At 63.7% G+C, this 112,413-nt stretch carries 106 protein-coding genes, 1 other RNA gene, 2 pseudogenes and 1 riboswitch; of the genes and pseudogenes, 67 read left to right on the top strand and 42 right to left on the bottom strand.

The features are described 5' to 3' along the window. Positions 1–222: 222 nt before the first annotated feature. A complete protein-coding gene (locus tag OOJ09_RS24075) occupies positions 223–534 on the top strand; it encodes a hypothetical protein (protein WP_269907588.1) in 312 nt (103 codons plus the stop codon). A 9-nt stretch (positions 535–543) separates the two neighbouring features. Here OOJ09_RS24075 and OOJ09_RS24070 read toward each other — a convergent pair whose 3' ends face one another. Then, positions 544–1,194: a GntR family transcriptional regulator gene (locus OOJ09_RS24070; protein WP_167365090.1), complete on the bottom strand. Its 651-nt coding sequence runs from the start codon at positions 1,192–1,194 to the stop codon at positions 544–546. Between the two features lie 111 nt (positions 1,195–1,305). Here OOJ09_RS24070 and OOJ09_RS24065 point away from each other — a divergent pair, with 111 nt between their 5' ends. The 3 genes from OOJ09_RS24065 (at position 1,306) to OOJ09_RS24055 (ending at position 4,542) form a co-directional block, all read left to right on the top strand. Continuing rightward, a complete protein-coding gene (locus OOJ09_RS24065) occupies positions 1,306–2,199 on the top strand; it encodes a dihydrodipicolinate synthase family protein (RefSeq protein ID WP_269907587.1) in 894 nt (297 codons plus the stop codon). A gap of 68 nt (positions 2,200–2,267) precedes the next feature. After that, positions 2,268–3,524: an NAD(P)/FAD-dependent oxidoreductase gene (locus OOJ09_RS24060; RefSeq protein ID WP_269907586.1), complete on the top strand. Its 1,257-nt coding sequence runs from the start codon at positions 2,268–2,270 to the stop codon at positions 3,522–3,524. A gap of 16 nt (positions 3,525–3,540) precedes the next feature. Then, entirely contained in the window at positions 3,541–4,542 is a 1,002-nt protein-coding gene (locus OOJ09_RS24055; RefSeq protein WP_269907585.1) for a 4-hydroxyproline epimerase, read from the top strand. A gap of 10 nt (positions 4,543–4,552) precedes the next feature. Here OOJ09_RS24055 and OOJ09_RS24050 read toward each other — a convergent pair whose 3' ends face one another. Further along, a complete protein-coding gene (locus tag OOJ09_RS24050) occupies positions 4,553–5,452 on the bottom strand; it encodes a LysR substrate-binding domain-containing protein (protein WP_269907584.1) in 900 nt (299 codons plus the stop codon). A gap of 126 nt (positions 5,453–5,578) precedes the next feature. On the opposite strand from OOJ09_RS24050, the gene OOJ09_RS24045 reads away from it, so the two are divergent. The 12 genes and pseudogenes from OOJ09_RS24045 (at position 5,579) to OOJ09_RS23990 (ending at position 17,734) form a co-directional block, all read left to right on the top strand. Next, positions 5,579–5,965: an ectoine synthase gene (locus OOJ09_RS24045; protein WP_256754396.1), complete on the top strand. Its 387-nt coding sequence runs from the start codon at positions 5,579–5,581 to the stop codon at positions 5,963–5,965. Between the two features lie 12 nt (positions 5,966–5,977). Further along, a pseudogene (locus OOJ09_RS24040) lies at positions 5,978–6,076 on the top strand (proline racemase family protein); the annotation flags it as partial. 334 nt (positions 6,077–6,410) lie between these two features. Next, on the top strand, positions 6,411–7,313 hold the full coding sequence (locus OOJ09_RS24035) for a branched-chain amino acid ABC transporter permease (protein ID WP_269907583.1): 903 nt from the start codon (positions 6,411–6,413) through the stop codon (positions 7,311–7,313). A gap of 3 nt (positions 7,314–7,316) precedes the next feature. Beyond that, complete coding sequence (gene livM / locus OOJ09_RS24030) at positions 7,317–8,711, top strand: high-affinity branched-chain amino acid ABC transporter permease LivM (RefSeq protein ID WP_269907582.1); 1,395 nt, start codon at positions 7,317–7,319, stop codon at positions 8,709–8,711. Further along, the gene (locus tag OOJ09_RS24025; protein ID WP_269907581.1) at positions 8,711–10,261 is read left to right on the top strand and encodes an ATP-binding cassette domain-containing protein; all 1,551 of its coding nucleotides are present in this window, start codon (positions 8,711–8,713) and stop codon (positions 10,259–10,261) included. The genes livM and OOJ09_RS24025 overlap by 1 nt, the downstream gene beginning before the upstream one ends. Then, complete coding sequence (locus tag OOJ09_RS24020) at positions 10,261–10,989, top strand: ABC transporter ATP-binding protein (RefSeq protein ID WP_269907580.1); 729 nt, start codon at positions 10,261–10,263, stop codon at positions 10,987–10,989. Before OOJ09_RS24025 ends, OOJ09_RS24020 begins: the two co-directional genes overlap by 1 nt. A gap of 18 nt (positions 10,990–11,007) precedes the next feature. After that, on the top strand, positions 11,008–11,355 hold the full coding sequence (locus tag OOJ09_RS24015) for a DUF6867 family protein (RefSeq protein WP_269907579.1): 348 nt from the start codon (positions 11,008–11,010) through the stop codon (positions 11,353–11,355). A gap of 137 nt (positions 11,356–11,492) precedes the next feature. Continuing rightward, the gene (locus OOJ09_RS24010; protein ID WP_269907578.1) at positions 11,493–12,611 is read left to right on the top strand and encodes a branched-chain amino acid ABC transporter substrate-binding protein; all 1,119 of its coding nucleotides are present in this window, start codon (positions 11,493–11,495) and stop codon (positions 12,609–12,611) included. Positions 12,612–12,910: 299 nt separating this feature from the next. Beyond that, the gene (gene pyc / locus OOJ09_RS24005; protein WP_269907577.1) at positions 12,911–16,369 is read left to right on the top strand and encodes a pyruvate carboxylase; all 3,459 of its coding nucleotides are present in this window, start codon (positions 12,911–12,913) and stop codon (positions 16,367–16,369) included. A 160-nt stretch (positions 16,370–16,529) separates the two neighbouring features. After that, positions 16,530–16,790, top strand: a complete 261-nt coding sequence (locus OOJ09_RS24000; RefSeq protein WP_027027312.1) for a DUF2312 domain-containing protein — start codon at positions 16,530–16,532, stop codon at positions 16,788–16,790. A gap of 196 nt (positions 16,791–16,986) precedes the next feature. Continuing rightward, a complete protein-coding gene (locus OOJ09_RS23995; protein ID WP_269907576.1) occupies positions 16,987–17,427 on the top strand; it encodes a hypothetical protein in 441 nt (146 codons plus the stop codon). A 7-nt stretch (positions 17,428–17,434) separates the two neighbouring features. After that, a complete protein-coding gene (locus OOJ09_RS23990; RefSeq protein ID WP_269907575.1) occupies positions 17,435–17,734 on the top strand; it encodes a hypothetical protein in 300 nt (99 codons plus the stop codon). A gap of 80 nt (positions 17,735–17,814) precedes the next feature. Here the strand turns inward: OOJ09_RS23990 and msrB are convergent, their stop codons facing one another. The 4 genes from msrB to OOJ09_RS23970 form a co-directional block, all read right to left on the bottom strand. Continuing rightward, a complete protein-coding gene (msrB, locus tag OOJ09_RS23985) occupies positions 17,815–18,219 on the bottom strand; it encodes a peptide-methionine (R)-S-oxide reductase MsrB (protein WP_013529102.1) in 405 nt (134 codons plus the stop codon). 98 nt (positions 18,220–18,317) lie between these two features. Beyond that, positions 18,318–19,508, bottom strand: coding sequence for a vWA domain-containing protein (locus tag OOJ09_RS23980; RefSeq protein WP_269907574.1), 1,191 nt, complete (start codon positions 19,506–19,508; stop codon positions 18,318–18,320). A 7-nt stretch (positions 19,509–19,515) separates the two neighbouring features. Beyond that, on the bottom strand, positions 19,516–19,962 hold the full coding sequence (locus OOJ09_RS23975; RefSeq protein ID WP_269907573.1) for a GNAT family N-acetyltransferase: 447 nt from the start codon (positions 19,960–19,962) through the stop codon (positions 19,516–19,518). A gap of 77 nt (positions 19,963–20,039) precedes the next feature. Continuing rightward, a complete protein-coding gene (locus OOJ09_RS23970; RefSeq protein WP_269907572.1) occupies positions 20,040–20,879 on the bottom strand; it encodes an AAA family ATPase in 840 nt (279 codons plus the stop codon). A gap of 146 nt (positions 20,880–21,025) precedes the next feature. On the opposite strand from OOJ09_RS23970, the gene ssrS reads away from it, so the two are divergent. The 7 genes and pseudogenes from ssrS to OOJ09_RS23935 form a co-directional block, all read left to right on the top strand. Further along, positions 21,026–21,181, top strand: a non-coding RNA gene (ssrS, locus tag OOJ09_RS23965) — 6S RNA. A gap of 96 nt (positions 21,182–21,277) precedes the next feature. Further along, positions 21,278–21,865, top strand: coding sequence for a 5-formyltetrahydrofolate cyclo-ligase (locus tag OOJ09_RS23960; RefSeq protein WP_269907617.1), 588 nt, complete (start codon positions 21,278–21,280; stop codon positions 21,863–21,865). Positions 21,866–21,936: 71 nt separating this feature from the next. Then, entirely contained in the window at positions 21,937–22,761 is an 825-nt protein-coding gene (locus OOJ09_RS23955; RefSeq protein ID WP_091578833.1) for a TIGR00282 family metallophosphoesterase, read from the top strand. A gap of 77 nt (positions 22,762–22,838) precedes the next feature. After that, positions 22,839–23,606, top strand: a complete 768-nt coding sequence (locus OOJ09_RS23950) for a TerC family protein (protein ID WP_269907571.1) — start codon at positions 22,839–22,841, stop codon at positions 23,604–23,606. Positions 23,607–23,845: 239 nt separating this feature from the next. Beyond that, positions 23,846–24,595, top strand: a complete 750-nt coding sequence (locus OOJ09_RS23945) for a YebC/PmpR family DNA-binding transcriptional regulator (protein WP_256752761.1) — start codon at positions 23,846–23,848, stop codon at positions 24,593–24,595. A gap of 17 nt (positions 24,596–24,612) precedes the next feature. Beyond that, positions 24,613–24,945 carry a SelT/SelW/SelH family protein gene (locus tag OOJ09_RS23940; protein WP_269907570.1) on the top strand — a complete coding sequence of 111 codons (333 nt, stop codon included), beginning with the start codon at positions 24,613–24,615 and terminating at the stop codon, positions 24,943–24,945. 76 nt (positions 24,946–25,021) lie between these two features. After that, positions 25,022–25,129: pseudogene (locus tag OOJ09_RS23935) on the top strand (TetR/AcrR family transcriptional regulator); the annotation flags it as partial. 198 nt (positions 25,130–25,327) lie between these two features. On the opposite strand, the gene rpmE reads toward OOJ09_RS23935, so the two are convergent. Further along, entirely contained in the window at positions 25,328–25,549 is a 222-nt protein-coding gene (gene rpmE, locus OOJ09_RS23930) for a 50S ribosomal protein L31 (RefSeq protein WP_006327661.1), read from the bottom strand. 204 nt (positions 25,550–25,753) lie between these two features. On the opposite strand from rpmE, the gene OOJ09_RS23925 reads away from it, so the two are divergent. Continuing rightward, a complete protein-coding gene (locus OOJ09_RS23925) occupies positions 25,754–27,556 on the top strand; it encodes an ABC transporter transmembrane domain-containing protein (RefSeq protein WP_269907569.1) in 1,803 nt (600 codons plus the stop codon). Positions 27,557–27,592: 36 nt separating this feature from the next. Here the strand turns inward: OOJ09_RS23925 and OOJ09_RS23920 are convergent, their stop codons facing one another. Beyond that, positions 27,593–29,080: a carboxypeptidase M32 gene (locus tag OOJ09_RS23920; RefSeq protein ID WP_269907568.1), complete on the bottom strand. Its 1,488-nt coding sequence runs from the start codon at positions 29,078–29,080 to the stop codon at positions 27,593–27,595. Between the two features lie 142 nt (positions 29,081–29,222). Here OOJ09_RS23920 and OOJ09_RS23915 point away from each other — a divergent pair, with 142 nt between their 5' ends. Continuing rightward, positions 29,223–29,576 carry a DUF1304 domain-containing protein gene (locus OOJ09_RS23915; protein ID WP_269907567.1) on the top strand — a complete coding sequence of 118 codons (354 nt, stop codon included), beginning with the start codon at positions 29,223–29,225 and terminating at the stop codon, positions 29,574–29,576. Between the two features lie 133 nt (positions 29,577–29,709). Here the strand turns inward: OOJ09_RS23915 and OOJ09_RS23910 are convergent, their stop codons facing one another. From OOJ09_RS23910 to OOJ09_RS23880, 7 genes are all read right to left on the bottom strand, one after another. Next, entirely contained in the window at positions 29,710–30,135 is a 426-nt protein-coding gene (locus OOJ09_RS23910) for a hypothetical protein (RefSeq protein ID WP_269907566.1), read from the bottom strand. Positions 30,136–30,383: 248 nt separating this feature from the next. Further along, positions 30,384–31,415, bottom strand: a complete 1,032-nt coding sequence (locus OOJ09_RS23905; RefSeq protein WP_269907565.1) for a peptidoglycan -binding protein — start codon at positions 31,413–31,415, stop codon at positions 30,384–30,386. 1 nt (position 31,416) lies between these two features. Then, a complete protein-coding gene (locus OOJ09_RS23900; RefSeq protein WP_269907564.1) occupies positions 31,417–32,442 on the bottom strand; it encodes a MotA/TolQ/ExbB proton channel family protein in 1,026 nt (341 codons plus the stop codon). A gap of 151 nt (positions 32,443–32,593) precedes the next feature. After that, positions 32,594–33,280, bottom strand: a complete 687-nt coding sequence (trhA, locus tag OOJ09_RS23895; RefSeq protein ID WP_269907563.1) for a PAQR family membrane homeostasis protein TrhA — start codon at positions 33,278–33,280, stop codon at positions 32,594–32,596. Positions 33,281–33,384: 104 nt separating this feature from the next. Then, complete coding sequence (locus OOJ09_RS23890; protein WP_269907562.1) at positions 33,385–34,185, bottom strand: inositol monophosphatase family protein; 801 nt, start codon at positions 34,183–34,185, stop codon at positions 33,385–33,387. A gap of 83 nt (positions 34,186–34,268) precedes the next feature. Continuing rightward, positions 34,269–34,835, bottom strand: coding sequence for an elongation factor P (gene efp, locus OOJ09_RS23885; RefSeq protein ID WP_091578946.1), 567 nt, complete (start codon positions 34,833–34,835; stop codon positions 34,269–34,271). A 115-nt stretch (positions 34,836–34,950) separates the two neighbouring features. Beyond that, the gene (locus tag OOJ09_RS23880; RefSeq protein ID WP_269907561.1) at positions 34,951–35,817 is read right to left on the bottom strand and encodes a LysR family transcriptional regulator; all 867 of its coding nucleotides are present in this window, start codon (positions 35,815–35,817) and stop codon (positions 34,951–34,953) included. Between the two features lie 107 nt (positions 35,818–35,924). Here OOJ09_RS23880 and OOJ09_RS23875 point away from each other — a divergent pair, with 107 nt between their 5' ends. Beyond that, positions 35,925–36,947 carry a zinc-dependent alcohol dehydrogenase family protein gene (locus tag OOJ09_RS23875; protein ID WP_269907560.1) on the top strand — a complete coding sequence of 341 codons (1,023 nt, stop codon included), beginning with the start codon at positions 35,925–35,927 and terminating at the stop codon, positions 36,945–36,947. Positions 36,948–36,956: 9 nt separating this feature from the next. On the opposite strand, the gene OOJ09_RS23870 is transcribed toward OOJ09_RS23875, so the two are convergent. The 3 genes from OOJ09_RS23870 to OOJ09_RS23860 form a co-directional block, all read right to left on the bottom strand. After that, entirely contained in the window at positions 36,957–37,997 is a 1,041-nt protein-coding gene (locus OOJ09_RS23870) for a tetratricopeptide repeat protein (protein ID WP_269907559.1), read from the bottom strand. A gap of 1 nt (position 37,998) precedes the next feature. Further along, complete coding sequence (locus OOJ09_RS23865) at positions 37,999–38,646, bottom strand: thiamine phosphate synthase (RefSeq protein ID WP_269907558.1); 648 nt, start codon at positions 38,644–38,646, stop codon at positions 37,999–38,001. Between the two features lie 84 nt (positions 38,647–38,730). Beyond that, the gene (locus tag OOJ09_RS23860) at positions 38,731–39,396 is read right to left on the bottom strand and encodes a PH domain-containing protein (protein WP_269907557.1); all 666 of its coding nucleotides are present in this window, start codon (positions 39,394–39,396) and stop codon (positions 38,731–38,733) included. Between the two features lie 273 nt (positions 39,397–39,669). On the opposite strand from OOJ09_RS23860, the gene OOJ09_RS23855 reads away from it, so the two are divergent. Beyond that, a complete protein-coding gene (locus OOJ09_RS23855; protein WP_269907556.1) occupies positions 39,670–40,440 on the top strand; it encodes a sulfite exporter TauE/SafE family protein in 771 nt (256 codons plus the stop codon). A 43-nt stretch (positions 40,441–40,483) separates the two neighbouring features. Here OOJ09_RS23855 and OOJ09_RS23850 read toward each other — a convergent pair whose 3' ends face one another. Continuing rightward, a complete protein-coding gene (locus OOJ09_RS23850) occupies positions 40,484–41,035 on the bottom strand; it encodes a DUF2269 family protein (RefSeq protein ID WP_269907555.1) in 552 nt (183 codons plus the stop codon). 334 nt (positions 41,036–41,369) lie between these two features. Between OOJ09_RS23850 and OOJ09_RS23845 the strand changes: the two genes are divergently transcribed. The 5 genes from OOJ09_RS23845 (at position 41,370) to ruvB (ending at position 45,107) form a co-directional block, all read left to right on the top strand. Further along, the gene (locus OOJ09_RS23845) at positions 41,370–41,750 is read left to right on the top strand and encodes a hypothetical protein (RefSeq protein WP_269907554.1); all 381 of its coding nucleotides are present in this window, start codon (positions 41,370–41,372) and stop codon (positions 41,748–41,750) included. A 517-nt stretch (positions 41,751–42,267) separates the two neighbouring features. Further along, a complete protein-coding gene (locus OOJ09_RS23840; protein ID WP_269907553.1) occupies positions 42,268–42,801 on the top strand; it encodes a DUF1465 family protein in 534 nt (177 codons plus the stop codon). A 78-nt stretch (positions 42,802–42,879) separates the two neighbouring features. Beyond that, positions 42,880–43,392, top strand: coding sequence for a crossover junction endodeoxyribonuclease RuvC (gene ruvC / locus OOJ09_RS23835; protein WP_269907552.1), 513 nt, complete (start codon positions 42,880–42,882; stop codon positions 43,390–43,392). A 13-nt stretch (positions 43,393–43,405) separates the two neighbouring features. Beyond that, a complete protein-coding gene (gene ruvA / locus OOJ09_RS23830; protein ID WP_269907551.1) occupies positions 43,406–44,026 on the top strand; it encodes a Holliday junction branch migration protein RuvA in 621 nt (206 codons plus the stop codon). A gap of 43 nt (positions 44,027–44,069) precedes the next feature. Further along, on the top strand, positions 44,070–45,107 hold the full coding sequence (ruvB, locus tag OOJ09_RS23825) for a Holliday junction branch migration DNA helicase RuvB (protein WP_256752738.1): 1,038 nt from the start codon (positions 44,070–44,072) through the stop codon (positions 45,105–45,107). A gap of 158 nt (positions 45,108–45,265) precedes the next feature. On the opposite strand, the gene OOJ09_RS23820 is transcribed toward ruvB, so the two are convergent. Next, positions 45,266–46,516 carry a glycoside hydrolase family 5 protein gene (locus OOJ09_RS23820; RefSeq protein WP_269907550.1) on the bottom strand — a complete coding sequence of 417 codons (1,251 nt, stop codon included), beginning with the start codon at positions 46,514–46,516 and terminating at the stop codon, positions 45,266–45,268. Between the two features lie 57 nt (positions 46,517–46,573). Here OOJ09_RS23820 and ybgC point away from each other — a divergent pair, with 57 nt between their 5' ends. From ybgC to ftsH, 9 genes are all read left to right on the top strand, one after another. Then, on the top strand, positions 46,574–47,044 hold the full coding sequence (gene ybgC / locus OOJ09_RS23815) for a tol-pal system-associated acyl-CoA thioesterase (protein WP_269907549.1): 471 nt from the start codon (positions 46,574–46,576) through the stop codon (positions 47,042–47,044). 409 nt (positions 47,045–47,453) lie between these two features. Then, positions 47,454–48,164: a protein TolQ gene (gene tolQ / locus OOJ09_RS23810; protein WP_091578781.1), complete on the top strand. Its 711-nt coding sequence runs from the start codon at positions 47,454–47,456 to the stop codon at positions 48,162–48,164. 12 nt (positions 48,165–48,176) lie between these two features. Then, a complete protein-coding gene (gene tolR, locus OOJ09_RS23805; RefSeq protein WP_269907548.1) occupies positions 48,177–48,629 on the top strand; it encodes a protein TolR in 453 nt (150 codons plus the stop codon). Positions 48,630–48,636: 7 nt separating this feature from the next. Then, positions 48,637–49,794 (top strand): energy transducer TonB family protein, encoded by a 1,158-nt coding sequence (locus OOJ09_RS23800; protein ID WP_269907547.1) that lies wholly within the window; start codon positions 48,637–48,639, stop codon positions 49,792–49,794. A 40-nt stretch (positions 49,795–49,834) separates the two neighbouring features. Further along, positions 49,835–51,139, top strand: coding sequence for a Tol-Pal system beta propeller repeat protein TolB (gene tolB, locus OOJ09_RS23795; RefSeq protein ID WP_269907546.1), 1,305 nt, complete (start codon positions 49,835–49,837; stop codon positions 51,137–51,139). Between the two features lie 245 nt (positions 51,140–51,384). Then, on the top strand, positions 51,385–51,891 hold the full coding sequence (gene pal, locus OOJ09_RS23790) for a peptidoglycan-associated lipoprotein Pal (RefSeq protein ID WP_269907545.1): 507 nt from the start codon (positions 51,385–51,387) through the stop codon (positions 51,889–51,891). 225 nt (positions 51,892–52,116) lie between these two features. Continuing rightward, entirely contained in the window at positions 52,117–53,223 is a 1,107-nt protein-coding gene (ybgF, locus tag OOJ09_RS23785) for a tol-pal system protein YbgF (protein ID WP_269907544.1), read from the top strand. Continuing rightward, on the top strand, positions 53,223–54,617 hold the full coding sequence (tilS, locus tag OOJ09_RS23780) for a tRNA lysidine(34) synthetase TilS (RefSeq protein WP_269907543.1): 1,395 nt from the start codon (positions 53,223–53,225) through the stop codon (positions 54,615–54,617). Before ybgF ends, tilS begins: the two co-directional genes overlap by 1 nt. 124 nt (positions 54,618–54,741) lie before the next feature. After that, a complete protein-coding gene (ftsH, locus tag OOJ09_RS23775; RefSeq protein ID WP_269907542.1) occupies positions 54,742–56,670 on the top strand; it encodes an ATP-dependent zinc metalloprotease FtsH in 1,929 nt (642 codons plus the stop codon). Positions 56,671–57,066: 396 nt separating this feature from the next. Here ftsH and OOJ09_RS23770 read toward each other — a convergent pair whose 3' ends face one another. Next, positions 57,067–57,924, bottom strand: a complete 858-nt coding sequence (locus tag OOJ09_RS23770; RefSeq protein ID WP_269907541.1) for a hypothetical protein — start codon at positions 57,922–57,924, stop codon at positions 57,067–57,069. A 368-nt stretch (positions 57,925–58,292) separates the two neighbouring features. Here OOJ09_RS23770 and glmM point away from each other — a divergent pair, with 368 nt between their 5' ends. The 5 genes from glmM to serA all read left to right on the top strand — a co-directional run bounded on the left by glmM (position 58,293) and on the right by serA (position 64,767). Beyond that, on the top strand, positions 58,293–59,645 hold the full coding sequence (gene glmM, locus OOJ09_RS23765; RefSeq protein ID WP_269907540.1) for a phosphoglucosamine mutase: 1,353 nt from the start codon (positions 58,293–58,295) through the stop codon (positions 59,643–59,645). A gap of 238 nt (positions 59,646–59,883) precedes the next feature. Continuing rightward, positions 59,884–60,729 carry an outer membrane protein gene (locus tag OOJ09_RS23760; protein ID WP_269907539.1) on the top strand — a complete coding sequence of 282 codons (846 nt, stop codon included), beginning with the start codon at positions 59,884–59,886 and terminating at the stop codon, positions 60,727–60,729. Between the two features lie 210 nt (positions 60,730–60,939). Beyond that, positions 60,940–61,719: an outer membrane protein gene (locus OOJ09_RS23755; protein WP_269907538.1), complete on the top strand. Its 780-nt coding sequence runs from the start codon at positions 60,940–60,942 to the stop codon at positions 61,717–61,719. Positions 61,720–61,920: 201 nt separating this feature from the next. Then, entirely contained in the window at positions 61,921–63,096 is a 1,176-nt protein-coding gene (locus OOJ09_RS23750; protein WP_269907537.1) for a phosphoserine transaminase, read from the top strand. Positions 63,097–63,165: 69 nt separating this feature from the next. Continuing rightward, entirely contained in the window at positions 63,166–64,767 is a 1,602-nt protein-coding gene (serA, locus tag OOJ09_RS23745; protein WP_269907536.1) for a phosphoglycerate dehydrogenase, read from the top strand. A gap of 53 nt (positions 64,768–64,820) precedes the next feature. Here the strand turns inward: serA and OOJ09_RS23740 are convergent, their stop codons facing one another. Continuing rightward, entirely contained in the window at positions 64,821–65,732 is a 912-nt protein-coding gene (locus tag OOJ09_RS23740; RefSeq protein WP_269907535.1) for a DMT family transporter, read from the bottom strand. A 213-nt stretch (positions 65,733–65,945) separates the two neighbouring features. Between OOJ09_RS23740 and OOJ09_RS23735 the strand changes: the two genes are divergently transcribed. Further along, on the top strand, positions 65,946–67,244 hold the full coding sequence (locus tag OOJ09_RS23735) for an adenylosuccinate synthase (protein ID WP_269907534.1): 1,299 nt from the start codon (positions 65,946–65,948) through the stop codon (positions 67,242–67,244). Between the two features lie 75 nt (positions 67,245–67,319). Next, entirely contained in the window at positions 67,320–68,975 is a 1,656-nt protein-coding gene (locus OOJ09_RS23730) for a hypothetical protein (protein ID WP_269907533.1), read from the top strand. 221 nt (positions 68,976–69,196) lie between these two features. On the opposite strand, the gene OOJ09_RS23725 is transcribed toward OOJ09_RS23730, so the two are convergent. Next, positions 69,197–71,017: an ABC-F family ATP-binding cassette domain-containing protein gene (locus tag OOJ09_RS23725; protein WP_269907532.1), complete on the bottom strand. Its 1,821-nt coding sequence runs from the start codon at positions 71,015–71,017 to the stop codon at positions 69,197–69,199. 1 nt (position 71,018) lies between these two features. Beyond that, on the bottom strand, positions 71,019–71,678 hold the full coding sequence (locus tag OOJ09_RS23720) for a thiamine diphosphokinase (protein WP_269907531.1): 660 nt from the start codon (positions 71,676–71,678) through the stop codon (positions 71,019–71,021). A gap of 88 nt (positions 71,679–71,766) precedes the next feature. Next, a riboswitch (TPP riboswitch) is annotated at positions 71,767–71,881 on the top strand. Between the two features lie 43 nt (positions 71,882–71,924). Between OOJ09_RS23720 and thiB the strand changes: the two genes are divergently transcribed. The 4 genes from thiB (at position 71,925) to OOJ09_RS23700 (ending at position 77,202) form a co-directional block, all read left to right on the top strand. Next, a complete protein-coding gene (gene thiB, locus OOJ09_RS23715; protein WP_269907530.1) occupies positions 71,925–72,923 on the top strand; it encodes a thiamine ABC transporter substrate binding subunit in 999 nt (332 codons plus the stop codon). Positions 72,924–73,101: 178 nt separating this feature from the next. Beyond that, positions 73,102–74,697, top strand: a complete 1,596-nt coding sequence (thiP, locus tag OOJ09_RS23710; protein ID WP_269907616.1) for a thiamine/thiamine pyrophosphate ABC transporter permease — start codon at positions 73,102–73,104, stop codon at positions 74,695–74,697. Continuing rightward, on the top strand, positions 74,690–75,472 hold the full coding sequence (gene thiQ, locus OOJ09_RS23705) for a thiamine ABC transporter ATP-binding protein (RefSeq protein WP_269907529.1): 783 nt from the start codon (positions 74,690–74,692) through the stop codon (positions 75,470–75,472). The genes thiP and thiQ overlap by 8 nt, the downstream gene beginning before the upstream one ends. Positions 75,473–75,732: 260 nt before the next feature. After that, a complete protein-coding gene (locus tag OOJ09_RS23700; RefSeq protein WP_269907528.1) occupies positions 75,733–77,202 on the top strand; it encodes a M48 family metalloprotease in 1,470 nt (489 codons plus the stop codon). Between the two features lie 42 nt (positions 77,203–77,244). On the opposite strand, the gene OOJ09_RS23695 is transcribed toward OOJ09_RS23700, so the two are convergent. Further along, positions 77,245–78,108: an RNA polymerase factor sigma-32 gene (locus OOJ09_RS23695; RefSeq protein ID WP_269907527.1), complete on the bottom strand. Its 864-nt coding sequence runs from the start codon at positions 78,106–78,108 to the stop codon at positions 77,245–77,247. Between the two features lie 74 nt (positions 78,109–78,182). Between OOJ09_RS23695 and OOJ09_RS23690 the strand changes: the two genes are divergently transcribed. From OOJ09_RS23690 to OOJ09_RS23675, 4 genes are all read left to right on the top strand, one after another. Then, complete coding sequence (locus tag OOJ09_RS23690; protein ID WP_269907526.1) at positions 78,183–78,440, top strand: hypothetical protein; 258 nt, start codon at positions 78,183–78,185, stop codon at positions 78,438–78,440. After that, positions 78,437–79,210, top strand: a complete 774-nt coding sequence (locus tag OOJ09_RS23685) for an amino acid ABC transporter substrate-binding protein (RefSeq protein WP_269907525.1) — start codon at positions 78,437–78,439, stop codon at positions 79,208–79,210. The genes OOJ09_RS23690 and OOJ09_RS23685 overlap by 4 nt, the downstream gene beginning before the upstream one ends. A 154-nt stretch (positions 79,211–79,364) precedes the next feature. Continuing rightward, on the top strand, positions 79,365–80,045 hold the full coding sequence (locus OOJ09_RS23680; protein WP_091578741.1) for an amino acid ABC transporter permease: 681 nt from the start codon (positions 79,365–79,367) through the stop codon (positions 80,043–80,045). Next, complete coding sequence (locus OOJ09_RS23675; protein ID WP_269907524.1) at positions 80,042–80,815, top strand: amino acid ABC transporter ATP-binding protein; 774 nt, start codon at positions 80,042–80,044, stop codon at positions 80,813–80,815. Before OOJ09_RS23680 ends, OOJ09_RS23675 begins: the two co-directional genes overlap by 4 nt. 85 nt (positions 80,816–80,900) lie before the next feature. Here the strand turns inward: OOJ09_RS23675 and OOJ09_RS23670 are convergent, their stop codons facing one another. The 6 genes from OOJ09_RS23670 to OOJ09_RS23645 form a co-directional block, all read right to left on the bottom strand. Then, positions 80,901–81,482 carry a CarD family transcriptional regulator gene (locus tag OOJ09_RS23670; RefSeq protein ID WP_006327799.1) on the bottom strand — a complete coding sequence of 194 codons (582 nt, stop codon included), beginning with the start codon at positions 81,480–81,482 and terminating at the stop codon, positions 80,901–80,903. Between the two features lie 370 nt (positions 81,483–81,852). Next, a complete protein-coding gene (gene fdxA, locus OOJ09_RS23665; RefSeq protein ID WP_091578737.1) occupies positions 81,853–82,191 on the bottom strand; it encodes a ferredoxin FdxA in 339 nt (112 codons plus the stop codon). Positions 82,192–82,426: 235 nt separating this feature from the next. Beyond that, positions 82,427–82,825 carry an RNA-binding S4 domain-containing protein gene (locus OOJ09_RS23660; RefSeq protein ID WP_269907523.1) on the bottom strand — a complete coding sequence of 133 codons (399 nt, stop codon included), beginning with the start codon at positions 82,823–82,825 and terminating at the stop codon, positions 82,427–82,429. 15 nt (positions 82,826–82,840) lie between these two features. Beyond that, positions 82,841–86,212 carry a helicase-related protein gene (locus OOJ09_RS23655; RefSeq protein WP_269907522.1) on the bottom strand — a complete coding sequence of 1,124 codons (3,372 nt, stop codon included), beginning with the start codon at positions 86,210–86,212 and terminating at the stop codon, positions 82,841–82,843. Between the two features lie 724 nt (positions 86,213–86,936). Beyond that, complete coding sequence (gene phbB, locus OOJ09_RS23650) at positions 86,937–87,662, bottom strand: acetoacetyl-CoA reductase (RefSeq protein ID WP_269907521.1); 726 nt, start codon at positions 87,660–87,662, stop codon at positions 86,937–86,939. 187 nt (positions 87,663–87,849) lie between these two features. Then, a complete protein-coding gene (locus OOJ09_RS23645) occupies positions 87,850–89,034 on the bottom strand; it encodes an acetyl-CoA C-acetyltransferase (protein WP_269907520.1) in 1,185 nt (394 codons plus the stop codon). A gap of 305 nt (positions 89,035–89,339) precedes the next feature. Between OOJ09_RS23645 and phaR the strand changes: the two genes are divergently transcribed. After that, positions 89,340–89,951, top strand: a complete 612-nt coding sequence (gene phaR, locus OOJ09_RS23640; RefSeq protein ID WP_269907519.1) for a polyhydroxyalkanoate synthesis repressor PhaR — start codon at positions 89,340–89,342, stop codon at positions 89,949–89,951. Positions 89,952–90,108: 157 nt separating this feature from the next. On the opposite strand, the gene OOJ09_RS23635 is transcribed toward phaR, so the two are convergent. Further along, entirely contained in the window at positions 90,109–91,248 is a 1,140-nt protein-coding gene (locus OOJ09_RS23635) for a citrate synthase (RefSeq protein WP_269907615.1), read from the bottom strand. Between the two features lie 98 nt (positions 91,249–91,346). Here OOJ09_RS23635 and OOJ09_RS23630 point away from each other — a divergent pair, with 98 nt between their 5' ends. The 6 genes from OOJ09_RS23630 (at position 91,347) to OOJ09_RS23605 (ending at position 100,177) form a co-directional block, all read left to right on the top strand. Beyond that, positions 91,347–92,435 carry a citrate synthase/methylcitrate synthase gene (locus OOJ09_RS23630; protein ID WP_269907518.1) on the top strand — a complete coding sequence of 363 codons (1,089 nt, stop codon included), beginning with the start codon at positions 91,347–91,349 and terminating at the stop codon, positions 92,433–92,435. Positions 92,436–92,664: 229 nt separating this feature from the next. Continuing rightward, positions 92,665–93,447 carry a 3-hydroxybutyrate dehydrogenase gene (locus OOJ09_RS23625; RefSeq protein WP_420107539.1) on the top strand — a complete coding sequence of 261 codons (783 nt, stop codon included), beginning with the start codon at positions 92,665–92,667 and terminating at the stop codon, positions 93,445–93,447. Between the two features lie 90 nt (positions 93,448–93,537). Next, a complete protein-coding gene (locus tag OOJ09_RS23620) occupies positions 93,538–94,668 on the top strand; it encodes a patatin-like phospholipase family protein (RefSeq protein WP_269907517.1) in 1,131 nt (376 codons plus the stop codon). Between the two features lie 799 nt (positions 94,669–95,467). Next, positions 95,468–96,643 carry an efflux RND transporter periplasmic adaptor subunit gene (locus OOJ09_RS23615; RefSeq protein ID WP_269907516.1) on the top strand — a complete coding sequence of 392 codons (1,176 nt, stop codon included), beginning with the start codon at positions 95,468–95,470 and terminating at the stop codon, positions 96,641–96,643. 80 nt (positions 96,644–96,723) lie between these two features. Continuing rightward, on the top strand, positions 96,724–99,897 hold the full coding sequence (locus OOJ09_RS23610; RefSeq protein ID WP_269907515.1) for an efflux RND transporter permease subunit: 3,174 nt from the start codon (positions 96,724–96,726) through the stop codon (positions 99,895–99,897). Positions 99,898–100,018: 121 nt separating this feature from the next. Then, positions 100,019–100,177 carry a DUF3309 family protein gene (locus tag OOJ09_RS23605; RefSeq protein ID WP_269907514.1) on the top strand — a complete coding sequence of 53 codons (159 nt, stop codon included), beginning with the start codon at positions 100,019–100,021 and terminating at the stop codon, positions 100,175–100,177. Positions 100,178–100,235: 58 nt separating this feature from the next. Here OOJ09_RS23605 and OOJ09_RS23600 read toward each other — a convergent pair whose 3' ends face one another. Beyond that, on the bottom strand, positions 100,236–101,195 hold the full coding sequence (locus OOJ09_RS23600) for an SDR family oxidoreductase (RefSeq protein WP_269907513.1): 960 nt from the start codon (positions 101,193–101,195) through the stop codon (positions 100,236–100,238). Positions 101,196–101,290: 95 nt separating this feature from the next. Between OOJ09_RS23600 and OOJ09_RS23595 the strand changes: the two genes are divergently transcribed. After that, positions 101,291–102,199 (top strand): LysR family transcriptional regulator, encoded by a 909-nt coding sequence (locus tag OOJ09_RS23595; protein WP_269907512.1) that lies wholly within the window; start codon positions 101,291–101,293, stop codon positions 102,197–102,199. Here OOJ09_RS23595 and OOJ09_RS23590 read toward each other — a convergent pair. From OOJ09_RS23590 to OOJ09_RS23580, 3 genes are all read right to left on the bottom strand, one after another. Then, complete coding sequence (locus tag OOJ09_RS23590; protein WP_269907511.1) at positions 102,163–103,338, bottom strand: MFS transporter; 1,176 nt, start codon at positions 103,336–103,338, stop codon at positions 102,163–102,165. The two genes, OOJ09_RS23595 and OOJ09_RS23590, sit on opposite strands and share 37 nt — an antisense overlap. A gap of 132 nt (positions 103,339–103,470) precedes the next feature. Next, positions 103,471–103,779, bottom strand: coding sequence for a DUF1244 domain-containing protein (locus tag OOJ09_RS23585; protein WP_269907510.1), 309 nt, complete (start codon positions 103,777–103,779; stop codon positions 103,471–103,473). An 11-nt stretch (positions 103,780–103,790) separates the two neighbouring features. Continuing rightward, entirely contained in the window at positions 103,791–104,588 is a 798-nt protein-coding gene (locus OOJ09_RS23580; protein WP_269907509.1) for an N-formylglutamate amidohydrolase, read from the bottom strand. Between the two features lie 216 nt (positions 104,589–104,804). Between OOJ09_RS23580 and OOJ09_RS23575 the strand changes: the two genes are divergently transcribed. Then, positions 104,805–105,323, top strand: coding sequence for a DUF1036 domain-containing protein (locus tag OOJ09_RS23575; protein WP_269907508.1), 519 nt, complete (start codon positions 104,805–104,807; stop codon positions 105,321–105,323). Then, on the top strand, positions 105,320–106,756 hold the full coding sequence (gene pyk, locus OOJ09_RS23570; RefSeq protein WP_269907507.1) for a pyruvate kinase: 1,437 nt from the start codon (positions 105,320–105,322) through the stop codon (positions 106,754–106,756). The genes OOJ09_RS23575 and pyk overlap by 4 nt, the downstream gene beginning before the upstream one ends. A 30-nt stretch (positions 106,757–106,786) precedes the next feature. Here pyk and OOJ09_RS23565 read toward each other — a convergent pair whose 3' ends face one another. From OOJ09_RS23565 to ykgO, 3 genes are all read right to left on the bottom strand, one after another. Next, positions 106,787–107,854 carry an alpha/beta fold hydrolase gene (locus OOJ09_RS23565; protein ID WP_269907506.1) on the bottom strand — a complete coding sequence of 356 codons (1,068 nt, stop codon included), beginning with the start codon at positions 107,852–107,854 and terminating at the stop codon, positions 106,787–106,789. A 148-nt stretch (positions 107,855–108,002) separates the two neighbouring features. Then, positions 108,003–108,608, bottom strand: coding sequence for a tetratricopeptide repeat protein (locus OOJ09_RS23560; protein ID WP_269907505.1), 606 nt, complete (start codon positions 108,606–108,608; stop codon positions 108,003–108,005). 115 nt (positions 108,609–108,723) lie between these two features. Then, positions 108,724–108,849 carry a type B 50S ribosomal protein L36 gene (ykgO, locus tag OOJ09_RS23555; RefSeq protein ID WP_006327841.1) on the bottom strand — a complete coding sequence of 42 codons (126 nt, stop codon included), beginning with the start codon at positions 108,847–108,849 and terminating at the stop codon, positions 108,724–108,726. A 241-nt stretch (positions 108,850–109,090) separates the two neighbouring features. On the opposite strand from ykgO, the gene OOJ09_RS23550 reads away from it, so the two are divergent. Further along, a complete protein-coding gene (locus tag OOJ09_RS23550; protein ID WP_269907504.1) occupies positions 109,091–109,510 on the top strand; it encodes a lysozyme inhibitor LprI family protein in 420 nt (139 codons plus the stop codon). Between the two features lie 65 nt (positions 109,511–109,575). Here the strand turns inward: OOJ09_RS23550 and OOJ09_RS23545 are convergent, their stop codons facing one another. The 3 genes from OOJ09_RS23545 to OOJ09_RS23535 form a co-directional block, all read right to left on the bottom strand. Beyond that, positions 109,576–110,652, bottom strand: a complete 1,077-nt coding sequence (locus tag OOJ09_RS23545; protein ID WP_269907503.1) for a 5-(carboxyamino)imidazole ribonucleotide synthase — start codon at positions 110,650–110,652, stop codon at positions 109,576–109,578. Continuing rightward, positions 110,649–111,146: a 5-(carboxyamino)imidazole ribonucleotide mutase gene (gene purE, locus OOJ09_RS23540; RefSeq protein WP_269907502.1), complete on the bottom strand. Its 498-nt coding sequence runs from the start codon at positions 111,144–111,146 to the stop codon at positions 110,649–110,651. The genes OOJ09_RS23545 and purE overlap by 4 nt, the downstream gene beginning before the upstream one ends. Positions 111,147–111,247: 101 nt before the next feature. Continuing rightward, on the bottom strand, positions 111,248–112,294 hold the full coding sequence (locus OOJ09_RS23535; RefSeq protein WP_269907501.1) for a hypothetical protein: 1,047 nt from the start codon (positions 112,292–112,294) through the stop codon (positions 111,248–111,250). Positions 112,295–112,413: the final 119 nt, after the last annotated feature.

Here is a 112,413-nt window from a genome sequence, read left to right as displayed (position 1 = left end):
CGTCGCCTCGCAGCACGCCGCAAGGGCCGAAATGGTGCTTGTTTTCGAATCGGGACCTCACCATATCGAATCCAGGGAATGCGATGGAAATTCCCTGACGACAGACCGGAAACCAGAAGGAGTGACGTGATGAAGACGTCGAACCCGGCCTGGAACGCTCCGGCATATTGAGGCGGCCCATGTGCCTCCCTTGCCGGACCGTGAAGGCGAAGGAGGTGCCAGATGGCACGCAAGTTTTCGTTTCGATGGATCAGGATAGCCGCGATCGGCGCTGCACTGGCTCTGTCGACGCTATCAGCACAGGCGCAATTCGTCTGCGGCGGCCACAGTGATCTTGTCGCGGGACTGGCGCAGGCCTTTCAACAAAAGCAGATCGGCTACGGTGTGGTCGGGCCAACTGCCATTGTCGAGATTTATGCTTCGGCCAGTGGGACATGGTCCATGCTGGTAACCGATGTGCGGGGCCGGAGCTGCGTCTTCGCGACCGGTGACGGATGGGAAAACACCGACACCGCAACGACGCAAGGGATCTGAACCGCCCGATCAGCGCGTTGCAGCCACCTCGGCATGGCCGCGCAGCAGCGCCATCAGGCGCTTGGCGTCCTTGGCGGCTGCCTCCTCGTCGCCGTCGAGGATCGAGCGGATCAACGCGACATGGTGTTCGGCGGATTCGGCAAGGCCAGTGTCGGCCTTGTAGCGAAACCAGAAGCGGCGGCTATGGGTTTGCAATGGTGCCGCCAACCGGGCGGCGAACGGGTTGTCGGCAGCCAGCGCCAGCGCCTCGTCGAGTGCCTTGTCGGCCTGGATGAAGGCAAGGACGTTGCCCGAGATCACCGCCTTCTGCATGGCAAGGGCGGCTTCATGAAACAGGTCGGCGGCTTCGCGGGTGACGAAGCGGGCTGCCGAACGGGCCAGGACCACCTCGACGCCGCGGCGCGCATCGAGCACGCGCAGCCAGTCGCCGGGATGGAGCGGCGCTATCGCGATGCCGGCGCGCGGCCGCACGTCAAGCAGCCCTTCCCAAGCCAGCCGCTGGATCGCCTCGCGCACGGGCGTGCGGCCAAGCGCCAGCCTCTCGATCAGGGTGCCCTCGGTGACAAAGCTTGCCGGCGCCAGCTCCAGCGTGACGATCATGTGCTCCAGCACACGGTAGGCTTTGGCCGCCGCCGGCTCGGATGCGATGCTTGCTTCCATGGATATCAAACGCGCCCTCTTGATATATTTTAGATATATCACAGGAGAATCCGCATTGACAGACGGTTTCTTAACAGATATATGGCTGATATATCAGATGGAGCAATGACCATGTGGACCGGAGTTTTTCCCGCCGTTACGACCAAATTCACCGCGGACGACCGCCTCGACCATGCCGAGATGGAGCGCTGCTTCGGCCTGCAGATGGAGGCCGGCTGTGACGGCATCATCGTCTGCGGATCGCTCGGCGAAGGGCCGATGCTTTCCCATGACGAGAAGATCGAGGTTCTGAAGACAGCACAGAAGGTCGCCGGCAAGAAGCCGGTGCTGCTGACGGTCAACGAGGCCGGCACGCGTGAGGCCGCCAGCATCGCCCGGCGCGCCGCCAAAGAGGGCGCCAATGGCCTGATGGTGGTGCCGAGCCCGATCTACCACACCAATGCGGAAGAGACGGTCGCGGCGCTGCGCGCCGTCGCCGAGGCCGGCGACCTGCCTGTCATGATCTATTCCAACCGGCTCGCCTACCGCGTCGACGTCACCGTCGATCAGATGGAGGAGCTGGCATCGGACAAGCGCTTCGTCGCCATCAAGGAATCCTCCGACGATATCAGGCGCTCGACCGAGATCATCAATCGCCTCGGCAGCCGCTATGATCTGTTCACCGGCGTCGACAATCTCGCCTTCGAGGCTTTGTCGGTCGGCGCCATCGGCTGGGTGGCCGGGCTGGTCACCGCCTTCCCGCGCGAGACCGTTGCCATCTACCAGCTGATGAAGCAGGGCCGCCGAGAGGAGGCGCTCGCCATCTACCGCTGGTTCCGGCCGCTGCTCGATCTCGACGTCTCGACCTATCTGGTGCAGAACATCAAGCTTGCCGAAGTGTTCGCCATTCAAACCAACGATCGCGTGCGCATGCCGCGCCAGCCGCTGTCGGGCTCGCGCCGCAAGACAGTCGAAAAGATCATCAAGGACGCGCTGGCGGTTCGGCCGACGCTGCCGAAGTTCTGAGGTTGTAGTCCTGGCGTTCGCATAGGGTTCATTCATATGCTCCCTCACCACAAGATGGGTGGCCGCACGTGAGCGGCGAAAGCGGCACCCAGATCGACGTCGCCATCATCGGTGGCGGCATCATCGGCATCTGCGCCGCCGCCTTCCTCACCGAGGCGGGGCGCAAGGTCACCATCTTCGATCGGACGGGCATCTGCGAGGAGACGAGCTCCGGCAACGCCGCTGCCTTTGCCTTCTCCGACGTGCTGCCGCTGGCGCACAAGGGCATGGTCCGGCAACTGCCGAAATGGCTGGCCGATCCGCTAGGACCACTCAGCATCCCGCCGGCCTATCTGCCCAGGCTTCTGCCCTGGCTGATCCGCTTCTGGCGCGCCGGTGCACCGGCAAAATACGAGGCGGGCCTCGCTGCCCAGGCGGGCATGATGAAGCTCGCCGAGGCGGAATGGATGGACCTGCTCGATCGCTCCGGCACGCGATCGATGCTGCGCGAGGACGGCTCGCTCGAACTCTACGAAAGCCAAGCCGAGTTCCGCGCCTCGCTGCCGGGCTGGGCGGCGCGCGCGCGTTTCGGCATTGGCTTTCGCCATGTCGAGGGCGACGACCTTGCGACCTGGCAGCCGGGGCTTTCGCCGCGCTTCGTCAAGGGCACGTTCGTGCCGGGATGGAAGACGGTCGCCGATCCGAAACTGCTCGGCAAGGCGGTGTGGGCCTATGCACAGGCCAAGGGCGCCCGCTTTGAAATGGCCCGCATCGACCGCGTCACGGCGAACCAGGATGGCGCTGCGCTGACGCTGGCGGATGGTACGATCCGGCAAGCCAGGCACCTCGTCGTCGCCGCCGGCGCATGGTCGCATCTGCTGGCGAGGCAGCTCGGTGATCGCATTCCGCTCGAAACCGAACGCGGCTACAACACGACGCTGCCGAAGGGTGCCTTCGACGTGAAGCGGCAGCTGATCTTCTCAGGACATGGCTTCGTCATCACACCGCTTGAAACAGGCCTGCGTGTCGGCGGCGCCGTCGAACTGGGCGGCATCGAGCGGCCGCCCAACTACGCCCGCTCGAAGGCGCTGCTGCAAAAGGCGCAGAAGTTCCTGCCGGGGCTGGATCCGGCCGGCGGACGCGAATGGATGGGGTTCCGTCCCTCCCTGCCGGATTCGGTGCCCGTCATAGGTCGTGCGCCTGGAGTCCAGTCGGTGGTCTATGCCTTCGGCCATGGCCATCTCGGCCTGACCCAGGCGGCGGCCACCGGGCGGTTGATCCGCGACCTCGTCCTGGGGCAGACTCCGCCGATCGACCTGGCCCCCTTCAGTCCACAACGGTTTTGATTTTTCGAGGAGCGTCATGGCCAAGAAATCCTTCTTCTGCATAGACGGCCACACCTGCGGCAATCCGGTGCGGCTGGTCGCCGGCGGCGGCCCGCTGCTGCAGGGGTCGACGATGATGGAGCGGCGGGCGCACTTCCTCGCCGAATATGACTGGATCCGCACCGGGCTGATGTTCGAGCCGCGCGGCCATGACGTGATGTCCGGCTCGATCCTCTATCCGCCGACGCGTGAGGATTGCGACATCGCCATCCTGTTCATCGAAACCTCGGGCTGCCTGCCGATGTGCGGCCACGGCACCATCGGCACGGTGACGATGGCGATCGAGCACGGACTGATCAAGCCGAAGACGCCGGGCGTGCTCAGGCTCGACACGCCGGCCGGTCTGGTGATCGCCGAATACAAGCAGGTCGGCGACTATGTCGAGGAGGTGCGCATCACCAACGTGCCCTCCTTCCTCTACGCCGAAGGGCTGACGGTCGAATGCCCGCAGCTCGGTGAGATCACCGTCGATGTCGCCTATGGCGGCAATTTCTACGCCATTGTCGAGCCGCAGAAGAACTACCGCGACATGGCTGACTATTCGGCGGGCGACTTCATCGCCTGGAGCCCGGTGGTGAGGCAACGGCTCAACGAAAAGTACTCCTTCGTGCATCCGGAAAACCCCGATATCAACCGGCTGTCGCACATGCTGTGGACCGGGAAGCCCACGGTGGAGGGAGCCGACGCGCGCAATGCCGTCTTCTACGGCGACAAGGCGATCGACCGCTCGCCTTGCGGCACCGGCACCTCGGCGCGCATGGCGCAGCTTCGTGCCAAGGGCAAACTCAAGGCGGGCGACAGCTTCGTCCATGAATCGATCATCGGTTCGCTGTTCAAGGGCAAGGTCGAAAAAGACGTCACCGTCGCCGGCAAACCGGCCATCATTCCCTCGATCGGCGGCTGGGCGCGGATGACAGGATTGAACACCATCTTCATCGACGACCGCGATCCGTTCGCGCATGGTTTTGTGGTCAAGTGATACCGCACGTTCAGACCTGCTGATCGTCTGTCCCGGCATCGACCGAGACCGCCTGGCGGAACCAGTCGGCGAAGGTAAGCGCGGCGGGCGAGGCATCCACCGACATCGTCAGGAAGTAGCCCTTGTCGCGGTTGGTTGCGACCTGCGACAAGACGATCAGGTCGCCGCGCTTCAACTCGTCACGAAAAACGTCGACTGGACAAAGCGCCACACCGTGACCGGCGATGACCGCCGTTGCAAGAATGTTGAAGTCGGCGAAGACGGGTCCGTTGCCTACATCGAAATTGGGTAATCCGGCCTCGGAGAACCACTCCCGCCAGCCTTCGCGGTTCTCGTCATGCAGCAGGTCGGCGCCAGCGATCCCGGCAGGTGTTCGCAGATAGTCGTTGCCGGCGAAGTACTGGGGGCTGCACACCGGCCGGTTCAGGCGCGAAAAGAGCTTGAGACTGGTAACGCCGGGCGTCGGATCGGCTCCAAGCGTGATCAGCACATCGCTCTCACCATCGCCGAGCCTCTCCTCTGCCCGGGCGTAAGCGACCCGCATGCCGATATCGGGATGGCTGGCGCTGAAGTCCGGCATGCGGGGCACGAGCCAGCGGCTGGCAATGGAAGGTATGCACCCCACGGACACGGTCGCCACAGCTGCATTGCGCCGAATGCGCCGGCACGTGGCGCCGAGTTCGGCAAGTGCCCCGCTCGCCGATGCCTGAAGGATCATCCCGGCATCCGTCAGTCGTACCTTGCGCGCATCCCGGTGGAAGAGGGACACGCCCAGCCATTCCTCCAGCCGCCTTATCTGGTGGCTGATGGCCGGGTGCGTGACATGAAGTTCCTCGCCGGCAGCGGAGAAACTCAAATGGCGCGCAGCGGCCTCGAAAGCACGGACGGCGTTGAGCGGGACATATTCCATGTGTAAAATTTACTAACATATCAGATGAGAAGCAATCATTTGAAAGCCTGCATACGTTGCGGCACTCCTGCAGCCCGATCCTGGAGGCGTTCAGCACTCCAGGTCCTTGGCGCACTGGGAGAGATCATGTTTACAAGACAATTGGTTGATGTAGAAAAATCCGACTTCTTCGTTGATTGGGGCAATGGCACCAGCCATCGCCTGCTGACACAAAAGGACGGCATGGGGTTCACTGTCTGTCATACCGTCGTGCGGGCAGGCAGCGAATCACGTCTCCACTATCGGCGGCATTTGGAGGCCTGCTACTGCGTCGCCGGCTCTGGTGAAGTCGAAGACATGTCCGGTGAAGTGCATCGTATCGAACCGGGCACGATCTATGTGCTCAATGAACATGACGATCACTATCTGCGTGCCGACGCTGCCGGCGATATGATCCTAGTCAGCGTATTCAACCCTCCCCTTGATGGCACCGAGCGGCATGTCCTGAGCGAGAATGGCGGGTCTGCCTACTGAGCCGGAGGAGTCATCATTCCCTCGATCGGCGGCTGGGCGCGGATGACAGGATTGAACACCATCTTCATCGACGACCGCGATCCGTTCGCGCATGGTTTTGTGGTCAAGTAAAGGGAATCCTGACCCTGCGGAAAGCGATGCCGCGAAAAAACGGATCGTGTCAGGAACGCAACGATTCTTCTCATCACCTACTTTTGACGGCGATTTCTTCGAAACGGGGCGCATGATGCGGTCGAATCGTCAAAGACATTGCGTTATGCCAATGCTAGGGTCCGCGATAGTCCAGGGACCGGACGGGAAAAAAGGGCAATCGGATGGCGTGCCGCCAAAACGCGCATGACGGTTGAAAAATCACGTTGCAATCCGGGCTCGAAACTTTACGACTAGGGGAAATACGAAAAGGAATGCGTCTGCATGGGCGACATTCCAGGGGAGCCACGTACACATGCAGTACTTTGTCCAGCAGCTTATCAATGGGCTGACGCTGGGATCGATCTATGGGCTGATCGCAATCGGCTACACGATGGTCTACGGCATCATCGGCATGATCAATTTCGCCCATGGCGATATCTTCATGGTCGGCGCCTTCACCGCCCTCATCGTTTTCCTCATCCTCGGCGCGTTGTTCTATTCGGTGCCGATCGTCATCGCGCTGCTGATCATGATGGTCGTCGCGATGCTGCTCACCAGCCTCTACAACTGGACGATCGAGAAGGTGGCCTACCGGCCGCTGCGCGGGTCGTTCCGGCTGGCGCCGCTGATCACCGCCATCGGCATGTCGATCGCGCTGTCCAACTTCGTCCAGGTGACGCAGGGCCCGCGCAACAAGCCGGTCCCGCCGATGGTGTCCAAGGTCTACGACATCGCTGGCGTCAGCGTGTCGCTGAAGCAGATCATCATCGTCGTGGTGACCGCGATCCTGCTGGCGGTCTTCTGGTACCTGGTCAACAAGACCGCGCTCGGCCGGGCGCAGCGCGCTTGCGAGCAGGACCGCAAGATGGCGGCGCTGCTCGGCATCGACGTCGACCGCACCATCTCGATCACCTTCATCATGGGCGCAGCACTTGCCGCCGTCGCCGGTACGCTGTTCCTGATGTACTACGGCGTGGTGGTGTTTTCCGACGGCTTCACGCCGGGTGTCAAAGCGTTCACCGCGGCCGTTCTCGGCGGCATCGGTTCGCTGCCGGGCGCCGTGCTCGGCGGACTCCTGATCGGCTTCATCGAGAGCATGTGGTCGGCCTATTTCTCGATCGACTACAAGGACGTCGCCGCCTTCTCCATCCTGGCGATCGTGCTGATCTTCCTGCCTTCCGGCATTCTGGGCCGGCCAGAAGTCGAAAAGGTCTAGATCATGGCGGTTACCGTTACTCCGGAGCGCGACGTCGTCGCCACGCCCATTCAACGCGCTCTTCGCGAGGCGTTCTATGCCGGCGCCATTTCGCTTGGCCTGTTCGTGCTGTTCATCGGCCTGAAGACCGATCAGAACATTTCGAACGAGCTGATCCTGGTGCAGCGCTGGGGCCTGCTTGCCGCGGTGGTTGTCCTCACCGCCGTCGGCCGCTTCCTCTATGTCGGCTTCGCGCAGCCGGCGATGGAGAGGGCGAAGGCGGAAAAGGCTCAGGCTCCCGCCGCCGCCGTGACGGCGCCCGGCTTCCTGCGCCGGAACTTCAACAAGATCGGCGTCGCCGTGCTTTTGGTGTATCCGATCGTGATCGTTCTGCTTGTCGGCTTTCAAGGCTCGTTGAAATGGGTCGACAATTTCGGCATCCAGATCCTGATCTATGTGATGCTGGCCTGGGGCCTGAACATCGTCATCGGCCTCGCCGGCCTGCTTGACCTCGGCTACGTCGCGTTCTACGCGGTCGGCGCCTACGCCTATGCGCTGCTGGGCACGCATTTCGGACTGTCGTTCTGGATCCTGCTGCCGGCAGCCGGCCTGATGGCCGCGTTCTGGGGCGTGATGCTCGGCTTTCCGGTGCTGCGCCTGCGCGGCGACTATCTGGCGATCGTCACGCTGGCCTTCGGCGAGATCATACGCCTGGTGCTGATCAACTGGCGCGAAGTGACCAACGGCTCGGCCGGTATTTCCGGCATCCCCAAGGTCACCTTCTTCGGCCTGATGTCGTTCAATGTCTCGGACCCGAACTACATCGCCAAGGTGCTCGGCATCGCCCAGTCGGGCGCCTACTACAAGATCTTCCTCTATTACCTGATCCTGGGGCTCTGCTTCCTCACCGCGTTCGTCACCATCAGGCTTCGCCGCCTGCCGGTCGGGCGGGCCTGGGAGGCCCTGCGCGAGGACGAGATCGCCTGCCGCTCGCTCGGCATCAACACCACCACCACCAAGCTCACCGCCTTTGCCACCGGCGCCATGTTCGGCGGCTTTGCCGGTTCGTTCTTTGCCGCACGGCAAGGTTTCGTCAGCCCGGAATCCTTCGTCTTCCTGGAATCGGCGATCATCCTTGCCATCGTCGTGCTGGGCGGCATGGGCTCGCTGGGCGGCATCGCGGTTGCGGCGCTGGTGATGATCGGCGGCACCGAAATCCTGCGCGAGCTGGACTTCCTCAAGGCGATATTCGGCCCTGATTTCACCCCGGAGCTTTATCGCATGCTGTTGTTCGGCATAGCCATGGTCGTGGTCATGCTGTGGAAGCCGCGTGGCTTCGTCGGCAGCCGCGAGCCGACAGCCTTCCTCAAGGAGCGAAGGGCCGTCTCGGGCTCCTTCACCAAGGAGGGACACGGCTGATGGATACGAACCCGATTCAGAAGGCCAACCCGGGCATGAACGAAGCCATCCTGCAGGTCGAGCATCTGTCGATGAAGTTCGGCGGCCTGGTCGCGATCGGCGACCTGTCCTTCCAGGCCCGGCGCGGCGAGATCACCGCCTTGATCGGACCGAACGGCGCCGGCAAGACCACGGTGTTCAACTGCATCACCGGCTTCTACAAGCCGTCGGAAGGCATGATCACGCTCAACCGGGCCGATGGTTCGAGCTTCATGCTCGAGCGTTTGCCGAACCATGAGATTCCGGCGCGCGCCAAGGTGGCGCGCACCTTCCAGAATATCCGCCTGTTCTCGGGCATGACGCTGCTCGAGAACCTGCTGGTCGCCCAGCACAACAAGCTGATGAAGGCGTCGGGCTATACGCTGCTCGGCCTGTTCGGCTTCCCGAGCTACCGCAAGGCATCTGCCGAATCGATCGATCTGGCCAGGCATTGGCTGGAGAAGGCCAATCTCGTCGATCGTGCCGACGATCCGGCCGGCGACCTGCCCTATGGCGCGCAGCGGCGCCTGGAGATTGCGCGTGCCATGTGCACGGGACCGGAACTTCTCTGCCTCGACGAGCCGGCCGCCGGTCTCAACCCGAAGGAATCGGCAGCACTCAACGAACTGCTGATGGACATCAAGAACAATACCGGCACCTCGATCTTGCTGATCGAGCACGACATGTCGGTGGTCATGCAAATCTCCGACCATGTCGTGGTGCTCGAATATGGCCGCAAGATCTCCGACGGCAGTCCGCAATCGGTGCGCACCGACCCGCGCGTCATCGCCGCCTATCTCGGTGTCGACGACGAGGAGGTCGAGACGGTGCTGACCGAGGTCGGCGACGAAGACGTCATCGAACAGCTGGATACCGGCCCCGACTCCGCGCATGGCCCCGGCACCTCGTCTTCGTATCTCGCCGGACCGGTGAGCGACACGATCGGCCACAGCGAGGGCGAGCGCGTCACGGTGTCGAAGGGCGCTTCGAAGGCGGCGCAGATCGATGCGCGCGCGGCGAGCGTTGCCAGCAGACCCGCTGCCGCAAAGTCCGCTTCGCCGGCAAAGGCGGCGGCGAAGAAAGCGGCCGCCAAGGCTCCCGCGGCGAAGGCCGAAGGCATTTCGAACCGCCTCGCTGCCCCCCGGGCCGGCAAGGCCGACAATCTGACCCGTATCAAGGGCATCGGCACGGTCAACGAGAAGAAGCTCAACGAACACGGCATTTTCCACTTCGACCAGATCGGAGCCTGGAAGAAGGCCGATGTCGAGGCGGCTGAAGCCTATCTCGCCTTTGACGGACGCATTGCGCGTGAGGAATGGGTCAAGCAGGCCAAGCTTCTCGGCCAGGGCAAGGGCACGGAATTCTCGCGCCGCCTCGATGCGGGCAAGGTGGCGACCAGCCATGCTTCCGGAAAGACTGCCAGTGCAGCTTCCGGAAAGACTGCCAGTGCAGCTTCTGGAAAGACCGCCAGCGCGGCTTCCGGAAAGGCCGCGGCCAAGCCTGTCGCGGGCAAGCGCGGAGGACGCAAATAATGGCCGGCGCAACACTGCTCGATATCAAGGGCGTCCAGACCTATTACGGCAACATACGGGCGCTGAACGGCGTCGACGTCACCGTCAACGAGGGTGAGATCGTCGCGCTGATCGGTGCCAACGGCGCCGGCAAGTCGACACTGATGATGACCATTTTTGGTGCCCCACGCGCTCGCGCGGGCACCATCACCTTCGCCGGCACCGACATAACCCAGATGCCGACGCACGAGATCGCGCGCATGCGCATCGCCCAGTCGCCCGAGGGCCGGCGCATCTTCCCGCGCATGACGGTGATGGAAAACCTGCAGATGGGCGCGAGCCTCGACAACCTCAAGCACTATGACGAGGACGTCGAGAAGGTGTTCACGCTGTTTCCGCGGCTCAAGGAGCGCATCGCCCAGCGCGGCGGCACGCTGTCCGGTGGCGAGCAGCAGATGCTGTCGATCGGACGCGCGCTGATGGCGCGGCCGAAGCTGCTTCTGCTCGACGAGCCGTCGCTGGGTCTGGCGCCACTGATCGTCAAGCAGATCTTCGATGCCATCCGCGAACTGAACCGCACGCAAGGGCTGACTGTGTTCCTGGTCGAGCAGAACGCCTTCGGCGCGCTCAAGCTCGCCACGCGCGCCTATGTCATGGTCAACGGCAACGTGACGATGAGCGGCACCGGCAAGGAACTGCTCGCCAATCCGGAAGTGCGCGCCGCCTATCTCGAAGGCGGACATCACTGAGCCTAGGAGACATCAATCATGCAGGGCATTCTCTACGAGGAACCCTCGATCTGGCAGTTCTTCTTCGTCACCTGTCTGCTTGGCGGCTGGGCGGCGTGGATGACGGGCAAGGCCAGCGCCCAGACATGGCGCAGTTTCGCGCAACTGTTCGCCTATATGCTGGGCCTCGGCATCGGCATACGTTTCATCCATCACGCGCTGTTCGGCGGCACGATGTTCTCGCTGCATTACTACATCGTCGACACCATCGTGCTGATGATACTTGGGTTCATCGGCTATCAATACACGCGCACCAACCAGATGGTTACGCAGTATAATTGGCTCTATGAAAGAGCATCGCTTTTGAGCTGGAAGCCGAAAGGTTGACGTTCATGATTAACGCCGTTTCGGGGATGAATCGGCGTGACAAGTGCCTGAAAATCGGCAAACTGTGCTTTCTGCGATAAGGGTGGGCATCGCATGAAAGTATCATCCACGCCCACTCCGTAAATGGGAGCGTTTATATGAAAAAGTCACTCTTGTCCGCCGTCGCACTGACCGCGCTTGTCGCGTTCAGCGGCAGCGCGTGGGCTGACATTCTGATCGGCGTTGCCGGTCCGATCACCGGCCCGAACGCAGCCTTCGGCGCGCAGCTGCAGAAGGGCGCCGAGCAGGCTGCCGCCGACATCAACGCGGCGGGCGGCATCAACGGCCAGCAGATCAAGCTCGAAGTCGGTGACGACGTTTCGGATCCGAAGCAGGGCATCTCGGTCGCCAACAAGTTCGTCGCCGACGGCGTCAAGTATGTCATCGGCCACTTCAACTCGGGCGTCACCATTCCGGCGTCGGAAGTCTATGCCGAGAACGGCATTCTCGTCATCACGCCTTCGGCGACCAACCCGCAACTGACCGAGCGCGGCCTGTGGAACACGTTCCGCACCTGCGGACGCGACGACCAGCAGGGCAAGGTTGCCGGCGACTATCTCGCGAAGAACTTCAAGGACGGCAAGATCGCCGTCGTCCACGACAAGACGCCTTACGGCCAGGGCCTCGCCGACGAAACCAAGAAGGCGCTCAACGCCGACGGTTTGAAGGAAGCCATGTATGAAGGCATCAATGTCGGCGACAAGGACTTCTCGGCCCTCATCGCCAAGATGAAGGAAGCCGGCGTCACCGTCGTCTACTACGGTGGCCTGCATACGGAAGCCGGCCTGATCATGCGCCAGCTCGCTGACCAGGGCCTCAAGGCCCAGTTCATGTCGGGCGACGGCATCGTGTCGAACGAGCTGGCCTCGATCGCCGGTGACGCTGTCAACGGCACGCTGATGACGTTCGCTCCCGATCCGCGCAAGAACCCGAACGCCAAGGAACTCGTCGAGAAGTTCCGTGCAGCCGGTTTCGAGCCTGAAGCCTATACGCTCTACTCTTACGCCGCCATGCAGATCGTCGCCGCCGCCGCCGCCAAGGTCGGCTCGGCCGACGACGCGCAGAAGGTTGCAGCAGAGATCAAGGCGAGTGGCCCCTGGAAGACCGCCATCGGCGACATCGGCTATGACGCGAAGGGCGACATCACCCGCCCCGACTACGTCCTCTACACCTGGAAGAAGGGTGACGACGGCAAGTACACCTACTTCGAACAATAAGCCGACAAACGCCTGAAATCGGAAAATGCCCGGCGCTACGCGTCGGGCATTTTTCTTTTGGGCGTCTTTCTCCGGGACGCCGGCGGCAAGCCGCCGAGGGCTGCCGTTAGCCGGAAAATGATCTTGGCCTGATCGGCAATGCAGGCGCTTTCTTGCGCGTTTGCGCGAATGCGGCCGGCGTTGCTGCAAAGAATCGATTTAAATCGGTTTAAATCCGCATGGATTTTGTTTGCACTGCAGCATTTTCGCGCTAATCATGGCGCCGATTTCTCTTCCCTTCCGCTGCTGGAGCCCAGTCCTTGGCCATCACGAAGATCCTTGTCGCCAACCGGTCCGAAATCGCCATTCGCGTCTTTCGCGCGGCCAACGAGCTTGGCCTCAAAACCGTGGCGATCTGGGCCGAGGAGGACAAATACTCGCTGCACCGCTTCAAGGCCGACGAAAGCTACCAGGTCGGGCGTGGGCCACATCTGGCCAGGGACATGGGGCCGATCGAAAGCTATCTGTCGATCGAGGAAGTGATCCGCGTCGCCAGGCTTTCGGGCGCCGATGCCATCCATCCGGGCTACGGGCTTCTGTCGGAAAGCCCTGAATTCGCCGAGGCCTGTGCCGAAGCCGGCATCACCTTCATCGGACCGAAGCCGGACACGATGCGCCGGCTCGGCAACAAGGTCGCGGCGCGCAATCTCGCCATCGAGGTCGGCGTGCCGGTGATCCCCGCCACCGACCCGTTGCCGGACGACATGGACACGGTCAAGAAACTGGCCAAGGAGATCGGCTATCCGGTGATGCTGAAGGCATCGTGGGGCGGCGGCGGGCGCGGCATGCGCGCCATCCGCTCCGAAGCCGATCTTGCCCGCGAGGTCATGGAAGGCAAGCGCGAGGCGAAAGCCGCCTTCGGCAAGGATGAGGTCTATCTCGAAAAGCTCATCGAGCGCGCCCGCCATGTCGAGGTCCAGGTGCTTGGCGACACGCATGGCAATGTCGTGCACCTGTTCGAGCGCGACTGCTCGATCCAGCGCCGCAACCAGAAGGTCGTCGAGCGCGCGCCGGCGCCCTATCTCGAAATGTCGCAACGCGAAGAGCTTTGCGGCCATGCGCTGAAGATCGCCCGCGAGACCAGCTATATCGGCGCCGGCACGGTCGAGTTCCTGCAGGATGCCGACAGCGGCAAATTCTATTTCATCGAGGTCAATCCCCGCATCCAGGTCGAACACACCGTCACCGAGCAGGTGACCGGCATCGACATCGTCAAGGCGCAGATCCACATCCTCGACGGCTTTGCCATCGGCACTCCGGACTCTGGCGTCCCGGCGCAGAAGGACATCCGGCTGAACGGCCATGCCCTGCAGTGCCGCATCACCACGGAAGACCCCGAGCACAATTTCATCCCGGACTATGGCCGTATCACCGCCTATCGCGGCGCGACGGGCTTCGGCATCCGCCTCGATGGCGGCACCGCCTATTCCGGCGCGGTCATCACCCGCTTCTACGATCCGCTGCTGGAGAAGGTGACGGCCTGGGCGCCGACGCCGGCCGAAACCATCGCCCGCATGAACCGGGCGCTGCGCGAGTTCCGCATCCGCGGCGTCGCCACCAACCTGACCTTCCTCGAAGCGATCATCAATCACCCGAGCTTCGCCGACAATTCCTACACGACAAAGTTCATCGACACGACGCCGGAGCTGTTCCAGCAGGTCAAGCGCCAGGACCGCGCCACCAAGCTCATCAACTATCTGGCCGACGTGTCGGTCAACGGTCATCCCGAGACGCGTGGCCGGCCGCAACCGAAGGCCGATGCTGCGGCTCCGATCGTGCCCTACCTCAACGGCAACGTGCCAACCGGCAGCAAGCAGAAGCTGGATGTGCTGGGACCGGAGAAATTCGCTGCCTGGATGCGCGATCGCAAGGAGGTGCTGGTCACCGACACGACAATGCGCGACGGTCATCAGTCGCTGCTGGCGACGCGCGTGCGCACGCATGACATCGCCGGCATCGCCGGCACCTATGCACGCGCCCTGCCGCAGCTGCTGTCGCTCGAATGCTGGGGCGGCGCCACGTTCGACGTCGCCATGCGCTTCCTCACCGAAGACCCGTGGGAGCGGCTGTCGCTGGTGCGCGAGGCAGCCCCCAACCTGTTGCTGCAGATGCTGCTGCGCGGCGCCAATGGCGTCGGCTATACCAACTATCCCGACAATGTCGTGCAGCATTTCGTCCGCCAGGCGGCTGCCGGCGGCATCGACCTGTTCCGTGTCTTCGACTGCCTGAACTGGGTCGAGAACATGCGCGTCGCCATGGACGCGGTCGGCGCCGAGGGCAAGCTGATCGAAGCGGCGATCTGCTACACCGGCGACATTCTCGATCCGGCGCGGGCCAAGTACGACCTGAAATATTATGTCGGGCTGGCCAAGGAGTTGCAGGCCGCCGGCGCGCACATCATCGCGGTCAAGGACATGGCCGGCCTGTTGAAGCCGGCCGCGGCGCGGGTGCTGTTCAAGGCGCTGCGCGAGGCGACCGACCTGCCGATCCATTTCCACACCCACGACACGTCGGGCCTGTCGGCGGCGACGGTGCTGGCGGCGGTGGAGAGCGGCGTCGACGCCATCGACGCGGCGATGGATGCCTTCTCCGGCAACACATCGCAGCCTTGCCTCGGCTCCATCGTCGAGGCGCTCAAGGGCACCGAGCGCGATCCAGGCCTCGACCCGCAGTGGATCAGGAAAATCTCGTTCTACTGGGAAGCGGTGCGCAACCAGTATGCTGCCTTCGAAAGCGACCTCAAGGGGCCTGCCTCGGAAGTCTATCTGCACGAAATGCCGGGCGGGCAGTTCACCAACCTCAAGGAGCAGGCGCGCTCGCTTGGGCTGGAGACGCGCTGGCACGAGGTGGCGCAGACCTATCACGACGTCAATCTGATGTTCGGCGACATCGTCAAGGTGACGCCGTCGTCCAAGGTTGTCGGCGACATGGCGCTGATGATGGTCAGCCAGGACCTGACCGTTGCCGATGTCGAGAATCCGGCCAGGGACATTGCCTTCCCGGACTCGGTCGTCTCGATGCTGCGCGGCGATCTCGGCCAGTCGCCCGGCGGCTGGCCGCAAGCGCTGCAGAAGAAGGCGCTGAAGGGCGACAAGCCGATCACGGCGCGGCCGGGTTCGCTGCTCAAGGCAGCCGATCTCAAGGCCAGCCGCAAGGAGATCGAGGACAAGCTCGAACGCAAGCTCAGCGAGTTCGAATTCGCCTCGTGGCTGATGTATCCGAAGGTGTTTTCCGACTTCGCCGGAGCGCAGGAAACCTATGGCCCGGTCAGCGTGCTGCCGACGCCGACCTATTTCTACGGCATGAAGCCGGAAGACGAGATTTTCGTCGACATCGAGAAGGGCAAGACGCTGGTGGTGCGCTGTCTGGCGATCGGCGACGTCGACGACAAGGGCATGGTCACCGTGTTCTTCGAGCTCAACGGCCAGCCGCGTCGCGTCAAGGTGCCGGACAGGGCGCATGGCGCGTCCGCCGCCAAGGCCCGCCGCAAGGCCGAGCCCGGCAACGAGGCGCATGTCGGCGCGCCGATGCCGGGCGTCGTCTCGGCGCTTTCGGTTGCCGCCGGCCAGACGGTGAAGGCCGGCGACGTGCTGCTTTCCATCGAAGCGATGAAGATGGAAACGGCGCTGCATGCCGAGCGCGACGGCACGGTCGCCGAGGTGCTGGTCAAGGCCGGCGACCAGATCGATGCCAAGGATCTGCTGATCGCTTTCGGGTGAAAGAAACGGCTGTCGAGCCTGGGTTGTCCGCACCTGGCGGCAACCTTTCATGCCGCGTCGATAACGGCTTGACCCGCCGCCCACGGTCGGGCATCGAACCGCTGAAATCAGCCGCCGCATGCTTTCCGAGTCGCGGCGTGGAAACGATGTGGAGAAAGACATGGCCGACGATATCACCGAGACCAGCCAGACTGTTGCCGCCGGCCAGCTGCGTGCCTTCATCGAACGCATAGAGCGGCTCGAGGAAGAGAAGAAGACCATCTCCGACGACATCAAGGAAGTGTTCGCCGAGGCCAAGGGCACCGGCTTCGACACCAAGGCGATGCGCACGATCATCCGGCTGCGCAAGAAGGATCAGGCCGAGCGCCAGGAGGAGGAAACCATCCTCGATCTCTACAAGGCCGCGCTCGGCATGGTGTAAGAGACTGTCTGGAAATTCTACTCCGGCGGCCATCTGATGGCGTTTTCTGCGCTTCCGGTGCTCACAGACCCGAAAGTCCGCTGCGCTCCGGTTCTCGAAACCACCACCATATGACTCGCCAGAGCGAATTTCGAAACAGTCTCCGAGAGGCCGGCAACAGCCAGCCTGGGAGTGATGCTGGAACGGGCATCGAACCATGAGCGAATTCGACTTCGGCGCCCGCCGCGCTTCTGAATTCCGCCATCGCGGCTTCTGGACGCTGTTCGACGAACGTCATCCCAAGGAAAGGGCTCTGATGGCGAGGCGCGGACCCTGGTTCTGGCAGCGCGGGATGCCCGACTTCGCATTGGTCCTTTCCATGTATGTCGCGCCGGCGCAGAACCATGTCGGCGTCTTCTTCGGCCGCAACGAGAAGTTCGGTGCCACGCAAGCCTGGTCGCGGTTGAAGCCGTTCCAGCCGGCGATCGAAGACAGGCTGAAGCTCAGGCCGGAACAAAGCTGCGAGGGCCTCGGCATCAATTCGATGTGGCGGGTGAACTGCTTTGCCGAGGACAACTGGCCGGCCATGACCGACTGGCTGGTGACCGAATGTTCGCGCATCCAGCGCGCCGTCACCGAAGTCCTGGGACAGGGGTAGATATCTGGTGCTGGCGGATTTCTTCCGCTCGCGCTGGCTTGGCCAGGTGCCGCTCGACCGGCTGTTCTGGCGCGACATGGTGCTCGTCGGCACGGCGATCAGCATTGCATCGTCGGTGGCGGCGCTCATCCTGCTTGCATTGAAGCAGCCGCTCGAGGCTGTCCTGGCGGTGCATTTCGCGCCGGTGCCCTACAACATCTTCCTGATGTCGGCCGTCTGGCGGACCGCCGAGAAAATTGGCGGCACCAAGGCTTCAATGATGATGCCCGGTGCCGCGCTGTGGCTGATCCTGACGATCGTGTTCTGACCGGGGCACTCAATTGTCCGGCCAATGAAAAAGGCGGCCAAAGCCGCCTTTCCAAAAAACCTGCCAATCGGGCCTGCAGCTCAGGCGGCCGGCTCGAATTTCAAAGCCACGCCGTTGATGCAATAGCGCAGGCCGGTCGGCGGCGGGCCGTCCTCGAAGACGTGGCCGAGATGGCTGCCGCAGCGGGCGCAATGGCATTCGGTACGCACCATGCCGTAGCTGCGGTCGACGGTGTTTTCGACCGAGCCGGGGACCGGGTCGTTGAAACTCGGCCAGCCGGTGCCGCTCTCGAACTTCAGCTTGGATTCGAACAGCGGCTGGTCGCAGCCGACGCAGGAAAAGGTGCCGGCGCGCTTCTCGTAGAGCAAAGCGCAGCTTCCCGGCCGCTCGGTGCCGTGGCCGCGCATGACCGCATATTGCTCCGGCGTCAGCCGGGCGCGCCATTCGGCGTCGGTGCGGGTCACGGGGTAGGTGTGGGTATCCATTTGATCTCCTCAGCCTTGCCGGCTCGTTGTTGATTGCAACCTCATATTCGCACCAAGATAGGCATTTGTTACAGATCTGGCCAGTATCGACACCCTGGCTAGTGCTTCCTTGAAAGCTGCTTCGTCGCGCCCTCGAGCCCTGCCAGCGTCAGCGGGAACATGCGCCCGCCGAAGATGTCACGGATGATAGTGATGGAATGGGTAAAGCCCCAGTTCTTCTCGTTTTCCGGGTTGAGCCACACCGCGTTCGGCCATTGCTGCAGCAGGCGGCCGAGCCAGACGGCTCCGGCCTCCGGATTCCAGTGCTCGACCGAGCCGCCGGGGTGGGCAATCTCGTAAGGGCTCATCGAGGCATCGCCGACGACGATCACCTTGTAGTCCGGGCCGTATTTGTGGAGGAGGTCGAAGGTCGGAATCACCTCGGCATGGCGGCGGCGATTGTCCTTCCACACGCCTTCGTAGAGGCAGTTGTGGAAGTAGAAATATTCGAGCTGGCGGAATTCGGCGCGGGCGGCCGAAAACAGCTCCTCGACGCTTTTGATGTGATCGTCCATCGAGCCGCCGACATCGAAGAACATCAGGAGCTTCACGGCATTGCGCCGTTCGGGCCGCGTGCGCACGTCGAGGTAGCCGTGCTCGGCGGTGGCGTGGATGGTGCCGGGCAGGTCGAATTCCTCCTCGGCGCCCTCGCGCACCCAGCGGCGCAGGCGCTTCAGCGCGATCTTGATGTTGCGCGTGCCAAGCTCGACGGCGTCGTCGAAATTCCTGAACTCGCGCTTGTCCCAGACCTTCACCGCGCGGCGGTTGCGGCTTTCATGCTGGCCGATGCGCACGCCTTCGGGGTTGTAGCCATAGGCGCCGAAGGGCGAGGTGCCGCCGGTGCCGACCCATTTCGAGCCGCCCTGGTGGCGGCCCTTCTGCTCCTCGAGCCGCTGCTTCAAGGTCTCCATCAGCTTCTCGAAGCCGCCCAGTGCCTCGACCAGTTTTTTCTCCTCCTCGGTCAGGTGCTTTTCGGCGAGCCGGCGCAGCCATTCCTCGGGAATATTGGCGACGTCGACCGCATTCGGTCCGCTCAGCGCCTCAATGCCCTTGAAGACATGCGCGAACACCTGGTCGAAGCGATCGATATGGCGCTCGTCCTTCACCAGCGCGGTGCGGGCGAGGTAATAAAAACCCTCGACGTCATAGTCGACCAGCCCGGCTTCCAGCCCCTCAAGCAGCGACAGATATTCCCGCAGCGAAACGGGAACGCGCGCGGCCTTCAACTCGAGGAAGAACGGGATGAACATGGCCTATCTACAACAGGTCATACTCGATGAAGCCGGTTCGCCGCGCGACATAATCGTAGAGCTTGCGCGCCGTCGCGTTGGTCTCGTGCGTCATCCAGTAGACGTTCTTGACGCCAATGCTGGCGGCTTCCTGCTTCACGGCCTCGATCAGCGCCGCACCGATGCCCTTGCCGCGCACGGTGGGGTCGGCGAACAGGTCCTGCAGGTAGCAGTTGTTCTGCTCCGCCCAGCAGGAGCGGTGGTAGAGATAGTGGGTGAGGCCGACAGCCTTGCCGTCGAGGGTGGCGATGAAACCCTTCGGCTCGAACTCACCCGCCGTGAACAGCCGCTTCCAGGTGACGGCGTAGACCTCTTCCGGCAGCTTGGTTTCGTAGAAGGTGAGGTAGTCGGTCCACAGGCGGCGCCAGTCGGCATGGTCGGACTGCGCAAGCGGGCGGACGATGATATCGGTCATTTCATTTCCTCCGGGGGTTCTGGCCGAAGCTGCCTCCCTGTTCGACTGCCGGCAACGGTCCACAGCAGGGAAAAGCGCTACCCCTGCCTTCGCGCCATGAAGGCCAGCCGTTCGAACAGATGCACGTCCTGCTCGTTCTTCAGCAGCGCGCCATGCAGCTTGGGCAAGGCGTTCTTCGGGTCGGCGCGCAGGTCCTCCGGCGCGATGTCGTCGGCGACCAGCAGCCTTATCCAGTCGAGCGCTTCGGAGGTCGACGGCTTCTTCTTCAGGCCGGGCACGTCGCGGATTTCGTAGAACTGGGTGAGGGCCGCACGCACCAGGCTCTGCTTGATGCCGGGATAGTGCACGTCGACGATCCTGTGCAGCGTGTCGACGTCGGGAAAGCGGATGTAGTGGAAGAAGCAGCGGCGCAGGAAGGCGTCCGGCAGCTCCTTCTCGTTGTTGGAGGTGATGATGACGATCGGCCTGACGGCCGCGCGGATGGTCTCGCCGGTCTCGTAGACGAAGAACTCCATCCGATCGAGTTCCTGCAACAGGTCGTTGGGGAACTCGATGTCGGCCTTGTCGATCTCGTCGATCAGAAGCACGACCTTCTTGCCGGCGGCGAACGCCTCCCACAATTTTCCGCGCTTGATGTAATTCCTGATGTCGTTGAACCTGACATCGCCAAGCTGGCTGTCGCGCAGCCGCGAGACGGCGTCATATTCGTAAAGCCCCTGCTGCGCCCTTGTGGTCGACTTGACGTGCCATTCGATCAGATCGAGGCCAAGGGCCGCCGCGACTTGCCTGGCAAGTTCCGTCTTGCCGGTGCCGGGCTCGCCCTTGACCAGCAAGGGCCGCTCCAGCGCGATCGCCGCGTTGACCGCCACCATCAGATCCTTGTCGGCGACATAGGCCGCCGTGCCTTCGAAACGCATTTTCGCTCCCTGGTTCACTCCTGGCGACCGTAAGGAGGCGGCCCGGTCCGCGCAAGGGTGGGGTTGGCTGCGGCGACGGCGTGAACCAGCACGGAAAGAATGCCATCTCTCTGGCGCTTGGGCTGCCATCGGCCTATATTGGGGATGACGGTCTGTGCTTCCCGGCAGGAGAACATTTTCCCCGGGGCCTTAACGATCCTTAGGGAGCTGTCCCTGGGAAGACCCGTGGGTTTTCTCACACGGCGCCCACCTACTTTGTAGGCACCCGGGATCGCTCTCTCCACCGGTTGTGTGGATCGTCACTTATTTCAAGGCATCCACGCATTTCGGTGGATGGCGCGGTGGAAAACGCCGCTGCCAAGACTCCCTCCAGATCCGACCTTTTCTATACTGGCCGCATGACCTCTCCCAAGGAATTGAAAAAGCAGCTTCGCCGTGAGGCACTCGGGCGCCGTAACGCGCTTGATGCGTTGTGGCGGGTGGAGATCGCGCTTGAAATGGCCGAGACGGCGCGCGATCACCTCGATGTCGAGCCGGGCCAGATCGTCTCCGGCTTCTGGCCGATGCGATCGGAAGTGGACGTCCGGCCGCTGATGTTCGCCTTGCGCGAGAAGGGGGCGAGGCTTTGCCTGCCAGCCATCCTCGACAAGACCACCATCGTCTTTCGCGAACTGGTGCGCGGCGCGCCGATGGTCGAGATGGGCTTCGGCACGGTCGGCCCGCACGAAGAAGCCGAGGTGCTCGACCCCTCGGTGATGCTGGTGCCGCTCGCCGCCTTCGATCCGCGCGGCCACCGCATTGGCTACGGCGCCGGCTATTATGACCGCGCAATCGCCAAGCTGGTCGACAAGGGAAAGCCACCACGATTGATCGGCATCGCCTTCGACTGCCAGGAGGTGGCGCTGGTGCCGGATGAGGACCACGACGTCATCATTCCGGAAATACTCACCGAGAGCGGGTTGCGCCGCTTCGCGCCAAAATTGTAGATAAATGGACGCATGATCTTTTCGCAGACGTCATGCAGCTTTTGCTTCGTTGACCTTCGGTGCGGGATCATATGAGACTTCTCTTCCTCGGTGACATGGTGGGAAAAACGGGCCGCACGGCGGTGTGGGAGCAATTGCCTGGATTGATCTCGGACTTCAGGCTCGATTTCGTCATCGTCAACGGCGAGAATGCCGCCGGCGGCTTCGGCATCACCGAAGAGATCTTTCGCGAGACGATCGCGGCCGGCGCCGATGTCGTCACCACCGGCAACCACGTCTGGGACCAGCGCGACGCCCTGGCCTTTGCGCCGCGCGAAGAGCGGTTCCTGCGGCCGTCCAATTTTCCCAAGGGCACGCCCGGGCGCGGCTCCGGCGTCTACATCGCCAGGAGCGGCGCGCGCGTGCTGGTCGCCAACATCATGGGCAGGGTGTTCATGCATCCCGAGCTCGACGATCCGTTCCAGGCCGGGGAGCGCGAGCTTGCCGCCTGTCCGCTCGGCGAGCAGGCGGATGCCGTGGTCATCGACTTCCACGCCGAGGCAACGTCTGAAAAGATGTGCTTCGCGCATTTCGTCGATGGCCGCGCCAGCCTTGTCGTCGGCACCCACACGCACCAGCCGACCGGCGATCACCAGATCCTCAATGGCGGTACCGGCTACATCTCCGACGCCGGCATGTGCGGCGATTACGATTCATCGCTTGGCATGGACAAGGAGGAACCGCTCAACCGGTTCCTGTCGAAGGTGCCGAAAGGGCGTTTCGAGGCAGCGACCGGACCGGCGACATTGTGCGGCGTCGGCGTTGATATTTCCGACCGCACCGGGCTGGCCGAGAAGATCGCGCCGTTTCGTCGCGGCCCGCGGCTGGAGGAAACCGCGCCGTCCTTCTGGTCATGACATTGATATAGGCGTGTGCAGTACCTAATTGCCGGCGACACTGCTCTAGATCGTTACAAGAGGGGACAACGACCTCCATGCAGCTTATCGAATTTTTCGCGCCGCATTTTCAATTCGTTTCCGACCCGACGGCCTGGGTCGCGCTGCTGACGCTGGTGGTGCTTGAGATCGTGCTCGGCATCGACAATCTGATCTTCATCTCGATCCTGACCAACAAACTGCCGGAGGCGCAACGCGCCCGAGCCCGCCGGCTCGGCATCTCGGCGGCGCTGGTCATGCGGCTGGTGCTGCTGGCCACCATCTCGGTCATCGTCCAGCTGACGATGCCGGTATTCACTGCGTTCGGCCACGGTTTTTCCTGGCGCGACCTGATCCTGATCGCCGGCGGCCTGTTCCTGGTCTGGAAGGCGACCAAGGAAATCCATCATTCGGTCGATCCCGACGACCACAGGGATACGATGCTGGGCGAGACGCTGCAGATCGGCCTTGCCGGCGCGATCCTCCAGATCCTGCTGCTCGACCTCGTCTTCTCGATCGATTCGATCATCACCGCCGTCGGCATGACCGATGAGATCGCCATCATGTATATAGCTGTGATCGTCGCGGTCAGCGTGATGATGCTGGCGGCGGGGCCACTGGCGGACTTCATTGCCAAGAATCCGAGCATTGTCATGCTGGCGCTGGGCTTCCTTTTGATGATCGGCATGACGCTGATCGCCGACGGCATGGGCTATCACGTGCCCAAGGGCTACATATACGCGGCCATGGGTTTCTCGGCGCTGGTCGAGGGGCTCAACATGCTGGCGCGACAGCGCAGGAAGGCGAAGTCCGGCGACGGGCATTGATTCCCGCTATTTCCTCGGACCGTCGCAACTGCGTGGCCTGGGATGCCTCGTTCAAGGTGCAATCGCTGCGGCTGGACGAATTGAGCCGATTTATCTATAAGCCGGCCATTCCGACAGAGAGCGCCATACGTCCTCGGACGCATCAAGGACGTTCTGAAATTTTGAATTAGAGCATTTTGCAAAAGGCGAGGTGATCTGCCTTGCTGCGGGATGCTCTAGCCGAACACGACAGGGGTGCCATGGCTGGCCATTCACAGTTCAAGAACATCATGCACCGCAAGGGCCGTCAGGACGCGGTGCGGTCGAAAATGTTTTCCAAGCTGGCGCGCGAAATCACCGTTGCCGCCAAGAGCGGCACGCCCGATCCATCGATGAACCCGCGCCTGCGCCTTGCCGTGCAGAACGCCAAGGCGGTGTCGATGCCGAAGGACAACATCCAGCGCGCCATCAACAAGGCCTCGATGGGCGATGCCGAGAACTACGAAGCCGTGCGCTACGAGGGCTATGGTCCGGGCGGTGTCGCCGTCATTGTCGAGGCCCTGACCGACAACCGCAACCGCTCGGCGTCGAATGTCCGCGCCGCCTTCACCAAGGCCGGCGGGGCGATGGGCGAAACCGGCTCGGTGTCGTTCATGTGGGACCGTGCCGGTGAGATCTATTACCCGGCATCGGTCGGTGACGCCGAGAAGGTGATGGACGCGGCGATCGAAGCCGGCGCCGACGACGTGCAGTCCGACGAGGAAGGCCACACGATCTATTGCGCCTTCGAAAATCTCGGTGAGGTGTCGAAGGCGTTGGAAGGCGCGCTCGGCGAGGCTGAATCGGTGAAGCCGATCTGGAAGCCGCAGAACAATGTTCCGGTCGACGAGGAGCGGGCACAATCGCTGATGAAGCTGGTCGCCACGCTCGAGGATGACGACGACGTCCAGAGCGTCTACGCCAATTTCGAGGTCGACGACGAGACGATGGCCAAGCTCAGCGCGGCATGAGCGAAGCTCAGCCAGGCATGAGCGACATTCAGTCCGGCGCAATCGAAGAGCGGTTGCCCATCATTCGCATCACCTATTGCACGCAGTGCCAGTGGCTGTTGCGCGCCGGCTGGATGGCGCAGGAACTGCTCTCCACCTTCGGCACGGATCTCGGCGAAGTAACGCTGGTGCCCGGCACCAGCGGCATCTTCACCATTTCCTGCAATGACGTGCTGGTCTGGGACCGCAAGCGCGACGGCGGTTTCCCGGATGCGGCCAAGCTCAAGCAGCTGGTCCGCGATGTCATCGACCCGGATCGCGATCTCGGCCATTCCGACCGCAAGGGTCACAAGTCCAAAGACCCCGCATAGGGGTCTTTTTGCATGTGATGGCGATGCTCACCGCCACGCCATGAAGAAGCAGCCGGGAGCCCGTGACGGCTCGGACGTGGGCGAGGCCGCCATGCGGCTGGCGATCTCGGTCGAGCGGCAGGAGGGCGACAGGCTGGTCGGAGCCTATAAGCGCATGGCGCTGCGCGAACTGCTGGCCGAGTAAGATGCTCTCACCCTACCCTCGTGGGGAGGGTCGCTGCGAAGCAGCGAGTTGGGGGCGGCGCCGCCCCCCGGGACCTTCGGTCCGACCTCCCGCAAGGGGGAGGTAGTGGCAAGCGCCAGCTTGAGGCGATCTACCTTGGTCACAACAAAAAACCCGCCACGAGGGCGGGTTCTTGATCTCGACAAGGCTTCAGTGGGCTTAGAGGCCGAAACCTTCGAAGCGCTTCTTGAACTTCGACAGACGGCCGCCGCGGTCGAGCAGGGTCTGCTGGCCGCCGGTCCAGGCCGGGTGGGTGGTCGGGTCGATATCGAGGTTCATCGTATCGCCTTCCTTGCCCCAGGTCGAACGGGTCATGTATTCGGTGCCGTCGGTCATGACGACCTTGATGGTGTGGTAGTCGGGATGGATGTCGGTCTTCATGGTTCGGTTCCTGGCTTGCTGGCGTGGCTCACGGGCACAGAGCCTGCGTCGATGCGCCCCTTTTTAAAACTCGAAGCCGCAGCTATTGAGGAGCCACGGCTTCTAAAACGGTCGGCGAGCCTATACATCAGCCGGAATTGAATCACAAGGCCGCGACAAGCGCATATTGATGGCGCGCACGCAAAGGGGCCAGAGGAAACGGTCATGGCGGATATCAGTGGCGATGCAGACGAGCGCCGACGCTCGCTCAAGCCGCTCAGGCGCCTGTTCCCCTATCTCACCCGCTACCGGAAACTGGTCATCGGCGCGGTCATCTCGCTGGCCGTTGCGGCGGCGACGACGCTGGCCTTGCCGCTGGCGGTGCGGCGGATGATCGACCACGGCTTTTCGGCGTCGGATTCCAGCTTCATCGCCGAATATTTCGGCATGCTGGTGGTGATGGCCGCTGTGCTGGCGGCTGCGTCGGCCTGCCGTTACTATTTCGTCATCACGCTCGGCGAGCGCGTTGTCGCCGATATCCGCAGCGATGTGTTCAGCCATGTGACAACCCTGTCGCCATCCTTCTTCGACACCGCGCAGTCGGGGGAGATCGTGTCGCGGCTCGCCGCCGACACGACGCAGATCAAGTCGGCCGTGGGGGCGACCGCTTCGGTGGCGCTGCGCAATGTCATCCTCGGCCTTGGCGCCGTGGCGATGATGGTCTTCACCAGCCCGAAGCTGTCGGGCCTGGTCATCGCCGCGATCCCGGTCATCGTGTTGCCGCTGGTCGCCTTCGGCCGCTCGGTGCGGCGAAAATCACGGCTGGCGCAGGACACTCTGGCCAATGCGACAGCCTATGCCAGCGAGCAGATCGGCGCGGTGCGCACGCTGCAGGCCTTCACCAATGAAAGGCTGGTCACCGGCCGCTTTTCGTCCGCCGTGGAGGCCGCTTTCGACGCGGCGCGGGCCTCGATCTTTGCCCGTTCGTTCCTTACCTTCTTCGCCATCTTCATGATCTTTTCCTCTGTCGTGGCGGTGCTGTGGTTCGGCTCGCGCGACGTGCTCGACGGCACGCTGTCGCCGGGCACGCTCGGCCAGTTCCTGCTCTATTCGGTGTTCGCGGCCGGCGCGCTCGGCGCGCTGTCGGAAGTGTGGGGTGAACTCGCCCAGGCAGCGGGCGCCGCCGAACGGCTGACCGAGATCCTGGCCGAGAAGCCGGCGATCCAGGCGCCAGCCGATCCGCGGCCGCTGCCGGCGAAGGCGGGAGGGGCGATCACTTTCGACGATGTGTCGTTCTCATATCCTGCCAGGCCCGACCGGGCCGCCGTCCATGGCCTGAGCTTTCAGGTCAAGCCCGGCGAGACGGTGGCGATCGTCGGGCCTTCGGGCGCTGGCAAGAGCACCGTGTTTTCGCTGATCCTGCGCTTCTACGATCCCGAGACCGGCAGGATCGTGATCGACGGCGTCGACGTGCGCGAGGCCGATCCCATCGCCATCAGGCAACGCATCGCCATCGTGCCGCAGGATGTCACCATCTTCGCGGCGAGCGCGCGCGACAATATCGGCTTCGGCCGGCCGGGGGCCAGCGAGGCCGAGATCGAGGCGGCGGCCAAGGATGCGCTGGCCGACGAGTTCATCCTCAAGCTTGAAAAAGGCTACGACAGCCAGGTCGGCGAGCGTGGCGTGACGCTGTCCGGCGGCCAGCGCCAGCGGGTGGCGATCGCCCGCGCCATCCTGCGCGACGCACCGATCCTGCTGCTCGACGAGGCGACTTCGGCGCTCGACGCCGAAAGCGAGACGCTGGTGCAGATGGCGCTGGAGCGGCTGATGCAAGGCCGCACCACCATCGTCATCGCGCACCGCCTGGCAACGGTGCTGAAAGCCGACAGGATCCTGGTCATGGACGGCGGCAGCATTGTCGAGGAAGGCACGCACAAGAGCCTCGTCGCCAAGGGCGGCATCTATGCGCGGCTGGCGAAGCTGCAGTTCGAAACCGGTGCAAGCGCCTTCAGGGGGGCGGCCGAGTAGGCAGGCGCTATTGGCCTGGCGGTTCCACCCATAGCTTCACGCGGTTCCATACCGTTTGCGCAGATGATCGGTGAAATACGTGGCGTTGAGCTTCTCACCGGTGGCGCGCTCGAGCAGGTCCGGCGTCGACCAGCGCGACCCCTGCGACCAGATCCTGTCGCGCCGCCAGGCGTTGATCGCCTCGAAATCTCCCCTGGCGAGGTCGCCATCAGCGGACGGATGGTCCCTTGTCAGCGCCGCCCATTGCTGGGCCGCCATCATCGCGCCCAGCGTGTAGGAGGGGAAGTAGCCGAAGGCGGCGCCCGGCCAATGAACATCCTGCATCGGCCCGTCGGCCGGATTGTCTATGGTGGAAAGGCCGAGATAGTCGCGCATCTTGGCATCCCACGCTTCGGGGAGATCAGCCACCTCCAGCCTGCCCGAGACGAGTTCCTGCTCTAGCTCGTAGCGCAGGATGACATGGAGGGGATAGGTCACCTCGTCGGCATCTACACGGATCAGGCCGCGTTCGACGCGATGCACATGCGGCAGGATGTCGTCGAGCGACCAGGCTTCGCCGAGATGCCTTTCGACCACCGGCAGCGCCCAGCGCCAGAAGGCAGGGTTGCGGCCGACCTGCTTTTCGACGAACAGGCTCTGGCTTTCATGCACGGCCATGCCGCGCGCCTTGCCGAGCGGCCAGTGCGACCATGCCTTGGGCAGGTTCTGTTCGTATAGCGCATGGCCTGTCTCGTGCAGCACGCCCATCAGCGCCGACAGGAAGTCGGAGGTCTTGTAGCGAGTGGTGATGCGCACGTCGCTGGGTACGCCGCCGCAGAAAGGGTGGTGCGATACGGACAGCGAACCATGTGTCAGGTCGAAACCGACCGCGGCCATCATGGCAAGGCCGAGTTCGCGCTGCCGGTCGATCGCATAGGTCCCCGAAAGCGGCTTCAGCGGGTGCTTGCGCAACCGCGCTTCCTGCATCGCCAGTGCCTCCGGCACGAAACCCCTGAGGAAAGCTTTCAGGTCGGTGAAGACAGGGGTGATGTCGGCGGTGCGGTTGCCGGGGTCGTATTGCTCCATGAGCGCGTCATAGGGGGCGAGACCGAGGACATCGGCGCGCAAGGCGGCCTCCTCGCGCACCAGCGCCACCACGCCCTCGAGCGCCGGCTGGAAGCCGGCCCAATCGTTCTTGGCGCGCAGGTCGCGCCACAATTGCTCGCAACGCATGCGCGCCGTCGTCTGACGTTCGACGAATTCGACCGGCAGGCAGGTCAGGTTGGTGTACTGCCGCCGCAATTCGGCGAGAGCCGCCCGTTGCTCTTCGCCGAGCGTCTCGCCCTCGGCGGCGGCGATCCAGTCGGCGATTTCCGGCGCCGTCGCCCTGGTGTGATACATGCCGGCAAGTGCCGCCATCGCCTCGGCGCGCTTCTCGCCACCGCCGACGGCCATATGGGTCGCTTCATCGGCGCCGAGGATGGCCAGCGCATGCTCCAGCGCTTCGAGTTTGTGGCCGAGGTCATCGAGTTTCTGAAAGGACATGGCGGCTTCCGTGATTGGGGACGGCGCGAAAAGATACCAACGCAAAGACGTTTGCAACCCTGCGGCTCCGCGCGGCGGATGCGTCTTGCGCAGGTGAGGCCGCGCGTGAAATGCTGACGGCGACACATGAAGGGGGAACAAGATGATCGGCAACATCCTGGTCGGGCTGGTGGCCTTGATCCATGTCTACATCGTCTATCTCGAGATGGTGCTGTGGGACACGCCGAGCGGACACAAGGCATTCAATCTGACGCCGGAGTTCGCCAGCGCTTCGAAGGTGCTCGCCGCCAACCAGGGGCTCTACAACGGCTTCCTCGCCGCCGGCCTGATCTGGGGCCTCACCCTGGGCGCGGGTGGTTTCCAGGTCAAGGTCTTCTTCCTGTTGTGCGTGGCCATTGCCGGCCTCTATGGCGCGGCGACGGTTGGTCGCAAGATCCTGTTCATCCAGACCGTGCCGGCGGTGCTTGCCCTGATCGCGGTCTGGCTTGGCTGGTAGGGAAAAAGGACGCCCGCGGGATTGGGGTCCCGAAGGCGCCAGGTGGTCCCTTCCTGTTGCATGGACCGAAATCGGAACCGATTTCGGTCGGATCATGCGCATCGGCAAGAACGCGCGCTGCAAATAGCCGGTCTCAGCCGTTCGGGTAGTTTCCGCCGTCGGAGCCATCGCCGATCATGAAGCCGCTGCCGGTGTCGACCATCAGCCTTTGGTCGACATTGTCGAGCCGGCGCAGCAGGTCATGGTATTGCGCCGCCGGTATCCTGCCGTGATCGGACGCGGCTATCTTCTCGGCCGCCTGGCTGATGCGGGCGGTGCGCATTTCCAGGCGCTCCGCCACGGCCGGGGTGATGTTGTTGGCCTGCCTGGCGTCGACTATGCCCTGGTGGACGCCCTGGACCTGTTCAATAAGGGCCTCGACACGCGGGCCCGTCAGGTCAGTCGGGTCGCTCGCGTCCAGAGCGCCCTTGTGATGACCGGCGGCATAGGCGCCGGCGAGCGGGGCGACAATGAGAACTGCGGCAAGCGTTGCAGTCTTGAGAGATGCTGATGTGCGCATGGGGCGCTTCCTCCTGCTGGGAAGGGAGCGGTCGCGCCGCCTCGCCTTCCGACCGTTTGGGTCGTCCAGTTCCGTCGCGTCGCGATGGGAGGCATCGCCGGCGGTTCTCGGCCCTGCGCGGCAAGCTAGGGGCGCGTCGGCGCGAAGTGTAATTAAAAAAAGATAATCTTTTCAGGCCTTGCCGGCTCCGGCCTGCGCCCTAGAGTTGAGCCGGCGAACAAATTCGCGTGAGTTCGCGTGATGAGAAATCAACGTTCGGTGAGCTTCAGTTCAATACGGCGGTTCTTGTTGCGCGCCTCTTCGGTGTCGGCGGGGTCGAGCGGCTGGAACTCGCCGAAGCCGGCGGCGACCAACCGGTTGGCCGGTACGCCGTTCTCGATCAGGAACTTCACCACCGAGGTCGAACGCGCCGTCGACAGCTCCCAGTTGTCGCGGTAGCGACCGGTGCCGGAGAGCGGCTTGTTGTCGGTATGGCCGTCGACGCGCAGCACCCAGTTGATCTCCGGGGGAATTTCCTTCTGCAACTCGATGATGGCGTCGGCGAGTTTCTTCATCTCGACCTTGCCGGCATCGTTGATCTCTTCGGAGCCGGTCGGAAACAGCACTTCCGACTGGAAGACGAAGCGGTCGCCGACGATGCGGATGTTCTCGCGGTCGGCGAGGATTTCGCGCAAGCGCCCGAAGAAGTCGGAGCGGTAGCGGTTCAGTTCCTGCACGCGCTGCGCAAGGGCCACGTTCAGGCGGCGGCCGAGATCGGCGATCTTGGTGTTGGAATCGCGGTCGCGCGTTTCGGACACGTTGAGCGCATCCTCAAGCGCGCCGATCTGCTTGCGCAGTGCCGCGATCTGCTGGTTGAGGATCTCGACCTGGCTCAGCGCCTGCTGGCTGATCTGGCGCTGGTTGTCGAGTTCGCCGCCCAGCTCCGCCGCACGCTGGTTGGCGGCGTCGCCGGCGCCCGCGCCTTGCGCCAGCAATTGTTCGAGGCGGCTCTTCTCGGCTTCCGCCGCCGACAGCGATGCCTGCAGATTGGCCAGCGAATCATCCTTGTCCTGCGCCGTCGAGCGCTCCAGAGCCAGAAGCTGGGTCAGTTCGTTGATCTGCGAGTTGAGACGCGAGAGCGCCGTATCCTTGCCGGAGATTTCGCGGCCGAGCAGGAATTGCGCCAGCACGAAGACCGTGAGCAGGAACATGATGGCCAGGAGCAGCGTCGACAGCGCGTCGACGAAGCCCGGCCAATAGTCGATGCGGCGATCGGTGCGCCGGCCCCTGGCGAGCGCCACGTCAGTGCACCCCGGGCTTCTTCAGGGCATCGGCGATCTTCTCCAACGTGTTGCGCATCGCCTTCTGCTCGTCGGACTGGGCCTCGACCCAGTCGCGCATGATCTGCTGTTCCGAGCGCATGTTCTTGACCAGGCCGGAAATGCCGTCGGCGAGATTGGCCATGGCGGTGGCGACGCGCGGGTTGGAGCCGCCGCCATTCTCCTGCATGCTGCGCAGCCGTTCGGACAGCACACGAATCTCATCCGAGGATTCGGTCTTGGCCGGGTCGGAAACGACGATGTCGGACGACAGGTCGGTGACCGAGGACAGCCAGTTTTCAAGCTCGGTGTAGAAACGCGTCTGGGCGCGGCCGGCCTGCAGGTCGAGGAAACCGAGCACCAGCGAGCCGGACAGGCCAAACAGCGAGGACGAGAAGGCGGTGCCCATGCCGGCCAGCGGCGCGGAAAGCCCCTGCTTGAGCGAATCGAGCACCGCGGCGGCGTCACCCGTGCCCGGGTCGAGCGATTCGATGGTCTCGCGGATCGAGCCGATGGTGTTCAAGAGGCCCCAGAAGGTGCCGAGCAGGCCGAGGAACACCAGCAGGCCGACGAGATAGCGCGAGGTGTCGCGGCTTTCATCCAGGCGCGTGGCGATGGAATCGAGCATGGTGCGCATCGAACTGGTCGAAAAAGCCATCGACGACGAGCGGCCGAGCATGGCTTTCATCGGCGCCAGCAACACCGGTTCGGTGGTTTCCGAGCCGGCGCGGAAGGAGTTGACCCAGCGCACTTCGCGAAACAGCCGCCCGACCTGGGCGAAGGCAAGCAGGATGCCGACCACCAGCACGCCGACGATCAGGCCGTTGAGACCGGGATTGCTGCCGAAGGCCGTCGAGATCTGGCGGGTCAGGATCGCGGCAATGAACGCCACGATGGCCAGGAAGATCACCATGGTCAGCAGGAAGACCTGCGGACTCGACAGCTTGTGCGGGTCGTAGATCAGGACATCAGAACGTCTGCCCACGCCGAAGGATTTGAGAAAAGCCATCCGTGCCCCGTTTCCGATGCCGCCGCCGATCAGGTTGAACGCGACTCTAAACGGAATTGTGACCAAATTGAATGGCGCTTGGCAATATTGCCGCCCGGCTCGGTGCGACGTGCGTTCGATCGCAAATCGGTTTCCGGGGTCGCGCGCCAGGTCAGAGGCGGTTGATCACCAGACAATCGACCATGGCGGCCAGATGCAGGCCGGCGCCGGTGACGACGAAGCCGTGCCACAGCGCATTGTGGAAGCGCAGCCCCTTCCAGGCGAAGAAGATGACGCCGCAGGAATAGACGATGCCGCCAGCGACGATGAGCGCGAGCGATGCCGTCGGCAGCGTCTGGACAAGCGGCTTTGCCAGGATGATGCCGCTCCAGCCGATGGCGAGATAGAAGACGATGGCCAGCCGGTCGAACCGGCCGGGAAAGAACACCTTGATGGCGATGCCCAGCGCCGCTGCGCTCCAGACGAGGACAATCATCCAGCCTGCCAGCGGCGAGCCGCCGAGCTGGGCCAGGAAAGGCGTGTAGGTTCCGGCGATCAGCAGATAGATCGCGGCGTGATCGAAGCGCCGCAGGACCCATTTCTTCGGTGATGACACCGGCCACAAATTGTAGGTCAGCGACACCGACAGCACGGTGAGCAGCGAAACCACATAGAAGGCGGCGGCAATGTATTCGCCCGGCCCGACACGAAAGGCCGCCAGCGCCAGCAGTGCCGAACCGGCCGCTATCGCCAGCACGATGCCGACGGCATGGACGATACCGTCGGCGATCATCTCGGCGCGCGAATAGTGCCAGCGTCCGATGAACGGGATGTCGGGGTGGGGCTTGACGTCTTTCACACTGCCGGGTTCCTGCGCCGTGCCCCAATCTGGGCGGTCGCCAGGCAGTATTTCAAGTCTTGTTGGCGGTTTTACGACTGCGGCGCTTCAGCGCGGCGTGCCCGTCAGCGCGGCGTGAACGGCTTCTTCACGACCTTGAGCAAAGCGCGCTGGATGACCTCGTTGCCGGCGACCACCGAGCCATTGTCGAGCATGTCCTGTCCGCCATCCATGTCCGAAACGAAACCACCCGCCTCGCGGATCAGCAGAAGGCCGGCGGCGATGTCCCAGGCCGACAGGCCGGTTTCCCAGAAGCCATCCATGCGGCCGGCGGCGACATAGGCAAGATCGAGCGAGGCGGAGCCGAGGCGGCGGACGCCGGAGACCTCGGCCATGACGTTGCGCAACTCGACAAGGAAATTGCCGTGGTGGCCGCGTCCCAGATGCGGCATGCCGCAACCAATGACCGTGTCGACCAGCTTGATGCGGCCGGCGACCCGCAGGCGGCGGTCGTTCATGAAGGCGCCGCCGCCGCGTTCGGCGGTGTAGAGCTCGTCCATCGCCGGATTGTAGATGACGCCGGCGACGATCTGTCCTTGGCGCTCCAATGCGATAGAGACGGCAAAGAGCGGAATGCCATGCAGGAAATTGGTGGTGCCGTCGAGCGGGTCGACGATCCAGCGGTGCTGGCTGTCATCGCCTTCCACCGTGCCGCGTTCCTCCATCAGGAAGGAATAGCCCGGCCGTGCCTTCGACAGCTCGGCAAAGACGATGTCCTCGGCCTTGCGGTCGGCCTGGCTGACATAGTCGCCCGGCCCTTTCATCGAGACCTGCAGGTTCTGGACCTCGCCGAAGTCGCGCGACAGCGAGCGGCCGGCCTTCATTGCGGCCTGGACCATGACGTTGAGAAGGGCTGAGCGTGCCATCGTGCTTCTTCCTGCTGCTGCGCTTCAAGCTCTGTGATGCATGTCGGTGACCCAAAACCGGGGCCACTTTTGGGCGACATGCATCAGTCGGCGCGGCGAACGTAAGTGATTTCGTTGGTGTCGACGATGATGCGCTCGCCGGCGCCGATGAATGGCGGCACGAGCACGCGGATGCCGTTCTCCAACACCGCCGGCTTGTAGGATGAAGCCGCCGTCTGGCCCTTCACTACCGGGTCCGCCTCGGTGATGGTCAGCGTCACATAGTCAGGCAAGGAAATGCCGATCGGCCGGTCCTCGTAAAGCTGGACCGTCACCATCATGCCGTCCTGCAGGAAGGCGGCGCGATCGCCGACGAAGTCCTTGTTCAGTTCGAGCTGCTCGTAGCTCTGGGTGTCCATGAACACCAGCGCGTCTTCCTGCGCGTAGAGGAAGGAAAAATCCTTCAGGTCGAGCCTGATCTGCTCGACCGTTTCGGCCGAGCGAAAGCGCTCGTTGAGCTTGGTGCCGTTGATCAAGTTCTTCAGCTCGACCTGGTTGTAGGCGCCGCCCTTGCCAGGCTTGACGGTGTTGGTCCTGACCGCCACCCAGAGGCCGCCATCGTGTTCGATGACGAAGCCGGGACGGATTTCGTTGCCATTGATCTTGGCCATGATGCGGTGATCCGGGAATGAGATGTTCGCTGGGAAAGCGATTTCGGGCTCCCAAGACCACAAATCGCCTGAAGAGGCAAGGGACGCCGGACCCGCTCCAGCCGGCCAGCCGGCATCATGCCTCCATTTTCATGGCTTCGCCGACGGCCTCTGCAATGGCCTCCACGGCCTTCGCCAGCCGGTTGAGATGCGGAGCGCGCAGTGCCACGACCTGCAATGAAAGGTCGACATCTTCGAGATCGACAAGCGCGAGCCCGTCGGGAAGTCCTCGCGCCGCGAGCCGCAACGGCATGAGGCCGAGGCCGTGTCCCCGACGTACCCATTCCATCTGCATCGCCGGGTCCTGGATTTCCGCCGCGACAACGAGACGATGCCGTTCGCCGCCCAAACTGGAGAGGAGCCTCTGACGCGCGTCGCACGGCTCGGGGCTCAGAACCCAAGGCATGGGAGTCCGAGCGTCCGTGAGATGGGGTTCGGTGCCGCCAGCCTGCGCTATGATGCAGAGACGTTCGGTGCCGAGCGCGTCCGAGCGTTGATGATCGGCAGGTCGCAGAACGATCGCCATATCGAGTTGACCGCGTTCGAACTGCTCGATGAGCTCCGCGCTCCAGCCGGTCTTGAGCCGCAACGATATTCTTGGAAACGCACCGGCCGCGCCTGCGATAGCGCCCGCAACGCTCGCATCGGACAAGCCATGCGCCAGGCCGACACGCAGCACGCCCTGCGGCTCGGCTTCAGCGGCGAACGCTTTCAAAGCCTCGACCGAAGCCAGTATGTCCTTTGCGCGCGCCAGCACCTCCAATCCCGCCCCGGTCAGGCGTGGCGGCTTCTGCCGGCGATCGAGAAGCGTCGTCCCGAGCATATCCTCCAGCCGCTGCATCTGCCGGGTGACGGCCGGCTGTGTCAAAGGCAGGCGGCGGGCCACATTCTGGATGGAACCTTCCTCGGCGAAGAGAACAAGCGTACGCAGTTCCTCCAGCATTCCAAAAATGCTCCTGATGCATAATTATTCTGATTATTATGAATTTGAAATCGGGGTGCTGGCAAGCGATTTTCCTTCCGACGGATTTCCAGAAGGAAGGGAAGACAATGAAAGCAATCGAATTGCAGGCCCCTGGCGGCATCGACAATCTCCGACTGGTCGAGCTGCCGATGCCGGATCCGGGCCGCCAGGAGATGATCATCAAGGTCAAGGCAACCGCGCTCAACTACCGTGACGTAGAGATCGCCCGTGGCAGCTACCACACCGCCTTTGCGCTGCCGCTGATACCGCTTTCGGACGGTGTGGGCGAAGTTGTCGCGGTTGGCGCCGAAGTGACCCGCTTCGAGGTCGGCGACCGTGTCTGCGGTACGTTCTGGCAGCGCTGGGTCGGTGGCAGCTTCGCCATGGCCGAGCCGTTCTATCAGCGCGGTGGTCCGGTCGATGGTTTGCTCAGCGAGTTCGCGCGGCTGGACGAACAGGCAGCCGTGCTTGCGCCGCCACATATGAGCGATAGCGAAGCGGCGACATTGCCTTGCGCCGCGGTCACGGCCTGGCACGCGCTGTTCACCGAAGGCCGGCTGAAGCCGGGCGAGACCGTGCTCAGTCTAGGCACTGGTGGCGTCTCGCTGTTTGCGGTGCAGTTCGCCGCGGCAGCTGGCGCACGTGTCATCGTCACGTCAAGCAGCGACGACAGACTCATGCGGGCAAAGGCGCTTGGCGCGCATGACGGCATCAACTACCGCAGCGATCCGGACTGGGCGAAAGCGGTGCTGGCACTGACCGATGGTCGTGGTGCCGACCACATCATCGAAGTCGGCGGACCGCAAAGCTTAGCGCAGTCGCTCAGGGCCTCGGCGCGTGGCGCCCAGATCAACGTCATCGGCTATCTCGGCGGCAGCGAGGGGTCGGTCAATCCGCTCGATATCTTTCGCCGCCAGGCGACGGCACGCGGCATACCGGTCGGCTCGCGCGAATCCTTCGAGGCCATGAACAGGGCAATTGCCGTTAATCGGTTGAGGCCGGTGATCGACCGGGTCTTCCCATGGGGTCAGGCGGCGGCGGCCTTTCATCACCTCGAGCATGGCTCGCCCTTCGGCAAGGTTGTCCTCGATCACGCACAGGGACAGTGAGAACCGCCGTCAGGGCAGGCGGTTCGCCTTCTGCAATGCCTGCTTGGTCTCGTCGTCGCTCAATCCCTGCAGGAAATCGTCCATCTGCGGATCGATGAGACCGGCGCGGCGGGCGACGATGTACCAGGCGCCGGCAAGGACAAGGTCCGGATCGGTGCCGATGCCTTGCATATAGAGTTTGGCGAGGCGATTCTGGGCGGCAATATTGCCGCCCTCCGCCGCTTGCTTCATCCAGCCGAAGGCGGATTTCAGGTCGCGCGCACCACCGCGGCCCTCGATCATCCAGGCGGCGAGATCGATCTGCGCGGTGTCGTAGTTCTGTCGCGCGGCCTGTGCCAGCAGGCGCCTGGCCTGGGCATCGTCGCGCGGCTTGCCGCCGACGCCGTTGGCGTAAACCTGGGACATCGCATATTGCGCGTCGGCAAGGCCGGTCGCGGCGGCGCGCTCATAGTAGGAAACCGCCTTGGCGATGCCGGCGTCGCCGGGATCCTGCTGGACCAGCATCTGCGCGAAATTGAACTGCGCGAGGCGGTTGCCGGCTTCGGCGGCGGCCTGCATCAACGCATAGGCCCCCTTCTCGTCCTTCTTGACGTAGCGGCCGTCGAGCAGCATCAGCGCATACTGGAATTGCGATTCAGGCACGCCCTGCTCGGCGGCAAGCGCATACCATTTGGCCGCTTCCGCGGCATTCAGCGGCACACCAAGCCCGCGCGACAGGATCTCGGCCACCAGCGTCTGCGCCGCCGGGTCGCCGTTTTGGGCGCGGATCAGCGCGAGGTTGTAGGCGGTCTTGTAAAGACCGCGCTGGAAGGCGCCATAGGCGGCGTCGGCCGGCTTGGCCCCGAAGCGGTCAGGATTGATGGCGTCGGCCGACGGCAGCGGAGCCGGCTCGGTCGTGGTGGCGGGCTGCGGCAGCGGTTTGTCGATCGGTTTGTCGGTGTGCACGCCGAGTTCCGGCTTGGGCTGCGGCAAGGGAATCGTTTCGGCGGCGGCCGCCTGAATCATGACCGCCGCAAGCAGGGCCTGAAAGGGAAGCCTCGCCAGAGCCACGTCAATCCTCGAAACGCGGCGCGGTTTCGTCGAGCAGCGCGTTGGCTTGAGCGACTGCCGTTTTCGGGTCGACGCCATCGGCGAACACCGCGCTCGACAGCGCGACGAACTCGGCGCCGGTGGCGGCCACGGTTTCGACGGAAGCAAGATCGGATCCCGCCATGACGATGCACGGGATCTGGATCATCTGCGCCCACCATTCACCCAGCGACAGGTTGCGCGGATGCGGGTCCGGCTTGTTGTCGTAGCCGAAGCGGCCGAAGAAGATGTAGTCAGGCCGTGTCTCTCCGAGTTCCAGTGCGTCGTCGCGCTTCTTGGCGCCGCCGGCACCGACCATCATTTTTTCCTGGAAATGCTCGATCGTCTCGGCGAGTTCGGCCTTGGAAACCTCGACATGGATGCCATCGGCGTGGACACGCCCCGCGATGCGGGTGTCGCCGGCGATGATCACGGCCACGCCCGCGGCCTGCGCGGCCGGCACGACCTGTTCGGCAAAGGCCTGGAAGGAGGCTTCGTCCATACCGTTCTCGGGCAGGATCAGCGAGGCGACGTCGCCACCGTCGAATGCGGCCGCGATACGGGCCGCCGGCACACCGGGCGGCGCGATCAGCACGATGCGGCAGCGATTGGGGGGCGTGGCGTCATTCATGGTTCTTCGATCCCGGGTTTCGCCTATGCCGGGCGAAGATGGTTGGATTGCGGCATAGAGCAAAGTGCCGGGATTGAACAGGCGCTAGCTGTCGGGCGACGACCGGCGATCGGAACGAAGGGCGTTGCTGGCTTTCATTACGATGTCGAACACTTTCGACGGATCCTCGATGCCAAGAAATTGCGGAACCGGGTCAAGAGCCGGAGCCCAGCTGCCAAAACCTTGATAGCGATACTGGGACCAACCGCCCATCCCGGGATTTCCGAAGAGGGATGACGCTGCCCCGAAACGCAGATAGCCACGCTTTGCGCCCTCGCCGGTCAGTTGGATATCGGGGAGACGCTCCAGATCGATCGATGTGAAATTGGAGAAAGGGGCGGTGCGCATGATGAGAATGCGCTTGTCCGTGACCGCATAAGAGATACGTCGTCTCAACCATGCGTCGAGCGCAAACCTGCCAAAGACAAAGAACAGCCCGATGCAGATGAACATCCCGCCCCACGCATCGAAGAAAAGCGGCGCACCTTGCCTTGTCGCCATATAGGTCCAGAAAATTGCAAACCCGCACCAGAGCAGACTGAACGGAATGAGAAACATGTCGCGACCGGTGAACAATACGCCCTGCGCGGGAAGACCGCTCCACAAGATGCGTTCGCGGGGCAACAGCCGTTTCTGAAAGGTCCCGACGTCCACGCCACCACCCACCGCATGCGCTGGGCTTTCATTGCATGAGTCCTTCTTGCGTTGCAAATCGGCAGCACTCTATCTGCTGGCTTGAGGACTTTGCTCCGGCGTTTTTGACTTCCACAGCATCCAGCCGAGATTCATGCCGGCGGCGGCGATCAGGATGGCAGCCCAGGTGTTCGGTCGAAGGCCTGGATGGTGCCGTCTCCGCCCGCCGATAGGTAAAAGGCCGGCCATCGGCCGGACGTGCCGTGGCCAAGCTCATATTTGCTGTCGCTCCGCTCAAGATTCTGGGTTATTCAAGTGTCGACGCGCCTTCCCTCCAGCCCAGCCCCTCCCATGTCAGGCCTGCTTCTCGATCCGTGGTTCTACGCGGCCGCCATACCGGCGGTCATTCTGGTCGGCCTGTCCAAGGGCGGTTTCGGCGGTGCTGTCGGTTTTATCGGCGTGCCACTGATGGCGCTGACCATGCCGCCCGTGCAGGCGGCGGCCATCCTGCTGCCGATCCTGTGCCTGATGGACGTCGTGTCGGTATGGACATGGTGGGGTGTCTACGATCGCAAGATGCTGGTCGACATGATGCCGGGCGCCGTCATCGGCATAGGCCTCGGCTGGCTGACGGCGGCGCTCGTCACCGAAGAGGCGGTGCGGCTGATCGTCGGCGCCGTCGCCATCATCTTCGTCCTGCGCTGGCTCTATTTGCAGTTTCGTCATGGCGTCGACCATGTGGTGGCTCCCAACCGCGCGGCCGCCGCCGTCTGGGGTACCGTGGCCGGCTTCACCAGCTTCGTCGCCCATGTTGGCGGCCCGCCCTTCCAGGTCTATGCCTTGCCGATCCGGCTCGACCCCAAGGTGCTGTCGGGCACCGCCGCGATCTTCTTTGCCGCCACCAATGCGCTGAAGCTGGTGCCCTATTTCGCGCTCGGCCAGTTCGACACCGCCAATCTGACGGCGTCGGCGGTGCTGATGCCGCTGGCGCCGCTGTCGACCATCGCCGGAGCGTGGCTGGTGCGGCGGATGCGGCCGGAAACCTTCTATCCCTTCACCTACGCAACCGTGGCGGTCGTGGCGGTGAAGCTGCTGTGGGACGGCCTCGCCGGCCTGATGTAGCAGGTGAGGCGGCTGTCCAGCCGCCCCTGCCATTACGGCGGTGTCAGGCGGCGCTCGGCACGAGGCGACGGTTGCCGCCGAAGGCCAGCATGGCGCCCACCACGACGACCAGCACCATGCCGGCAAGGATGCCGATGTCATGCGCGGTCGGCTTGAACACCATGTCGGCGATGATCACCAGCATCACGGCATAGTCGAAGCGCGCCGCGCTCATCATGCGCTGGCCGATGGCAAGGACTGCGGGCGTGATGCCCTCCTTGGCGATCATGGCGCCCATGCGTTCGCCGGTCGGCTTGAAGATGAACATGCCGATCGAAAAGGTTGTTGCGTAGCCGACGAGACCGATGACGATCCACAGATCGGAGAAGCCGACCCAGAGGCTGCACATGATGAGGCCGAAGATCAGGGTCAGCATCGACATAGGCGCGAAGAACCTGCCGCCCAGCTGCCCGCTGGCGCGCATCGCCTGCAACTTTTCCTCGATGTTGCCCGCGCGCTCGGCAAGCACGCCGAGCAGGAACAGCACGAAACCGCCCCCGACCCACAGAATGGCCGAGACGACGTGGAGGAATTTGACGATGGAATACCAATCCATGGGTTGCTCCTGGGGTGTCCTGGTGGGTTGCGGCGGGGCACGATTTGCACCTGCCGTCAGGGAGCGGGCGTTTAGCGCCGCCCCTGTTTCGGAACGATGTCGCGAAAAAGCCGACTTTGTTTCAGCTCCCCGCCCGGCTAACGAAGCCGCTGGAATAGCGAACGCGCTGCCTGAGTTTTCTGCTAGTACATGAAGTGTCGGGAGGGGTTGGCGCGACATCGTCCGGAAACATTGCCGATGCTAGTGCGCCGATGCCGGGAGCCCGGTGGCGAAAACAATCGCCTGACGATCAACCCATTCCCGCAGACGGGAAAAGGCAATTCGGGGGAACATTATGCAAGGGGTAGCACGAAATTTCTTCACGCTGGCCATCATCTACGCGCTGTGCGGAATGGCGCTCGGCCTGCACATGGCGATCAGCCATGATCATGACCAGATGCCGACCCACGCTCACACGATGGTCGCCGGATGGCTGATGTCGGCGGTATTCGCCTTCTTCTACCATCTGTTTCCGGCGGTCGGGCAAAAGACGCTCGCCGTCGTTCATTTCTGGCTGACGGCGGTCAGCGGCATCGGCCTGTTGATCGGCCTGTATTTCCTGCTTGCCGGCAATGCCGCGATCGAACCGCTGGTGGCGGCCTCTTCGATGGGCTTCTACGCGGGCATGCTGCTGTTTGCCTTCATCGCCTTGCCGGCGGTGTGGAAGAAGGCCTGAGCTGAGCGCCTGTCAGGAAACTCTGCCCTGGCGGCCATCTGATGGCGTTTTCTGTGCTTCCGGCGCTCACGGACTTGGATGTCCGCTCCGCTCCGGTTCTCGAAACCACCATCACATGACTTGCCGGAGCGACTTTCGAAACAGGCTCTAAGCGGGGTCCGGTTCTGTGCTGTTACGGCACAGAACGGCGGGGTTCGGTCGAAAAACAATCGCGCGGTTAAGGCTTCATTAAGCTTTACAGGTGTTTACTATGTTCATCCAGTGATCTGGATTCTTACCGAGTGGTTGGAGCCACTTTGTTTGACGCCTCCCTGTTAAACTCCTGAGAGCCGCCTTATCCGCGGCTCTTTTTTTTTCCGCGTTCCAGGGCGTCCGGCATCGGATCGCCGTTAACCTTCTGTTAAACATGTGCTTGCCTTCACCGGTGACGAAGCGCATTTTCAAGCTTCACTCATTGGGGTGCCGGGGGTATCGGCAGTGAGCCGAATCGGCCGGTCGCAAGTGCAGGGGCGTAGCAATGAACGAGCCTTCGAAGGGCAGTGCGAAGACCGTCAAATTGGCGGAGCGCCGGGTTTTCTCGCAATCCTTCAAGCCGCTCTACCAGGAAGGCATGGGCCTGGTCGAGCAAGCGGCCGAATATCTCGACGGCAAGGGCCGCGCCGAAGCGAAGAAACTGTCCAGGCTGGCAGCCACGCTCTATGCGGCCGAATCGATGCGGCTGACCACCAGGCTGATGCAGGTTGCGTCCTGGCTGCTTTTGCAGCGCGCGGCGAATTCCGGCGAGATGACCCGCGATCAGGTTGCTTCCGAAAAGTCCAAGGTTCGTCTCGACACCGCTTCAGCCAATGACGACGCCGCCGGCTGGGCCGAACTGCCCAGGGATTTCCTCGACCTCGTCAACCGCTCGCTTCGCCTGCAGGCACTGGTGCGCCGCATGGACGAGGAGATCTATGGCGATGGCGCCGTGGTCGACATGCAACCGATGGCTCGCCGCCCCAACCCGGTTTCCGACCAGATCAGCCTGCTGAACACGGCTTTCGCCCGCGGCTGATAGCTGCCGCGAGAGTTGTTGTTTCTGGTTTGTTCACATTTCGCTGGCATCGCTATCCGCCGGAGGTAAAGTTGGCGGATGGGGGAAGCGATTCGCATCATCGGTATCGATCCGGGGCTCAGGCGCACCGGCTGGGGCATTGTCGAGAGCCTCGGCAATTCATTGCGCTTCGTCGCCTCCGGCACCGTGCGCTCCGACGACAAGGCGGCGCTGGCGACACGGCTGTGCCAGCTGCATGACGGGCTCGCCGAGATCCTGCACAGCGCCATGCCGCACGAAGCGGCCGTCGAACAGACCTTCGTCAACAAGGACGCGGTGGCGACGCTGAAGCTCGGCCAGGCGCGCGGCATAGCCATGCTGGTGCCGGCGCGTGCCGGCCTTGTTGTTGCCGAATATGCTCCCAACGCCGTCAAGAAGGCGGTGATTGGCGTCGGCCATGGCGACAAGAAGCAGATCCACATGATGGTGAAGGTGCTGTTGCCGAAAGCCACTTTCGATACCGAGCATGCCGCCGACGCGCTGGCCATCGCCATCTGTCACGCGCATCACCGGCAGAGCATTGCCTACCGGATGGCGGCATTGGCATCATGAGAGGCTGTTGGGCATGATCGGCAAGCTCAAGGGCACGCTCGACGAGATCGACGAGGACCATTGTCTCGTCGATATCCATGGCGTCGGCTACGTCGCCTATTGCTCGGCGCGCACGCTGGCGGGGCTGCCGGCGCCGGGCGAGGCGGTGGTGCTGTTCATCGAGACCTATGTGCGCGAGGACATGCTGCGCCTCTACGGCTTCCAGTCGCAGCTGGAGCGCGAGTGGTTCCGGTTGCTGATGAGCAATGTGCAGGGTGTCGGCGCCAAGGTGGCGCTGGCCATCCTGTCGACGCTGGCGCCAGCCGATCTCGCCAATGCCATTGCACTGCGCGATATCGCCATGGTTTCCCGCGCGCCCGGCGTCGGCAAGAAGGTGGCCGAGCGCATCGTCACCGAATTGAAGAACAAGGCGCCTGCCTATGCCGGCTCTGCCTCGGGCACCATCGGCCTGAAGCAGGAGCTCGGCGAAGGCATCGCATCGGCGCCGATCACCGATGCCGTGTCGGCCCTGGTCAATCTCGGCTATTCTCGCGACACCGCGGCCAATGCGGTGGCGGCGGCACTGAAGACCGCAGGCGAGGACGCCGATGCGCCGAAGCTGATCCGCTTCGGGCTGAAGGAACTGGCGCGGTGAGAGCTCGCTTGTCCGGTTCCCTGCCATGTGCAAGGAAGGCAGCATGAGCCTGTCGCCCCGCCTGATTGCGCCCGAAAAACGCGGCGAGGATGCCGAGCAGACCTTGCGGCCGCAGACGCTCGACGACTTCGTCGGCCAGGCGGCGGTTCGGGCCAATCTGAAGGTGTTCATCGAGGCCGCCAAGGGCCGCAACGAGGCGCTCGACCATGTGCTGTTCGTCGGTCCGCCCGGTCTCGGCAAGACGACGCTGGCGCAGATCATGGCGCGCGAACTCGGCGTCAATTTCCGCTCGACCTCCGGCCCGGTCATCGCCAAGGCCGGCGATCTCGCCGCACTGCTCACCAATCTCGAAGAGGGCGATGTGCTGTTCATCGACGAGATCCACCGGCTGAGCCCGGCGGTGGAGGAAATCCTCTATCCGGCGATGGAGGATTTCCAGCTCGACCTGATCATCGGCGAGGGACCGGCGGCGCGTTCGGTCAAGATCGACCTCGCCCGGTTTACGCTGGTCGCCGCCACCACGCGGCTCGGACTGCTGACCAATCCGCTGCGCGACCGTTTCGGCATTCCGGTGCGGCTCAACTTCTATTCGGTCGAGGAACTGGAACAGATCGTGCGGCGCGGCGCCCGCATCCTGCAAATGCCGCTCGGCGACGATGGCGCACTGGAGATCGCGCGGCGCGCGCGGGGCACGCCACGCATCGCCGGCCGGCTGCTGCGCCGCGTGCGCGATTTCGCGTCCGTCGCCGGCGATGGCCATGTCAACCGCCAGATCGCCGACGAGGCCTTGACCCGGCTGGAGGTCGATGCGCTCGGCCTCGACGCACTCGACCGCCGCTACCTGTCGATGATCGCCCGCAATTTCGGCGGCGGGCCGGTTGGCATCGAGACGATCGCAGCCGGCCTGTCGGAGCCGCGCGACGCCATCGAGGACATCATCGAGCCCTATCTCATCCAGCAAGGGTTCATCCAGCGCACGCCGCGCGGCCGCATGCTGACGGCCAATGCCTGGCGGCATCTCGGCCTCGATGCGCCGAAGGATCTGGCACAGCAGCAGATCAACCTGTTCCAGGAGGAATAGCGCCCGAGCGCGACCTGCTGCAGGCCGGTGTGCTTGCGGCCATGTCGTCGAGAATGACCAACCCGATCGTCTCGGGCGGGCTTGGCTTCAGCTTAGTGCCATTGCGTTTCGGCGTTCGCCCTGAAATCCTGTCGATCGGCCTTGGTTCGGCCTGAAGGTCAATGCAGCGCGCGGATCACGTCCATGACGTCCGGCTCGGCCTTGTCCCCGTTGAAGGCGTCGACGATGCCGAAGGCGCCGCCATAGCTCCACACCGACCATGAGAAGCCGTGCGCTTCGGCGCGCGCGATCATGTCCTTGACATAGGCGGCCCGGTACTCGGCGGGCATCACATAGGCATTGCCGTATTCCTGGCGGATCATGCCGAACTCGCCGAGCGTGATGTTTTCCGGCTTGATGCCGTTCGTTTTCGCCCACGCCTCGACCTTCTTGAACGGCGCGTCCATCAGGCCAAGCAGCTTGTCGGGACCGTCCATGCTGGCGACCTGTTCGTCGAGATAGGCAAGCAGGCCTCTCTGCCGTGTCCATGGCGCCTCAGCCTTGATCCTGGCGCGGATGGTGTCGAGCGTTACGTCAAGCTGCGCCTGGGGTACCGCGGTCAGCGGATAGGGCAGGCCGATCACATAGGGAATGAAGTCGCCGGCCCAGGTGGCGCCCTGATGGGTGAGCAGGAACGGATCGTAGGAGTGGAAGGTCCAGATGACGTTGTCGTCGGGGATAGTCTTCGGGTCGATCTTCTCCAGGGAACTCGCGGCGGAGTAGCAGGCACCGGTCAGCACCAGGGTCAGTTTCGTGGCCGAGGAGCGCGCCGCCGCGAACAGTTTGCGCTGGCGGTCCGGCCACAGGCTGGTGCCGTCGCTGTCGCAGTCAACGATCGGTTCGTTCATCGGTTCGAAGGCAATCTGGCTGGGATCTTCGCCGGCCAGCGTGCGCGCCATCCTGCGCACCACGTCGACATAGAGGTCGAAGGTTTGCGGGTCGTCCATCACCTGCGCCATGCCGATCTTGCGGCTGCCGCCGGCGGGGATCAGATGCATGTCGACGATCACCTTCAAGCCGGCGCGGTTGATCATGCGCACCGAGTCCAGCACGCTGGCATAGAGGTCGTCACGCAAGGCCACGGTCTGGGCGGAGAGGAAAGGCGACGGGTCGACCGGCATGCGCAGGAAATCGAAGCCCGCGTCCTTCAGCCCCTTGAGATCGTCGTCCTTGAGGAATTTGCGCCACTCCGGATAGGGCAGGATGGCCTTGGCGTCGCCCCATCGATCCTCGCCCGGCCAGGTCGTCCACTGGTCGAGGTTGAGGCCGCGCTTCATCGAGAAGGTTGCCGCCTGGCCCGGCAGCGCCAGAGCCACCAGCACCGACAGCGCCGCCATCAAGGTCTTGATCATCGCCGTCAACAGTGCCATCCGATGCGGTGTCTCGCGGGGAACAGGTGCCTCGTCGGGACTGAAAAAGGAAGCGCAATGGGCGATCATGGTGAATCGGCGACATTGCTGGCAGGGCTTTCCGGCGCGCTGACGGAGTTCGGCCACCGGCTGATGGCACGGGTCTACTACGCCGACACCGATTTCTCCGGCGTCGTCTACCACGCGCGCTATCTCGAATTCTTCGAACGCGGCCGCTCCGACTATCTCAGGCTGACCGGCGTGCATCATACCGAGCTTGCCGACGGCAAGCATGGCGAGAGGATAGTCTGGGTGGTGCGTCGCATGGAGATAGATTTTCGCGGCTCCGCCCGCATCGACGACATCCTGACCATCGACACCCGTACCGAGGACATTTCCGGCGCGCGCATCTTCATGGCGCAGCAACTCAAACGCGGCGACGAGGTGCTGGTCGAGGCAAGGGTCGAAGCGGCGATCATCGGCGAGAATGGCCGGCCAAGGCGCTTTCCCAGGGAATGGGTGGCAGCGTTCATGCCCAAGGTGGGCTGATATTCAGGTGATGCCGGCCTGCAAACGGGGGGTTCCCCGCGCTTCCGGTGCTCAAGTAGCTAAAAGTATGCTCCGCTCCGGTTCCCGGAGCCCACCGGTTTCGACCCGCCCTGACCTGAATCCCACCCTCCCTTTGAACGGCGGATGAGTTGACGCAGGCCAGTTTGGCGACTGACGGGCGCGGCAATGCGCCGCGCCTTATTCACTAACCCATCCTTAACCATAACGGTTCATGAAGAGATTGGTGAAGATTGGCGGGATTCAGCGCCTTCCTTTCACCAATATTTGCCCCGAAAAGGCCGCGGACGGCGCAGTTTGGGGTTGTTCCGGTAGCTTCGCGCGAACCGACCACAAGGGATGCCCATGGGCCAGCCGCCAGCTTTGCCCGGAAAATCTTAAGGACGTTACCATGGAAAATATCGCACTCGCCGAACCGGGCGCGCAACTGTCGATTTGGGCGCTGTTCATGCAGGCCAGCTGGGTGGTCAAGCTGGTCATGATCGGCTTGCTCTGCGCCTCGGTCTGGACCTGGGCGATCATTGTCGACAAGCTCGTTTCCTATGCCCGCATGCGGCTGGCGCTTAACCGTTTCGAGCAGGTGTTCTGGTCGGGGCAGTCGCTGGAGGAGCTTTATCGGACGCTTGCCGACCGCAAGACCACCGGCATGGGCGCCATTTTCGTGGCCGCGATGCGCGAATGGAAGAAGAGCTTCGAGAAGGGCGCGAAGACGCCACTCGGGCTGCAGACCCGCATCGACAAGGCGATGGACCTGGCGCTGACCCGCGAAATGGAAAAGCTGGAGGGGCGCCTCGGCTTCCTCGCCACCACCGGCTCGGCGGCACCCTTCATCGGCCTGTTCGGCACCGTCATCGGTATCATGACCTCGTTCCAGGCGATCGCAGGGTCCAAGAACACCAGCCTCGCGGTGGTCGCGCCCGGCATTGCCGAAGCGTTGCTGGCGACGGCCATCGGCCTGCTCGCCGCCATCCCGGCCGTCATCGCGTACAACAAGCTGTCGTCCGACGCGAGCAAGATCGCGGTGCGCATGGAAGGGTTCTCCGACGAGTTCTCCGCCATACTCTCGCGCCAAATCGATGAAAAAGTCGCGCCGAAGGCCTGAGGAGCACGAAAGATGGGTATGTCCGTAGGCATGGGGGGACGCGGCGGGCGCGGCCACAGGCGGCGCGGCCGTCACCATGCGCTGATGTCGGAAATCAACGTCACGCCGATGGTCGACGTGATGCTGGTGCTGCTGATCATCTTCATGGTCGCGGCGCCAATGTTGACGGTCGGCGTACCGGTCGACCTGCCGGAGACGAAGGCCAGCGCGATGAACGCCGATACCCAGCCGATCACGATTACGATCGACGGCACGGGCAAGATTTTCCTGCAGGAGACTGAAATCCCGCAGGAAGAGCTGGTCGCCAAACTGCAGGCGATTTCCAAGACCGGCTACGAAGAGCGCATCTTCATCCGCGGAGACAAGACTACCAATTACGGTGCCGCGATGGTGGTGATGGGCCTCATCCAAAACGCCGGCTACAAGAACATCGGCCTGCTTACACTGCCGAAACAGGATCAATAGACGCGAAATGAAAACCGGCCTCACCACATCGGTGATCTTGCATATGGCGCTGCTGGCTTTTGGCCTGTTGACGCTGTCGGCGCCGGCCGCCCTGCCTGTGTCTGACGCTCAATCGGTATCGGTCGAAATCGTTCCAACGGAGGCGGTCGCGCAGACCCTGCAGGGCGACAAGAAGGCGGTTATGCATGAAAAACCGGCGCCGACCCCGACCAAGCGTCCGGACATTATGGCCGATGCCCAGAAAGTAGGCGAGAACAGTACCGACACCGACAAGCCGGTGACCGACGAGGCCAAGCCGAAGCCGGTCGAGAAAACGGCGGCGCCGCCGCCCGCGCCGACGCCGACGGAGAAGCCGAAGCCCGAGGACGCACCCAAGCCGAAGGAAGAGCCGAAGCCGACGCCGGCGACCGAAGTGGCGCCGGTGCCGCAGCCCAAACAGGAGGTCAAGCCCGAGCCGGTGAAGCAGGTGGAACCGAAACCGACCCCGGCCAAGGTGCCGACGCCGACCCCGCCGCAGGACAAGACAGCCGCGATCGAGCCGAAGCCTGAGGTCAAGCCCGACGCGATCGCCGAGGCGATCGACCAGCCGCCACCGCCGGAAGAGACACAACTGCCGAGTTCGGCACCGGCGCCGCAAGCCCGGCCGAAGCCGCAGCCGGCACAGGCCGAAAGCGCCAAGGCGCCGGACCGCAAGGACGCCGACAAGCCGGTCAAGGAAGCGTCATCCAAGCCCAAATCGGACGACAAGCAGTTCAATGCCGACGAGATTTCGGCCATGCTCGACAAGCAGAAGCCATCGGGCGGCGGCGCCAAGCGCTCGACCCAGCAGGCGTCGCTCGGCGGGGAAAAGGACCAGGGACAGAAGCTTTCGAAGTCCGAGCAAGGGGCGCTGGAAGATCAGCTCGGTGGATGCTGGACCCTACCCGTTGGCCTGGAAGGTTCGGAGAATTTCACCGTGGTGATCCGTTTCAACCTGGATGCCTCTGGCAAGCTCCAAGGCCGCCCGACTGTCGAAAAGTCCAGCGGCAACGCCCAATTCGACAGCAGCGCGGTTCGGGCCGTGCAGAAATGCGATGTCGCCGGGCTGCAGGTTCCCGCCGGAAAGCAAGACATATGGTCCGACGTTCGCGTCAACTTTGATCCAAGAGCGATGCTTGGCCTGTAGCCCGGGCATCCAAAAAAATCAGCAAGAGAAGCGAGAAGACATGAAATCCATCCTCAAGCCGCTCCTGGTGGTCGCCGCGATGGCGATGGGCATGAATGGTGTCGCCACCTTGCCTGCTCGAGCGACGCTCGAGCTCAACGTCAACAAAGGCAATGTCGAGCCGATGCCGATCGCCATCCCCGACTTTCAGGGAGGGCTAGGCGCGCAGATATCGGAGATCGTGACAGCCGATCTGAAACGGTCAGGACTGTTCGCGCCGATCGACAAGAACGCCTTTGTCGAAAAGATCACGAACCCGGATGCCGCGCCCCGCTTCGACGACTGGAAGGTCATCAACGCGCAGGCGCTGGTCACCGGCAGCGTGAGCAAGGAGGCGGATGGCCGCATCCGCGCCCAGTACCGGCTGTGGGATATTTTTGGCAACCAGCAGATAGCTGGCGAGCAGTTTTTCGCCAACGACGCCAATCAACGCCGGGTCGCTCACATCATCGCCGATGCGATCTATGAGAAGCTGACCGGCGAGAAGGGCTATTTCGACACCCGCGTCGTCTTCATCGACGAATCCGGGGCCAAGAACGCGCGCAAGAAGCGCCTTGCCATCATGGACCAGGACGGCGCCAATGTCCGCTATCTCTCGGATGGCAAGTCGATCGTGCTGACGCCGCGCTTCTCGCCGAACCGGCAGGAAATCACCTACATGTCCTATGAAAGCGGCCAGCCGCGGGTCTACCTGCTGCAGATCGAGACAGGCCAGCGCGAACTGGTCGGCAATTTCCCGGGCATGACGTTTGCGCCGCGCTTCTCGCCCGACGGCCAGAAGGTGATCATGAGCCTGCTGCGCGACGACGGCAACTCCAACATCTTCGCCATGGACCTCAGAAGCCGCTCTACGACGCGGTTGACCAACTCGATCGCCATCGACACGTCGCCGTCCTATTCGCCCGACGGCAGCAAGGTGGTGTTCACGTCCGACCGTGGCGGCCGCGCGCAGATCTACGTGATGGGCGCGGACGGCTCGGGGCAGACCCGCATCTCCTTCGGCGACGGCGTCTATTCGACGCCAGTGTGGTCGCCGCGCGGCGATCTCATCGCCTTCACCAAGCAGACTGGTGGCGAATTCCAGATCGGCGTCATGAAGACCGATGGCTCGGGTGAGCGTATCCTGTCCTCGGGCTTCCAGCAGGAAGGGCCGACCTGGGCGCCGAACGGCCGGGTGCTGATGTTCTTCCGTGATTCCGCCGGTGGCCCCAAACTGGTTTCGGTCGATCTCACCGGCCGCAACGAGCAATCGATCCCGACGGCGAACTTCGCTTCGGACCCGGCATGGTCGCCGTTGCTGGAATAGATTCGGCTGAATTGCCACACATCTTCAAAAGGGGCCGTTTCGGCCCCTTTTCCATGCATTGGTCGCGTTTTGGCCGCATTTCCGCCTAGGGTCCGCGCCAACTGTGGCCCCGGACCAAGAGGTTGCGGACGGGCAGCCTAAACCAGCCTAAACCAAAATTTAACCGTGTTTCTTGAATGCCGGTTAACCCAAACGTGGTTACTGGGTGATCAACGAAATCACTCGAAATACGAAGGAGAGGCGGCATGGGCCGTATCGCAGCACTTACCAGAAACCCGGCCATGATCGCACTGGTGGCGATGCTCGCCATCGCCGGTTGCGCCTCGAAGAAGACGCCGAACAGCGCCGCTGATCTTGGCCTTAACGGCGCTGGCGCGGCAACGCCCGGATCGGCGCAGGACTTCACCGTCAACATCGGCGACCGCATCTTCTTCGATACGGACTCGACCTCGATCCGTGCCGACGCGCAGACGACGCTTTCGCGCCAGGCGCAGTGGCTGAACCAGTACAAGCAGTATGCCATCGTCATCGAAGGCCATGCCGACGAACGCGGCACGCGCGAATACAATCTGGCGCTTGGCGCCCGCCGCGCCGCCGCCACCCGCGACTTCCTCGTCGCCAAGGGTGTCTCGGCCAGCCGCCTCAAGACCATTTCCTACGGCAAGGAGCGTCCGGTCGCGGTCTGCGACGACATCTCCTGCTGGTCGCAGAACCGCCGCGCGGTCACCACGCTCAGCGGCGCCGGTTCCTGAGGCATCGCGGAGCCTGCCGGCGCGTCAAGAGAACGCGCGGCGGCGTAGCGGCAAAAATGCAACATAGCCATGCGAAAGGCGGCCCTTGGGCCGCCTTTTTCGTATCTGGCCGCCCGAAACAAAATTTGGCCGAAGTCTCGGGTCCTGCTATGAGCCGAGGGCGCTTGGCTGGTCCCACTTTGATTGGAAGGCGCGAACAAGCTAACGATTCACGGCGAGAGGCACATGCATTTGAGATCGGTTCTGAGCGGCACGCTTGCGCTGCTGCTCCTATCAGGCGTCACCGCACTGGCAAGCGGCACAGGGCAATCAACCGACCGCGGCTTTTCCTTTCACCTGCCGACGATCGAGTTGCCCGGCATTCTTGGCGAAAGGAAGCAGCCGGATCAGGTGCAGCTGGCTCAGCAGAACGGCACCGGCGTGACCGCGCTCGAAGAGCAGCTGCGGCAGATGAACGGCAAGATCGAGGAACTCAATTTCCAGGTCCTGCAGATGCAGGAGCAGATCCGCAAGCAGCAGGAGGACAATGAGTTCCGCTTCCAGCAGCTTGAGGGCGGCTCACAAGGCGGCGCGCAAGGCGGACAGCCCCCGGCCCAGAAGAAATCGGACGCCGCCACCGATACCAACACCGACATGGCGGCGGCTCCGGCAACCCAGGCGCCGGCCGATGCCGGCACCGCGCCCGGCGGCAATCAGGCCGCAGGCGGCAAGACGGTCGAGGACGTCATCGTCGAATCACCCGATGGCGAGCCCGGCAAGGTTATTCCCGGCACGGGAGCGCCGGAAAAGACCTTCGGCAGCATCACCGTCGACAAGAATGGCAATGTGATCGATGCCGGCGGCAACACCCAGGCGGCGGCGGCGGCGCAAGACACCGCCCCGGCCACCAGCGCCCCGGCCAAGGCCGGCAAGTCCGACGGCACGGTGGTCGCGGCACTGCCCTCCACCAACGATCCGGAAGAACTCTACCGCAACTCCTATCAGTTCATCCTGTCGGGCGACTACAGCACCGCCGAGCAGGGCTTTCGCGACCATATCGCCCGCTTCCCCCGGGATGCGAAGGCGGCCGATGCGCACTACTGGCTGGGCGAATCGCTGCTTGGCCAGCAGAAGTACCGCGACGCGGCCGAGACCTTCCTTGCCGCCAGCAAGGACTACCCGAAGGCCAAGAAGGCTCCCGACATGTTGCTGAAGCTCGGCGTGTCGCTGGTCGGCCTCAAGCAGCATGATGTTGCCTGCGCCACCTTCAGCGAGATCGGCAAGCGCTATCCCGATATTTCCGGTGCGCTCAAGGAACGCGTCAAGCAGGAGAAGGCTCTGGCTGCCTGCTGATGCTCGACATCGAGCCTGATTTTTCGACCAACCTTTTTTCGCATATCGATTTTACCAGCGGCGCCGTTGCGGCCGTGTCCGGCGGCAGCGACTCGACCGCCCTGCTCCTTCTTCTCAAACAACATCTCGATCGTGTCGCGCCGGCAACGAAGCTGCTGGCGGTGACGATCGACCACGATCTGCGACCCGGTTCGGCGGCGGAAGCGCAAGCGGTGGCGAGGCTGTGCGCCACATATGCAATTCCCCATCGCATCCTGACATGGTCGGGACGCAAGCCGTCGGCCGGTCTGCCCGCCGCTGCTCGGGAAGCGCGCTACCGGCTGCTGGCCGAGGCCGCGCGGGCGGAAGGCATCGGCCTGATCCTGACCGGCCATACCGCCGACGACCAGGCGGAAACGGTGCTGATGCGGCAAGCCCGCGAGGAAGGACTGGCCCGTGACGGGGGCCAAGGTCCCGCCGACACGGCGGGCCGGGGGCTTGCCGGCATGGCGCCGGCCACCCTGTATGACTGGCGCACTTGGATCGTGCGGCCGTTTCTCGGGGTCCGGCGCGCGGCACTGCGCGATGTCCTGCGGCGTCGACGCGTCGGCTGGGCCGACGATCCGACCAATGCCAACGAGGCTTTCGAGCGGCCGCGCATGCGCGCAACGCTCGCGGATGGGAACGGCGCGCAGCGCATCGACGATGCCCTGGCGCTGGCCGCGCGTGAAGGCGGCGCGCGCACCCGGCTCGGTCTCGGCGCCGCGGACTTGATCGGCGATCTCGCGACCCAGCCGGCGGCCGGGCTCATCCGCCTTGACCCGGGCCTGCTGAAGGCCGGCGAGGACCGGGCCGCCGTCTATGCGCTGCGCATTCTGCTGGCGACAACCGGCGGGGTTGCCTTCCTGCCGGATCAGGCTCGCGGCGAGGCGCTGTTCGACCGGCTGAAGGCCGGATTTCTTTGCGCCACATTGTCGCGGACGGTTGTCGATTACCGGCGCGCTGGCCTCTTCCTGCGCCGCGAGGCGCGCGGCTTGCCGGCCGCCGCCGCAGCCACCGGCAGCGTCGTCTGGGATGGCCGCCGCCGCATCACATTGAACGACAGCGGCGGCGCATTGTTGATCGCACCGTTCGGGGCAGCAGCCGCCAAGCGGCTGGCCGTTAGCAAAGGGGAAACCCCGCCAAGCCTGCTGCGCGCCGCGCTCGCCGCCGAGCCGGCCTTGTGGCAAGCCGATAAATGTCCTGGTTCGCCGAGGGATGGCCGAGCGCTCACGGTGGCAGAGGCCAGACCGGTCGTGGCGCCTTTCGCACGGTTCCTGCCGTCCTTCGATCTGGCACCGGCGCGGGCCGTTGCCGGACTGATCGGCGCGGCGCCGCTTCCCGCCCCGCCTTTCCGCGGCCACAGTGCCGGTTGATGATGGGCGAAAGCTTAACCCAGACGTGCTGTTCTGCTTGGCAAGGGGAGGCGCTCTCCCTATGTTAGGCCCAAGTTTCCTCTCATGACGCGTGTCCGCCCTGCGGATGCCAACGGGACAATTGATGAATCCGAATTATCGCAACCTCGCGCTCTGGGCGATCATAGCGGTCCTGCTCATTGCCCTGTTCAATCTGTTCCAGACGCCGCAGACGCGTGGGGCTTCGAGCGATGTGCCTTATTCGCAGTTCCTGCAGGATGTCGCGGCCGGCCGGGTCAAGACGGTGACCATTGCGGGCGCCCGCATCACCGGCTCCTACACGGACAATGCCAGCGGGTTCCAGACCTATTCGCCGGGCGATCCGTCGCTGGTCTCGCGGCTGCAGGACAAGAACGTCACCATCAATGCGCGGCCTGAAACCGACGGTTCCAATTCGCTGTTCGGCTATCTCATCTCGTGGCTGCCGATGATCCTCATCCTTGGCGTCTGGATATTCTTCATGCGCCAGATGCAATCCGGCTCGGGGCGCGCGATGGGCTTCGGCAAGTCGAAGGCCAAGCTCCTGACCGAGGCGCATGGCCGCGTCACCTTCCAGGACGTTGCCGGCGTCGATGAAGCCAAGGAAGACCTCGAGGAGATCGTCGAGTTCCTGCGCGATCCGCAGAAGTTCCAGCGGCTCGGCGGCAAGATTCCGCGTGGCGTGCTGCTCGTCGGCCCTCCGGGTACCGGCAAGACGCTGCTCGCCCGCTCGGTTGCAGGCGAAGCCAACGTGCCGTTCTTCACCATTTCCGGTTCGGACTTCGTCGAGATGTTCGTCGGCGTCGGCGCCAGCCGCGTCCGCGACATGTTCGACCAAGCCAAGAAGAATGCTCCCTGCATCATCTTCATCGACGAAATCGACGCGGTCGGCCGCCATCGCGGCGCCGGGCTCGGCGGCGGCAATGATGAACGCGAGCAGACGCTGAACCAGTTGCTGGTCGAGATGGACGGCTTCGAATCCAATGAGAGCATCATCCTGATCGCCGCCACCAACCGGCCCGACGTGCTCGACCCGGCGCTGCTCAGACCGGGCCGCTTCGACCGCCAGGTGGTGGTGCCGAACCCCGACATCGTCGGCCGCGAGAAGATCCTCAAGGTGCATGTGCGCAACGTGCCGCTGGCGCCCAATGTCGACCTCAAGGTTGTCGCCCGTGGCACGCCCGGGTTTTCCGGCGCGGACCTGATGAACCTCGTCAACGAATCCGCGCTGATGGCGGCGCGGCGCAACAAGCGCCTCGTCACCATGGCGGAGTTCGAGGACGCCAAGGACAAGATCATGATGGGCGCCGAGCGCCGCTCCTCGGCCATGACCCAGGCCGAGAAGGAGCTCACCGCCTATCACGAGGCAGGTCACGCCATCCTCGCGCTCAACGTGCCCTCTGCCGATCCGCTGCACAAGGCCACCATCATCCCGCGCGGCCGGGCGCTCGGCATGGTCATGCAGTTGCCGGAAGGCGACCGCTATTCGATGAGCTACAAATACATGATCTCGCGCCTCGCCATCATGATGGGTGGCCGCGTTGCCGAGGAGTTCAAGTTCGGCAAGGAGAACATCACCTCCGGCGCCTCCTCGGACATCGAGCAGGCGACCAAGCTGGCGCGCGCCATGGTCACGCGCTGGGGCTTTTCCGACAAGCTCGGCCATGTCGCCTATGGCGACAACCAGGAAGAAGTCTTCCTTGGCCATTCGGTCGCGCGCACGCAGAATGTCTCGGAAGAGACGGCGCAGATCATCGATGCCGAGGTGCGCCGCCTGATCGACGAGGCCTATTCGACGGCGAAGTCCATCCTGACCAAGAAGAAGAAGGAATGGATTGCGCTGGCGCAGGGGCTGCTCGAATATGAGACGTTGTCCGGCGAAGAGATCAAACAGCTGATCGCCGGCCACAAGCCTTCCCGCGACCTCGGCGACGACACGCCGCCCAGCCGTGGCTCGGCCGTGCCGAAGTCCGGCGGTCGCCGCAAGAAGGGGCCCGAGCCCGAAGGCGGCATGGAACCGCAGCCATTGGGCTGAGTTCGGCCAAGAGGCTGATTTCCAGGAAACGCCGCGGCTTTGTCCGCGGCGTTTTTGTTTGATCATAAAGGCTTTTGCTGACGGTCTATCCTGCTTCAAGACCGGTCAATTGGTGAAGACGGCGCCGCCCCTCATTGCCCTGCCGGGCATTTCTCCCCGTATAGGGACGGGGAGAAAGTAGCTGGCCGCAACGCCAGTGCCTTTCTGCGGGGCTGGCAATTGGCGAAACCATGGATGAGAGCGCCCCTCTCCCCGTCCCTATACGGGAAGAGGATGCCGGCAGGCAGGTGAGGCGCGGCGCCACCGAGGGCGGAATAGCTCGCTCGGCAGTTGACAAGAAAAAGCCCGCGAACCTTGCGGTTCGCGGGCCTTGCGTTGTTCAGATGGTGATGTCGCTCAGCCCTTCAGCTTGGCATTGCACAGGCTGTAGAAGCCGCCGCCCTTCTGGATCCACTTCAGGCCGCCAAGCGCGTTTGCGTCCTTGAGGGCATAATACTGGTCGAGGCAAGTATGCATGCGGCCCTTTCCGGGGGTCTCGCTGGCATATTTCGCCGAGATCGCGGACGGGAAAGTGACGCCCTTGGGCGCAACCGTCGTCGGCTTTGCCGGCTCTTTGGTGTAGTTTGCCTCGCTGGGAGCAGGCACGGTATCGTCATCGGATGCGCTGGCGCCGCATTCCGTCTTGCGGAAGTCGTTCCACTTCATGCCCTTCAGCGTATTCGCCGTCTTGGCCGCCTGGTACTTGGTGCTGCATTCGGCCATGGTCAGACCCTTGCCGCCGGCAGGAGCCGTCGCGGCCTTGGTGGTTGCCGGCTTGGTGTCAGCGGCGGCGGATGCGCCGGCGGCGCATTCGGCCTTGCGGAAGTCGTTCCACTTCATGCCGTTCAGTGTGCCGGCCGCCTTTGCCGCCTGGTACTTGGCGCTGCATTCCTTCGCCGTCAGGCCCTTGGCCGTGCTGTCGGCCGCAGCAGCGGTGGCCGCCTTGGTCGTCTTGGCCGGCTTCGTTTCAGCTGCCTTCTTGGTGTCGGTTGTCTTCTTGGTGTCCGCTGCCTTGGTGTCGGTGGTGGCCGCGGCGTCGGTGCCGCATTGAGCCTTGCGGAACTGGTTCCACGTCGCCCCGGCGAGTGTCCCCGCGTCCTTGGCGGCATTGTACTTCGTGCTGCACTCGGCCATCGTCAGCGCGTTGGCTGGCGCAGCCAGGAACAACGTTACGACGGCGAGGCCGGTCAGAGTGGCAAGTCGGTGGATGAGCATAGCGTTTCTCCGTTGCAGCAGCCCATGATACGTCCCGGCAAATCAATAACGCTCAACGGTCGGTTGCGCCAGATGCTAAGTTGCGTATATATCGCCGAAAGTCGGCTCCTCCCGATAAGGTGATGAAATTGTTGGCCGTTGCCAGCTTTCAAACAAGATTTTCCAGGTGCATCCGCGCTGAAGTGCTCGCATGACTGGCATACTGCACTGCCGCGGTTCCAGCATGTTGGACCGCAGCCATGTTGTGTGCAGTGCACAACAATGATTTTCTAAGGATTGGTAACATATAATCACACAATGTGATCATAACGCCCTGGCCAATTGTGGCATGACGTGCCGGGGAAGAACTGTCGAGGAAACTGGTTAGCATGGCAGGAAATTACTTCGGCACGGACGGCATTCGCGGGCGCGCCAACAAGTTTCCGATGACCGCGGAGATAGCCATGCGGGTCGGCATGGCCGCCGGGCTCTCGTTCCAGCGCGGCAACCATCGTCACCGCGTCGTGCTTGGCAAGGATACCAGGCTTTCCGGCTACATGATCGAGAACGCGATGGTGTCGGGCCTGTGCGCCGCGGGCATGGACGTGTTCCTGCTCGGTCCGATCCCGACGCCGGCGGTCGCCATGCTGGTGCGTTCGCTGCGCGCCGACATCGGCGTCATGATCTCGGCTTCGCACAATCCCTACTACGACAACGGCATCAAGCTGTTCGGCCCCGACGGCTACAAGCTCTCCGACGAGATCGAGGAGCGCATCGAGGGCATGCTCGACAAGGACATCGAACTGTCGCTCGCCGATTCCGACGGGCTTGGCCGCGCCAAGCGCGTCGACGGCGTCCATGACCGCTATATCGAATTCGCCAAGCGCACCTTGCCGCGTTCGATGTCACTTTCAGGCCTCAGGATCGTTGTCGATTGCGCCAATGGCGCGGCCTACAAGGTGGCGCCCGAGGCGCTGTGGGAACTCGGCGCCGAAGTGGTCGCCATCAATGTCGAACCCAACGGCTTCAACATCAACAAGGAGTGCGGGTCGACCCATCCCGCCGGCCTGCAGAAGAAAGTGCACGAGGTGCGCGCCGATATCGGCATCGCGCTCGATGGCGATGCCGACCGTGTCGTCATCGTCGACGAGAACGGCGCGATCGTCGATGGCGACCAGATCATGGCGCTGATCGCCGAATCCTGGCAGCAGAACGGGCGGCTTGCCGGCGGCGGCGTCGTCTCGACTGTCATGTCCAACCTCGGCCTTGAACGTTTCCTTGGCGACATGAACCTGCAATTGCACCGCACCAAGGTCGGTGACCGCTATGTCGTGGAGCATATGCGCGCGCACGGGCTGAACGTCGGCGGTGAGCAGTCGGGTCATATCGTGCTGTCGGATTTCTCGACCACCGGCGACGGCCTCGTTTCCGCGCTGCAGGTGCTGGCCTGCATCAAGCGGCAGGGACGGCCGGTCAGCGAGCTGTCGAAGAAATTCGAGCCGGTGCCGCAGCTGCTGAAAAACGTCCGTATTTCCGGCGGCAAGCCGCTCGAGGAAGCGCCGGTCAAGGCAGCCATTGAAGACGCCCGTCACCGCCTCGGCAAGGCCGGGCGCCTGGTCATCCGGCCATCCGGCACCGAGCCGTTGATCCGCGTCATGGCCGAGGGCGATGACCCGCAACTCGTCGAGGCCGTCGTCAACGAAATCGTCGACATCCTTTCGGAAACACGCAGCGCCGCCTGATCCCCATCACGCCGCGGTACCCTTCACCTGATCCAAGCCCGCCCTCCGGCGGGCTTTTTTATTGGCCGCCGGTCAATCCCGCGTCTCGAAAATCATGCCTGAATTCCTCAAATTTTAGAGATTCGTGGTTAAGCAACAGGGTTAAACGCGTTTTAACCTTTGCAATTCATTATCCACGACTGAAAGCCAATCGCATTTCGGAAACGATCGCCGTTCCGAACTTCTCAGGGGTGACAGCATGTTCAATACAGCAAGAAGGGCCTTGTTCGCCGCGCTGTTCGCGGGCGTGGGGGGACCGGTGTTCGCAGCCGATCTGGCAGAGCCGCCGGTGGTCGAAGAGGCTCCGCCGCAGGCGGTCTACGAGCAGCCGGCTCCGGAGTATGGTGGCTGGTACATTCGCGGCGACATCGACTATCACTGGTCGAAGTTTGGCGGCGCCGACTACATCACCTACGGCACGCCGCCAAGTACCGGCACCTTCGCGACGGGCACACTGAAAAGTGCCTTCTCGGCCGGCGCCGGTGTCGGTTACCAGATCAACCAGCACTTCCGCACCGACCTCACAGCCGACTGGCTGAGCAGTTCGAATTTCCGTGGCTCGACCAACGGTTTCTGCGGAGTGGCACAGACCCCCTGTACTTCGACCGACACGTCGTCCTATTCGGCCTTGCTGTTGCTTGCCAACGCCTATGTCGACATCGGCACCTGGCATGGGGTGACGCCTTACGTCGGCGCCGGCATCGGCGGCGCCTGGATGAAATGGGATACGTTGCACAACAGCGATAGCGATGGTGACTTCTTCCATCGCGGCGGCAGGGGCTGGCGCTTCGCCTACGCCCTGATGGCCGGCGCGTCCTACTGCCTGACCGACCGCGTCAAGCTCGATGTCGGCTACCGCTACAGCCACATCAACGGCGGCAAGATGTTCGACTACGACTCCCTCAGCAATGTCGGCCCAGGCTACGACAACGGCATCAACGTGCACGAAGTGCGCGGTGGCCTGCGCTACCAGTTCGGCAGGTCGGACTGCGCTCCGCCGCCGGAACCCTATGTGCCCGAGCCGGAGCCGGTCTACACCAAGTAGTCGTCTCGAAAGTCCAGGGAATTCGTCGACCGCCCGGCATCAGCCGGGCGGTTTTCGTTTGCGTTGTCCCGGGTGAAATTCTGGTCGAAATCAATTCGCTAACGCTCTGTTAGCCTTAACCGGCACTTAACCACTATGGTTAACAATGGCTCTTGAAACGATGGCTGCCGCCCTGATCGCGGGCCGCGCCAAATTCGGGAGCCGGGGACCATGAAATTCACATCGCGTATGGCGCTTGCCGCACTCGGCCTCATGCCGATGACGCCCGCGCTCGCTGCCGACTACGATCCGCCGATCTATGTCGACCAGGCGCCAGACTATGTGCCGGTCGAGGTCGGCTCCGGGTGGTATCTGCGCGGCGATGTCTCCTATCTGGTGCAGAAAAGCTTCAAGAATGGGGATTTTACCTTCCCGCCAACGAGCAATAACAATGAGAGCTTCGACGAGAGCGACAACGCGGCCTTCGCGAGCATCGGCTTCGGCTATCATTTCACCGACTATCTGCGCGCCGACCTCAACCTCGGCTATTTGCCCGGTAACAAGGTCAGCTTCGGCTACGACGACTCAGCGATCGTGACACTGCCGACATTGTCGACCGTGGCATCGGGATCGCTGAAGAATTACGCCTTCTCGGGGATGCTCAATGGCTATGTCGATCTCGGCACATATGTCGGAATCACGCCTTATCTCGGCGCCGGCATCGGTGTTGTCCGCAGCACGCGCAAGCTTTCGGCGAGTTACACGGATAACAATGTCCCCGCCAACAGTTTCAACCTGCAGGACAACAAGACACAGTACTCCTTCGCCTATACGCTGAATGCGGGCCTTGCCTATCAAGTGTCCAAGAACGTTTCCGTCGACCTGGGCTATCAGTACTTTTCCGCCCCGAGCGCGGAGTATGTTACGGCCGCAAGCCTGACCTCCTTCCCGGTCAAGAAGGGGATCAACAATCATCAGGTCAAGCTCGGACTGCGCTACGATCTCTGGTAGGCCCGGCACAGACCAGGATTTTGGCGGCGGATCCCTGCGGTCCGCCGTCCGCGTTTGAAATCACGAGATCCTGATCACGGAACGCCGGTATCCTGCCAGCGACAAAGACTTTCCTCTTGACGCCCGAGGCCTGAACGCATATCGCCGTCCGTGGGCCACCCCTCCCCAACGAGGGGCCACTATCTGGAAGGATAGACCACGATGACGACGCATACGAAGCCCGGATTCCGTCCGGCAAATCCCAATTTTTCCTCAGGTCCCTGCGCGAAACGCCCCGGCTGGTCGGTCGAGGCGCTGAAGGCCGCTGCGCTCGGCCGGTCCCACCGCGCCAAGATCGGCAAGACCAAGCTCGAGCAGGCGATCGCGCTGACGCGGGAGATTCTCCAGGTCCCGGCGGACTACCGCATCGGCATCGTGCCGGCGTCGGACACCGGCGCGGTCGAGATGGCGCTGTGGTCGCTGCTCGGCGAGCGCGGTGTCGACATGGTCGCCTGGGAGAGCTTTGGCTCCGGCTGGGTCACCGATGTGGTCAAGCAGTTGAAGCTCGCCGATGTCCGCAAGATCGAAGCCGGCTATGGCCGATTGCCGGACCTGGCCAAGATCGATTTCGACCGCGACGTGGTCTTCACCTGGAATGGCACCACCTCCGGCGTGCGCGTGCCGAACGGCGACTTCATCCCGGCGGACCGCCGCGGCCTGACGATCTGCGACGCCACCTCGGCGGCGTTCGCGCAAAGGCTTGATTTCAGCAAACTCGACGTCGTCACCTTCTCCTGGCAGAAAGTGCTGGGCGGCGAGGGCGCGCACGGCATGCTGATCCTGTCGCCGCGCGCCGTCGAGCGGCTGGAGAGCTACAAGCCGGCCTGGCCGCTACCGAAGATCTTCCGCCTGACCTCGGGTGGCAAACTGATCGAAGGCATCTTCAAGGGCGAAACCATCAACACGCCGTCGATGCTGTGCGTCGAGGACTATATCGACGCGCTGCACTGGGCGAAGTCGATCGGCGGCCTCGACGCGCTGGTCGCCAGAGCGGATGCCAATGCGGCCGTCCTCGATGGCTTTGTCGGCAAGTCCTCATGGCTCGGTCATCTCGCCGTCGAGCCGGCGACGCGGTCGAACACCTCCGTCTGCCTGTCCTTCACGGATCCGGATGTGGCGGCGCTCGACGCCGACGGACAGGCGGCTTTCGCCAAGGGGCTGGTGTCGGTGCTCGACAAGGAAGGTGTCGCCTACGACATCGGCGCCTACCGCGATGCGCCGCCAGGCCTGCGCATCTGGTGTGGCGCGACGGTCGAAACGTCGGATCTCGAGGCGCTGCTGCCTTGGCTCGACTGGGCCTTTGCCGCGCAGAAGGCATCGCTGAAAGCAGCGGCCTGAGATCATTCGCGGCGGCCTTCGGGCCGCCGATCCCCTAACGGATCAAATCCCATTTTGAAGGAGGCCGCCATGGCGCCCCGCGTTCTCGTCTCGGATAAACTCTCTCCCACCGCCGTGCAGATCTTCAAGGATCGCGGCGTCGAGGTCGACTACCTGCCCGATCTCGGCAAGGACAAGGAAAAGCTGCTCGAAGTGATCGGCCAGTATGATGGCCTCGCCATCCGCTCGGCGACGAAAGTCACCGAGAAGCTGATCAATGCAGCCACCAAGCTCAAGGTCATCGGCCGCGCCGGCATCGGCGTCGACAATGTCGATATCCCGGCGGCGAGCCGCAAGGGTATCATCGTCATGAACACGCCCTTCGGCAATTCGATCACCACCGCCGAACATGCGGTCGCGATGATCTTCGCGCTCGCCCGCCAGATCCCTGAAGCCAACGCCTCGACCCATGCCGGCAAGTGGGAGAAGAACCGCTTCATGGGCGTCGAGATCACCGGCAAGACGCTGGGCGTCATCGGCTGCGGCAACATCGGCTCGATCGTCGCAACGCGCGGCGTAGGCCTGAAGATGCACGTCATCGCCTTCGACCCGTTCCTGTCGGACAAGCGTGCCGAGGAGCTTGGTGTCGACAAGGTCGAGCTGGACGAGCTGTTCGCACGCGCGGACTTCATCACGCTGCACACGCCGCTGACCGACAAGACGCGCAACATCATCGATGCCGCGGCAATCGCCAAGATGAAGAATGGCGTGCGCATCATCAACTGCGCCCGTGGCGGACTGATCGTCGAGGCCGACCTGGTCGCGGCGCTGAAGAGCGGCAAGGTGGCGGGTGCCGGCATCGACGTGTTCGAGGTCGAACCGGCCGAGAACAATGAACTGTTCGGCATGGAAAATGTGGTGGCGACGCCGCATCTCGGCGCCTCGACCGCCGAGGCGCAAGAGAATGTCGCACTGCAGGTCGCCGAGCAGATGGCCGACTATCTGATCAAGGGCGCTGTCTCCAACGCCATCAACATGCCGTCGATCACCGCCGAGGAAGCGCCGCGGCTCAAACCGTTCGTCAAGCTCGCCGAAGTGCTCGGTGCCTTTGTCGGCCAGGTCACCGAAGATCCGATCAAGGAGGTCGAGATCCTGTTCGATGGTTCGACCGCGACGATGAACACGCGCGCGCTGATCAGCGCCGCCCTTGCCGGGCTGATCCGGCCGCAGGTCTCCGATGTCAACATGGTGTCGGCGCCGATCATGGTGAAGGAGCGCGGCATCATCGTCGCCGAGGTCAAGCGCGACAAGTCGGGCGTGTTCGACGGCTACATCAAGCTGACGGTCACGACCGAGCACATGACGCGCTCGATCGCCGGCACCTGCTTCTCCGACGGCAAGCCGCGCTTCATCCAGATCAAGGGCATCAATCTCGACGCCGAGGTTGGCCAGCACATGCTCTACACGACCAATGCCGATGCGCCGGGCATTATCGGCCTGCTCGGCACCGTGTGCGGCGAGAACGGCGTCAACATCGCCAACTTCCAGCTTGGCCGCAACCGGCCGGGCGGCGATGCCATCGCGCTGCTCTATCTCGACGCGCCGTTCCCCGAAAAAGTGCTGGAGCAGGTCAAGGCGCACAAGTCGATCGACTCTGCCAAGCGTCTGCAGTTCGACGTCAACGCGATGTGATCCGGACTTGCCATGAGGATCGAAAGGCGCGGCTTGGTCCGCGCCTTTTTTGTTCAGCGTGTTCTGGCCAATGCCAGGTGCGCCATCTTTCGCCCGCTGTATTCGGCAAGGCTGATGCCACCCAGCACGAGCAACAGCGCCAATGCCTGATAGAGCTGGAATGTCTCGCCGACGATCAGCACGGAAAGCAGGGTGCCGAAGATCGGCACCAGATTGATGAACAGGCCGGCGCGGTTGGCGCCGATCAGCTCGTTGCCCCTGATGTAGAAGATCTGCGAGATGACCGAGGCGCCGATCGCGGTATAGACGATGACTGTCCAGCCGCGCGCGTCGGGCACGATGACCTTGCCGGCGGCGATCTCCCACAGGAAGAAGGGCAGCGAGGTGATGAGCGCGGCGATCGACATGGCCAGCATCAGGCTCTGCCAATGCATCACCGGCTTCAGCCGCAACCCGACCGAATAGCCGCTGTAGAGAAGCACGGCGACCAGCATGATGGCGTCGCCGAAATTGAGCTCCAGCGTCAGCAGCCGGCGCGGGTCGCCGTGGCAGGCGGTCAGGATCACGCCAGCGATGGTCAGCACGACGCCGGCGATCTGCGCCCAGTTCACGCGCAAGCGGAAGAAGACGAAATTGGCGACAATGATCAGGATCGGCATCGCCGCCTGCTCGATCGAGACGTTGATCGCCGTCGTGTAGTTGAGCGCCGTGTAGAAGATGGTGTTGAATAAGGTGAAGCCGCTGGCGCCAAGCGCGGCCAGGACGAGCCAGTGCTTGCGAACCACCGGCCAGTCCTTCCGTATCGTCCGGAAGCCGATCGGCAGCATGATCAGCACGGCCAGAACCCAGCGCAGGAAGACGAGCGTCATCGGCGAGACGTGATCGACCGCCAGCTTGCCGGCCACCGAATTGCCGCCCCACAGCAAGGTGGTCAACAGCAGGAATATGTAGGCGCTTCGATGCATCGCGGGATTCCGGCCGCCGGAGTTGAATTGCGGTGTTTGCCGGCCTATTGCCCCTGTTCGCCCAAGTAAATGATGTCAAAGCCGAAAATTGTTGTGCCTCAGGGCATTTTCGGCGGCAAAGAAAGGTCGCGCTCCTGAGGTCTTGACGTTATAGAGGCCTGTCGTTTCGAACCATATTCAAGCCGCTCGGCGGCGTCTCAAGGGAAAAGAAACATGGCCAATGTGGTGGTCGTCGGCTCGCAGTGGGGCGACGAAGGCAAGGGCAAGATCGTCGACTGGCTGTCGGAGCGTGCCGATGTCGTGGTGCGTTTCCAGGGCGGCCACAATGCCGGCCACACGCTGGTCGTCGACGGCAAGGTCTACAAGCTGTCGCTGTTGCCGTCGGGCGTCGTGCGCCAGGGCAAACTGTCCATCATCGGCAATGGCGTCGTCTTCGACCCGCACGCTTTCGTCGCCGAAGTGGCGAAGCTCAAGGCACAAGGTGTCGAAGTGACGCCGGATCGCCTGAAAATAGCCGAAAACACAGCGCTTATCCTGTCGCTACACCGGGAGCTGGACGGATTCCGCGAGGACGCCGCCTCCAATTCCGGAACGAAGATTGGCACGACCCGCCGCGGCATCGGTCCCGCCTATGAGGACAAGGTGGGCCGGCGCGCGGTCAGGGTGATGGATCTGGCGGATTTGGAAACACTGCCCTTGAAGGTCGACAGGCTGCTGACGCACCACAATGCGCTGCGCCGGGGGCTCGGCCATGCCGAAGTCACGCATGACGCCATCATGCAAGAGTTGACCTCGGTCGCGGCCGAGATCCTGCCCTATATGGACCGCGTCTGGAAAATCCTCGACGACAAGCGCCGCGCCGGCGAGCGCATCCTGTTCGAGGGCGCGCAAGGCACGCTGCTCGATATCGACCACGGCACATATCCGTTTGTCACTTCATCCAATACGGTCGCCGGCCAGGCGGCCGCCGGTTCCGGCGTCGGCCCGGGCGCCATCGGCTATGTGCTCGGCATCACCAAGGCCTACACGACACGCGTCGGCGAAGGTCCGTTTCCGACCGAGCAGAAGAACGAGATCGGCGAGTTCCTCGGCACGCGCGGCCATGAATTCGGCGTCGTCACCGGCCGCAAGCGCCGCTGCGGCTGGTTCGACGCGGTGCTGGTGCGCCAGGCCGTCGCCGTCAACGGCATCAAGGGCATCGCGCTGACCAAGCTCGACGTGCTCGACGGGCTGGACGAGATCAAGGTCTGCACCGGCTACCGCCTCGACGGCGAGATGATCGACTATCTGCCGGCCAGCCAGGGCGCGCAGGCGCGCGTCGAACCGGTCTACGAGACGCTGGAGGGCTGGAAAGGCACCACCGCCGGCGCGCGCAGCTGGAACGATCTGCCGGCCCAGGCCGTCAAATATGTCCGTTACATCGAGGAGCTGATCGGCGCACCGGTCGCACTCCTGTCCACCAGCCCGGAACGGGACGACACGATACTTGTGACCGATCCGTTTCAAGACTAGTTTCTGAAGCCTTTCCGGGCATCGCGGCTGATTTGCGGGGGCCGGCGCGGAAACAAAATACAGGTCGACTGAAGCATGGCAGATTTCGTTGCTGTTCTGAAAAAAACGATAGACAATCTCAGCGATCAGTCGCCTGAGATGCGGGCGAGGGTCTATGACAAGGCCCGCTCGACGGTCGCAGCGAAAATTGCCCAGCGCGATCCGCCGCTGTCGCCGTCGGATGCCGCCAAGCAGAAGCGCGGTCTGGAAGATGCGATCTCCAGTGTCGAGCGGGACTATGCCAAAAGCGTCCCGGAGGCCGACCCGCTGGCCGAACTTGAACACATCTTTTCCTCCATCGACCGCAACAAGAACCAGCCGAGTCATGCACGGCAGCCGGTGAAGGCGGAACCGGCGTGGCCGGCGCCGCCCGCCGCCAAGCCGGAACCCTACCGGCCAGCGCCGCCGCCCGCAGCCAAGGCCGAGCCAAGCTGGCCAAAGCCGACGCCGGCCCCTTCCGTGCCTTCCCGCGCCGACGCGACCCTTGCGGGGATGGACGGTGACGCGGATGACGACGAGGTCGATGTCTTTGCCAGCAACGAAGAGCCGGTGTCGGACACTTTCCAGCGCCTGCGCCCCGCCGAACGCAAGCGCAGCTATGGCGGGCTGATCGCCGCCGTCGCCGTCTTGCTGGTCGTGGCCGGCGGTGGCTACGGCATCTGGCTTAACAAGGATGCCTTCGGCAAGATGCTGGGGCTTGACGGTACCAAGGTCGCGAAGACCGAACCGGTCAAACCGGCGCCGGCCAAACCGGCGTCCGATACCGCCGCTCCGGCGCCCGCGGCGGGCGGCACCGAAGCCGAAGGCACGAAGTTCACCCAACGGCTGACGCCGCAGGGCAGCGAAGTCGACCCCGGCCCGGCCGCTGGACAGAGTGGCATAGGCGAGGGTGAATCGGTTGCCGCGCTGACCACGCCGCCATCGGCGACGAACGCGCCAGCGATTGCCGCACCGGCCGCCGGCACGCCTGCCGCTGCTGCTCCTGCTGCGACGGCACCGCCTGCGGCGGGCGCCGCACCCGCGACGCCGCCTGCCAACGGAGCCGCACCGGCGGCGCCGGCCGATGCCGCCGCCCCGCCAGCACCGGCAGGTGCCACGCCAACGGCGCCGGCGGCCGCGCCGGCGCAAGCCGCGCTGCCGGTGGGCCAGAAGGCGATCTTCTACGAGGAGCGCACCAGCACCGCCCAGGGTTCGGCGGAGCCGGGCAATATCGTGTGGTCGCTGGTGCAGGAATCGCCCGGCGGTGACCTGCCGCCGGAACCGGCGATCCGCGCCGAGGCAACCATTCCCGGCAAGGACATCCAGTTGCGCATGACCATCCGCCGCAACACCGACCAGACCCTGCCGGCCAGCCATATCATCGAGATGATCTTCCTGACGCCCGACGGCTTCGAGGGCGGCGGCGTCGACAACATCCTGCGCGTCGCCATGAAAAGCTCCGAACAGGATGCCGGCAGTCCGCTGATCGGCATTCCAGCCAAGATCGCCGACGGCTTCTTCCTCGTCGCGCTCAACGACACCAAGGCCGATGAGGATGCCAATCTGACCTTGCTGCGTGGCCAGGACTGGATCGACGTGCCGGTGGTCTACAAGACCGGACGGCGGGCGCTGCTGACGATGGAAAAGGGCATTCCCGGCGAGAAGGTGTTCGACGAGGCGATCAAGGCCTGGCAGGCGAAGACGGCGGGCTGAGAAGGCCTTTTGGTGGATGCGGTTGGGTGCCCTCTCAGAAGCCGTCAGAGGGTTGGCTGGAGATTGCGGCGCGGCATCAAAACAACCGATACTTGGCTAAGGGCAGTCCATTTCGACTTGGTATATTGACCGATCTTCGCAGTGGTTTCGATTTCGGCCGAAGCATGGAGTTTGCCTCATCTTAAGCGTCCAATATTGACGCATAAAACTGGCCCACGCCACTACCCTTCCATTTCCTCGCGCAGCATCTCCAGCTCCAACCATTCCTCCTCGAGCGCCGCCAGCGTTGCGCGCTCCTTGTCGAGGGCGGCGATGGTCTTCTGGAACGAGGCCGGGTCGCGCTCGTAATAGGCCGGATCGGCGATGTTGTTCTCCAGCCGCGAGATGGAAGCGGTCACCGCCTCGATTTTCTTTGGCAGCGATTCCAGGGCGAATTTCTGCTTGAACGACAGCTTTTTCGCCGGTCCCTTTGGGGCGGCCGCCTCGTTCTTGCCCGCCGCCGGCGCATCGCCGTTTTCGGCCCTCGCGCGGGCCTTGCGGTCGTCGAGCCTGGTGCCGCCGCGCTGCGCCAGCATGTCGGAATAGCCGCCGGCATATTCGATCCAGCGGCCACCGCCGTCAGGCGCGATGATGCTGGTCACGGTGCGGTCGAGGAAATCGCGGTCGTGGCTGACCAGGATGACCGTGCCGGCAAAGCCGGCGACCAGTTCCTGCAACAGTTCCAGCGTCTCCATGTCGAGATCGTTGGTCGGCTCATCGAGCACCAGAAGGTTTGCCGGCCGCGCCAGCACGCGGGCAAGCAGCAGGCGCGCCCGTTCGCCGCCGGAAAGCTCGCGCACCGGGGTGCGGGCCTGCTCCGGCTTGAACAGGAAATCCTTCATGTAGGAGACGACGTGGCGCTGTTCGCCATTGATGACGAGGTTCTCGCCGCGCCCGTCGGTGAGATACTGCGCCAGCGTTTCCTGCGGGTCGACCGCCTCACGCTTCTGGTCGAGCGTGGCGATCTCCAGATTGGTGCCGAGCCGCACCGAACCTGCATCGGGCTTCATCTCGCCGGTCAGCATCTTCAACAGCGTCGTCTTGCCGGCGCCGTTCGGCCCGACAAGGCCAACGCGGTCACCGCGCTGGATGCGGGTCGAAAACCCCTTGACCACGGTGAGGTCGCCAAAGCTCTTCTCGATGTTCTTGGCTTCGATCACCAGCTTGCCGGATTCGGCGGCGTCGCTCGCCACCATGGTGGCCGAGCCTTCGGCGCCGCGATGGCCGCGGAAGCGCTGGCGCATGGTCTGCAGTTCGCCGAGCCGGCGCATGTTGCGCTTGCGCCGCGCCGTCACGCCATAGCGCAGCCAGTGTTCCTCGCGCACGATCTGGCGGCCGAGCTTGTGCTGCTCGCGCTCTTCCTCCTCCAGCACCAGGTCGCGCCATTCCTCGAAATGGCCAAAGCCCTTGTCCAGCCTGCGGGTCTGGCCGCGATCGAGCCAGATGGTAGCGCGCGAAACGCGCTCGAGAAAACGGCGGTCGTGCGAGATGACGACCAGTGCCGAGGAGGTGCGGACGAGCTCTTCTTCCAGCCATTCGATCACCGACAGGTCGAGATGGTTGGTCGGCTCATCGAGCAGAAGAATGTCGGGCTCCGGCGCCATGACGCGGGCAAGGGCCGCGCGCCTGGCCTCGCCGCCGGAAAGATCGTTCGGCCGCTCCTCGCCCGTGAGACCGAGATGCTCCATCAAATAGCTGGCGCGATAGGGATCGTCGGCAGGACCAAGCCCCGCCTCGACATAGGCGCGGACCGTCGCGAAACCCTCCATGTCGGGCATCTGTGGCAAATAGCGGACGGTCGCCGAAGGCTGGCGGAAAACTTCTCCGTCCTGCGGCTCGATCAGGCCGGCGGCGATCTTCAGCAGCGTCGACTTGCCGGAGCCGTTGCGGCCGACCAGTGCGATCTTGTCGCCGGCCGAAGCCGTCAAGGCCGCACCATCGAGCAGCGGCGTGCCACCAAAGGTCAGTTTTATCTCGTCGAGATTGAGAAGGGGCGGGGCCATATCAGCTTTCGGGTAATGGATAGGGGTGAGCGAGCAGCATCGCGCGGCCATGGCCGAGCGCGATTTCGAGGCGGCCCCCGGTCTTGTCGAACTTGACCTCGTTGGAAATGGTCAGCGACGAGCCGAACGCCACCTTCACGCGGTTCAGCGGCCATTTGGCGCCGGTGACGGTGAGGCCGGCAAGCTCGGAAAAGCCGAGCACCGAAAACAGCGTGCCGTCGGCATAGTCGAAGCCGGCCGTTCCGTGCGGCAGGGGAACAGCTTCCTGGGCGCCGCTGGTCAGGAGCACCTCGGTCCCGGCTTCGGCCAGCCGCAGGCCAAGCGCCAGATGCAGGAAAGCGTGGTCGGGGCGCTTGCCGCCGAAAGCGCCGGCGAGCACCAGGCTGGTCGCGCCGCGTTCAAACGCGGCGGCGATGGCCAGTTCGCCATCGGTCTTGTCCTTCTCCGCCGGAAAGGTACGGCGGGGCACCGCGGCGAGATCATCCGGCAGATTGTCCGGCACCGAATCGAAATCACCCACCCACAGTTCCGGGACAAGGCCGAGCAGCCGCGCATGGCCGATGCCGCCGTCGGCGGCGATCACGCGGGAGCCTTCGACCTGGCGGTCGAGCCGGGGCGTGCGGATGAGATCGCCGCCAAGCAGGATGGTGAATGTGCTCATATCTTGTGGCCCTTACCAGCCCGGCAACGGAAACGGAAGGCCGGCAGACTCCCACTTGCGCGGTTCATCGGCCCGGCCTATGTGTCGAAACGCTCTAACGGGGTGCCGGACGCGATCTTCGCGGACCGGCTGAGAGGCAGTCTCGCCAACCCGCTGAACCTGATCCGGTTTGTACCGGCGGAGGGATTAGACGTTTCGGACAGTCCGACGCCTCAATTCCTTTTAATTCGAACGAAGGAGGCGCCGATGCGCACGCTTTTATACTCTCTTGTCTCCGCAATGGTCGTTGTGCTGTCCGGGCCAGCCTTGGCCAAGGACAAGCTCACCGTCTACACCTATGAGAGCTTCACCGCAGACTGGGGCCCCGGTCCGGTGGTGAAGAAGGAATTCGAAGCCGAATGCGGCTGCGATGTCGACTTCGTTTCGGTCGCCGATGGCGTGGCGCTGCTCAACCGCGTCAAGCTGGAAGGGGCATCGACCAAGGCAGACATCGTGCTTGGCCTCGACACCAACCTCACCGCCGATGCCAAGGCCACCGGCCTGTTCGCGCCGCATGGCGCGGTGGCGGACATCAACGTGCCGGGCGGCTGGACCGACGACACCTTCGTGCCGTTCGACTATGGCTATTTCGCCGTCGTCTACGACACCGAGAAGCTGAAGACACCACCCAAGAGCCTGAAGGACCTGGTCGAGGGCAGCGCCGACGACAAGATCGTCATCCAGGATCCGCGCACCTCGACGCCGGGCCTCGGCCTGCTGTTGTGGGTGAAGTCGGTCTATGGCGACAAGGCGCCGGAAGCCTGGGCCAAGCTCAAGGCGAAGGTGCTGACCGTGACGCCGGGCTGGAGCGAAGCCTATGGCCTGTTCACCAAGGGCGAGGCGCCGATGGTGCTGTCCTACACCACCTCGCCGGCCTATCATATGGTCGCCGAGAACACGCAGCGCTATCAGGCTGCATCCTTCGAGGAGGGCGAGTACCTGCAGATCGAGGTCGCCGGCATCACCACCACGGGGGCGAAGAACCCGCTGGCGGAAAAGTTCATGACCTTCATGACCGGACCGAAATTCCAGGACGCCATCCCCGAGACCAACTGGATGTTCCCGGCCGGCAAGACCGACAAGCCGCTCAACCCGGCCTTCGACAAACTGGTCAAGCCGACCAAGACCTTGCTGTTCAGCCCGCAGGACGTTGCCGCCAATCGCAAGGCCTGGGTCGATGAATGGCTGGCGGTGATGAGCAAATGAGCGCGCTCGTCACCCTCCCCCTTGTGGGGAGGGTCGATCCGCGAAGCGAATCGGGGTGGGGGTTGCGACGCTGAGCACGGCCTCACCCCCACCCCGGCTCGCGGACACCGCTTCGCGTCATCCGCGCTCCGACCCTCCCCACAAGGGGGAGGGTGGAAGGCGCGCCTCTGATTTTCGCATCACCGCCGGCATTGTCGCGCTTGCCGCAATCGCGCTGCTGATCGGCGGCGCGTTTGCCGGCCTGCTCTTCGAAGGCGCCCATGACTTTTCTGGCGCATGGGCGGCCTTCGATCCCTATCTCCTGCGCGTCGTGCGCTTCACGCTGTGGCAGGCGGCACTTTCGACGCTGCTTTCCGTCGGCCCGGCACTGTTCGTGGCGCGCGCCCTGTCGCGGCACCCACGTTTCCTCGGCCGCGCCTTCATCCTGCAGCTCTTCGCGGTGCCGTTGGCGCTGCCGGCCATCGTCGCGGCTCTCGGCATCCTCGCCCTCTACGGCCGCGCCGGCTATTTCGCCGGCTTGCTCACGATGATTGGTGGTGGAAGCTGGCCGGGCATCTATGGCCTGTCTGGCATTCTCGTCGCGCATGTCTTCTTCAACCTGCCGCTCAGCGTCCGGCTGTTCCTTGAGGCGCTGCAGACCATACCGGCCGACCAATGGCGGCTGGCGAGCCAACTCGGCATGGGGGCCCGGCCGGCGTACCGGCTGATCGAATGGCCGACGCTGCGGGCATCCCTGCCAGGGGTCGCCGGGCTTGTCTTCATGCTCTGCATCACCTCCTTCACGATCGTGCTGACGCTCGGCGGCGGGCCGGCCGCGACGACGCTCGAGGTCGGCATCTATCAGGCGCTGCGCTTCGATTTCGATCCCGCGCGGGCCGTCACACTGACATTGCTGCAGATCGCGTTGACCTTTGTCGTGGCGCTGGCGCTGACGCGGCTCGGCGCCAATGCCGTCGGGGATAGCAGCCTGCCGGTCGCGCCGCGCCGGTATCTTTCCGTCAGTGGGACCGAGACTTCGCTGAACGCCATGCTGATCGTGCTTGCGCTGGCGTTCGTTGTCGGACCGATGGCCGCGACCGTGATGGCCGGGCTCGGCGCCGATCTCGGCCGGCTGGCCGGTGAGGCGGCCGTGCGACAGGCGACGCTGACCAGTGTGGTGCTCGCTTTCCTGTCGGCACTGCTTTCGGTGATGCTGTCGCTGGCGCTGACCATGGCACGCCGGGCGCTGGCACTCGCTCGCCGCGCCGGCGCAAGGACACTGCTGGAACACGCCACCGATACCGGCGCCGGCTTTGTCCTCGTCGTGCCGCCGGTCGTCATTGGCGCCGGCTGGTTCCTGTTGCTGCGCCATGTCGGCGACGTCTTCGCCATCGCCCTGGTCATGGTCGTCACCGTCAATGCCGTCATGGCAATGCCGTTCGCGCTACGCGCCGTCCGTCCCGCCTATGATGCGGCGAGTGAGCGCCACGAACGGCTCTGCGAGCAACTCGGCATCGCGGGCTGGAACCGGCTCATTCTGGTCGACTGGCCGTCGCTGCGGCGGCCGCTCGCCACTGCTTTCGCTTTTGCCATGGCGCTGTCGCTCGGCGATCTCGGCGTCATCGCGCTGTTCGGCAGTGATTCCGTCCAGACATTGCCCTACCTTCTCCTGGCGCGCATGGGCAGCTACCGCACCGAGGACGCCGCCGGCCTGGCGCTGCTGCTCGGCCTCGTCTGCCTCGCATTGATCATGGCCGCGCACTGGCTGGGAAGGGAGAAGAACCGGGATGCCTGACGGGACGGCCAGCAGGCCAGAAAAGGGCGCTTCGGTGCGGTTGGACAAGGTGTCGTTCAGCTATGGCGAAACGCCGCTCGTCTTCGATGTCGATTTCGCCGCTGCGAAAATCACGGCCATCATGGGGCCGAGCGGTTCCGGCAAGTCGACGCTGCTCAACCTGATCGCCGGGTTCGAGATGCCGCTGTCCGGCCGCGTGCTGATTGGCGGCGCCGATGTCAGCGCCGAGCCGCCTTCAGCGCGTCCGGTGTCGATGGTGTTCCAGGAAAACAACCTTTTCGCCCATCTTTCCGTCGAGCAGAATGTCGGGCTTGGCCGTTCGCCGTCACTGCGGCTGACCGAGGCTGATCAGACCGCCATCGCCGGGGCGCTGGAGCGCACCGGCCTTGCCGGCAAGGAAAGACGCCTGCCGCGCGAACTCTCCGGTGGTGAACGCCAGCGCGTCGCACTGGCTCGCGTGCTGGTGCGCGATCGTCCGGTGCTCCTGCTTGACGAACCCTTCGCTTCGCTCGGGCCGGCCTTGCGCGATGACATGCTCGATCTCATCGCCGCTGTTCACGCCGAACGCGGCATGACGGTGCTGTTCGTCACGCACCAGCCCGAGGATGCCCGCCGTATCGGCCAACACGTGGTGTTCCTCGACAATGGCGTGGTCGCGGCGACCGGCAGGGCGGAAGATTTCTTTGCCGGGGCTGGTCCGGAGGTGTTCCGGCGCTATGTCGGTGCAAGTGCCAGGGATGCCGTATCACGAGATATTGCCCGGAAGCGGACATAATTTACGGTCAAACCGGGTTCAGGCGATGTGGCGCTTGCTTGCCATGACTGGAGTAGTGTGGCTAGGTCCGCCCTACTGGTCCGGCACAGGCCGTGATTTGCCTGCAGCATCCGCCGCCCGTCCCCTAAGGACGCGCGACGGATGCTGTAGCACTTTGTTTTTTGCGCGTGACACGCTCCGAAGATCGCCCCCGATTTTCGTGGTCATGCGTCGGGACCCGAAAGGAAGCCGTTCTGGCGATCGGCGTTGACAGATTACGAATGAATCCGCTGGCGCGCTTTCTGGCGCTGGCTGGCTTTGCCGTGGCGCTGGCAAGCTGCCAGATGTTCACGCCTCCCGAAGTCCAGGAATCCGGCTTCCAGCCGTCCGACAAGCCGATCACCGTTGACAATGTCGGCGCCAACAACAAGCTCGCCGAACTGGCCAAGGCGCAGCATCCGCGCATCCTGGCCACCTATGGCGGCGAATATTCCGACCCCAAGCTCGAGCGCATGGTCGCCAAGGTGGTCGGCAATTTGACTGTGGTGTCGGCCAATCCGACGCAGACCTACCGCATCACCATCCTGAATTCGCCCAACGTCAACGCTTTCGCGCTGCCGGGCGGTTATCTCTACATCACCCGCGGCCTGCTGGCGCTGGCCAATGATTCGGCCGAGCTTGCGGCGGTCATCGCGCATGAGATGGGCCACGTCACCGCCAACCACGGCTTGCAGCGCCAGCAGCTGGAGGCCGAGGAAGGCCTGGCGACCAAGGTCGTCTCGGACGTGCTCGGCGACAGCCCGACCGCCAAGGCGGCGCTGATCCGCGGCAAGCTCAGACTCGCGCAGTTCTCGCGCAACCAGGAGCTGGAGGCCGACGCCATCGGCATCAAGTCGATCGGCGAAGCCGGTTACGATCCTTTCGCCGCCGGCCGCTTCCTGCAGTCGATGTCGGCCTATACCGACTTCCGCTCGATCAGCGGCGCCACCGACGCCAGCCTCGACTTCCTGGCGACCCATCCCAACACGCCGCAGCGCATCGATCTGGCGCAGCGCCATGCCCGCCAGTTCGGTGCGCCCGGCGTCGGCACGCGCGACCGCGATTCCTTCCTCGCCGGCATCGACGGCCTGCTTTATGGAGACACACCCGAAGAAGGCTATGTGCGCGGCGAGACTTTCCTGCATCCGGGCCTCGGCGTGTCTTTCTCGGTGCCCGAGGGCTTCATTATCGACAATTCGGCGGCCGCGGTGACGGCAACCGGGCCGGGCGACATCGCGATCCGCTTTGATGGCGTCTCGATCGACAAGAACCGCGCGCTGACCGACTATATCCGCAGCGGCTGGGTGGCCGGTCTCGACGACAGCAGCGTCAAGCAGGAAACGATCAACGGCAACGAGGCAGCGACCGCGCATGCCGGCGCCGAAGGCTGGCAGTTCGACATCGCGGTGATCCGTGCCGGCGGCCAGGTCTATCGGCTTTTGACCGCGGCACCCTCGGCCAGCACTTCGCTGGACACCGTGGCGCGTTCGGTGAGCGGGTCGTTCCGTGTCCTCAGTGCTGCCGAAAAGGCGGCGTTGAAGCCGCTGCATATCCGTGTCGTCACGGTCCAGCCGGGACAGACGATGGGTTCGCTTTCAGCCCAGATGGTCGGCGTCGACCGCAAGCTCGACCTGTTTCGCGTGCTCAATGCGCTGTCGCCGGGCGCCGCGGTTTCGGCCGGCGACAAGGTCAAGATCGTCACTGACAAGTAAGCGTTCGCTGCAAGCTGCCGGGCGCCGATGCGCCCTGCGGCTTCAAGCGGCTGTCGCCAGAAATTCAGGGTTCTGCTTCACCAGCGCGACCTTGAGCTTTTCCATGGCGCGGGCCTCGATCTGGCGGACGCGCTCCTTGGAAATACCGAGCGTCTCGCCGAGTGCCTCTAGCGTCGCGCCCTCGTCGCTCAGCCGGCGCTCCTCGATGATCTTCAGTTCGCGCGCGTTGAGCGCGCCAAGCGCTGCTTTCAGCCAGACCAAACGGCGCTCGACATCGATCGTATCGCCGGCGATCTCGTCGGGCAGCGGATCGTCCGAGACCAGGAAATCCATGCGCTCGGTGGCACCCGCATCGTCGGCCAGCGGCATGTTGAGCGAGGAGTCGGGCGCCGACAGCCGTGAATCCATCATGGCGACATCGGCTTCGGAGACGCCGAGCGCGGCCGACACTTCCCGGTAGAGCGTCGCATTGGACAGCGGTTCGGCACCATTCGCCAGACGGGCACGCAAGCGCCGCAGATTGAAGAACAGCGCCTTCTGCGCCGAGCTGGTGCCGCCACGCACGATCGACCAGTTGCGCAGGATGTAGTCCTGCATCGAGGCGCGGATCCACCAGGTCGCATAGGTCGAGAACCGCACTTCGCGCTCCGGTTCGAAGCGGGCCGCCGCTTCAAGCAGACCGACATGACCTTCCTGGATCAGATCGCCAAGCGGCAGGCCGTAGTGGCGGAATTTGGAAGCCATGGAAATGACCAGCCGCATATGGGCAACGGTGATGCTGTGCAGCGCGTTCTGGTCGTTGTGCTCCTTCCAGCGCAACGCGAGCCGATGCTCCTCGTCACGCTCGAGATAAGGGGCCCTCATTGCCGCGCGGACCATGATCCGTCCTGCTGTGTCTTCCATCATGAGGCGCTCCCTGGCTCAGCCGATGCGGATGACTTTGCAAAGCTTGGCAGGAGCCGGGTTGAAATGGCGGCGTCGTGCCCTACAAAATCCAGAACGTGCCATGCGCGGGAATGGTTCCGTGGCTGTTGCCCGGCGGATGGTGGTGCCTGAGAAGTGTCGGGCTGACCGGCAACGACGTCAATCGCCGCTGGAAGAAGCCATCTGGAGAATCTGGTTTCAGAAACAAATTGTTTTTGAAATCCTGTTCCTTATTTTTTCGTCTTGCATCTGTCAGTTTCCAGCACTCACAACATGCCGGATATCAGGCCAAGGACGGGATCACAGAAAAATGAAATGGCTCAAGTCGCTCATCGTCGCCGGAACGCTGCAGGTTCTGGCTGTCACCGCCGGCCATGCCGGCGCCAATCTCGACCAGATCAAGCAGGCCGGGGTCATCAAGGTCGGCACGGAAGGCACCTACGCACCGTTCACCTATCATGATGCCGCCGGCGCGCTGGTCGGTTTCGACGTCGAGATCGCCAAGGCGATCGGCGACAAGCTCGGCGTCAAGGTGGAGTTCCTCGAAGGCAAGTGGGACGGGCTGATAGCCGGCCTCGACGCCAACCGCTATGACGCCGTCATCAACGAAGTCGGCATCACCGACGCCCGCAAGGCCAAGTATGACTTCTCCGATCCCTATATCGCCTCCAAGGCGGTGCTGATCGTGCGCGGCGACAACAGCGACATCAAGACCTTCGCCGATCTCAAGGGCAAGAAGTCGGCGCAGTCGCTGACCTCGAATTTCGGCACGCTGGCCGAGACGAACGGCGCGGAGCTCGTCGGCACCGATGGGTTCGACCAGTCGATCCAGCTGCTTTTGACCGGCCGCGCCGATGCCACCATCAATGACAGCCTGTCGTTCCTCGACTTCAAGAAGCACAAGCCGGACGCCAATGTGAAGATCGCCGCGCAGGAAGAAAACGCCGACTATTCCGGCGTCATCGTGCGCAAGGGCGATCCGGAGCTGGTCGCCGCCATCAACAAGGCGCTGGCCGACATCAAGGCTGACGGCACCTATAAGAAGATCGCCGACACCTATTTCGGTCAGGACGTCTCGAAGTAATTTCACGAGACGGGCCGGTTGCCGGCCCATGCAAAGATGCCTGGCGGCGGGCCGTCTTTTGACGGCCCGCCGCCTTTGGCGTGATATGGCGTGTGTGTTCGCGCTTCGATGAAGCCGTCTCGTCTGGAACGGCAATCGCAAGGAGGGGCCTTTCGTGCCGCACTGGCTGCAACTGATGCTGGAGTCGCTGCCTTCGCTTTTGTGGGCGGCGCTGATCTTCACCGTGCCGTTGACACTGCTGTCTTTCGTGCTTGGCCTGACCGTCGGCCTGGGCGCGGCACTTGCCCGGCTGTTCGGCCCGAAGCCGCTGGTCGCGCTTGTGCGCTTCTATGTCTGGATCTTCCGTGGCACGCCGCTCCTGGTGCAGCTGTTCCTGATCTTCTACGGCCTGCCCTCGGTCGGCATCCTGCTCGACGCCTTTCCGGCGGCGTTGATCGGCTTCACGCTCAACATCGGCGCCTACACGTCGGAAATCATCCGCGCGGCAATAGGCTCGGTGCCGAAGGGTCAGTGGGAAGCCGCCTATTCGATCGGCATGACATGGAGCCAGGCGATGCGGCGCACCATCCTGCCGCAGGCCGGCCGGGTCGCGGTGCCGCCGCTCTCCAACACCTTCATCTCGCTGGTCAAGGACACGTCGCTGGCCGCCGCCATCACCGTGCCGGAGATGTTCCAGGCGGCGCAGCGCATCGTCGCCACCACCTATGAACCGCTGATCCTCTATGTCGAGGCGGCGATCCTCTACCTGGCGCTGAGCTCGGTGCTGTCGGCCTTGCAGACGCGGCTGGAAACCCGGCTCAACCGCTATGGCGGCTTCCTGGAGGCGCGCTCATGATCGGCCTCACCAACATCGAAAAGCGCTTTGGCGACAATCTCGTGCTGAAGGGCGTGACGGTCACCATCGCCGAGGGCAGCGTCACCGCGCTGGTCGGCCCTTCGGGCGGCGGCAAGAGCACGCTGCTGCGCTGCATCAACCTTTTGGAGATTCCGACCTCGGGCACGGTGCGCATCGGCGACGAGATGCTTGAATTCCGCCCCGGTGGCAAGGTCCCGGCCAGGGACATCCAGCGCCTGCGCCTGCAGACCGGCATGGTGTTCCAGAACTTCCAGTTGTTCCCGCACCGCACCGCGATCGAGAATGTCATGGAAGGGCTGGTGACGGTGCTGAAATGGCCACCCGAGAGGGCACGCGAGCGGGCGCTCGCCCTGCTGGAGAAGGTCGGCATGGCGCACAAGGCCGACGCCTGGCCGGCGACGCTGTCGGGCGGCCAGCAGCAACGCGTGGCGATCGCCCGGGCGCTGGCGCCATCGCCGAAAGTGCTGCTGTGCGACGAGCCGACCTCGGCGCTCGATCCGGAGCTGGCGCAAGAGGTGGTCGACGTGCTTGGCAAGCTTGCCAGCGAGGGGACGACCATGGTGATGGCGACGCACGATCTGCGCCTCGCCTCCAAGATCGCGCAGGAAGTGGTGTTTCTCGACGCTGGCGTCATCGTCGAGAAGGGGCCGGCCGCCGTGCTGTTCGGCAATCCCGAGCACCAGCGGACCAGGCGTTTCATTGCGACGCTGAAGCAGGAGGCGGAGAAGGAAGGCGGCGGCGAGATGTAGGCGCAACCCTCGCCCAGCCTCGTCCTCCCGAAACAAAAAACCCGGCGCGAGGCCGGGTTTTTCCGAATTCAAAGGCGAGACAAGCTCAGGCAGCTTCTTCCTGCTCGGCTTCCTCATTGTCGGCCTTGGCACCGCGCTTAGGGCCCTTGTTGAGGTTGACCTCGATCAGGCGCACGGCTTCGGTTTCCGACATGCGGTTGACGGCCGCGATCTCGCGGGCCATGCGGTCGAGCGCCGCCTCGTAAAGCTGGCGTTCGGAATAGGACTGCTCCGGCTGGTTGTCGGCGCGGTAGAGGTCGCGCACAACTTCCGAGATCGAGATCAGGTCGCCGGAATTGATCTTCGCATCATATTCCTGGGCGCGGCGCGACCACATGGTGCGCTTGACGCGGGCGCGGCCCTGCACGACCTTCAGCGCGCGCTCGACATAATCCTCTTCCGACAGCTTGCGCATGCCGATGGAGGTCGCCTTGGCGACCGGCACCTTCAGGCGCATCTTGTCCTTCTGGAAGTCGATGACAAACAGTTCCAGCTTGTGTCCAGCAACTTCCTGCTCGTCGATCGAGACGATCTGGCCGACGCCATGCGCCGGATAGACGATGTACTCGCCGGTCTTGAAACCGTGACGCGCAGCGGTGGACTTCTTCTGCGGGGTGATCGTTGCCATTACGCCCTGAACTCCTTGTTGTGGCGCCGGCGTCCTGCCGGCCCGAACTCGCGCGATCGGGGAAACCGATCGTTAGCCGCACAACAGACGAACCCACCGGAAAAGCCGGGACCGGCAAACCGCAGAGATTGCGACCGCCTGGCCCAGATCGCTCTGGTCCGGAATGGGATTTTCACCTTTCAGTGATTTGGGGCGTCTGCGCCATCAATCGACGTTGTGTCACCGGCATGTTTTGCTGATGTAGCACAAAAAGTCGGAAGAATCAAGGTTTTGCTGCATAAGCGAAGGCCACACGCAATCGCCGCCTGTCAAGGCGGTTGATGTGTCGTCCCTGTTACGCTGCGTAATACCGCTCTTTACGGCGGTATTGTCAATCGCCTTCGCCTGGCTCGGCCGAGAAGTATTTCTCGAACTTGCCGGCCTCGCCGTCGAACGATTTGGCGTCGGCCGGCGGCTCTTTCTTGGCGGTGATGTTAGGCCATTTCTCGGCATATTCGGTGTTGATCTGCAGCCATTTGTCGAGGCCGGGCTCGGTGTCGGGCTTGATCGCGTCGGCCGGACATTCAGGCTCGCAGACGCCGCAGTCGATGCACTCGTCGGGATGGATGACGAGCATGTTCTCGCCTTCGTAGAAACAGTCGACCGGACAGACTTCGATGCAGTCCATGTATTTGCATTTGATGCAATTGTCGGTCACGACATAGGTCATCGGTCGGCTCCGGGACGTCCCAATTTTGTTGGGCTTTTTCCGTCAGGTAACGCCTTTGCCCGCCGCTTGCAAGGGCGGCCGTCGCCGGCGGCGCCAGGGTTTTCGGAATGCAATTCCAGACGGCCGGCGCGGCCGAGGCCCGACATGTCCGGCAGAATGTCTTGTTTGCCGGGTCCGGTCTTTGTTTTGGGCATGTCGTTGGCCCAAAACCGCTGCGCGCCATGGGCCGGATGCATCAGTCGTCACCGAGCAGGTGGTCGGTCTGGCGGCGTTCCTTCTTGGTCGGGCGGCCGCTGCCGGCCTCGCGCAGTGCCGGAAGCGCGTCGGGAATGGTCTCACCCTTCGGCGCCGGCGGCGGCGACATATCCTCGTAGAGGGTGCGGGCTTCCTCGGCAGGGCCGCGCCGCGCACCGGCGCCGAGCACCTTCCAGATGAAGATGCGCCGCTCGAGCGTGATGGTCAGGACGTCGCCAGGCTTGACCAGATCGGAGGCCTGCGCTGCTTTGTCGCGATTGATGCGCACGCGGCCGGCGACCACCAGCTTCGCCGCCAGCGAGCGCGATTTCACGGCGCGCGAGAAGAACAGCCATTTGTCGATGCGCTGGCGGTCTCTCGCGGCGGTTGGGGCAACCATCGAAGCGAGCCGAGCCTACTTCTTCAGCTGGTCGCGCAAGGCGGCGAGCTTGGCAAAGGGCGAGTCCGGATCGAAGCGCACCGGGCGCTCCTCGCGCGGCTTCGGCTGGAAGGCGGGCTTTCCGCCTTGCGGACCACCCTTGCCTTCCGGCCTGCCGCCCTTCCAGTCCGGCCGGCCCTCGCGGCGGTCGGGACGCTCGCCTTGCGGCCGCCCGTCACGCCGCTGTTCGCCTTCGCCCTGCGGCTTGGGTTTGAACTTCGAGCGGTCGAAGCGCGGCTTGCCGGCGCCGTCGCGCCGCCCTTCCTGGGCAGGACGTTCTCCTGGCGTGGCCGCAGCCGGAGCGCCGCCGGCATCGGCCGGTGCATTGTTTCGGCCGCGCCCCTGGCCGTTGCGCGGGCGGTTGTTGCGGCCTTCGTGATGGCGGGGGCGCTGTTCGAAACGGCCCTGACGCCACAGCAGGATCGGCTTGGGCGCTTCGGCTTCTGGAGCGGGTTCGCCGGCGGCTGCTTCGGCCGCGACGGCTGGCTCGCTGGCCTCACCCTCCCCCGTCGAGGGGGAGGTGAGGGCGGCGTCGCCTTCGGCGACCTTGATGTCAGCGAGGGCTTCCGCCGCTGGCTCGGCGGCAGGTTCAGCGGCGGCTTCGGCGACAGCCTCCGTTGCCGGCTCTTCCACGGCCTCGGCTGGAGCTTCCGGCTGCTCTTCCGCAACAGGCTCCGCCGCCGCTTCTGCGATGGCTTCGGCGGGAACGTCAACGGTGGCCTCGGGGGCCGCCGGTTCTGAACCCTCGACTGCCGCTTCCGCGGCAGCCGCCGCCGCTTCGGCTGCCTTGGCCTGCTCGGCGCGAGCAGCCTCTTCCGCCGCAAGTTTCGCTGCCGCCGCTTCGCGCGCGGCATTGTCTTGCGCCTCCAGCCGGGCCTTCACTTCGGCCGGCGGCTTCGGTTCGGCGCGGTAGCCCAGGCCTTTCAGGATTTCTTCCATGTCGTCGGCGGTGGCGCCGAGGATCGACATCATCGGCGGCGTCACCATGAAGGACTGGCCGTCATAGGCACCGTCCGGCCGCTGGCCAAGACCAGGCTTCCAGTTGGTCGCCGGACGGATCAGGTCCGCCAGCCGCTCCAGAATGTCGATGCGCACGGCGCGGCGGCCGAGATTGCGGTAGCCGGCAAGCTTGTAGAACGTCTTGTCGAAGGTCGGGTCGATGACCACCGAGGTGCGGCCGGAAGCGAGCGCATGGACCACGTCGCCAAAGCCGGGCTTGTCCTTGCCGTCATTCTTCAGCGCCCACAGCAACGTCACCAGTCCGGCCGGTGCAGGCTTGATCAGCGCCGGCACGAAGACATGGTAGGCGCCGAAGCGCACGCCAAGCCGGCGAAGCGCGGCACGGCCTTCCTGGTCGAGCGACTTCATCTCGTCGGCGATGTCGCGGCGGTTGATGAGGCCGAAATTCTCGACAAGCTGGAAAGCAATGCCACGGCCTATGCCGGAAATCTGGTCGGCGTTCTTCAGGTCGACGAGCGGCTTCAGCAGCGTTTCGATCTGAAAATTGACGAAACGCTCGGCACGCGCCGCGACCTTGTCGCGCGCTGGGCCGGTCAGTTGTTCATCTGCCAGCAGCACCAGGCGGGGCTTCAGCGCGTCTTCGCCGGCGACCAGCGTGCCGATCGGCGCGCCGATCCAGCGCAGCGTGCCATCCGAGCCGAGCGCGATATCGCCATTGGCGCAGGCACCGAAGCGTTCGGCACGCGCCTCGAATTCGGCGGCCAGCGCCTTTTGGGCGGCGGTGCGTACCGCCTTGGCGTCCTCGCCACCGGCGCTCTGGTCGGCGGTGAAGCGGAACCCTTGCAGCTCGCCGACATGATGGCCTTCGACGAGGACGGTTCCGGTTGGGCTTATTTCGGCTTCAGGCATGGTATTTTCTCTAAGGCGCCGCATGAGGACGGAAGTCCTGCGGTCTACGAAGCGTTTCGTCAACCGCTCATGCAGTGCATCCGACAATCTGTCTTCGATTTCGCGCGTCTTTTCCTGCCAGTGTGCCTGATCGGCCAGCCAGCCGGGCCGGTTCGACACGAATGTCCAGGTGCGGATCTGGGCGATGCGATGCGACAGCGTGTCGATGTCGCCCTCGGTGGTGTCGGCGCGGCGCACCTGCTCGGCCATGTAGTTCTCGTCGACATGGCCATGCCGGGCGAGGTCCATATAGATAGAGGCGATCAGGTCGGCATGCTGGGCCGGCGCGATCTTGCGGTAATCAGGCAGGGCACAGGCTTCCCACAGCAGTGCCACGCGTTTGGCATCGGTGGCGAGCGCGCGGATGTCCTCGTCGCGCGACAGATATTCAAGCGCCTGGGCGTCCACCGCCGGCAGTGCGCGGGTCAGGCCTTCGACCGGGGCGTTGGTCTCGATCGAGCGCTTCAACGTATCGAGGCTGGCGAAGTCGAAATGCGCGGTGCGCCACTGCAGCACCTTCACCGGGTCGAAGTCATGGCCTTCGATCTTCTTGACCAGATCCTCGTCCAGCGGGTCGACCTGGCCGGTGACGCCAAAGGTGCCGTCGCGCAGATGCCGGCCGGCGCGCCCGGCGATCTGGCCGAGCTCGGCCGCCGACAGGTTGCGGTACTGGAAGCCGTCGAACTTGCGGTTCTGGGCAAAGGCGACGTGGTCGAGATCGAGGTTGAGGCCCATGCCGATGGCGTCGGTGGCGATGAGATAGTCGACATCGCCGGACTGGAACAGTGCCACCTGCGCGTTGCGGGTGCGCGGGCTGAGCGCGCCGAGCACGACGGCGGCACCACCTTGCTGACGGCGGATCAGCTCGGCGATGGCATAGACCTCGTCGGCGGAGAAGGCGACGATCGCCGTGCGGCGCGGCAGGCGCGTCAGCTTCTTCGAGCCGGCATAGGCGAGATGCGACAGCCTTGGCCGCGTCACCACCGAGACGCCCTTCAGCAGGCGCTGCAGGATGCCTTGCATGGTGGCCGCGCCCAGCAGCAGCGTTTCCTGGCGGCCGCGCAGGTGCAGGATGCGGTCGGTGAAGATGTGGCCGCGCTCGAGGTCGCCGGCAAGCTGCACCTCGTCGATGGCGACGAAGGCGGCGTCGGTCTCGCGCGGCATCGCTTCGACGGTGCAGACCGAATATCTGGCGCCGGCCGGCTGGATCTTTTCCTCGCCGGTGATCAGCGCGACCTTGTGGGCGCCGACCTTTTCGCAGACGCGTGCGTAAACTTCCCGCGCGAGCAGCCTGAGCGGCAGGCCGATGATGCCGCTCTCGTGCGCCACCATGCGCTCGATGGCGAGATGGGTCTTGCCGGTGTTGGTCGGCCCAAGCACGGCGGTCACGTCGCGGCCCGACAAGATCAGCGGCTCAGTGTGTTTCGACTGGATGTTCATCGACCTGGAAATAAGGCTTTCTGGCCTCTCGTTGTCGGGAGCGTGCCTCGAATGGCGCGTATGACAGCCGACACATAGGGATTTCGCGCGCGAAGCGAAAGCGGAATGTTCCGGCGAGGGCTCGAAGGCGGTCGTGTCAAGCTCTCAATCGGCCACGGATTAACAGTTGGAACGAGTCTGGAACGAATCGGCGACGAATCAGTGACTCATCCAGATTCAGGTTTTGTTCACGGCTATATGTGGATTTTGCGACCGCGAGTCTCACCACATGCTGAATCGCCGAACTGGCCCGTTTCATGCAGGGCGAGCCTTGTCGTTAACTTTTGCCGGTGAACGACCGAGCCGTTCTGGTGCGCCTTATCCAAGATTATGAAATTGTTGATCTTTCTTAATCCGCGTTAAGGATCAGGCAGGCGATTCCGGTCGCTGTCGTTAACGTTCCGCTCAAAGCCGGAACGAATCGGCGACGAATCAGCGATAGCGGAATATTCCTGTTTTGTTCACCTCAATATCTTGTGTTGTAAACAGGTTGTCCACCGAGAATCCACAGGTTTGCGGACGAGTTTCGCACAGGAGGTGCCGCCGCCATTAACCTTTGCGTGCCGGATTGGATCAGCGCACCGCGGCGAGGCCTTCACGGCAGCCAATCCGCCTATAAAAACGGACCGGTTTTCCGGTCCGCTCGTCGCAGTGCGATTGCCTGTATGGGACCGTTGTCCGGGTTTCAGACGAAGTACTGGCCGCCATTGGCCGTGATGGTCGAGCCGGTGATGAAGCCGGCATCGTCGGAAGCGAGGAAGACGACACAGCGCGCGATCTCTTCCGGCTCGCCGAGGCGGCCGACCGGGATCTGCGGGATGATGCGCTCGTTGAGCACCTTCTCGTCGATGGCCTTGACCATCTCTGTGGCGATGTAGCCGGGGCAAATGACATTGACGGTGATGCCGGCGCGGGCGCCTTCCTGCGCAAGCGCCTTCGAAAAGCCGATGTCGCCGGCCTTGGCAGCGGAATAGTTGACCTGGCCGGCCTGGCCCTTCTGGCCGTTGATCGACGAGATGGTGATGACGCGGCCGAACTTGCGGTCGCGCATGCCGCTCCAAAGCGGATGCGTCATGTTGAAGACGCCCGACAGGTTGGTGTCGATGACCTCTTTCCATTGTTCGCGTGTGATCTTGTGGAACATGGCATCGCGGGTGATGCCGGCATTGTTGACCAGCACCGAGATTGGGCCGAGATCGGCCTCGACTCGGCTGATGCCGGCGGCACAGGCGTCGTAGTCGGCGACCGACCATCTGTAGACGGGAATACCGGTCTCGGCCTTGAATTTCGCCGCCGCTTCGTCGTTGCCGGCGTAGTTCGCGGCAACAGAATAGCCGGCGTTCTTCAATGCGATCGAGATCGCCGCGCCAATGCCGCGCGACCCGCCCGTGACGATTGCAACCTTGCTCATGCGTTTCCCCTTTTGATACGCCCTGTTGTCGGGCTTGGCAGGCACTGGATATGGACCGGGCGGCTAAGCGCTACGCCTGAAGCAAATTCAGGCGACGCTTTAGCTGACTGTTTTCCTTCATGTCGTCTTCCAAAGACCGCTGCGTACTTTTGGGCGACCTGCATTCGCCGCCCGGCAAATGATCTCGTCAGAGCGCCTCCACGCACATGGCGACGCCCATGCCGCCGCCGATGCACAGGGTGGCGAGGCCTTTCTTGGCGCCGCGGCGGCGCATCTCGTGGACCAGCGTGTTGAAGATGCGGGCACCCGAAGCACCGATCGGATGGCCGATGGCGATAGCGCCGCCATTGACGTTGACGATCGAAGGATCCCAGCCCATGTCCTTGTTGACGGCGCAGGCTTGGGCGGCAAAAGCCTCGTTGGCCTCGATCAGGCCGAGATCGCCGACCGACCAGCCGGCCTTGGCCAGTGCCTTGCGTGAAGCCGGAATAGGGCCGGTGCCCATGATCGTCGGGTCGACGCCGGCGGTTGCCCAGGACACGATGCGCGCCAGCGGGGTGATGCCTCGCCTTACGGCTTCCGCTTCGCTCATCAGCAATGCGCCGGCGGCGCCGTCATTGATGCCGGAGGCGTTGGCGGCGGTTACCGTGCCGTCCTTGTCGAAAGCCGGCTTCAGCTTGGTCATGGCGTCGATCGTGGCGCCATGGCGGATGTATTCATCCTGGTCGACTGTTGTGTCGCCCTTCTTGCCCTTGATGGTGAAGGCGACGATCTCGTCCTTGAACTTGCCAGCCTTCTGCGCGGCCTCGGCCTTGTTCTGGGAGGCCAGCGCGAACTGGTCCTGGTCGTCACGGGTGATCTGGAACTGACGGGCGACGTTTTCGGCCGTGTTGCCCATGTGATAGCCGTTGAAGGCATCCCACAATCCGTCCTTGATCATGGTGTCGATCATCTTGTAGTCGCCCATCTTGACCCCGGCGCGCAGGTGTTGCGCATGCGGGGAAAGCGACATTGATTCCTGGCCGCCGGCGATGATCACCTTGGCATCGCCGGCGGCGATCTGCTGCATGCCCAAGGCAATAGCGCGCAGGCCCGAGCCGCAAACCTGATTGAGGCCCCAGGCGGTGGTTTCCTTGGGCAGGCCGGCATTGATCGATGCCTGGCGGGCCGGGTTCTGCCCCTGGGCGGCGGTCAGCACCTGACCGAGGATGACCTCATCGACCTCGGCCGGCTCGACACCGGCACGCGACAGCAGTTCCCTGATGACGACGGCACCGAGTTCATGCGCCGGGGTGGCGGCGAAGGCACCGTTGAAGGACCCGACGGCCGTGCGTGCGGCACTGGCGACAACGATGGAATTGGCAGAGGACATTTTTCTTCTCCAGACTTCGAGCTGTCGTGCTTTTGGGCGTTGTTGGCGACTTTTCTTGCCGTTTCCATGATCCAAGTCAAACCGGAAATGGGCATGGCGCCCATGCGCCGCAAGCAGGTCGGGCATTGCCACGGTGGCAGTCTCTCCATTGCTGCGCAGCATATTTTGCCTGCTATGCAGCATTATATGATCCCGCACTGCACAAACTGCTTGGAATTATGAGGCTTTTGCGCATATCCTCAAAAAAGGCACAATCGTTACCGGCGGCTTACTGAGCGCGCGCCGGTGTCCCGGGGAGGATTAAGATGGCCGCGAAAGACGATCCGATCATCATCAAGAAATACGCCAATCGCCGCCTCTACAACACCGGCACCAGCACCTATGTGACGCTCGAGGACCTCGCCGAGATGGTCAAGAAGGGCGAGGAGTTCACCGTCCAGGACGCCAAGACCGGTGACGACATCACGCATCCGGTGCTGACCCAGATCATCTTCGAGCTGGAGAACAAGGATGGGCAGAACATGCTGCCGATCCCGTTCCTGCGCCAGTTGATCGCCTACTATGGCGACCAGATGCAGATGATCGTGCCGAGCTTCCTCGAACAGTCCATGCTGGCCTTCTCCAAGGAGCAGGAACGGTTTCGCGAGCAGATGAAGGGTGCGCTCGGCAAGTCGCCGCTGGACATGATGAAGATCACCACGCCGATCAAGGCGCTGGAAGAGCAGACGCGCCGCAACATGGAAATGTTCCAGAATGCCATGCGTCTGTTCACGCCATTCCCGCCCGCGGGTCCCGGCCCAGCCGCCGCGCCAACGCCCGAGCCGGCCAGGAAGGAAACGCCGGAAAAGCCGGATGACCTTCAGGAACTGAAGGATCAGATCGCGGCCATGCAGCGCAAGCTCGACACCATGTCGTGAGACTTCCGGATCGAAAGATCCATTGGGCAACAGCGCATCGGATCGCCGCAAGCGCAAGGCGCGTGGCGCTATAGCGGGCTCAGTCGACGCGCACTAAACCTTTGTTTTTATGCATGCCGGTGTCCCAAAGCCGCCGCGCGCTTTTGGGCGGCCTGCATCAGGGCAGCAATCCCTCATAGCGGCCGCGCGGCCTGATAACACTTCCACTTGTTATCTGTTCGACCGTATGCGCTGCCCAGCCGACGCTGCGTCCGAGCGCGAACAGGCGGAACGGCGCATCGCTCGGCAAGCCAAGGCCGCGCGTCAGCGCGGCCAGGGCAAGGTCAATGTTGGGGCGCGCGCCGGTCGCGACAAAGGCGGCGTTTTCCAGGGATCGCAATGTGTCGTCGCCATCGATGGTCGCCAGCAGGGCGACAGCCCGGGGATCGCCGTCGGGATAGAGCGGATGGCCGAACCCCGGCAGCGGCCGGTCGTGGCTGAGCCAGCGCCGGATCGCCGCATCGGCGCCATGCCGCGCCGCGTCCTCGGCCAATTGCATCACCGCTTCGCCGGCGCCGCCATGGCGCGGGCCCGATAGTGTGGCGAGCCCCGCGAGCAGGCAAGCGGCCAGCGGCGCGCCGGTGGAAGCGGCGACGCGGGCGGCGAAAGTCGACGCGTTGAGTTCATGATCGGCGAGCAGCACAAGCGCGCGGCGGATCGCTTCCGCGCCGCCAGCATCCACCGACCAGCCTTGCGCCAGCCGCCGATGGACCGGCTCCGATCCCGCCGGCGCACCGAAGGCGCTGGCCAGAACGCCAACAGCCCGAGCGGCATCGGCATGCAGCGAGGCGGCGCCGCGCCCGAGCGATGGGCGTCCCTCGGCGGCAGCCAAGGCAAGCTGCGCGAAGGCGGCCGCCCGGCCGCCCTGATGCGGCGCGCCGGGCAACGGTGATGCGAAAGCCGCTGGCTCTGATAGTCCCCACAGGACAGCGGCGGTTTCCTCCAGCGTGGCGTGCCCGGAGAGCGCAACGGCATCCTGACCGCGATAGATGAGGCGACCATGCAAAACGGTCGAGATCGAGGTGGTGATCGACGGCTCGCCCCAGGCGATGGCGCTTTCGGCGATGGCCGACGGGCTGCGTCCGCGTGCCCGGCGGGTCGCCAGAGCGGCGATATCGTCGGCGCGATACTGGCTGCGGCGCGGATCGGCGCGGTCGGGCCGCATGCCGATGCGCCCACGGCTGACATAGGCATAGAGCGTCTGTGCCCGCACCTTGAGGCGTTCAAGCGCTTCTTCCCGAGACAGCCACTCCGACAGGGTCGAATCCTCCCTGGATATTGATTCTATTGATCAAGATTGATGACTATGTTGACTACCCTTATCTGCGATACGGAAACGGTTCAAGGAGACAGGCGATGGCAAATGGGCTCGATGACGTGGTGGCGGCGGAAACCGTCCTTTCCGACGTGGACGGACTTGGCGGCCATCTGACGATCCGCGGTCATTCGCTGCCGGAACTGGCCGGCCGCTGGAACTATGTCCAGGTGGTTCGGCTGTTGCTGGACGGCTTCTTCGAAGACCTTCCCGGCGATGCGGAACTGGCGCAGGCGATCGGCCAGGCGCGCGTCGAGGTGTTCGAGCGGCTTTTGCCCTCGCTGCCTTTGCTGGCATCGCTCGATGTCTACAGCGCGATGCGCGCAGGCATCGCCTTCCTGCCGGACGGCGAGGCCCTGGCCGACGCCCTGCGGCTGATCGCGGCGCCAGCGGTGTTGACGCCGGCCCTGCTGCGCCTGCAGCGCGGCGAGAAGCCATTCGCGCCGGACAAGGCGGCCGACCATGCCGGCGATATGTTGAGGATGCTCAACGGCACCGTCGCCTCGCCAGCGCTGGCGAAAGCGCTCGACACCTATCTGGTGACTGTCTGCGACCACGGCCTCAACGCCTCGACCTTCGCGACCCGCGTCGTCGCCTCGACCAAGGCGGGCCTGACTTCGGCGGTACTGGCGGGTCTCGGCGCGCTCAAGGGCCCGCTGCATGGCGGCGCGCCGGGCCCGGTCATCGAGATGCTGGATGCAATCGAGGCGCATGGCGACGCTGCCGGCTGGCTGCGCGACGAGATCGCGCATGGCGAGCGCATCATGGGGTTCGGCCACCGTATCTACCGGGTGCGCGACCCGCGCGCCGACGTGCTGAAGGCGGTGGTGCGCAAACTCGGCGGCGAAGGCGAAACCGGTCGCCGGCTGGCCTTCGCGGAGGAAGTGGAGCGGGCGGCGCTCGATGTGCTGCGCGTCGCCAAGCCGTCGCGCTCGCTGCAGACCAATGTCGAATTCTACACCGCGCTGCTGCTGGAGGCCGCCGGCTTCCCCAGGCAAGCGTTCAGCAACGTCTTTGCCGCCGGGCGTGTCGCCGGCTGGATCGCCCATGCACGCGAGCAGCAGACGACCGGACGGCTCATCCGCCCGCAGTCGCGCTATGTCGGGCCGGTGCCGGATCTCGTCGCCTGAGGCGGTGTTACGGCCCAAGGCCATGTTATTCACTCCTTTCGCGGGGATGAGCCGACCGGGATTCCGCGCGCAGCGGTTGCGGGCCGTCTCTCGCGGCGCCGGGCAACCTCTTCGCATGACGAAAATTTCATGCCCTCCCGCAACGGAACCGCTGTTCTTGCGCCGATCAAGACATATATGTTGCAGTGCAACATAAGACTGTTCTTGCCGCAACCAGAGGATTCCGCCCTTGGCCATCAGGAAAACCGCCGTCGTCACCGGCTCCACATCGGGCATTGGCCTGGCCATAGCCCAGGCGCTGGCGGCCGAAGGCCATGATGTCGTCGTCAACTCCTTCTCCGACACGGCCGCCGACCATGCCATCGCCGATGCGATCGCCAAACAGCACAAGGTGAAGACCGCCTACATCAAGGCCGACATGTCGAAACCGGCCGAATGCCGGGCGCTTGTCGCCAAAGCGGCCGGGACATTCGGTTCGGTCGATATCCTCGTCAACAATGCCGGCATCCAGCATGTCGCGCCGGTGGAAGAGTTCCCGATCGAGAAATGGGACGCCATCATCGCCATCAACCTGTCGTCGGCGTTCCACACCATCGCAACCGCGATCCCGCTGATGAAGAAGGCCGGCGGCGGCCGGATCGTCAACATCGCCTCGGCGCACGGCCTGGTCGCCTCGCCGTTCAAATCGGCCTACGTCTCGGCCAAGCACGGCATCATGGGGTTGACCAAGACCGTCGCGCTCGAGCTCGCGCGTGAGAAGATCACCTGCAATGCCATCTGCCCGGGCTATGTGCTGACGCCGCTGGTCGAGGCTCAGATCCCCGACCAGATGAAAGCCAACAAGATGGATCGCGAGACCGTCATTCGCGAGGTCATGCTGGACAAGCAACCGACCAAGGAATTCGTCACGGTCGAGCAGATCGCGGCGGCAGCGGTGTTCCTGTGCTCGGATGCGGCGGCGCAGGTCAACGGCACGCATCTCTCGGTTGATGGCGGCTGGACGGCCGCGTAAGTCCGGACATTTTCTCAGCTACCCACAGGGCCGGCCAGACAGAATCGACAAACCCGAAACAAGCCAGCTCGGCAGATCAAGGACGACGCCATGACGAAAAACGGCAAGGCGGAGGAGAAGAAGAAAATCAACATCGCGCTTCAGGGTGGCGGCTCGCACGGCGCCTTTTCCTGGGGCGTGCTCGACCGGCTGCTGGAGGATGGCAGGCTGGAGATATCAGCGGTGTCCGGCACCAGCGCCGGCGCGATGAACGCGGTGGCGCTGGCCGATGGCTTCGTGCGCGGCGGGGTCGACGGGGCGCGGCAAAAGCTCGAGGATTTCTGGCGCGCGGTGGCCGCGAAGGGCCGGTTCAGCCCGGTGCAGCGCATGCCGTGGGATGTTGCCTGGGGCAATTGGTCGATCGAGAACACGCCGGGCTATGCTTTCTTCGACACCATGTCACGGGTGTTCTCGCCCTATGTCGCCAACCCGCTCGGCCTCAATCCGCTGCGCGACGTGGTTCAGCAGGAGATCGATTTCGCCAATGTGCGCGCCTGCAAGGAGATGGAATTGTTCATCTCCGCAACCAATGTCGAAACCGGGCAGTTGCGTGTCTTTTCCGATGGCGAGATCGACCTCGACACGGTGATGGCTTCGGCTTGCCTGCCGCAATTGTTCCGCGCCGTCGAGATCAAGGGCGTGCCCTATTGGGACGGCGGCTATGGCGGCAATCCGGCGTTGTTCCCGTTCTTCAAGACGGCGGCGACCGAGGACGTGCTTCTGGTGCAGATCAACCCGGTGGTGCGGGAAGGAACGCCAAGGAGCGCCAACGAAATCCAGAACCGCATCGACGAGATCACCTTCAACGCCGGGCTGCTGCGCGAATTCCGCTCGATCGCCTTCGTCAAGGAGCTGATCGCGGCTGGCCGTTTGCCGCATGGCGAATACCGCGACATCCGCATGCATCGCATCGATGCCGACGAGGCGTTCAAGGATCTGTCGGCATCGTCGAAGGTCAATGCCGAATGGGCGTTCCTGGCCTATCTGCGCGATCTCGGCCGCACCGCCGCCAGCGACTGGCTGGAGGAGAACTACGACGCCGTTGGCAATCGCCCGACGCTCGACCTTTCCGGCGAACTCGATGACGGCTTCAAGCCGGTGCATGGTCCCGCACCCGGCCGGCGGGTGAAGGAATTCCTCGCGGTTCGCAAGAACCCGGAGGCGGCTCGCCGGCAGGCCTGAGGAGCGCTGGCGCTGGCCGGCTTCGGCAAGCCGACAACCGCCGCGTGTGAAGATCTCCTCATTATCCTGACGCCTGCTGCCATGCTGTGTCCGGCGGCGCTGCCCCAATCGCACGGAAGCGTCAGAAACGATCCAGCGCGACGGCCGGCACCGTCGCTCCGAATGGCGTTGGATATAGTCGGTGTTCTTGCCTCCACGCTGCACCGGGCGTCATGTCGCCAACGGCAGGCCGCGCTGGTTCAAGGCATCTCGACGCCTCTCGCGTTCGCGCCTGCAACGTTTGGCTCGACGCTGGCCGGTCGGGCTTCGGCAATCAGGGTCCGAGTTCGGCATCTCGCAATTTGTACAGCGATTTCAATGGATTGCTTGGACGACCTGGCGTGGGGGCTGGCATTTCCCGTCGCCGAGCTTGTCTGGCGCGACAAATTCCCGGTCGAAATCCGCATCCAGATCAAGAAGTCCAGCGCGCATCGGCGGCTTCATGTTGACGGTTGTCGCGCTGCATGACGGCCGTGGACAGGCCAGTCGTTCGAAGCTGGCCACCGGGGCTGATCGGGAGCGGTTCCCCGGCACGGCGCCAGCCACCCACCAAGCGACCGGCGAACCGGACGGCGGCAGCCGCATCTTGTCCGGCCCCGTAATGGTCTTGCAACTTTCAGACTATATTGCGGTGCAACTTTGATGTAAAAGCGCGCTTCGCCGTTCACGGCAATTTGAACACGGCTTGGCGCGCACCCATATCGGCGACGCGCCCGCGTTTCGAGGACGCAGTGCCGAACCCACAGTGGAAAAAACGACGATGCCTAAAATCAGGTTTCACAAGCTTGCAGCCGTTGTTGTGCTTGTTGGTTTCGCGGCGTGGATGGGGACGGGTGAATTCTCGTCGGTCGGCAGCGTAGCGGCGAACAAGGCCAAGGCGGCCGAGGCCGACCAGGCCAAGACGCCGGATGCGGGCAAGCCGAAGACGGCGGAGGCCGAGCCAAAGGCACCGCTGCGCACGGTCGCGGTGGTGACGCCGCCGCGCCGCACCTATGCGCGCGCCATCCGCATATCCGGGCTGACCGAAGCCGACAAGCGGGCTGTTCTGGCGACACGCGTCGCCGGTGTCATCGACAAGCTGCCAGTCAAGCAGGGCCAGCACGTCAAGACTGGCGATCTGGTGCTGATGCTGGCCGCCGAGGACAAGATCTCGACGGTCGACAATGCCAGGCAACTGCTGGTGCAACGTCAGGCCGAGCTCGACGCTTCCGAGCGGCTGGCCAAGACCGGCAATCTGCCCAAGCTGCAACTCGACACCGCCCGCTCCAACCTGACCGCGGCCCAGTCCATGCTGGAGACGGCCCAGGCCGAACTTGACCGCAACGAGGTGAAGGCGCCTTTCGACGGCGTCATTGACCGGGTGCCGGTGGAACTTGGCAGTTCCATCATGCAGGGCAGCGAGGTGGCAACCATCCTCAAGCTCGATCCGGTGATTGCCCGCGGCGAAGTCAGCGAGCGTGATCTCGGCTACCTCAAGATCGGCGACAAGGCCAGCGTGAGGCTGGTCAGCGGCCAGACCGTCGAGGGCACCGTGCGCTACATCAGCCGCGATGCGTCGTCGGCGACCCGGACCTTCCGCGTCGAGGTCGCGATCCCCAATGCCGATGGCTCCGTGCCGGCCGGCATGACAGCGGAAATCGCGCTCAGCGCGTTGCCGACCGACGCCATCATGCTGCCGCGCTCGGTGGTGACGCTCGGCGACAAGGGCGATCTCGGCATCCGTGCCGTCGACAAGGACAACAAGGTTGTGTTCTTCCCGATCGATCTGGTCGACGACACGCCGACCGGCCTCGTGCTCGGCGGCATTCCGGTCGACACGCGCATCATCGTCGCCGGCCAGGAACTGGTTAAGGAAGGCGATGAGGTCAAGCCGGTCGAGGCTGACCAGGCGACGATCCAGAAGCTGTTGGGCGAAGTGACCGCAGGGACGCAGTAGCGCGGCTTGCGCCGGAAAAGCCCTGGGCGGGGACAATCGGCTGCGACGCAGCTCCTGAAATTCAAGAACAGGCATTGGCCATGGATATCGTCAGACTCGCAATCAACAATGCCCGCCTGACCATCTCGGTGCTGGCCTTCCTTCTGCTCGCTGGCTGGGTCGCCTATCAGTCGACGCCGAAGGAAGCAGAACCCGACGTTCCAATTCCGATGATGTATGTCAGCCTGATCTATCAAGGCATTTCGCCGGAGGATTCGGAGCGCCTTCTGCTGCGGCCGATGGAAAGCAAGCTGAAGAGCCTGAAGGGCCTCAAGGAGATGCGCTCGGCCGCCTTCCAGGGCGGCGGCTATGTGCTGGTCGAATTCCAGCCGCAGACCAACCTGGCGACGGCGCTGCAGGATACGCGCAGCAAGGTACAGGACGGCAAGGCGGACCTGCCGCAGGCGGCCGAGGAGCCTGTCGTCACCGAAGTCAACATTTCCGAATTCCCCGTGCTCGTCGTCACCCTGTCGGGCGAATTGCCCGAGCGCGTGCTGACCGCCGCGGCGCGCGAGTTGCGCGACCGTATCGAGGAAGTGCCCGGCGTTCTCGAAGGCTCGCTGCAGGGCTCTCGTGACGACCTCGTCGAAGTCGTCATCGATCCGATGAAACTGTCTTCCTACGGGCTGCAGCTCGATCAGCTGATCGGCGCCGTCGGCGCCTCCAACAGCCTGGTCGCCGCCGGCAACATCGAGGGCTCGCAGGGCAAATACGCGGTCAAGGTGCCGTCGCTGATCGAGACGCCGGAGGATGTGGCGGCGCTGCCCGTGGTCGCCGGTCCCAATGCCGTGGTGCAGGCCAAGGACATCGCGACGATCCGTTCGACCTTCGCCGATGCCGAGACGATCACCCGTCTCAACGGCAAGCCGGCCATCGCCATCGAAGTCAAGAAGCGCATCGGCGCCAATCTGATCGACACGCTGACCAAGGTGCGGGCGGTGTCCGACGCCTTCGTCAAGACCATGCCGCAAGGCATGAACGTCACCTACACCCAGGACAAGTCGGTCTTCGTCAACCAACTGCTCGGCGACCTGCAGAACCATGTGATGATCGCCGTCATCCTGGTGTTCATCGTCATCCTCTATGCGCTGTCCGGCCGAGCCTCGCTGCTCATTGGCCTCGCCATTCCGTCATCGTTCCTTATCGGCATCCTGCTCCTGGCGATGATGGGTTACACGATCAACATGATCGTGCTGTTCAGCCTCATCCTGGCGGTCGGCATGCTGGTCGACGACGCCATCATCGTTACCGAGTTCGCCGAACGGCGGATGAGCGAGGGCATGCCGAAGGCGGACGCGTTCGCGCTCGCCGCCAGGCGCATGGCCGGTCCGGTCATCGCCGCGACGATGACGCGCATTGCCGCTTTCTCGCCGTTGCTGTTCTGGCCGGGCATCATCGGCGACTTCATGAAATACATGCCGATCACGCTGATCGTCACGCTGTCGGCCTCGATGCTCTATGCGCTGGTGTTCGCGCCGACGCTCGGGGCGATCTTCGCCAAGGCGCCCCAGCCCCACGAGAATGACAATCGCGACGGCTGGTACATGGCCATCGTCAAGCAGGCGGTACGCTTCCCGATCACCGTGGTTTTGCTGACCGTTGCGTTGCTGTTCGGCGTCGGCTTTGCCTATTCCAAATATGGCGCGGGTGTCGAGTTCTTCCCCAGTGTCGAGCCCGACTACGGCCTGCTCTACGTGCACGCCCGTGGCAATCTTTCGCTGGCCGAAATGGATACCGCGACGAAGATCGCTGAAAACAGGCTGCTCGGCTGGCCCGGCATCAAATCGGTCTATACCCGCGTCGGCAAGACGCAAGGCGGCGGCCAGGACGTTCCGGAGGACGTGGTTGGCGTCATCCAGTACGAATTCGTCGACTGGCGTGAGCGCAAATCGGCCAATCAGATCCTGAGCGATCTGCGCGGCGTCATGGCCGGCATTCCCGGCGTCGATGTCGAGGTGCGCGTGCCGGAGGCCGGCCCGCCGACCGGCAAGCCGATCCAGATCAGGCTTTCGGCGGTCGACCCCCAGGGGTTGGACGAGAAGGCCCGCGCCGTCGCGGCACGTATTGCCAAGGTGCCCGGCGTCATCGACATTTCCGACGGCCTGCCGCCGCCCGGCGTCGACTGGGCGCTCGAGGTCGACCGCGCCAAGGCAGCCCAATACGGCATCAGCCCGACCTCGGTTGGAACGGTGGTGCAACTCGTCACCAACGGTCTGAAACTCAGCGAATATCGGCCGGCCGGCGCCGACAAGGCGGTCGACATCCGGCTGCGCTTGCCGGAGGACCGGCGCACGCTGTCGACGCTTGACGAACTCAGGGTGCAGACCGCGCAAGGCTCGGTGCCGATCTCGAACTTCGTCGTCCGCAAGGCGAAACCGAGCGTCGGCATCCTCAATCGCATCGACGGCGCGCGCACCGTGGTGGTGCAGGCCAATGTCACCGCCGGGGCCCAGGTTGCCGCCGTGCAGCAGGAGGTTACCCAGGCTGTCGCCGATATGAATCTCGGCAGCGGCATCCGCTGGAAGCTGGCCGGGTCGAACGAGGACAGCGCCGAAGCCAGCGCCTTCCTGGGCAAGGCGTTCGGGGCCGCGATCTTCCTGATCTTCCTCGTGCTCCTGATGCAGTTCAACAAGTTCACCAGCGTGCTGATGGTGCTGTCCTGCGTGGTCATGGCGACGATCGGCGTGTTCCTGGGACTGCTTTTGACCGGAGAGGCATTCGGCATCGTCATGTCGGGCATCGGTGTCATCGCACTGGCCGGCGTTGTGGTGAACAACAACATCGTGCTGATCGACACTTATGACCGGCTGCGCGAAGAAGGCTGGGACAAGATGGAGGCGGTGCTGCAGACCTGCAGGGAACGCGCCCGTCCGGTGGTGCTGACGGCGGTGTCGGCCATCCTTGGCGTGTTGCCGATCGCCTTTGGTCTCGGCCTCGAGATCTTCCACCACGAGACGACGATCAACGCGCCGTCGACGCAATGGTGGATTTCGCTGTCCTCGGCAATCGTCTTCGGCCTGTCCTTCGCCACCCTGCTGACGCTGGTGGTGACGCCGTCGATGCTGATGATCTTCACACGCAGCAAGAACAGTCGGTTCCACGCGTTTTTCCGCCGGCTATTCCGGCGCGGCAAGGGAACGGTTTCGTCGACCGACACGCCGAGCCCGGACGTGGGCGACGAGCCGGCGATCGCCTTTCCAAAGGCGGCCGAATAAACCTGTCCGCGAATTCCTGATGCAAAGGCCGCCCGGAACAACCGGGCGGCCTTTTGCATTGTCCCCCTGAGCAATGCCGAGCATTGCGCCGTAGCAGAACGTCAAATGCGGGGGATTTCTCATGCCGATCACCACCATCATCATCATCGTCCTGATCCTTGTCCTCATCGGCGCGGTGCCGGCCTGGCCGCATTCGCGTTCCTGGGGTTACGGGCCGTCGGGCATTGTCGGCGTGGTGCTGGTGGTGCTCCTGGTGTTGCTGTTGATGGGGCGACTTTGAGGCCATCCGTGGAAGGAAGGCGGCTGGCGGGTGGCAACCATGCCCGCCACCCTGCATGTCAGGCTGCTTTCGAAATGCCATTCACGGTGGCGACGCCGATATCCTTGAGGGCCTGCGCGACCGCCTGGTCCAGCGGCGTATGCGGGATTTCGCCGATGATGCCGGCAAGCCTTGCCGAGGCCAGTTGATGTGGCTCGAAGCGCAGATAGGACATCGAGACGATTTCGCGCCACATCGCCACGAAGGGACTGCCGGCACGCAGCACCCACCAGGGCATCGAGGTCATCTTCAGCGGCCGGCCAAGCGCCTTCTCGGAAGCCGCCTTGATTTGCAGATCGGTGACGGGATGGCCCGGAAAGTTCAGGGCTTCATAGGCGCCGAGCCTGTCGAGATTTGCGGCCAGGCCGACGAAGGCCTTGGCGAAGTCCGGCAGGTAGGCCCATTCATGCACCAGACCGACCGGCCCCGGCGCAGTATAGATACCCTTGTTCAACTTGGCGGCGACGACCAAGTCGAACCATGAGCCGCTGCCGGTGCCGCCGAAGAAATCGCCGGCCCGCAACAGAATGGTGCGGACTCGGCCGGCCTCTGCCTCGCTGCGAAAGAGATCCTCCATGGCGGTGCGGATGCGGCCCTTCTCGGTCGTTGGATGAAAGGGGGTGTCCTCGGTGATCACCGCCGGCATCGGCGAGCCGTAATTGTAGACGGTGCCGGGGAACAGATGCAGCGCGCCGTTGGCATGGCAGGCGGCCATGACGTTTTCGGCCATCGGCAGGCATTTGCCCCAGTCGGTGTAGATCGGGTTGAGACCGTTGAAGATGATGTCGACGCCTTGCGTGGCGCGGATCAGCGCTTCGCGGTTGAGGGCGTCGCCGGCCATGGCCGTGGCGCCCTTGAGTTCGGCCGGCACCTTGCCGCTGCGGGTAATGGCGCGGACATCGTATCCGGCGTCGATGAAGGCCCTGGCGACGACGCGGCCGAGGCGGCCATTGGCACCGAGAATTGCGATCTTGGTCATTTCTGGTCTCCGTGTTGGTGTTTGCAGCCTGAATATGATCGCTCCATATACGAATGGAAATTGACTATGAATGAGGAGTTGATATTCATAAATGAATGAACGACATCGACTGGAACCTGATCAAGAGCTTCGTCACCGTGGCGGAAACCGGCAGCCTGTCGGCGGCCGCGCGAAAACTGTCGGCCAGCCAGCCGACGCTCGGACGACACATCGGCGAGCTCGAACAGGCGCTCGGCGTCACGCTGTTCCGGCGCGGGCGGCGCGGCTATTCGCTGACAGAGGCCGGCAGCACTCTGTTCGAGCGTGGCAAGGCGGTCAGCGAGCAGGCGAGCGCGTTTTCGCTGCTGGCGCTGGGCTCGGTCGAGGCGATCGAAGGCACGGTGCGCATTGCCGCCAGCGAGGTGGTGGCGGCCTATGTGCTGCCGGAGATGACGGCGCGGCTTGGCATCGAGGAACCCGGCATCGAGGTCGAGATCGTCGCTTCGAACCAGGTCGAGAACCTGCTGCGGCGCGATGCCGACATCGCTATCCGGATGGTCGAGCCGGCACAGAATGAGCTGGTGGCGCGCAAGGTCGGCGACATCCCACTCTGTGCCTGCGCCGCCAGTTCCTATCTCGATCGGGCTGGTCGTCCACTGAGCCCCGGCGACCTCGCCAGCCACGCCCTGATCGGCTTCGACCGCAGCGACGAGATTATCAAGGGGTTTGTGCAGTTTGGCATCCCTGTCACCCGTGGCAGTTTCCGCTTCAGGGCCGACAACCAGATCGTCTTGTGGGAGGCGGTGCGGGCGGGAAACGGCATCGGCCTCGGCCAGGAGCCGCTGGCCGATCGTGATCCCTTGGTGGAGAAGGTGCTGCCTGGTCTTCCGCTACCGGTGCTGCCGGTGTGGCTGGCCATGCACCGCGACGTGCGTACCAGCGTGCGCATCCGTCGCGTGGCGGACTTCCTCCATGAGGAACTGAAGCGCTATTCGGCCGGCGCGGGCGCGAATTCGGCGCGGTGAGCGAGCCCGGCCATCAGCAACACGACGATCAGCAGCCCCGACATGGCAATGAAGATCGGCCCGAAGCTTGAATGCTCGGCAACGAAGCCGATCGCCGACGGTGCCACCAATATGCCGGAATAACCCATGGTGGTGACAACGCTCATGCCGGTGCCCGACGACATGCCTTCCTGGTTGCCGCCAGCAGAAAAGATGATCGGCACCATGTTGGCGATGCCGAAGCCGCACAAGGCAAAGGCCGCGATGGCAAGCCAGGGCGAGGGCGACAGGCCGGCCACCAGCATGCCGGCGGCGGCGACAACCGCCGAGCCGCGCAGCGTCATGACCGCACCGAAGCGGTTGCGCACGCCATCGCCGAAGAAACGCATGATCGCCATGACACCGGAAAAGGCGGCGTAAGCGAGGCCGGCAATGGCGAGGTCGGCGCCGAGTTCCTGCCGCAGATACAACGCCGCCCAGTCGAGCACCGCGCCTTCGGAGATCATCGTCAGCAGCGCCATCAGGCCGACGAGGTAGACCAGCGGGTTGGCCGGCAACGTGAATTTATGGTGCTCGGCCGCCTGCGGCCTGTCCTCGGCGATCAGATGGCGAACCGCGACCGCGATCACCGCGAAAGCGAGCGCCGTCACCACCGCGGCATGAGCGAGGTGGCCGTAGGCCTGGATGGCAAAGCCGCCGAGGGCGCCGCCGGCGAAACCGCCGAGGCTCCAGAAGCCGTGCGAGGACGACATGATGGCGCGGGAGAGGCGCCGTTCAACCACCACCGCATTGGCATTCATGGCGACATCCATGCCGCCGATCGAGCCGCCGAAGATGAACATGGCGATGGCCGCCAGCGGCACATTCGGCGCCAGCGCCACGACCAGCAGGCCGAGGCTGCCGCACAGCCCGAACCAGCGCAGCACGCTGCGCGAGCCATGCTTCGAGATCAGGTGGCCGCACCAGGTCATGGCGGTGACGGCGCCGGCGCCGAACAGCAGGATCAGCAGGCCAAGCGTGAACTTCGATATGTCCAGCCGGGTCAGGAACACCGGGATCTGCGGCGCCCAGCTGCCGGTGAGGAAGCCATTGGCGAGGAAAATGGCCGCGACGGCCCATCGTCCGCGAATGGCAGTCAGCATGGGGTTTGACGCGTTCATAAGGTGAATCCGGTCAGAAAATGGCTTCGCGCGGCAAATTAGATCGATTCAATTTGCAGTCAAGCATTCGTTGCCGAAAGTTCTTGGACCAGACACGACGTTGAAAACGATCGAGGGATACCGACGGTTGACCTAGTGGTCCTTGGGTCGCCTTGCCTCGAATTCGGCCTTCTTGGCGTCGGAGGCCTCGGTCTGGTTGAGCGCCTGCCATTCGGCATAGGGCATGCCGTAGACGATCTCGCGCGACTGGTCCTTGGTGAGGTCGACGCCCTCGGCATTGGCTGCCTCGCGATACCAGTTCGACAGGCAGTTACGGCAGAAGCCAGCGAGGTTCATCAGGTCGATGTTCTGCACGTCGCTGCGTTCGCGCAGATGCTCGACCAGCCGGCGGAAGGCTGCAGCCTCGAAATCGCGCTTCTGCTCGTCGCTGAGTTCGGTCATCGGAACCTCCGTCATATCGGCCCGGTGCGTGAGCCGAACATCTTCACGACATGTATATCGGGGCGGCGGTCGATCGCGTCAACGATCGGCGCCAGGCGCTCGGCCCATGCAAGCGCGTCCTTGCCGCTGGCGATCAGGTCCTGGCGGATCTCGATCAGCGCATGGGCAAAGCCGTTGACGATGGCATGGCGGTACATGGTGTCACCACGCAGCGCTCCGTCATAGGGTTCATTGTCGCCAACGATAAGGGTGTTGTCTTCGGCCAGCATGTCGATCAGTGGTCGCGCCACCCGCTCGTCGCGGTCCCACAATATGCCGACATGCCAGGGACGTTGGATCCCTTGCATGAAGGGGGTGAAGGAATGCACCGAGAAAATGAAGGGCGCCTTGGCGGAAGCCTGCGCGACCGAGGCGATCATGGCGCCGACCGCATCGTGGTAGGGCCGGTAGAAACCGTCGAGCCGTCTCGCGCGTTCTTCCGGGGCAAGAGGGTAGTTTCCTGGCACGACCGTGCCGTCATAAAGCTGACGTATGAGCGTCGGATCGTCCTCGCCGCGATTGGGGTCGATCAGCAGCCGCGAAAAATTGGCGAGCACCGCCGGCACGCCGAGCAGCGAGGCCAGCTCGCGCGTCACCGTCTCGACACCGATGTCATAGGCGATGTGGCGCTCGAACTCCGCCGCCGGCAAGCCGAGGCTGCCATAGTCGCCGGGCAGGTCGCGGCGGGCATGATCGGCCAGAAGCACGATGCCCCGCTTGCGGTCGCCCTCGACAATGTCGAAAGGCGCGAAAACTGTGGATCGGGTCATTGGCGGGAAATGGTCTGTTCGCTGGCTTCCGGGGAGGGTGCTATCGTCATTCCACGAAGACGACGCTCGCGCAATGCCGTTGTTTGGCCAAGGTTTCTGCGGAAATCTTGGCAGAAGTCGGCGGATAGTGCGCCGGAGCCTTTCTAAATCGATTGGAATTGGTCAAAACGGCGCGTTGACATGCGCCCGGACTTTTCCGAAAAGGGGCGCAGAGAGATGCTGATGTGGTTCTTGAAGGGTTTCGGGATGAGTTCCGCCGGCGGGCAGCGCACGCGCCTTGCCTTCGCCATGCCGCTCCTGACGCTGGCCGTGGGCCTTTCGGCGATGGCCGTGGCCTCGCCAGCCCGCGCCGATTTCCGCGTCTGCAACGCCACGCAGAATCTCGTCGGTGTCGGCATCGGCTACCGCGCCAAGGCCGGCTGGATCACCGAGGGCTGGTGGCACATCGAAGGATCGAGCTGCAAGACGCTGATCGAAGGGCCGCTGTCATCAAGATTTTACTACCTTTATGCAGAAGACGCCGAGCGCGGCGGACGCTGGGACGGCCCGATCAACATGTGCGTGGCTGAAAAAGAGTTCAAGATCGCCGGCGTGACCGACTGCGTCGCCCGGGGCTTCCAGCGCGCCGGATTCCAGGAATATGACACGGGTGAACAGGCAAGCTGGATGGTCCAGCTGACCGATGAGCCCGCAACGGGGGGCGCTCCAGCCGCCCCGGGAACAAACAGTCAATGAGACGCAGCCGCAAGGTCAAGATCCTAGCCACCATCGGCCCGGCCTCTTCTTCCGAGGAGATGCTGAAGAAGCTGTTCGAAGCGGGCGCCGATGTGTTCCGCATCAACATGAGCCACACCGACCACGAGCTGATGCGCACCCTGGTCGGGCGCATCCGCGCCGTCGAGGAAGCGGTTGGCCGGCCGATCGGCATCCTGGCCGACCTGCAAGGCCCCAAACTGCGTGTCGGCAAGTTCGCCAATGGCAAGGAAGTGCTGACCGTCGGCCAGACCTTCACGCTCGACGACAATCCCGAGCCCGGCACCTCGGCCAGGGTCTATCTGCCGCATCCGGAAATCCTGAGCTCGGTCGAGGCCGGTCATCGCCTGTTGATCGACGATGGCAAGCTCGAGCTGCGGGCGGTAAAGAGCAACGGCAAGGCAATCGTCTGCACCGTCGTTGCCGGCACCACGATTTCCGACAAGAAGGGCGTCAGCCTGCCCGACACCGACCTGCCGGTCGGGGCGCTGACCGAGAAGGATCGCAAGGACCTCGATGCAGTGCTCGGCACCGGCGTCGACTGGGTGGCGCTGTCATTCGTGCAGCGACCGGAAGATCTGGCCGAGGCGCGCAAGATCGCGCGCGGCCGGGCGCTGATCATGGCCAAGATCGAAAAGCCGCAGGCCGTTGCCCGGCTGGCCGAGATCATCGACCTGTCAGACGCGCTGATGGTCGCCCGCGGCGATCTTGGCGTCGAGATGCCACTCGAGGCCGTGCCTGGCATCCAGAAGCAGATCACGCGCGCCGCGCGCCGCGCCGGCAAGCCGGTGGTGGTTGCAACGCAGATGCTGGAATCGATGATCACCGCGCCGGTGCCGACCCGCGCCGAGGTCTCCGACGTCTCGATCGCTGTCTTCGAGGGCGCCGACGCCATCATGCTGTCGGCGGAATCGGCGGCGGGTGCCTACCCGGTCGAGGCGGTGGCGATGATGAACCGCATTGCCACCAAGGTCGAAACCGACCCGACCTATGCCGGCATCATCAACGCGCAGCGCTCCGAGCCGGAAGCGACCGGCGCCGACGCCATTTCGCTGGCTGCCCGCGAAATCGCCGAGACGCTGAAACTGGCGGCGATCATCACCTACACGGCGTCCGGCAACACCGGCCTGCGCGCCGCCCGCGAGCGGCCGCAAGTGCCAATTATCGCGCTGTCGCCGATCGTCAACACGGCGCGTCGGCTGTCGCTGTTGTGGGGTACGCATTGCGTCGTGTCGCCCGATGCCATCGATCTCGACGACATGGTCGATCGTGCCTGCCGCATTGCCCTGGAAGAAGAGTTCGGCAAGCCGGGCGACCGCGTCATCATCACCGCCGGCGTGCCGCTGAGGACACCGGGCTCGACCAACATGCTGCGCATCGCCTATGTCGGATCGGATGGGCAGAGGAGCCGGTAGAGCCGGTTCAGGCGCCACGGGCATGGCCGCTCAGGTCGGCGCGAGCTTGGCTTCGGGCACTTTGATATCGGCGCATTTGCCGGCATCGTAGGCGTCGTTGGCGATCCTCGCCTCGACGGCCTTCGCCATTGCCTGCAGATCAACCGTCTTGCCGGCGACTCTCTCGATGGCGCCGACGACGAGGTCGGGCGCAATCCAGTCCGGCTTGTGGCCGAGATTATGCACCCAGACGAGCTCGGCGCCGGAAATATCGCGCTTGAGGCCGATCGAATGGATATGCGCATAGACGACCTTGTCGCGGTCGCCCGAGATGACCACCGTTGGCGCCTTGATCTCGGTGTAGTGCGGTGCGGCGCCAACAGCATAGCGATAGAGCCCGGCGACATCAGTGGCGTTGTCACGGAAGGCCGATGGCCGCAGCACCAGCGAGATCGCCGCCGCCGCGAGATAATTGTCCGGCGCCTTGTTGGGTGAGAAGACGCAGGTCGTGGCATCAGCCATCCGCAGCGCTCCGGCCGGATAGGTCAGCGTCTCGGAAAACAGCCAGCCGAGGACAGGAATGGTCGTCAGATCATAGTACCAGGAGGTTGCGCCGCCCGGCCAGGGATGGGTCGCCGGCGCCAGGAAGACCAGCCCGAGCGTCTTGTCGGGATGTTCGCGGCCAAGGGCCGTGGTCACCGCGCCGCCGAAAGAATGGCCGACGATGACGGCCTTCTTGATGCCGAGACGGTCCATCAGCGCGACGATGGTGTTGGCCTGGGCCGACGGATCCTCGTTGTTGCCCGGGCCGCGCTCCGACCAGCCAAAACCCGGCCGGTCGAAGAACAGCATTTCGGCGCGGCCTTCGAGCAGTGGCCTTAGCGGCAGCATCTGGTCCCTGAGATTGGCGCTGGCGCCATGGATGAAGACGATCGGCGGCAGGTCCGCATTGGCAGGCGCCGGAACATGGACATAGTGGATGCGCGCGCCACCGATGTCGGCAAATTCGCCGATCGAGGGATTGCGGCGCTCGATCAGCCATGAGCCGGCGCGGGTAACGCCGACGAGGCCGAAGACAAGCGCCATCAGGAAGGCGAGCATGGCGTAGATCAGGCTCATGCGGGGAGATACGGGGGTGGAGGGGGATAAGTTCTGGAGTAGGGGAATAGGGAATAGGCAGTAGGCAGTAGGCAGTAGGGCGTGTGTGTGTTCCGCAGTGCGATCTGCACCTACTGCCCAATCCCTACTTCCTATTCCCTTAGCGCAATCAAATGCCTTCGCCGGCAAGCTCTTCCGAAAGCGTGGCGACCTGGTCCTGGGCACTGCGCAGCATCGGATAGATGGCCAGCACCTTCTGCCAGGCCTCGAGCGCCGATTGCTTGTGGCCGGTCAGGGCCATGATCTGCGCCAGGCCGGACAGCGCGCCGAAATGGCGCGGCTCGAGCTGCAGCGTATGGTCGATGTCGGACATCGACTTGCCGTAGTTCTTCATCATGAAATGCACCGTGGCGCGCCGGTTCCAGCCTTCGGCATAGGTCGGCTGCAAGGTCACCACCTGGTCGAGGAAATCGAGCGCGACGTCGAACTTCTGGCTCTCGATGGCCTTCTGCGACCATTGCATCATCAGGTCGATCGAAGCGCTGCCGGACTGGAACCATTCGTTCCAGATATTGCCGGCAATGCGCTCGGCCGCCCTTTCGTTGCGCTCGCGCTTCAGGTCGCTGAACAACTGATCGAGACGGGCTTGTTTCGTCATTGCCGCTGGCGGCGCGTCAGGGGCGGCCTGCGGCGCGACCGCGTCGTCCGCCCGTGCCGGCAAGCAAATGGCGCCGGAAAGAAGCAGGCTTACGAAAAATGCAAAAAGAATCCGCATCGCCGGACTCTAGTCCCAGGCGGCGGAACGTCAAAATGAATTTGGCGTGAAACGACCGGCAGGGCCGGCGACAAGCATCAAGTGGGCGGAGGCAACGAGCCTCCGGCCGAAAAACTCAGCCCTGGCGTGCCTTGTAGCGCGGGGCGGTCTTGTTGATGATGTAGACGCGGCCCTTGCGGCGAACCAGCTGGTTGTCGCGATGACGCGCCTTCAGCGCCTTGAGCGAATTCTTGATCTTCATGGTCTTGCCTGTCGGTGTGGACCCGGTCCGGGTCGAAATTTTAAGGCGCGCCAGAAGACGCGCCTTTGAACTGTGGGTGGCTCATAAACGAGGAGCCTTGTCCGTGTCAACCGCAAGCATGCTCCATGGCCAGTGTGAACCATCCCCATCATCAAATATCCGCCATCGATGCCTTGCGGCATTGCGTGGCCAGAGTCCGGCTGGGATGATGCGGCGGCCGTGAAGTGATTTGGGGATGGCTATGCACCGAATTTTCCTGTCTGCCTGCCTTGTCCTGCTGGCGGGAGCTTCGGCTGCCCGCGCCCAGGAGTGCGACCGCTCCGACGACAGCCAGCAGATGATGAACATCTGCGCCGACGAGGATTATCAGGCAGCCGACGCCAAGCTCAACCAGGCCTATCAGGATATCATCAGCTCCGGTGACGCCGATGACAGGAAATTGCTGCAGGCGGCGCAACGCGCATGGATCAGTTTCCGCGACGCCGAGTGCGCGCACTCCACCGCGGCCAGCAACGGCGGTTCGATCCATGCGATGGAGGTCTCGCAATGCCTGACCACGCTGACCAACGATCGCATCAAGCAGCTTGACGCGGCGGCCAATTGCCAGGAAGGCGATGCGAGTTGCGCCAGTCCCGAAGACGACGAGGGCGACGTCCAGTAGGGTGCCGGCTTCTCTCCGTTGTCAGACGCAATTCGGACGGAAAACCGCTTCACGCTCTTCCTGCTCTAACGGCGGCGGCTGATCCGGGTGAAATGGCCCATCTTGCGGCCTGGGCGCGCCTCGGCCTTGCCGTAGAGATGCAGCATCAGATCGGGCTCGGCGAGCAGCTCGGCAACGCGCAGCACGTCATCGCCGATCAGGTTCTCCATCACGCAATCGGAATGACGCCGAGGATCTCCCAGCGGCAGGCCGGCGACGGCCCGGACATGCTGCTCGAACTGCGAAACGATGCAGGCTGCCTCCGTCCAGTGGCCGGAATTATGCACGCGCGGCGCGATCTCGTTGGCCAGCAGCGAGCCGTCGGCGAGCACGAAGAACTCGACGCCGATGACGCCGACATAGTCCAGCGCTGACAATATCCTGGCCGCCGCCGCCCGGGCCGCCGCGGCCGTCTCGGGTCTTATGCCGGCCGGCAAGGTGGATGTGTGGAGAATGCCGTTGCGATGGACATTCTCGGCCGGATCGTAGCTGGCGACGGCACCGTCGATGCCGCGCGCGGCAATCATCGAAATCTCGCGCTCGAAGGGCACGAAGCTTTCAAGGATCAGCGGCACATTGCCCATCGCCTCGCAGGTGCCGGCAAAGCCGCCCGCTTCCATGTTGCGGAAGACGCGCTGGCCCTTGCCGTCATAGCCCATGCGCCGTGTCTTGAGGATGCCGCTGCCGCCAAATGCCTTGAGTGCCGCGGTCAGGTCGTCGTCATTGTCGACCGGGCGGAAATCGGCGGTGGCAATGCCGATGCCATTGAGGAACGTCTTCTCGGTGACGCGGTCCTGTGCCACTTCCAGCGCTCGCGCCGGCGGATAGACCGAAGCCTTGTCAGCAAGCGCGCTGGCGGCCGCGACCGGTACGTTCTCGAATTCGTAGGTGATGACGGAGCTCGCCGCCGCCAGTTCGGCAAGTGCGGCCGGGTCGTCATAGGCGGCTGTTATCTGCCGGTTGGCGACCTGTGCCGCCGGGCAATCCGGTTGCGGCTCGAGCACCACCGTGCGGTAGCCGAGGCGGGCGGCTGATATCGCCAGCATGCGGCCGAGCTGGCCGCCGCCAATGATGCCGATGGTCGATCCGGCGGGCAGGCTCACGGCGTATCCGTCGGTTCGGTCGCGACCTTGGCGGTCTGCGCGGCGCGCCAGGCGTCGAGGCGCGCGGCAAGCCTGTCGTCGTGGAGCGCCAGCACGGCGGCGGCCAGAAGTGCCGCATTGGTCGCGCCGGCCTTGCCGATAGCCAGCGTTCCCACCGGAATGCCGGCCGGCATCTGGACGATGGACAGCAGCGAATCCTGGCCGGAGAGCGCCTTCGATTCCACCGGCACGCCGAACACCGGCAGTGGCGTCATCGCCGCCGTCATGCCGGGCAGATGCGCGGCGCCGCCGGCACCGGCGATGATCACCTTGTAGCCGGCAGCCTTGGCGCCCTTGGCGAAATCATAGAGCCGGTCGGGCGTGCGATGCGCGGAGACGATCAGCCGCTTGTGCGGGATGCCCAGGGCCTCCAGGGTTTCGGCGGCGTGGCGCATCGTCGCCCAGTCGGACTGGCTGCCCATGATGATGGCAACGTCGGCGCGTTGATCGTCCAAGTGCTTGCTCCCCGGCGACAAAGGCGCGCCTTAGCGGAATTCGGCGGCGACGGCAAGGATGGATGGAGAGCGGTGGATCTGTGATCCCGACCGTGGTCTTTTCACGAATTAAAGCCACGGATGGCTCCCGTGGGGATCCAGCCAAGTCTGGTGACGACGTAGTCCCGGACAAAATCCCGTTCCTTCGGTGTCAGTTCCTGATCCCAGGCAAATCCTTTTCCGAACTTATCTGAGGTCACAAATTCCGCCACGATACGCTCTGCTTCTTGCGGCGTCGGGTCCGTCTCATAGGAAGATATGATGAGATCGCTCAAACAAGCCAGAACCAGCAGCACGCGTGCCAAGACCGGACGTTGCCCCGACTCGAAGTTTTGGAAAAGACCTAGCGCCTCCTCGAATACAGCTCGTTGTTCTCCTCGTAGTGAAGCAGCCGTTTCAAACTCTCCATAAGTCTTAACCCGGAGCACCCCGCCTTCGCTATGCAGCATCGCGTCCGCGATGGCGTCGACATCGCCCACAACGAAGGCCTGCCGAATGACGCGCTCCGGATGCTCGATCCGCAAAGTCTCCCAATTTTCTGCATCTGGTTCATAAGGCAGCACAGGATCATATCCAGCCACAACAAAATCATCCGTAAATGCAAAAAAATAGATCTTGGCCAAATAATACTTAAGGGCGATCCCTGGATCGCCGTATATGTCAACAAATGTCATTTTTTTCTGAATTATCCTAAAAATCCCGATAGGAAGAAGAAGATAATATACTGTCGAAAATAGATAATATCCCTCAGGCCTTAGCCAGCTATCTTTAGATGAATCAAGATCTCCGCCTCTTTGAGACCGGCACAGGCTTTTTACTCTAAAGTATGACTGTTCACACGCCTCGTAGAGTTGAAAAAGAAGTGGTTCGATCTCTTCATAAAGCCGCCGCGCGTTTCTGGACGCGTTGAGATCGGAAAGCTCGGCCTTTGTGGACTCGATTTGTTCGACCAGCTCCGATTTGAGCTTCTCAAGCCGTTTATTGGCGCCAAATCCTATAAGCTGAACAAGCAAGGTCACCACAGCGCTGGTGGATGCTGCTATCAATGCCGCCGCTACAGTTGCCGAGGCTGCCTGTCCTCCAGTAATGCTCTCGAGAAATCCAGCCATTCTGTATCCCCATCGCTTTTCGAAAAGGTCAGCGATTTTTCTATACTGTCAAATAGCGATCACCCCGACCCTATGAAAAATTTCCGATATGCGAGATAATGACCAAAGCCTGAAAGCAG

It is taken from the genome of Mesorhizobium qingshengii, from assembly GCF_027563465.1.
GTDB classification, from domain to species: domain Bacteria; phylum Pseudomonadota; class Alphaproteobacteria; order Rhizobiales; family Rhizobiaceae; genus Mesorhizobium; species Mesorhizobium qingshengii_A.
Note: the sequence above shows the minus strand (reverse complement) of the source record. Positions and strands in the feature narration are given on the sequence as shown.

Bases quoted from the DNA above. Each gene is read 5' to 3' on its own strand.
- OOJ09_RS23955 (WP_091578833.1), top strand. From the start codon at position 21,937: ATGAGACTTCTCTTCCTCGGTGACATGGTGGGAAAAACGGGCCGCACG.
- pyk (WP_269907507.1), top strand. From the start codon at position 105,320: ATGAGACGCAGCCGCAAGGTCAAGATCCTAGCCACCATCGGCCCGGCC.
- msrB (WP_013529102.1), bottom strand. From the start codon at position 18,219: ATGGATACCCACACCTACCCCGTGACCCGCACCGACGCCGAATGGCGC.
- ftsH (WP_269907542.1), top strand. From the start codon at position 54,742: ATGAATCCGAATTATCGCAACCTCGCGCTCTGGGCGATCATAGCGGTC.
- OOJ09_RS23655 (WP_269907522.1), bottom strand. From the start codon at position 86,212: ATGAACATCCAGTCGAAACACACTGAGCCGCTGATCTTGTCGGGCCGC.
- OOJ09_RS23940 (WP_269907570.1), top strand. From the start codon at position 24,613: ATGAGCGACATTCAGTCCGGCGCAATCGAAGAGCGGTTGCCCATCATT.
- OOJ09_RS23600 (WP_269907513.1), bottom strand. From the start codon at position 101,195: ATGACCAAGATCGCAATTCTCGGTGCCAATGGCCGCCTCGGCCGCGTC.
- OOJ09_RS23585 (WP_269907510.1), bottom strand. From the start codon at position 103,779: ATGACCGAACTCAGCGACGAGCAGAAGCGCGATTTCGAGGCTGCAGCC.
- ybgC (WP_269907549.1), top strand. From the start codon at position 46,574: ATGGGCGATCATGGTGAATCGGCGACATTGCTGGCAGGGCTTTCCGGC.
- OOJ09_RS23575 (WP_269907508.1), top strand. From the start codon at position 104,805: ATGCTGATGTGGTTCTTGAAGGGTTTCGGGATGAGTTCCGCCGGCGGG.
- OOJ09_RS24000 (WP_027027312.1), top strand. From the start codon at position 16,530: ATGGCCGACGATATCACCGAGACCAGCCAGACTGTTGCCGCCGGCCAG.
- OOJ09_RS23755 (WP_269907538.1), top strand. From the start codon at position 60,940: ATGAAATTCACATCGCGTATGGCGCTTGCCGCACTCGGCCTCATGCCG.
- tolB (WP_269907546.1), top strand. From the start codon at position 49,835: ATGAAATCCATCCTCAAGCCGCTCCTGGTGGTCGCCGCGATGGCGATG.
- OOJ09_RS23840 (WP_269907553.1), top strand. From the start codon at position 42,268: ATGAACGAGCCTTCGAAGGGCAGTGCGAAGACCGTCAAATTGGCGGAG.
- OOJ09_RS24045 (WP_256754396.1), top strand. From the start codon at position 5,579: ATGTTTACAAGACAATTGGTTGATGTAGAAAAATCCGACTTCTTCGTT.
- OOJ09_RS23845 (WP_269907554.1), top strand. From the start codon at position 41,370: ATGCAAGGGGTAGCACGAAATTTCTTCACGCTGGCCATCATCTACGCG.
- thiQ (WP_269907529.1), top strand. From the start codon at position 74,690: ATGCCTGACGGGACGGCCAGCAGGCCAGAAAAGGGCGCTTCGGTGCGG.
- OOJ09_RS23960 (WP_269907617.1), top strand. From the start codon at position 21,278: ATGACCTCTCCCAAGGAATTGAAAAAGCAGCTTCGCCGTGAGGCACTC.
- efp (WP_091578946.1), bottom strand. From the start codon at position 34,835: ATGGCCAAGATCAATGGCAACGAAATCCGTCCCGGCTTCGTCATCGAA.
- OOJ09_RS23580 (WP_269907509.1), bottom strand. From the start codon at position 104,588: ATGACCCGATCCACAGTTTTCGCGCCTTTCGACATTGTCGAGGGCGAC.
- OOJ09_RS23950 (WP_269907571.1), top strand. From the start codon at position 22,839: ATGCAGCTTATCGAATTTTTCGCGCCGCATTTTCAATTCGTTTCCGAC.
- OOJ09_RS23900 (WP_269907564.1), bottom strand. From the start codon at position 32,442: ATGGCTTTTCTCAAATCCTTCGGCGTGGGCAGACGTTCTGATGTCCTG.
- OOJ09_RS23770 (WP_269907541.1), bottom strand. From the start codon at position 57,924: ATGCTCATCCACCGACTTGCCACTCTGACCGGCCTCGCCGTCGTAACG.
- OOJ09_RS23735 (WP_269907534.1), top strand. From the start codon at position 65,946: ATGGCCAATGTGGTGGTCGTCGGCTCGCAGTGGGGCGACGAAGGCAAG.
- OOJ09_RS23595 (WP_269907512.1), top strand. From the start codon at position 101,291: ATGAACGACATCGACTGGAACCTGATCAAGAGCTTCGTCACCGTGGCG.
- OOJ09_RS23730 (WP_269907533.1), top strand. From the start codon at position 67,320: ATGGCAGATTTCGTTGCTGTTCTGAAAAAAACGATAGACAATCTCAGC.
- OOJ09_RS23915 (WP_269907567.1), top strand. From the start codon at position 29,223: ATGATCGGCAACATCCTGGTCGGGCTGGTGGCCTTGATCCATGTCTAC.
- OOJ09_RS23800 (WP_269907547.1), top strand. From the start codon at position 48,637: ATGAAAACCGGCCTCACCACATCGGTGATCTTGCATATGGCGCTGCTG.
- OOJ09_RS24015 (WP_269907579.1), top strand. From the start codon at position 11,008: ATGCAGGGCATTCTCTACGAGGAACCCTCGATCTGGCAGTTCTTCTTC.
- thiB (WP_269907530.1), top strand. From the start codon at position 71,925: ATGCGCACGCTTTTATACTCTCTTGTCTCCGCAATGGTCGTTGTGCTG.
- OOJ09_RS24010 (WP_269907578.1), top strand. From the start codon at position 11,493: ATGAAAAAGTCACTCTTGTCCGCCGTCGCACTGACCGCGCTTGTCGCG.
- OOJ09_RS23910 (WP_269907566.1), bottom strand. From the start codon at position 30,135: ATGCGCACATCAGCATCTCTCAAGACTGCAACGCTTGCCGCAGTTCTC.
- OOJ09_RS24055 (WP_269907585.1), top strand. From the start codon at position 3,541: ATGGCCAAGAAATCCTTCTTCTGCATAGACGGCCACACCTGCGGCAAT.
- OOJ09_RS23740 (WP_269907535.1), bottom strand. From the start codon at position 65,732: ATGCATCGAAGCGCCTACATATTCCTGCTGTTGACCACCTTGCTGTGG.
- OOJ09_RS23685 (WP_269907525.1), top strand. From the start codon at position 78,437: ATGAAATGGCTCAAGTCGCTCATCGTCGCCGGAACGCTGCAGGTTCTG.
- ruvB (WP_256752738.1), top strand. From the start codon at position 44,070: ATGAGCCTGTCGCCCCGCCTGATTGCGCCCGAAAAACGCGGCGAGGAT.
- OOJ09_RS23820 (WP_269907550.1), bottom strand. From the start codon at position 46,516: ATGGCACTGTTGACGGCGATGATCAAGACCTTGATGGCGGCGCTGTCG.
- ybgF (WP_269907544.1), top strand. From the start codon at position 52,117: ATGCATTTGAGATCGGTTCTGAGCGGCACGCTTGCGCTGCTGCTCCTA.
- OOJ09_RS24075 (WP_269907588.1), top strand. From the start codon at position 223: ATGGCACGCAAGTTTTCGTTTCGATGGATCAGGATAGCCGCGATCGGC.
- ruvC (WP_269907552.1), top strand. From the start codon at position 42,880: ATGGGGGAAGCGATTCGCATCATCGGTATCGATCCGGGGCTCAGGCGC.
- OOJ09_RS23645 (WP_269907520.1), bottom strand. From the start codon at position 89,034: ATGTCCTCTGCCAATTCCATCGTTGTCGCCAGTGCCGCACGCACGGCC.
- OOJ09_RS23550 (WP_269907504.1), top strand. From the start codon at position 109,091: ATGCACCGAATTTTCCTGTCTGCCTGCCTTGTCCTGCTGGCGGGAGCT.
- phaR (WP_269907519.1), top strand. From the start codon at position 89,340: ATGGCCGCGAAAGACGATCCGATCATCATCAAGAAATACGCCAATCGC.
- OOJ09_RS23675 (WP_269907524.1), top strand. From the start codon at position 80,042: ATGATCGGCCTCACCAACATCGAAAAGCGCTTTGGCGACAATCTCGTG.
- OOJ09_RS23750 (WP_269907537.1), top strand. From the start codon at position 61,921: ATGACGACGCATACGAAGCCCGGATTCCGTCCGGCAAATCCCAATTTT.
- OOJ09_RS24020 (WP_269907580.1), top strand. From the start codon at position 10,261: ATGGCCGGCGCAACACTGCTCGATATCAAGGGCGTCCAGACCTATTAC.
- OOJ09_RS23605 (WP_269907514.1), top strand. From the start codon at position 100,019: ATGCCGATCACCACCATCATCATCATCGTCCTGATCCTTGTCCTCATC.
- ykgO (WP_006327841.1), bottom strand. From the start codon at position 108,849: ATGAAGATCAAGAATTCGCTCAAGGCGCTGAAGGCGCGTCATCGCGAC.
- OOJ09_RS23880 (WP_269907561.1), bottom strand. From the start codon at position 35,817: ATGCTGGAGGAACTGCGTACGCTTGTTCTCTTCGCCGAGGAAGGTTCC.
- phbB (WP_269907521.1), bottom strand. From the start codon at position 87,662: ATGAGCAAGGTTGCAATCGTCACGGGCGGGTCGCGCGGCATTGGCGCG.
- rpmE (WP_006327661.1), bottom strand. From the start codon at position 25,549: ATGAAGACCGACATCCATCCCGACTACCACACCATCAAGGTCGTCATG.
- OOJ09_RS23975 (WP_269907573.1), bottom strand. From the start codon at position 19,962: ATGACCGATATCATCGTCCGCCCGCTTGCGCAGTCCGACCATGCCGAC.
- OOJ09_RS23590 (WP_269907511.1), bottom strand. From the start codon at position 103,338: ATGAACGCGTCAAACCCCATGCTGACTGCCATTCGCGGACGATGGGCC.
- OOJ09_RS23565 (WP_269907506.1), bottom strand. From the start codon at position 107,854: ATGAGCCTGATCTACGCCATGCTCGCCTTCCTGATGGCGCTTGTCTTC.
- serA (WP_269907536.1), top strand. From the start codon at position 63,166: ATGGCGCCCCGCGTTCTCGTCTCGGATAAACTCTCTCCCACCGCCGTG.
- OOJ09_RS23920 (WP_269907568.1), bottom strand. From the start codon at position 29,080: ATGTCCTTTCAGAAACTCGATGACCTCGGCCACAAACTCGAAGCGCTG.
- tolQ (WP_091578781.1), top strand. From the start codon at position 47,454: ATGGAAAATATCGCACTCGCCGAACCGGGCGCGCAACTGTCGATTTGG.
- OOJ09_RS23995 (WP_269907576.1), top strand. From the start codon at position 16,987: ATGAGCGAATTCGACTTCGGCGCCCGCCGCGCTTCTGAATTCCGCCAT.
- pal (WP_269907545.1), top strand. From the start codon at position 51,385: ATGGGCCGTATCGCAGCACTTACCAGAAACCCGGCCATGATCGCACTG.
- OOJ09_RS24025 (WP_269907581.1), top strand. From the start codon at position 8,711: ATGGATACGAACCCGATTCAGAAGGCCAACCCGGGCATGAACGAAGCC.
- OOJ09_RS24070 (WP_167365090.1), bottom strand. From the start codon at position 1,194: ATGGAAGCAAGCATCGCATCCGAGCCGGCGGCGGCCAAAGCCTACCGT.
- OOJ09_RS23865 (WP_269907558.1), bottom strand. From the start codon at position 38,646: ATGAATGACGCCACGCCCCCCAATCGCTGCCGCATCGTGCTGATCGCG.
- OOJ09_RS23760 (WP_269907539.1), top strand. From the start codon at position 59,884: ATGTTCAATACAGCAAGAAGGGCCTTGTTCGCCGCGCTGTTCGCGGGC.
- OOJ09_RS23615 (WP_269907516.1), top strand. From the start codon at position 95,468: ATGCCTAAAATCAGGTTTCACAAGCTTGCAGCCGTTGTTGTGCTTGTT.
- OOJ09_RS24065 (WP_269907587.1), top strand. From the start codon at position 1,306: ATGTGGACCGGAGTTTTTCCCGCCGTTACGACCAAATTCACCGCGGAC.
- glmM (WP_269907540.1), top strand. From the start codon at position 58,293: ATGGCAGGAAATTACTTCGGCACGGACGGCATTCGCGGGCGCGCCAAC.
- tolR (WP_269907548.1), top strand. From the start codon at position 48,177: ATGGGTATGTCCGTAGGCATGGGGGGACGCGGCGGGCGCGGCCACAGG.
- OOJ09_RS23945 (WP_256752761.1), top strand. From the start codon at position 23,846: ATGGCTGGCCATTCACAGTTCAAGAACATCATGCACCGCAAGGGCCGT.
- ruvA (WP_269907551.1), top strand. From the start codon at position 43,406: ATGATCGGCAAGCTCAAGGGCACGCTCGACGAGATCGACGAGGACCAT.
- OOJ09_RS23875 (WP_269907560.1), top strand. From the start codon at position 35,925: ATGAAAGCAATCGAATTGCAGGCCCCTGGCGGCATCGACAATCTCCGA.
- OOJ09_RS23725 (WP_269907532.1), bottom strand. From the start codon at position 71,017: ATGGCCCCGCCCCTTCTCAATCTCGACGAGATAAAACTGACCTTTGGT.
- OOJ09_RS23850 (WP_269907555.1), bottom strand. From the start codon at position 41,035: ATGGATTGGTATTCCATCGTCAAATTCCTCCACGTCGTCTCGGCCATT.
- OOJ09_RS23610 (WP_269907515.1), top strand. From the start codon at position 96,724: ATGGATATCGTCAGACTCGCAATCAACAATGCCCGCCTGACCATCTCG.
- livM (WP_269907582.1), top strand. From the start codon at position 7,317: ATGGCGGTTACCGTTACTCCGGAGCGCGACGTCGTCGCCACGCCCATT.
- OOJ09_RS23535 (WP_269907501.1), bottom strand. From the start codon at position 112,294: ATGGCTGGATTTCTCGAGAGCATTACTGGAGGACAGGCAGCCTCGGCA.
- OOJ09_RS23700 (WP_269907528.1), top strand. From the start codon at position 75,733: ATGAATCCGCTGGCGCGCTTTCTGGCGCTGGCTGGCTTTGCCGTGGCG.
- OOJ09_RS23925 (WP_269907569.1), top strand. From the start codon at position 25,754: ATGGCGGATATCAGTGGCGATGCAGACGAGCGCCGACGCTCGCTCAAG.
- OOJ09_RS23720 (WP_269907531.1), bottom strand. From the start codon at position 71,678: ATGAGCACATTCACCATCCTGCTTGGCGGCGATCTCATCCGCACGCCC.
- tilS (WP_269907543.1), top strand. From the start codon at position 53,223: ATGCTCGACATCGAGCCTGATTTTTCGACCAACCTTTTTTCGCATATC.
- OOJ09_RS23695 (WP_269907527.1), bottom strand. From the start codon at position 78,108: ATGATGGAAGACACAGCAGGACGGATCATGGTCCGCGCGGCAATGAGG.
- OOJ09_RS24050 (WP_269907584.1), bottom strand. From the start codon at position 5,452: ATGGAATATGTCCCGCTCAACGCCGTCCGTGCTTTCGAGGCCGCTGCG.
- OOJ09_RS23855 (WP_269907556.1), top strand. From the start codon at position 39,670: ATGTCAGGCCTGCTTCTCGATCCGTGGTTCTACGCGGCCGCCATACCG.
- OOJ09_RS23620 (WP_269907517.1), top strand. From the start codon at position 93,538: ATGACGAAAAACGGCAAGGCGGAGGAGAAGAAGAAAATCAACATCGCG.
- OOJ09_RS23630 (WP_269907518.1), top strand. From the start codon at position 91,347: ATGGCAAATGGGCTCGATGACGTGGTGGCGGCGGAAACCGTCCTTTCC.
- fdxA (WP_091578737.1), bottom strand. From the start codon at position 82,191: ATGACCTATGTCGTGACCGACAATTGCATCAAATGCAAATACATGGAC.
- OOJ09_RS23890 (WP_269907562.1), bottom strand. From the start codon at position 34,185: ATGGCACGCTCAGCCCTTCTCAACGTCATGGTCCAGGCCGCAATGAAG.
- OOJ09_RS23560 (WP_269907505.1), bottom strand. From the start codon at position 108,608: ATGCGGATTCTTTTTGCATTTTTCGTAAGCCTGCTTCTTTCCGGCGCC.
- OOJ09_RS23670 (WP_006327799.1), bottom strand. From the start codon at position 81,482: ATGGCAACGATCACCCCGCAGAAGAAGTCCACCGCTGCGCGTCACGGT.
- OOJ09_RS24035 (WP_269907583.1), top strand. From the start codon at position 6,411: ATGCAGTACTTTGTCCAGCAGCTTATCAATGGGCTGACGCTGGGATCG.
- OOJ09_RS23660 (WP_269907523.1), bottom strand. From the start codon at position 82,825: ATGGTTGCCCCAACCGCCGCGAGAGACCGCCAGCGCATCGACAAATGG.
- OOJ09_RS23980 (WP_269907574.1), bottom strand. From the start codon at position 19,508: ATGTTCATCCCGTTCTTCCTCGAGTTGAAGGCCGCGCGCGTTCCCGTT.
- OOJ09_RS23970 (WP_269907572.1), bottom strand. From the start codon at position 20,879: ATGCGTTTCGAAGGCACGGCGGCCTATGTCGCCGACAAGGATCTGATG.